This window comes from Dysosmobacter sp. Marseille-Q4140, from assembly GCA_018228705.1.
GTDB lineage: Bacteria > Bacillota > Clostridia > Oscillospirales > Oscillospiraceae > Oscillibacter.
The window spans coordinates 1,529,002-1,644,014 of record CP073694.1 but is presented as its reverse complement, the minus strand read 5'-3'; the positions used below and the strand labels follow the sequence as shown (position 1 = coordinate 1,644,014).

Sequence of the window (115,013 nt, the reverse complement as noted above, 5' to 3'; positions counted from 1 at the left end):
TGGGCGGCAGGACCTCGGACGGGAGGGTGTTGGCCAGCACGTGGGCCACCTGGGCCCGGGTAGCCGGGGCTGTAAGGCTGCCGTCCAGCTCCGTGCCCAGCACGCCCTCCGCCTGGAGGTAGCGCAGATACCGCGCCGCCGTGGCGGTGTCGCCGGGTTTGCTGTGGGCATTGGGACCGGCCTCGGCGTCGCCGGTGCGGTAGAGGCTGCGGATCCGCCCGGCAAAAATCACGATCTGGCCTACCGTCAGGGAGTCCTTGAGACCGAAGGTGCCGTCGCCCTTGCCAACGGAGAGGCCATATTCATACAGGGCGGTCACGTTGTCGTAAAAAACGGAGTCCTCCGTCAGGTCGGAAAACTGTCCGGTATAGGTTTTTTCGCGGACGAAGTTGCCGGTGCTGTTCTCCGCCGCCAGGGCGGGGACGCCCAGCAGCAGACTGGCCGCCAGGGCCAGAGACAGGATACGGGTTTTCATGGCGTGCCTCCTTTGGGGTGCGGACGGTTGACGGAGGGGAACCTCAGGCGGGGATGTTCAGATCCTCCGCCGTCCGGTCCTCCACATAGGGGTTCAGGTATTGGTTCACCAGTTCCAGGACGGCGTCCTGATCCAGATAGATATAGGGGGACTTCCACTCGCCGGGCAGGGTGGAGAAGGAGATGGCGCTGGAGCCCATGGAGATGGCCTCCTTGCCAAGCCAGGCGAGATTCCCCAGGGTCAGGTCCGTTTTGACATATTGGTTAAAGATGTTGGCGAATTCCGGGATCTTGTCCAAATTGGACAGCGTCAGCGTCTGCTGGGCCACGGCCTTGAGGAATTTCTGCTGGGTCTCCATCCGGCCGATGTCTTGGGAGGCATAGCCTTCCCGGAAGCGGACCACCTTCAGGGCCTCCTTGCCGGACAGATGCTGCATCCCGGCGGGGATGTGGATGTACAGGTCCTGATAGGGGTCCTCGTAGTCCATGTTCACCGGTACGTCGAAGTCCACGCCGCCGATGGCGTCTACCAGGGCCACGAAGCCCTTGAGGTCCACGGAGACGGTGAAGTCCACGGGGATGCCCAGCTGGTCGCCGATGACCTCCGCCAGCTTTTCGGTGCCGCCGGAGCCGAAGGCGGCGTTGATTTTGTGGCTTTTGCCGTTCCAGACGGCCTTGGTGTCCCGGGGGATGCTGACGCCGTGGATATAGCCGTTTTTGGCGTCCACCGCCAGGAGAATATTGGTGTCGCTGTTGCCGTTGCCGTCGTCACAGCCGGAGACCAGGATGGTGTAGAACTGATCCTTCCGCTCCGTATGGGCGGCCAGGGCCGCGGCAGCCGCCGCGGCGGCGTCCTGCTCCTCCTGGGTCAGGTCCTCCGTCTCCTCCGCAGGGTCCGGATCCTCCTGGGCCTTCACCTCGGGCTGGCGGATCAGAATGTGGGCTCCGGCATAGATCAAACCGGCGATCAGGACGATCAGCAGGAGAAACCGCTTCCGGCTGCGCCGGCGCTTCATGACTCGTTTTGCCATGGGTATATTACGCTCCTTGTGCGCGGCCGGGGGCCGCGGTGATGTCTTTTGGGTCGATTTACATAATATCGCCACTTATTATAGGACACCCCGCGGAAAAACACAAGAGGGAAAATGGCGTGCCGGCACCGGCACGCCATACTTCAGCTCTCCTGACTGTTCTCTCGTTCCGCCAGCTGCTGGAGGAGGGTTTTGATCTCTGAGAGCAGCTGGTTCTGATAGGAAAGTGCGCAGCGTATGTAGTGGAGCGTGGGCTCCGGCGGGAGAGGCGGGTCCTGGCAGCCCACCGGGTGGGGCCAGCGGCGGACCGGCGGCTCCTGGGCGGCGGAACTGCGCCTCGTTTGGACGGCCGGCGCGGACCGGACCGGGCGGCAGCGGCCCTGGGACGGATTTGCCATATACATTCCTCCGATACAAGCGTTTGTCACAGTCCAGCTTATGCGCGTCTCACTGGCCGCGGTACTTTTTTCGCGTGGCGATGCCGCCCCGGATGTGCCGCTGGGCCTTGTTGACATCCAGGACCTCCTTCACCTGAAGATAGAGGGCCCGGTTGAACTGGGGCAGCCGTTCGGAGATATCCTTGTGCACAGTGGACTTGCTGATGCCGAATTTCTGCGCGGCGGCCCGGACCGTGGTCCGGTTTTCTATAATGTACTGAGCCAGGCGCTCCGCCCGCTCCTCCATGTTACCCTTCAAAACTCGTTCACTCCCCGCCTCTTGTTGGTCCATCCTATGCGGGGAGAAATGGGGATATGCGCGGCCGGGCAGGGAAAACCGCCCGCCCCGGGGACCGGGACAGGCGGCGGCTGATCATTTCTTCAGCTTCTGAATCCGCTCCAGGCGGTTGAGGGCCTCGTTGAGGGTGTCGTCGTTCTTGGCGAAGTGGAGGCGGATCAGGTGGTTCACCGGCTCCCGGAAGAAGCTGGAGCCGGGCACGGCGCCCACGCCCACCTCCCGGGCCAGGTTCTTGCAGAACTGGAGGTCGCTGTCATAGCCGTACTCGCTGATGTCCAGCAGCACGTAGTAGGCGCCCTCCGGGTCGTTGTGGACGATGTGCAGGTCGTCCAGGCCCTTCAAGAACAGCTCCTTCTTGTGGGTGTACTTGGCCAGCAGCTCGTCGTAGTAGTCCTGGCCGAACTCCAGCCCCGGGATCACTGCCTCCTGCAGCGGCGCGGCGCAGCCCACGGTCAAAAAGTCGTGGACCTTCTTGGCCCGGTCGATGATCTCCTCCGGGGCGATGATGTAGCCCAGGCGCCAGCCGGTGATGGAGTAGGTCTTGGACAGGGAGGAGCAGGACAGGGTCCGGCTCCACATTCCCGGCAATGTGGCGAAGTAGGTGTGCTGATGGGGGGCGTAGACGATGTGCTCATACACCTCGTCGGTGATGACGTAGGTGTCGTACCGGGTGGCCATCTCGGCGATGGTCAGCAGCTCCTCCCGGGTGAACACCCGGCCGCAGGGGTTGGAGGGATTGCACAGCACCAGGGCCTTGGCCCCCTGGCGGAAGGCGGCCTCCAGCTCGTCCACGTCGAAGGTGAATGCCGGGGGATGGAGGGGCACGTAGATGGGCTCCGCCCCGGAGAGGATGGTGTCCGCCCCGTAGTTCTCATAGAAGGGGGAGAACACGATCACCTTGTCGCCGGGGTTGGTGACAGTCATCATGGCGCACATCATGGCCTCGGTGGACCCGCAGGTAGCCACGATCTCCTTGTCGGGGTCAATGGTGCGGCCCATGTAGTGGGTCTGCTTTTTTGCCAGGGCCTCCCGGAAGTTCTGAGCGCCCCAGGTGACGGAGTACTGGTGGGGCCCCTCGTGGGCCACCTGGGCCAGCCGGTCCAGGATCGCCTGGGGCGGATCAAAGTCCGGGAATCCCTGGGACAGGTTCACGGCGCCGTATTTCAGGGAGACCCGGGTCATGCGCCGGATCACGGAGTCGGTAAAATCAGCGGTGCGCTGGGACAGAGGCTGGGGCATGGATGGTTCCTCCTTTAACGGTTAACGGTCGATGGTCTGATTGTAGCGGAAACCGGCAGAAAAAGCCAGATGCAGAGAAAAAGAATTTTTCGCGGGCCCTTTGGAACCGCGGGAAAGTGTGGTATGATATCCCTGACAATATATAAAAGGAAAGGATGATCCCAGTGAACGAGACGCTGAAGGTATTGAAAGAGCGCAGAAGCATCCGCAAATACAAGAAGGAGCAGGTGGCGGCGGAGACCCTGGATGCCATTCTGGACGCCGGCACCTGGGCTGCCTCCGCCAAGGGCGGCCAGGCGGCGGTGATGGTGCTGGTCCAGGATCCGGAGACCATCTCCTATATGTCCGCCCTGAACGCCGAGATCCAGGGCAGGCCCGGCACGGATCCCTTCTACGGCGCTCCCACCGTGGTGGTGGTCCTGGCCGACGGGGAGACCCCCAACTGGCTCCAGGACGGCTCTCTGGTCATGGGCAACCTGATGACGGCGGCCTGGGCTCTGGGCGTGGGCTCCTGCTGGATCAACCGGGCCATGGAGCTGTTCGACCGGCCCGAGGGCAAGGAGCTGCTGAAGAAGTGGGGCCTGCCGGAGACGTACCGGGGCGTGGGCAACTGCATCCTGGGCTACATCGACGGCGACGTGCCCGCTCCCAAGCCCCGGAAGGAGCACTACATCTATCGCCCGTAAGCGCGGACAGCCAAGGCGGCGGCAGGGAAGTCCTGCCGCCGCTTCTTTTTCTTGCGCCCGGCGGCGGAATGGGGTAAGATGGAGCCATGATGAAAGGAGGCGGGCTGATGACCTTTGAAGCGGAGCGGGCGCTGATGTGCGCCGTGGGAAAGCTGCTGTACGACCGGGGCTACGCCGCCGCCAACGACGGCAATCTCTCCATGCTGGTGGAGCCGGGGCGGCTGCTGATGACGCCCTCCGGCGTCAGTAAGGGCCGGATGACGCCGGATATGCTGCTGGTGACGGACCTGGAGGGTCGGGTGCTGGAAGGCGACCGGCACCCCTCCTCGGAGATGAAGATGCACCTGGCGGTCTACCGGGGCCGGGCCGATGTCCGGGCCGTGGTCCACGCCCACCCGCCGGTGTCCACGGCCTTTGCCGTGTGCCGCCGGGGGCTGGAGACGCCGTATGTCGCGGAGCTGGCGGCGGGCCTGGGCACCGTACCCTGCACGCCGGAATTCGCCATGCTCTCCACCGAGGCGGTGCCCCGCAGCGTGGAGCCGTACCTGAAAGACCACAACGCTGTGCTGCTGGCAAACCACGGCGCCCTGACCTGGGGCGGCGACCTGTGGGAGGCCTTCGACCGGCTGGAGACCGTGGAGCACACGGCGAAGATCGTGCAAAACGCGCAGCTGCTGGGGGACCCGGTGGCCCTGACGGAGGCGGAGACCGCGCAGCTGCGGAGCCTGCGGGGGATGTACCAGGCCCTGCGGCAGAAGCGGGACCAGTGAATTCGCGGCCGGCCCGGCGCCGGCGGAAAGGATGAGCGATATGGCAGACCTGAAGGCCGTGGTGGCCGTGGAGAATATCCGGTACGACCGGAAGGCGGAGGCGTTGTACATCCTGGACCAGTCCCTGCTGCCGGGAGAGGAGAAGGAGATCCGCCTGCGGACGGTGGAGGAGATGGTGGAGGCCATCCGGGCCTTGCGGGTCCGGGGCGCCCCGGCCATCGGCATCTGCGCCGCCTACTGTATGTACGTGCTGGCCAAGTCCATCCGGACGGAGGACCGGCAGGTGTTTTTGCGGGAGCTGAGCCGCTACGGCCAGATCCTCTCCGACGCCCGGCCCACGGCGGTGAACCTCAGCTGGGCCATCCGGGAGATGATGCGCACCGCCCTGGAGCATCTGAACGACCCCCGGGGCCCCATGCTGGACGCCCTGTACGAGCGGGCGGTGGCTATCCACAAAGACGACATGGACAAGTGCGCCGCCATCTCGGAGTATGGGCTGTCCCTGGTGAAGGACGGAGACGGCATCCTCACCCACTGCAACGCCGGCCCCTTGGCTACCTCCCGGTACGGCACGGCCCTGGGCCCCATCCTGCTGGGCACGGAGCGGGGCATGACCTTCCACGTGTTCTCCGACGAGACCCGGCCCCTTCTCCAGGGCGCACGCCTGACCAGCTATGAGCTCCAGCGGGCGGGGGTGGATGTGACGCTGATCTGCGACAACATGGCCTCCATCGTGATGAAGAACGGATGGGTCCAGGCCTGCTTCGTGGGCTGCGACCGGGTGGCGGCCAACGGCGACACCGCCAACAAGATCGGCACCTCCGGCGTGGCCATTCTGGCAAAGCACTACGGCATCCCCTTCTACGTGCTGGGCCCCACCTCCACCATCGACATGGACTGCCCCGACGGGGCCCACATCCCCATCGAGGAGCGGGACCCGAATGAGATCAAGACCATGTGGTATGAAAAGCCCATGGCCCTGGCGGAGGTCAAGTGCTACAACCCGGCCTTCGACGTGACGGACCACGACCTCATCACCGCCATCATCACGGAAAGGGGCATCTGCCGCCCGCCCTACACCAAGAGCCTGAAAGCGCTGTTCCGGGACTGACCGCGGCGCGCCAAACAAGATACAAGGAGGAAACAACTATGGCAATCCAGGAATCCCCCTCCGCCTCCATCGCGGCGGAAGAAGGTCTCATCGCCAAGGCGGTGCTGATGCCCGGCGACCCACTGCGGGCCAAGTATGTGGCGGAGCACTATCTGGAAAACCCCGTGTGCTTCAACACCGTGCGCAACATGCTGGGCTACACCGGCACCTACAAGGGCAAGAAGATCTCCGTCATGGGCCACGGCATGGGCGTGCCCTCTGTGGGCATTTACAGCTATGAGCTCTACCAGTTTTTCGGCGTGGACACCATCATCCGCATCGGCTCCGCCGGCGGTATCGGGGACAACGTGAAGGTCCGGGACGTGGTGATTGCCCTGGGCGCGTCCACCAACTCCCACTTTGCCGACCAGTACCGCTTCCCCGGCCAGCTGTGCGCCACCGCGGACTACGGCCTGCTGAAGGACGCCGTGGCGGCGGCGGAGCGCCTGGGCGTCCGGGCGGATGTGGGCCAGGTATTCACTGCCGACCAGTTTTACAACGACAACCCCGAGGCCGGGGAGATGTACCGAAAGTTCGGCATCCTGGCCCTGGAGATGGAGGCGGCGGGACTGTACTGGACCGCCCAGCGGCTGGGCAAGCGGGCCCTGGCCATTCTCACCATTTCCGACCACATCTTCACCGGGGAGGCCCTGAACGCCCAGGAGCGGCAGGACTCCTTCCACGAGATGATGGAGATCGCCCTGGAGACCGCCTGGAAGTCTTTGGAGGATTAAGATGGCCCTGTTCGGAAAGCGGGAGAAGGCCTTTGAGGTCTGGGGCGACCAGAGACGGTGGAAGGCCGCCAGGGAGCGGCTGAAAGCCGCTGGCATCAAGGTCATGGAGGCCGGATATTACGAGACGGAGCCGCCGGTGTGCGGCTGCGGGGCCAAGCTGGACCACCGGGACTTCGGCCCCAACGGAAAGATCGACCGAAAGACCTACTATGTCTCCGTCCGGCCGGAGGATCTGGACCGGGCCAGGGCGGCACTGGAGGACATCTGAGCAAGCGAGAAGCCGGGGCGCGCAGCGCCCCGGCTTTTTCTGTGTTATTCAGCCTGTTTGGAATGGGTCTCGCGGTATTCCGAAAGGATGTGGACGAAGTCCTCCAGCCGCTCGCCGCGGCTGCGGGCATGGAGCTTGTCCAGCAGGGGGACCAGAACCGAAATTTCCTCCTCCGTCAGCTCCGCCGTCAGCCAGGAGAAATAAAAGACCTCCGCGTCGATCTTCTGGTTCCGCAGAGCCAGGCCCTTGTCCGTCACATACAGGTGCTTGCTGCGGCGGTCCTCGTCGCTGGGCAGGCGCTGGATGTAGCCCTCCTTCTCCAGCTTGGCGGCCCGGCGGGCCACGGTGCTCTTGTCCTGACTGTACCGCCGGCACAGCTCCCCCTGGGTGATGCCGGGCCGGTGGTGGACGGTCTGAACCATCTCATAGTCCGACAGGCTCAGGCTGGTGTTGTGGAGGGCGTGGGCCACGAAACGCTGCACGTCCCGGTCGATTTTGCGGATCCTCCGCTTGGTGGGGTCCATGACCACCGCCTCCCCTTCATCCGTTTGTATGTATCTTACATGGATTGGGGCGTTTCGTCAATTCAAGCGGGTACTTTTTGTCAGGATCCACAAAAGTTGCGGTTCGCAACTATTTTAGTTGACAAACGCAACGACTTCTTCTATACTGACCTTACTGAATCGTGACTTGACACACCACGATGACACCTTTTATATGAGAGAGCGGAGCTTGGGGAGGCTCCGCTCTCTCGTTTTTTGCGCTTTTTACGCCAGGGGGAACACCACACCGCCGACGCGGATGCTCGCAATCTCCTCCATGGGCAGGATCTCGCTGAAGAAATTGCTCTTGGAGCAGACGGTGGTGCCGTGGTCGGGGCTGATGCTGCCGCCGGCGCCGCTGAGATCCAGGATCGTGCCGTCGGTCTTGTTCAGCAGGATCTCCACGTTTTCAAAGTACCGCTGCATCTCCCGGCTGTCGGCCTCGCTCTGCTGACCGCTGCCGCTGTCGCTCCACCGGACCTCGCTGTCCACGGTGTAGTCCACCTTGAAGGCCACCGGGGAGACGGTGACGGCGTCGATAGTGAACGTCATGCCGTCTTGAGCGAAGGTCTCGCCGCCGCCCAGGGTGACGGAGGCGTCCTCGTAGCGCACGTCGAAGCGGAGCTTCCAGGTCCCCTCCGCGAAGGGAACAGATTCGCCGCTCTCCTCGTCCCAGAGCCAGAGGTCTTCAAACTTTGCCGTGGCGGTGCAGTCGTTGATGGGCACGTCAGAACTGACGGTCTGGATCAGCTGGACGGTGTCGTCGGTGGGGTCCTCGTCCACAAACCAGCTGCCGCCGTGGGTGCCGCCCAGGATGTCCAGATCCACACCGCCGCCCCGGACCAGCAGCATGGCGTCCTCCGCTCCGGCAGGCAGCAGGGCGGTGCCGTCGTCCCGGGTGATGGTAAAGACGATGGCGGCGTTGTACCGGTCGCCCAGGACCGCGTCGGCGGTGATGGTGATGCCATTGTCCGTGTCGCTGGCGCCCACGGGATAGCCGATCTTGTCGATGATCTCCGTCTGGGCGGCGCTGCCGCCGAAGATGGGGGCGAAGGCCTCCGCGGCGGATTTGAGCACGCCGGTGGCACCGGCGGTGACGGCCAGGGCCGCCGTCAGGCAGGCGGCGATCAGCGCCGTGCGCAGCAGGGGGCGGCGGGTGCGCCGCTCCGTCCGGCGGGCGGACTGGGCGGCCTGGGCCGCCTGCGCTGCCAGGAGGGATTTTTGCTCGTCGGTGTAGTGCAGGGCATTCATGGCGTCCTTATATTCAAACGGATTGCTCATATTCAGTTCCTCCCAGTAAAGTTTTCAGCTTGGCCCGGCCCCGGGCCAGGCGGGTGTGGACCGTGGCGGTGGGGACCCCCAGGATGGCGCCGATCTCTGCGGCCTGATATCCCTCGTAGTAAAAGAGGTAGATGACCGCCCGGTAGTGGGGCGGCAGGGTGTTGACCGCCGAGAGGACGGTGCCCTCCTCCGCCTCCGGCGCCGGGACCTCCAGCACCGCCTCCAGGCCGCAGGTGCGCCTGCGCCAGGGGCTTTTCAGAATATCCTTGCAGGCGTTGGCCGCCATCCGCAGGACGTAGGCCCGCTCGTGCTGGGGGCTCTCGAATTCCCGGGGCTCCGTCAGCAGCTTGACGAACACCGTTTGGCACACGTCCTGGGCATCGTGGGTGTTTTTCAGGTAGGCGTAGCTGAGGCGGAGGATGGGGTCCGCGTAGGTTTCCGCCAGGCGCTGGGCCTGTTGTTGGGTTTGGTTCATGGTTTCAACTCCTTTGGAGCGCTCTCACCTTGGATACGATCCGGCGGAGAGAAAACTTTCACTGGGAGGGGGGACTTTTTTCGGAGGAACAATTTGGACAGCAAAAAGGAGCGGCGCCGCCGCTCCTTTTTCATGGGCTCACTCCATGGCGATCAGGGCGATCAGCTCCACCGGCTCATCGGTCCGGTTCTCCAGCCCGTGGGATTCGCCGTAGCCGGTGGCGCAGATGTCGCCGGCGCGGACCACGGATTCCACGCCGTTGTCGCTGAACACCGCTTCGCCCTTAATGATATAGTAGAACTCCGTCTCGTGGTCATGGGGGTGATAGCCGATGGAGCAGCCCGGGTCCACGGTGACGTGGGCGAACAGGCGGCCGTGGCCGTACAGGCCCTCCTTGTCGGTCAGGTCCTTCATGTGGATCAGGCCCTTGCCCTTCTGGACGCAGGCGTCCCGGCGGGGACAGTTTTCGCTGCGGGTGATCATAGCGCTCTCTCCTTTTTTCACCGCCCCGCCGCCGGCCTTGCGCCGCCGGGGGCGGGGGTGGTAAACTGATGGTGTCATTGTATCAAAGGGGCGGGGGAATGTCCAGCCGGGAAAAATCCGCTTTTTTTCAGAAAAGGCTTGACTATCAAGCCACTTCACCCTTTACCATAGGCCCAAAGGAGATGACGGGATGACCAGTAAGGAAATCGAACTGCGCTCCGGTGTGCCCCGGGCCAACATCCGCTACTACGAGGCGGAGGGGCTGCTGAGTCCCCGGCGGGCGAAAAACGGCTACCGGGAATACAGCGAGAAAGACCTGGAGACGTTGGAGAAGATCAAGCTGCTGCGGCGGCTGGGGGTCAGCGTGGAGGAGCTGCGGAACCTGCGCCGGGGGACGGAGGCTCTCCCCGCCGTGCTGGACCGGCGTCTGGCGGAGCTGGGCGGCGAGCAGGCGTCGCTGGAGCGGGTGCGGCAGGTGTGCGGCGCGGTCCGCTCAGCGGGGGTCGGCTTCGACGCCCTGGACGCCGGGAAGTACCTCCGGGACCTGGACGCCCCGGCCCTGCCGGAGGAGAGCGGGGGGACCTGGTGGCGCCAGCCGGAGGCGCCGCCCCTGCCGGCGGCGGACACGCTGCCCACGGTGTGCAGCATCCCCCGGCGGCTGATTGCCCGGATGCTGGATCAGTTTTTCCTGGCCATGGTTCTGCTGACGGCGCTGTGTCTCCTGGGACAAAATCCGGCCCAGCTGAACGATCTGGCTGTGAACCTGGGGCTCGCGGTGCTGCTGGCGCTGGTGGAGCCGCTGCTGCTGCGCCTGTTTGGCACCACCCCGGGCAAGGCCCTCATGGGCCTGCATCTGGCCCGGAGCGACGGCGGGCGGCTGTCCTGGTCCGACGGCTTCACCCGCTACCTCATGATGCTCTGGTGCGGTCTGGGCTTCGGCCTCCCCATCTGGTCGCTGATCCAGATGTACCGGACGGTGCGGCGCTGCCTGGATGAGGAGCCCCAGCCCTGGGACGCGGACATCGCCTATACGGCCCGGCCCTTCCGGCTGCGGAACCTGGCGGCCACCGCCGCGGCGCTGGCCCTGGTCATTGGCGTGGGCGAGGCGGTCAACAGCGCCGCCCTGATGCCGCCCAACCGGGGGGACCTGACGGTGGCGGAATTTGCGGAGAACTTCAACCGCCAGGCGGCGTACCTGGGGATGGACTTCGGCGGGGAGCTGGACAGCCAGGGCGTCTTTCGGGAGCGGCCGGAGGAGCCCAATGTGATCCGCGTTTCCGTCAGTCAGGAGATCCCCGGCGCGGACCAGTTCCGCTACACCGTGGAGGACGGGCGGCTCACCGCCGTGACGCTGTCCGGTGAAGTGCGGAACAGCTTTGACTGGTACAGCCTGCCGGAGTACCGCATGGCGGCGGTCCTGGCCGCCTTTGCCTGGGCCCGGGAGGACGCGCCCTTCTGGACCTCTGGAAAGAAGCGGCAGCTGGCGGTGTTTGACGAGCTGGACTGGGACCGGGGCTTCACCCTGCGCCAGGGCGATGTGACCATGACGCTGGAGACGGAGATGGACGGTTTTTCCGCAACGACAATGGGGATCGCCTTCCCCGACACCAAGGGCGGGGAGAACCATTTCGCCTTCACCTTCACCATGGCATTGGAGGAATGACGGGATGACCAGCAAGGAGATGGAGGTGCGCTCCGGTGTGCCCCGGGCCAACATCCGCTACTACGAGGCGGAGGGGCTGCTGAGTCCCCGGCGGGCGAAAAACGGCTACCGGGAATACAGCGAGAAAGACCTGGAGACGTTGGAGAAGATCAAGCTGCTGCGGCGGCTGGGGGTCAGCGTGGAGGAGCTGCGGAACCTGCGCCGGGGGACGGAGGCTCTCCCCGCCGTGCTGGACCGGCGTCTGGCGGAGCTGGAGGGCGAGCAGGCGTCGCTGGAGCGGGTGCGGCAGGTGTGCGGCGCGGTCCGCTCAGCGGGGGTCGGCTTCGACGCCCTGGACGCCGGGCGGTACCTCCGGGACCTGGACGCCCCGGCCCTGCCGGAGAAGAGCGGGGGGACCTGGTGGCGCCAGCCGGAGGCGCCGCCCCTGCCGGCGGCGGACACGCTGCCCACGGTCGGCAATCCGGTCCGGCGGTTGGTGGCCCGGTCCATCGATGAGACGCTGTATCTGCTGGTGTTTCTGATCCCCCTGGCGCTGTCCTCCTACGGGCTGGACGCGGGCAGCGAATGGTTCGCGTTTTTGCTGTCCAAGCTGCTGGAACTGCTGGCGGAGCCGCTGCTGCTGCACCTGTTCGGCACCACCCCGGGCAAGGTCCTCATGGGCCTGCGGCTCAGCCGACCCGGCGGCGGGCGGCTGTCCGTGAAACAGGGGGCGGCCCGCCTGGCGGGGATCTATGGCTGTCAGATCCTGCTGGCCATTCCCGTGGTGGGCTGGTTCGTGCTGTACCGGTGCCTGAAGCGGTGCGTGGAGGACGAGCCTCAGCCCTGGGACCGGGAGACCGCCTACCGCAGCGTCAGCGAGGCATATCCCTGGTGGCTGGTGCTGCTGGGACTGGGCCTTGCGGGGCTCATCGCCTATATGGTGCGGTGGACCCAGGCGACTTTGCCGCCCAACCGGGGAGACCTGACGGTGGCGGAGTTCGCGGAGAACGTCAACCAGCAGAAGGCATATCTCGATGGCTATGTGGACGGCGCCATGGACACGGCGGGTCAGTGGGAGGGCTATCGGGACGCGCACCGCTTCTGGAAGCAGACGGAGTTTTCCTACCAGACGGAGGGAGACGTGGTGACGGCCGTGACGGTGCGGGCGGATGGGACGCTGGATATGAGCTATCCGCTGACGCTGCCCCAGTCCGCGCTGGCGTCGGCCATGGCCCTGGCCTGGGCGCAGGAGGGCGCGCCCTTCTGGAAATCCAGCCGGGACCGGCGGCTGGAGGAGCTGGAGCGCATGGGCGTGGGAGACTGGACGATCCAGTGGGAGGGCCTGGAGATCACCTGCGACGCGGATATGCGGTGGGTGACCGGGTCCACCACCGAGGCCCTGTGGGGGACGGTGACCCTCACCCTGGCGCTGGAAAAATAAAAAGCCTTCCCCTTTGGGGGAAGGCGGCGTTTGCGGAGCAAATGACGGATGAGGGCCCGCTGACCGGCGGATTTCCGGGATGCGGCCCCTCATCAGGCTCGCTGCGCTCGCCGGCTTCCCCCCCAGAGGGGGAAGCCTTGGGGCGGGCGGCTGCGGCAGAAAAACCGGGAGGCCTTCACGGCCTCCCGGTCAGTCGTCCTGGGCGAACAGGGCGTTGTAATCCACGTGCAGGACCTCCGCCAGCTTGTCGATCTCATAAACGGAGGTGGCCCGATAGCCGATCTCAATCTGCCCCACCATGCTTTCCGTCAAGTCGCAGCCGACGGTTTGCAGCCGGGCGGCCAGCTCCTTCTGGGTCAGCCCCCGCAGCTCCCGGTAGTATTTCACTTTTTTGCCGATATTGCGGCTGAGAGGCGTACTCCGTTTCAAAATAACACTCCATATACATAATGAGATATCTTGATTTTATGTGCGGAGCGTGTTAATTTTATTATGTATATCTAATGAAAAGAAAAATGGAGGCGACAACATGGATCTCGACAAAATTTACATTCGTCCCCAGCCGTACAGCAGGCCTCTGCGGGACATCGCCCGCATCCTGGAGGAGCGGACCAGCGACGCCGAGGCGCTGGAGCAGCTGCGGATCTTTTTGATCCGAAGCGGCATCCCGGTGAAGGAACCGCGCCGGTCGGACGGGGAATGATTGCAAAGAAACGATACAGGGTGTAAAATACACCCTGTATCGTTTTGTTTGCGCCTGGAAATTTGTGCAAATCGGAAAATTTCGTTTGCTACCGAATTACCGCTTTACTTTGCTAATAAAATAAAGTAAAATGGACCCCATGAAAAAACGGGGCCGCAGGCCCCTTTGGGAGGACGCATCCATGGAACTGGATCTCAACATTCTCAAGCCCCAGGAGCGGGTGTCTTTGCAATTGCGGCTGCTGTACGAGCGCGCGGGCTTTTCCAAGTACCACATGGGCCGCTTCGAGGAGTACGGGCTCTATCAGGAGAACCGGCGCTTCCTCTCCAGCGAGCAGGTCATCACCTTCACAGATCTGGACGGGCGGCTGCTGGCCCTCAAGCCGGACGTGACCCTCTCCATCGCCAAGAACGCCCAGGTGGAGAGCGGCGGCTGCGGACGCTACTATTATATGGAGAACGTCTACCGCCCCAGCCAGGAGAGCCACACCTTCCGTGAGATCAGCCAGATGGGCCTGGAGTGCATCGGCGCCGTGGACGACGATGCCACCGCCCAGGCCGTGTCCCTGGCCCTGCGGAGCCTGGCCCTGACGGAGCGGGACTTCCTGCTGGAGATCAGCCACATGGGCTTCGTGACGGGGCTCTTTGACGCCGTGGGCGCCGGGGAGGCGGCGCGGCCGAAGCTGCTGACCTGCATCCGGGACAAGAACCGCCACGAGCTCCAGAAGGCCGCCGCCGCGGCGGGCCTCTCCCGCCAGGGCACGGACGCCCTGTGCCGCCTGGGCGAGCTGGCGGGACCCTGGGAGCAGGTGCTTGCCGCCGCGGAGCCCCTGGCCCTCAACGCGGCCATGGGCGACGCCCTGACGGAGCTGCGGACGCTGTGTGAGGCCCTGGAGGGCACCGACGGCACCGCCAACGTGAAACTGGACCTGTCTCTCGTCAACGACATGGAGTACTACAACGGCCTGGTCCTCCAGGGGTATCTGGCGGGACTGCCCCGGGCGGTGCTGCGGGGCGGCCGGTACGACCCTTTGGCGGAGCAGTTCCGGCCCGGCGCCCGGGCCATTGGCTTTGCGCTGTACTTAGACGAGCTGGACCGGCTGGCCGACGCCCCGGCGGAGACGGACGGGAAGGTCATGCTGAACGTGGCCCTGCCCAAGGGCCGCCTGGGCGACAAGGTCTACGATCTGCTGGCAGGCGTGGGCTACGGCTGCCCGGAGAACTACAACGACACCCGCAAGCTGGTGGTGGAGAACCGGGAGGCCGGGATCCGCTACTTCCTGGTCAAGCCCAGCGACGTGGCCATCTATGTGGAGCACGGCGCCGCCGACATCGGCATCGTGGGCAAGGACATCCTGGCCGAGTCCGGGGCGGACGTGTACGAACTGCTGGACACGGGCCTTGGCAAGTGCCGCATGTGCGTGGCCGGGCCCAAGGACTTTGCCGAGGACCAGAGCCGGGCGCTGCGGGTGGCCACCAAGTTCGTGAACATCGCCAAGGCCTACTACGCCGCCCAGGGCCGGGACATCGACATCATCAAGCTCAACGGCTCCATCGAGCTGGCCCCCATCCTGGGCCTCAGCAACGTGATCGTGGACATCGTGGAGACGGGCACCACCCTGAAGGAGAACGATTTGAAGGTGCTGACGGAGTTCATGCCCATCTCCGCCCGGTTCATCGCCAACCGGGCCAGCTACCAGTTCAAGCACCGGGAGATCGGCACGCTTCTGAAAAAACTCACGGAGGTGACGGACCAGTGATCCGGATCTTAGATTGGGAGACGATCCGGCCGGAGGAGATCCTCAACCGGGACATCCGGGCGGAGGCGGACGTGGGCGCCGCCGTGGACGCGGTGATCGCCGACGTGCGGAAAAACGGCGACGCGGCGCTGCTGCGGTACACGGAGCGGTTCGACGGCGTGTCCTTGACGGCCCTGGAGGTGACGGCGGCGGAGATGGACGCGGCCTGGGCCGCCCTGGACGAGGACTTCAAGACCACTCTCCAGATGGCGGCGGACAACATCCGCCGTTTCCACGAACGGCAGGTGCACAATGACTTTGTTCTCACCGACCGGCCCGGCATCGTCATGGGCCAGCGGTACACCCCTATCCGGCGGGTGGGCGTGTGCGTGCCCCGGAGCCCGGAGGCCTTCCCCTCCACCATATTGATGAACGTGATCCCCGCCCGGATCGCGGGCGTGGAGGAGATCTTCGTGGTGACGCCGCCGGACCAAACCGGCGCCGTCAGCCCGGAGGCCCTGGCGGCGGCAAAGATCGCCGGTGCGGACCGGATCTTCAAGGTGGGCGGCGCCCAGGCGGTGGCGGCCCTGGCCTACGGCACCGAGACCATCCCGGCGGTGGACAAGGTGGTGGGCCCCGGCGGCATCTTCGTGGCCACCGCCAAGCGGAAGGTGTTCGGCCAGGTGGGCATCGACATGATCGCCGGGCCCAGCGAGATCCTGGTGCTCTCCGACGGGGACAGCGACCCCGCCTGGGTGGCGGCGGACCTGCTGAGCCAGGCGGAGCACGACGTGTGCGCCTCCGCCGTGCTGGTGACGGACAGCCGCCCCCTGGCCCAGGCGGTGCAGCGGGAGCTGGAAAAGCAGCTCGCGGCCCTGCCCCGGCAGGACATCGCTGCAAAAGCGCTCAACGACAACGGCAAGATCATCGTGACCGCGGACCTCTCCGCGGCGGTGGAGGCGGTGAACCGCATCGCCCCGGAGCACCTGGAGCTGTGCGTGGCGGACCCCTTCGCCCTGCTGCCTCAAATTCGCAATGCCGGCAGCGTGTTCCTGGGCCGCAGTGCCCCGGAGGCCCTGGGTGACTACTTCGCCGGGCCCAACCACACCCTGCCCACCTCCGGCACCGCCCGGTTCTCCAGCCCCCTGGGGGTGGACGACTTCCGCAAGCGGTCCAGCTTCCTCTACTACACCCGGGAGGCCCTGGCGGAGGCCGCCCCCCGGATCGCCGAGTTCGCCCGCCGGGAGGGCCTGGAGGCCCACGCCCGGTCGGTATTGAGCCGCCGCCAGACCAAGGAGAAGGGAGAAACCGATTGATGAGCCGCTTTTTGTCCGCCGAGGCGGAACGCCTCGCACCCTATACCCCCGGGGAACAGCCCCGGGACCAGAAGTACGTGAAGCTCAACACCAACGAGAGCCCCTTCCCGCCTGCCCCTGGCGTGCTGGAGGCCGTCTCCCGGGGCGAGGTGAAGCGGCTGAACCTCTACTCCGACCCCACCTGCCAGGCGCTGAACGACGCCATCGCCCAGCGGTACGACCTGCGCCGGGAGAATGTCCTCACCGGCAATGGCTCCGACGAGATCCTGGCCTTTGCCTTCCGGGCCTTCTGCGGGGCGGGAAAGCCCGTGGCCTACGCCGATATCACCTACGGCTTCTACAAGGCCCAGACGGCCCTGTTCGGCCTGGACAGCCGCATCGTCTCCCTGCGCCAGGATTTCTCCCTGGCGGTGGAGGACTACCTGGACTTCCCCGGCACCGTCGTCATCGCCAACCCCAACGCCCCCACCGGCATGGCCGTGGCGGTGTCCGACATTCGGAGATTGCTGGAGGCGGACAAAAACCGGGTGGTGATCGTAGACGAGGCCTATGTGGACTTCGGCGCCGAGAGCTGCGTGCCCCTGGTCCGTGAATACGACAACCTGCTGGTGACCCAGACCATGTCCAAGAGTCGGTCTCTCGCCGGCGGGCGGGTGGGCTTCGCCCTGGGCTGCGAGGCGCTGATCGCGGACCTGAACCGGGTGAAGTACAGCTTCAACCCCTATAACGTCAACCGCCTGTCCATCCTGGCCGGCACCGCCGCCATGGAGGACGGGGACTACTTCGCCCGCTGCTGCGCCGCCATTGAGGAGAACCGGGACTGGACGGTCCGGGCCCTGACCAAGCGGGGCTTCACCATCCTGCCCTCCCTGGCAAATTTCCTCTTCGCCAAAAGCGACCGTATCGGCGGCGAAGAGCTCTACCGGAGACTGAAGGCGGCGGGGGTCCTGGTGCGGTGGTTCGACAGCGACCGCATCCGGGACTATGTCCGCATCACCATCGGCTCCCGCCAGCAGATGGAGACGCTGGTAGAGCGGATCGACCGCCTGCTGGCGGAATAAAGGAAGGAGGACGCGCCATGCGCACTGCTGACATTCAGCGCAACACCCAGGAGACCCGCATCCGCCTGAGCCTGTGCCTGGACGGCACCGGAAAGAGCGACATCGCCACCGGCGTGGGGTTCCTGGACCACATGCTGACCCTCTTCGCCCGCCACGGGGACTTCGACCTGACGGTCCGCTGCGACGGGGACACGGAGGTGGACGGCCACCACAGCGTGGAGGATATCGGCATCTGCCTGGGCAAGGCCTTCTCCCAGGCCCTGGGGGACAAGCGGGGCATCTGCCGCTACGGCCAGTTCCTGCTGCCCATGGACGAGACGCTGGTGCTGTGCGCCTGCGACCTCTCCGGCCGGGACTATCTGGGCTGGGCCGTGGAATTGCCCGCCGCAAAGGTGGGGGACTTTGACACGGAGCTGGCCAAGGAGTTCTGGCTGGCCTTCGTCCGCAGCTGCCCCGGTTCCATCCATATCCGGCAGATGGCCGGGGAGAACACCCACCACATCCTGGAGGCGGTGTTCAAGGGCATGGGCCGGACGTTGAAGGCCGCCGTGGCCCTGGACGAAAAGCACCTGGGGGAGATCCCCAGCACCAAGGGCACGCTGTAAGGAGGGCTGACCATGATCGCCATTGTGGATTACGGCGTGGGCAACCTCTACTCCCTGGTCTCCAGCCTGCATCACCTGGGCCTGGCGGCGGAGGTCACCGGAAAGGCGGAGGACCTGTGCGCCGCGGACCGGATTGTCCTGCCCGGCGTGGGCGCCTTCGGCGACGCCCGGGCCAAGCTGGACGCCACGGGGCTGGTGCCGGTGCTGCTGGAGGAGGCAGAGAAGAAGCCGTTCCTGGGCATCTGCCTGGGGATGCAGCTGCTCTTTGACCGGAGCTTTGAGTACGGGGAGCACCCGGGCCTGGGGCTGGTGCCCGGCGAGGTGGCGGACCTGCGGGAGGACCTTTCCGACAAGACGCTCAAGGTCCCCCACATGGGCTGGAACAGCCTGGAATTTCAAAAGAAGGACGATCCCCTGCTGCGGGATGTCAGCGACGGGGAGTATGTCTACTATGTCCACAGCTTCTACGCCCGCCGCTGCGCGGAGAGCACCTCGGCGGTGTCCCGGTACGGCAACGTGGCCGTCACCGGCGTGGTCCGCCAGGGCAACGTCTGGGGCACCCAGTTCCACCCGGAGAAGTCCGGGGACACGGGGCTGCGGATCCTGAAGGCCTTCGGTGAGCTGTGAGGGAGGGACCTATGAGACCCATGAGACGCAAGGACCGGGCCGTCACGGACCCGGCAAAGATCCGCGCCGTGCTGGCGGAGTGCCAGGTGTGCCGCCTGGGCCTGCGGGACGGGGAGCGGGTGTATGTGGTGCCGCTGAACTTCGGCCTGGCGGAACGGGAGGGCAAGCAGTTCCTCTACTTCCACGGGGCGAAGGAGGGCCGCAAGGCGGACCTGATCCGGCAGGGCGGCTGTGCCTGCTTTGAGATGGACACTGGCTACCGCCTCCAGGGCGGGGAGCAGGCCTGCGACTACACCGCGGCCTTCCGCAGCATCATCGGGGAGGGGACCGTCGCCGAGGTGACGGACCCTGCCGAGAAGGAGACGGGGCTCAGCGCCGTCATGCGCCAGTGCACCGGGCAGGACCGGTGGACCTACGGCCCGGCCATGCTGGATGCCGTGGGGATCTTCCGGCTGGAGGTGGAGAGCCTCACCTGCAAGGAACACCTGTGACGCCATTTGAGATGGGAGAGAACGCCTATGGATATTTTTCCCGCCATTGACCTGCGGGGCGGACAGGTGGTCCGCCTCTACCAGGGGGATTACGACAAAGAGACCGTCTACGCCGCGGACCCCTGCGCCGTGGCCCGGGACTTCCTGGCCGCCGGGGCGAAATGCCTCCACGTGGTGGACCTGGACGGTGCCCGGGACGGCACCCTGGCCAATTTTGACTCCATCGCCGCCATCGCCCGCCAGGGCGGGCTGTACATCGAGGTGGGCGGCGGCATCCGGGATGAGGACCGCATCCGCCGCTACCTGGACCTGGGGGTGGGCCGCTGCATCCTGGGCACCATCGCCGTAAAGGACTTCGCCTTCACGGAGCGCATGGCCCGGAAGTACGGCGAGCGTATCGTTGTGGGTGTGGACGCCCGGGACGGCTACGTGGCCGTCAGCGGGTGGAAGGAGCTGTCCGCGGAAAAGGGCGTGGACTTCTGCCGCCGCCTCCGCTCCGCCGGGGTGAAGGCCGTCATCTACACCGACATCAGCCGGGACGGGGCCGAACAGGGGACGAACCTGGACCTCTACCGGGAACTTTCCAAAATCGACGGCCTGGCCGTCACCGCCTCCGGCGGTGTCAGCAGCATCGAGGAGCTGCGGCAGCTGAAGGCCATCGGCACCCAGGCCGCCATTCTGGGCAAGGCCCTGTACACCGGGCGGCTGGATTTGAAAACCGTCATGAAGGAGGTGGGCTGATGCTGGCCAAGCGGATCATCCCCTGCCTGGACGTGAAGGACGGACGGGTGGTGAAGGGCGTCAATTTTGAGGGCCTGCGGGACATGGCGGACCCGGTGGTCATGGCCCGGTTCTACAACGACTCCGGCGCCGACGAGCTGGTGTTCTACGACATCACCGCCTCCGCCGAGGGCCGCAAGCTCTTCACCGACATCCTCCGCCGGGTGGCGGCGGAGATCTTCATTCCGCTGACCGTGGGCGGCGGCATCCGCTCCGTGGAGGATTTCGACCGGGTGCTCAAGTGCGGCGCCGACAAGGTGTCCGTCAACTCCGGCGCCATCGCGGACCCCTCCATCATCGCCGCCGCCGCCAAGAAGTACGGCGACCAGTGCGTGGTCCTCAGCATGGACGTCAAGCGGGTGGACGGACAGTTCCGCCTCTTCGCCAAGGGCGGCCGGGAGGACACCGGCATCGACGCCCTGGACTGGGCGGTCCGGGGCGTGAACGACGGCGCCGGGGAGATCGTGCTGAACTCCATCGACACCGACGGCGTGAAGCAGGGCTTCGACCTGGAGATGCTGGACGCCCTGGCGGAGCGGGTGCACGTGCCCATCATCGCCAGCGGCGGCGCCGGGAACATGGAGCATTTTGCGGAGCTGTTCACCCACCCCGGCATCGATGCGGGTCTTGCGGCCTCCATTTTCCACACCGGAGAGGTGGACATCAAGGACCTCAAGCGCTACCTCCGCGCCCGGGGCGTGGAGATGCGGATCTGAGCCTGCCCTGCTGCCGGCGGGCCGGGCGGGAGCGCGGGCTTCCCGCGGGGGATCCGCCCCCATTTTCTTTTCGGCAAGACGAAAAGACTGCGCCTGCAGGCGCGTGCCGGAGGCCAACCGCCGTAGGCGGCTCTTAGGCCGGAGGCAAACGGCCGCGGCCGGTCAAAAGAAAAGATGCCGGGCGGCAAAGCGCCCCGTCCGGGGCTTATTTGCCGAAGCGCGAGGCCGTGCGAATCGGCTTGCGCTGAATCGACGGCCCCGTCGACCCTGCGCCTTGCCTCGGTGGTCGAAATACCTTGGAGCCGCATAGACTGTGCGGCGGAGGGACGGGGTGCTTTTCGGATCGGCCAGCGTCTCTTTCCGCTGCCGCTCACCTGGTGCTGGCGGAGCGCCCGGCGGCGGGCCGATATGGAATCAGCCCCTACGGCAGACCGGAAGCCCCGGCATCGCCGTACTCCCGTACCCGCCGGGGCAGCGCCTGGCGCAGCGGAAGGCGCGGAACGAGAAGCAGGGGATAAATGCGATTTTGCACCCCGTCTGCCCGCCGCAGTCGTTATGCGGGGCCGGGGCCCTTCGATCGCCGGAGAACGGCGCAGGGACGGCGGGACCATCGACGCCCGCCGCACCGCTTCGCACGACCCCCGTATTTGCCGGACCTTGCGCCGACGGCGCAAGGTTTGGCACTAAACGTTTTCTTTTCCACCGCTCCGGCGGCGACTTTTCTTTGACAAGACAAAGAAAAGTGGGGCCGGAATCCCCGGGAACCTCCCGGTATCCCCTCCCAGCGAGGAAACCTTTCAAAAAGGAGCGTATCCACCATGGAACTGAAATTTGACGAAAAGGGCCTGATCCCCGCCATCGTCCAGGACCACTACACCAAGGAGGTCCTGACCCTGGCCTACATGAACGCCGAGAGCCTGGCCATCACCATCGACGAGGGCCGCACCTGCTTCTGGAGCCGCAGCCGTCAGGAGCTCTGGCGCAAGGGCGAGACCAGCGGCAACGTGCAGCGGGTGGTGTCCATCACCGCCGACTGCGACGCCGACGCGTTGGTGGTGGAGGTGGTCAAGGCCGGTCCTGCCTGCCACACCGGCGCGGAGAGCTGCTTTTTCCAGCCGGTGTATCTGTCCGAGGAACTCAAGCAGTTCAGCTATGAGGGTCTCTACCACCTGATCGAGGGCCGCAAGACCGACCCCAAGGAGGGCAGCTACACCACCTACCTCTTCAACAAGGGCCTGGATAAGATCCTCAAGAAGGTGGGCGAGGAGTGCACCGAGGTCATCATCGGCGGCCGCAAGGAGGACAGGGAGGAGACCATCTACGAGATCGCGGACCTGACCTACCACGTCATGGTGCTGATGGTCCAAATGGGCATTTCCGTGGAGGACATCACCCGGGAGCTGGAAAAGCGCCATGTGGTGGACCACAAGGTCAAGCAGGAGCGGATGCAATGAGGATCTGCACCGTCCACACCCACTCCACCCTCTGCGACGGGAAGAACACCCTGGCGGAGATGGCCCGGGCGGCCTTTGAAGCCGGAGCGGTGACCTTCGGCGCCTCCGGCCACAGCCACACCGATATCCCCTGGGACCAGGGCAACGTGCTGCCGGAGGACCCGTCCGCCTACCGGGCGGAGGTGCTGCGGCTGCGAGAGGAATACCGGGGGCGGATGGAGGTACTGCCGGGCATCGAGCAGGACAGCCAGTCCTCCCAGCCGGTGCCGGACTGGGCGGCGTACTGGATCGGCTCCGTCCACAACCTGTACGATCCCCGGACCAGGCAGTACCACTGCGTGGACTGGGACGCGGACCATGTTGCGGCCTGCCTGCGGGAGATGTTCGGCGGGGACGCCCTGGCCATGGCGAGGGGGTATTTTGCCGACGTGGCCGCCATGGCGCGGCGCAGACCCACCATCCTGGGCCACATGGACCTGATCGTGAAGCTGAACCGGGACGGCCGCTTCTTCGACGAGGCGGACCCGGCCTACCGCGCCGCGGCGCTGGAGGCCCTCCACGCCGCGGACCCGGACGCCACGCTGCTGGAGATCAACACCGGCGCCATGGCCCGGGGCTACCGGGACACGCCCTATCCGGCGCTGTTCTTGCTGCGGGAGTGGCGGGCGATGGGCGGCCGGGTTATCCTCACCGCCGACGCCCACAGCGCCGCCGGGATCGTCCACGCCTACGATCAGGCGGCGGAGCTGGCCCGGGCCGCCGGGTTCCGGGAGCACACCCTTCTGACCAGCCGGGGCCCCATGCCCGATTTCCTGTGAGAATATCCCCTGCGAAATCCATAAAAAAGGCGCGGCATCCGCCGCGCCTTTCAGTTTGTCTGACACTTGTGAAGCGTCGGTAAAGTTGCTAAAATAGACGGGAATTTACGAAATGAGGTGCGCCTATGTACCAAACGGTGATTTTCGATCTGGATGGAACGCTGCTGGACACCCTGGAGGATCTGGCGGACGCCGGCAACTGGGTCTGCCGCCGCAACGGCTGGCCGGAGCACTCCCTGGAGGAGTTCCGGTCCATGGTGGGACACGGGATCCCCAATCTGGTGGAGCGGTTTTCCCCGGAGGGCTGCCGCAGCCCCCTGCTGATGGTGAACACCCTGGCGCAGTTTTCCCAGTACTACGGCGCCCATAATATGGACAAGACCCTGCCCTACGCGGGAATGGAGGAGTTGGCGGCGGAGCTGAAGAAACGCGGCGTGCAGATGGCGGTCTACTCCAACAAGGCCGACGACTTCAGCCGTCAGATCGTGGAGCACTTTTTCCCCGGCGTATTTTCCCTGGTGCGGGGAAAGGTCCGGGGCGTTCCGGTGAAGCCGGACCCCACCGGCGTGCGGCAGGTGCTGGCGGAGCTGAACGCTGACCCGGCCGCGACCCTTTTTGTGGGGGACAGCTCCGTGGACATGGAGACGGCCCACAACGCGGGCCTTCCCGCCTGCGGCGTCACCTGGGGCTTCCGATCCCGGGAGAGTCTGGAGGCCGCCGGCGCGGAGTTCCTGGCGGACACGCCGGAGCAGCTGGCCGCCGTGATCCTGGGCAAAGAGAAAACCTGAACAGCGGGATGCGGCCTGTACGCGCATCCGAAAAAACGGGAGCAACGGCTTATGCCGGGGCTCCCGTTTTGATGTAGACAGCAAAACCGGTCAGCTTACGCGACGGGAAGGAAGAGCGTTGCGAGAGGAACCCAGGAGGGTTCCTTTCGTTTTCAATCATGCGTTTTTAAAACCGCTTGTCCCAATTCGACTTTGTGTTCCCGGCCATAGGCCAATGAATATTACTTGAATACGACCTATAAATATGCAGAGACACTCAGAAATGAGTGTCTCTATCGTTCATAACTTGATGGTAGTCCTATTGCTATATACTGCAGTGATAACAATATGGTATTATTGGATAGAAAAAAGTTTGAAAAAATGTGTGAGATTTAAGTTCAAAAGTTGTGTATATAGGTGAAAAGGTAAATAAGGAAGCGAGGTGAAAACCGATGGATGATGCACAGATAGTCCAATTATACTGGGATAGAAACGAGCAGGCCATCCATGCCACATCTGACAAATACGGGAACTATTGTACCTCGATTGCTAAGAATATACTGGGCAATCAGGAAGATGCTGAAGAATGTGTCAACGATACCTACTTAAACGCATGGAACGCCATGCCGCCTCACAGGCCAAGCATTCTGTCCGCATTCCTTGGGAAAATCACAAGAAACCTGTCATTCAACAGGTATAAACACAATACCGCCGACAAACGGGGCGGCGGAGAAATCCCTGCGGTTCTGGAGGAACTTTCGGACTTAGTATCTGGCAAGGATGATGTTGAGCAGGCATTTGACCAAAAGGAACTCACGAAAGCCATTGATACATTTTTGGATCGTCTATCACCAAAGAAAAGAAGCATTTTTATCAGCCGATACTGGTACACAGATAGTATTTCAGAAATTGCTGTCCGACACAATATGAATGATGGAGCAGTATCAATGACCCTTAACCGCATCCGCCTAAAACTACACAACTACCTTTTAGAAAGGGGCTTTGAACTATGACGAATGAAAAACTGTATGAAGTCCTCGGTGACATCAATGAGAAGCATATCAACGAGGCAAGGGCATATCACAAAGCAAAGAAGCCCGGCTGGGTAAAGTGGGGAGCTATGGCGGCTTGTTTGTGCTTGATGGTACCATTAACCGCATTTGCTATTGATACAATTCAATATAATGCGGCAGTCGATTATCTGAATTCCCTCGGTATTCCTGTTGAAGATTTGGGCGACTACTCCCACAAAGAAATAAAAGAAGCAGTAAAAACCATCGATGCTGGAGAAAGTAGTCCATTAACCGAAGAAATCCTTAACCTATTGCCAGGTAACGAAGAGCAGATTGACGTGCCGACACAAGTAACATCTGAACAGATAAGAGAATTAGAGCCAGCTATGACAAGAGAAGAAGTCCTTTCCCTTTTGGGCAATACACAAGATATTGGTTCTGGCATCTATATTTATGTTTATGAAGTAGACGGAGAATATTTGTTGCACATTCCATTTGCAAGTGATGGTGCTCAATTAGGTGTTACAGGCGAAGATTTATTAAAGGCATTGACCCCTATTTCTGGGGATATAGGTTCTAATGGAACCATTGAATTTAATGGACAGTCATTCAGCAAATCTGACTTGACCGAAGAAACTCTTGAATGGCTTGAATGGTATAATTCCTTGTCGCCAGAAGAACAACTTGCTGTTAGTTCAATTCCTGCCGAACTATATACCGATGACGGTGCAGGAACACTTGATTCAAACGCAGAAGAATAACTTTGTTTCCCCACAAGGGCAGCCGAGAAAATCGACTGCCCTTTTTCCATGCCTACGGGCAGAAAGGAGCGACCAGCTATGACGAAACCAAGAGAGAAAACTCGCAAGGAATTGACTTTCAAGACTTGAGGTGGTGGGGGGGGGAATCATATGCCCCAGATGAATATTTCTGCATCGGCTTCTGGATTTTAGTCTACGGGAACACAGAAGGGAATTGGGAGAACCGCTTTGGGGTTTGAAAAATGTTTGCAGCCTGTTGAAAAAACTCTTTCGGCAGGCTGAACGGGGACCCCGGCTTATGCCGGAGTCCCCGTTTTTTCACGCCTCCAGGAACAGGCGCGGTTAAGTGGCGCCGGGTGTATGGGCGTTTTCGCCGTCCGTCAGGTCGCCGTCGGTGTCGTGGACGGAGCCGTTGCGCACCATCTGATCATAGCTGGCGCCGCTGTCCGTCAGATCGTCCACGCCTCGTTCCAGGTCATCTCCGAGGTCGTTCATGCCGTCCTCCAGATCACCCAGAACACCGTCATCGCCGGCATCCGTGGAATGGTCGTTCTCCATGCCGGTGCCGTCGTCCTGGTTGCGGTCAGAGCTGTCATCGCCCGTCAGAGCGCTGTCGTTCTGATCCGTCACCATGCCGTCGGTACCGTCTGTGGTCCCGGCGTCCTTGTCGTCTCCGCCGCAGCCGGCCAGGGTAACAGCCAGCAGACCGGAGACCAGCAAGAGCGCGAATTTTCTTTTCATTGTGCTCCTCCCTTGATGCGGGATGGTTGTGCGCGATACCCAGTGCCTATTGTCTCCGGCCGGCGTCGATTTATGGCTGGAAAGTTTCTCCGCAGCGGACAGAAAAATTATGGGTAATTTTTTTAAAAAATGCTTGCAATTTGAAGAGAAATGTGTTATATTAATAATAGCAATCATTACTGATTAAGAAAGGGGTGCCCATGGCAGAACGACGCTTCTCCCATCAGCGGGAGCAGATCTACCAGGCAGTGTACGGCCGAAAGGACCACCCCACGGCGGAGATGGTCTACCAGCAGCTCAAACCCGAGATGCCCCGGCTGAGTCTGGGGACGGTATACCGCAACCTCCACCAGATGGCCCAGGAGGGCCGCCTGCGGGAGCTTCCGGGACCGGTGGTTCGCTTTGACGGCGATACCACGCCGCACACCCATTTTCAGTGCGCCTGCTGCGGCCGGGTGACGGATATGGAGTCCGTCCCCTATGACAGCGCGCTGGATCAGGCCGCCGCTGAAAGCGGCTGGCAGGTAAATGGACATATTTTGGTATTCACCGGATGCTGCCCCGCCTGCGCGGCGCAGCGGGAACCGGCTTGAGTATACAAAGGAGATCAAGTATTCAACTTATTTTTTGAAAGGGGAAAGTTATTATGGAACTGAAAGGCAGCAAGACCGAGGCCAATCTGTGGATCGCATTCGCGGGGGAGTCCCAGGCCCGCAATAAGTATGATTATTTTGCCAGCCAGGCCAAGAAAGAGGGCTACGAGCAGATCGCGGCCATCTTCCAGGAGACCGCTCTGAACGAGAAAGAGCACGCCAAGCTCTGGTTCAAGGCCCTGAGCGGCATCGGCAGCACCGAGGCCAACCTGGCTGCCGCCGCTGCCGGCGAGAACGAGGAGTGGACCAAGATGTACGCCGAGATGGCCAAGACCGCCGAGGAGGAGGGGTTCCTGGCCCTGGCCGCTCAGTTTGAGGGCGTTGCCAAGATCGAAAAGACCCATGAGGAGCGCTATCTGAAGCTGCTGGACAACCTGAAGAAGGGCGAGGTCTTCAAGAAGGGCGAGAAGGTCATGTGGTTCTGCCGCAACTGCGGCCATGTGGAGATCGCCGAGAGCGCGCCTGCCGTGTGCCCGGTGTGCAAGCATCCCCAGGCCTACTTCCAGATCAAGGCCCAGAACTATTGATCCGTACGGCTGCCGTGCAGCAAGAGAGCGGGACATCCGAAGGATGTCCCGCTCATTTTCGTTTTGTCGGACACCGGATGGAAAAAGTGATAAAAACCGGGTATAAAATCGCCCTGGAATGGTGCAAACTACCAAAAGACTGGGTTTCCAACAGTTGGTTTTTTTCAAATGTTTGTGAAAAACGCCGTTGACGCAACTGGCAAAAGCGGTTATGATGATAACAGGAAAATGACCTGCTATGCAATCGCACGCGAAACGAATTGGTATAGAAAAGGAGAGCTGTATCATGTATACACAGGAGATCACTGTTAACAACGAGGTGGGACTGCACGCCAGACCCGCTACCTTCTTCATCCAGAAAGCCAATGAGTTCAAGAGCGGCATCTGGGTCGAGAAAGAGGACCGCCGTGTCAATGCCAAGAGCCTGCTGGGCGTTCTGTCCCTGGGCATCGTGAAGGGCACCACCATCACCCTCATCGCCGACGGCGCTGATGAGAAGGAAGCTGTCAGCGCCCTGGTGGATCTGGTCAACGACAACTTCGGCGAGTAATCCTGTCCCTTGCGGAGCGCCGGCTCTGCTGAAAACGGAAGGATCGGAATGCAGCGGCTTCGCCTTGCGCGGAGCCGCGCTTTTTGTTACACTGACAATGCCGGCGGCCGCCGGAGAGGCTCAGAGAGAGGAGGATGCCCCATGACACGGGAGGAGCTGCGGGAGAAGGCCAACGACCTGCCCCTGACGCCGGGAGTCTATCTGATGATGGACAAGACCGGCAAGGTCATCTACGTAGGCAAGGCCAAGAAACTGAAAAACCGGGTCAGTCAGTATTTCCAGGACAGCGCGGGCCACACCGCTAAGACCCGGCAGATGGTGGCCCAGGTGGACCACTTCGACACCATCTTCGTCTCCAGTGAGTTCGAGGCGCTGGTGCTGGAGAACTCTCTCATCAAGCGCCACAGTCCCAAGTACAACATCCTCCTGAAGGATGACAAGGGCTATCCCTTTGTGCGGCTGTCCAAGGGGGAGTATCCCCGCTTTTCCATGGTCAACAAGATGGCTCAGGACGGGGCCCGGTACTTCGGCCCCTTCGGCGGCCGGTACGAGACCCGCCAGGCCCTGGACGCGGTGCTCTCCGCCCTGCGCCTGCCCACCTGCTCCCGGGTGTTCCCCCGGGACATCGGGGCGGAGCGGCCCTGCCTGAACTTCCACATGGGCCGGTGCGACGGCTTCTGCCGCCGGGAGATGACGGCGGAGACCTACCGGGCCCGGATCGAGCAGGCGGTGCAGCTGCTGGAGGGCAAGTCCAAGCAGCTGCTGCGGGAGATGACCGCCCAGATGGAGGCGGAGGCGGAGGCACTGCGCTTCGAGCAGGCAGCGGCTCTGCGGGACCGGATCAACGCCATCGGCGCCCTGGCCAAAAAGCAGACGGTGATCGCTGGCCTCTGCGCCGACACGGACATCTGGGGCATCTTCCGAGGCTCCGGCAAGTGCTGCTATGCCGTGCTCCACATGGAGGAGGGGAACCTGGCCGGCCGGGAGACGGAGCTGTTCACCGCCCCCATTGACGAGGACGAGGGGGAGATGCTCTCCGCTATCACCGCCCAGTACTATCTGCCCAGATCCATCCTGCCCCACGAGATCCTGCTGCCCGCCGAGACGGAGGGCCATTGCGAGGATCTCAGCCAGGTCCTCACCCGCCGGGCGGGGCGGAAGGTGTGGGTCCACGTGCCCTACCGTGGGGAGAAGGCGGACCTTTTGGAGATGGCCCACGACAACGCCGCCCGGGAGGCGGAGCGGGCCACCACCGACGCCGAGCGGGTGGCCCACACCCTGGAGCTGCTGCAGCGGATGCTGGACCTGCCCGCCCCGCCGGGGCGGATGGAGTCCTTCGACATCTCCAACACTGGAAAAAGTGACATCGTGGCCTCCATGGTGGTGTACAGCGGCACCCGCCCCCTGAAATCCGCCTACCGGCGCTTCCGCATCCAGTCCCTGGAGGGCCATCCCGACGACTACGCCTCCATGCAGGAGGTGCTGACCCGGCGGCTCCAGCGGGCCGCTGACGGGGATGAGAAGTTCCTGCCCCTGCCGGACGTGTTTCTGATCGACGGCGGCCAGACCCATGCCGCCGCCGCCCGGGAGGTGGCGCAGCGGTTTGGGGTGGCCGTGCCCATCTTCGGCATGGTGAAGGACGACCGCCACCGGACCCGGGCCCTGGTGACCCCGGACGGCCGGGAGATCGGCATTGTGGCCAACCAGGCGGTGTTCTCCCTGATCGGCCAGATCCAGGAGGAGACCCACCGCTTTGCCATTACCTACCACCATGAGAGCCACAGCAAAAGCGCCACCCGCTCCGCGCTGGACGGCATCCCCGGCGTGGGGCCCAAGCGGCGGGAGGAGCTGCGCAGGCACTTCGGCACCATCCGGGCCATCCGGGAAGCGGACGTGGAGGCCCTGGCCGCTGTGGTGCCGCGGAGTGCCGCCGAGGCGGTATGGCAGCATTTTCACCAGAAAAATCCATGACAAAAGCAGGAAAAAACCGGCAAAGCCTTTGGGCTGAGCCGGTTTTTCTGTTGTGAGATTTGCCAAAAACAGTTGGTTACAAAAATTATATTATTTTCAAATTGAAAAATAATAAGAAACCTGATACAAGCGGTGGAAATTGTGCAAGAAACAGTGCCCCATATCTTGTGCCCGGTTGGTTTGTAAGCGATTTGTGTAAATCGTATAGTCAAAATTTGTTGAAATTATACATAAACACCAGTATAATAAGATACAATAGGTAACATAACAATATTATGGAGAAATATGTGACCGGTTGGGAGGACGATGCCATGGGTTGGCCGCTGAGCCTCTGTGGCTTCGCGCTGTTTTTTCTCAGCGATTATAACGACTGGCGGTGGGGATACCGGGCTCTGCGATTCTGCTTTCCCAGCGGAGGATTGCTGCTGACGGCCGGGACCCTTTTGGACCTGCGGTGGGAGCAGTCGCTGGCTCGGGGCTGGTTCCGGGCCGCGGTGCTGCTTCTGGGCGTAATGTTTCTGGCGCTCTTGGTCTATACGCTGTTTTTTGCCCTGCCTGCGGCGGCATCCTACGCCCGCCCCGGAGAAAAGCGGCGGGCCTGCACTACGGGAGTGTACGCCCTGTGCCGGCATCCCGGCGTGCTGTGGTTTGCCGGCGTGTACGGATGCCTGTGGCTTGCCGCCGGGCTGCCGCTATGGGAGGCGGCGCTGCTGTGCGGAGTGAATGTGGGGCTGGTGCTGTTTGAGGACCGGTGTGTGTTTCCGGCGCTGCTGGAGGGGTATGAGGCCTATCAGGCCGCCACGCCCTTTCTGCTGCCGGGCCGGCGGCGCGGGAGAAGCTGCCGGAAAAAGAGTTGAGGGGGATCGGGCCCGTGCGATTTGAGGACAAGCTGAAAAAGTGTAGCCATGAACAGCTGTGGCAGGAGTACTGCGGCTTCCTGGACATGAGCCTTGCCGACTATATGTATACCCAGCGCCGGCTGATGGAGGAGCAGATCGATCTCTGGAGCAAGAGCGGGCTGGGCCGCCAGATGCTGCGGGGCAAGACTCCCCGGACCATCGATGACCTGCGGGCCATGCTGCCCCTGACCACCTACGCCAACTACGCCGACGTGCTGCTGGCCCGGCGGACGGATATGCTCTGCGGCGAGCCCGCCGTTTGGATCCAGACCACCTGGGAGGGCGGCCTCCGGCCGGTGAAGCTGGCGCCCTATACCCGCAGCATGCTGGATACTTACCGTCACAATCTGCTGGCCACCATGATGATGGCCACTGCCCGGAAAAAGGGCGACTTTGATCTCAAGCGCGGCGACCGGATTTTGTACGGCGGCGCGCCGCTTCCCTATGCCACGGGACTGATGCCCTCCCTTTTCGACGAGGACATCCGCTTCACCTGGCTGCCGGACTCCAACACCAATTCCGACCTGAGCTTCAGCCAGCGGATCAAGAAGGGCTTCGCCATGGCCATGAGCGGCGGCGTGGACTTCTTCTTCGGCATCGGCTCCGTGGCCAATTACATCACGGAGAGCTTCGGCAAAAGCAGCGGCGGCCACAGCGGAAAGGTAAAGGCTTCCCCGGGCAACGCCCTGCGGTATCTGCGGGCCAAGTACATCAGCCGCCGGGACGGGCGGCCTATCGTCCCGGGCGACGTGTTCCGGCTGAAGGCCTTCTTCTTTGCCGGGACCGACGCCAAGTGCTACAAGGACCGGCTGACCAGGGCGTGGGGCATTGCGCCGGTGGAACTGGCCGCCGGGACGGAGTCCACCTGTATCGGCGCTGAGAACTGGGAGCACCGGGGCATGGTATTCTTCCCGGATGCCTGCTTCTACGAGTTCATCCCGGAGGCCGAGTGCCACCGGAACCTGACTGATCCGGACTACCAGCCCCGCACCTGCCTGATGGATGAGATCCAGGCGGGGGAGACCTATGAGCTGGTGATCTCCGTGCTCCACGGCGGCGCCTTCATGCGCTACCGCATCGGCGATATGTACCACTGCGTCAGCGCCGGCAGCGGCCAGCTGCCCCGGCTGACCTTCGTGGACCGGGTGCCGGATGTGATCGACATTGCCGGCTTCACCCGGATCACCCTCTCGTCCATGCAGGAGGTCATCCGCCTCAGCCGTCTGGACCTGGGGGACTGGGTGCTGAAAAAGGAGTTCAACGAAAACGACGACCCCTTCCTCCACATGTATCTGGAGATTCCGCCGGATACACAGTGCAGCGAGGTGACCGTCCGCACGGTGCTGGCGGAGCACCTGAGCTTGTACTTCAAGTATTTCGACAGCGATTACGGCGATCTGAAGAAGCTGCTGAACATGGAGCCTCTGGAGATCACCATTCTCAAATATGGTACCATCTCCGCCTATGAGGCCCATATCGGCCAGCGGATCCCGCGGATCAATCCCGGCATGCTGGACGTGATGGGGCTGCTGCGCCAGCAGGCCCAGCCGGAAGGGAGGCGGCTGCCGTGAGCAACATCCCCTTCCTGTATATCAACGTTTCGGTACTGTGCTGCTTCCTGCTGATGTTCGTCACCATCCTGGCGGTGAAGAAGACGCCGGAGATCTGGGCGTTTCTGGCGGTGCTGGTGGACGTGATCCTGTGGGCCGGCGGCTCCGTACTCATGCGGCTGCAGTTCTGGCCGGGGATGCGGTTTTGGTATGCGGTCTCCCTGGTGGCGCTGTTTATCATGGAGCTGCTGTTTTACATCTTCATCCATGTGTTCACCCGCCGCAAGGGCAAGCTCCTGCTGAGCGTGTTTGTCCTCTGGAATGCCGCGATCATCCCCGGCACCATCAGCGGCTTCTTCCTGGAAATGCCCAGACCCGTAAGCCTGGAAAACGGGGACACGGTGTTTCTGTACAGCCTGAACTGGCATATCATCATCCCCTGCATCATGTTCGTGTGCATCATCGCGGCCACGGTGGCGGCGCTGCTGCAGGCCATCCGGGAGCAGGGGGCCCATTCTCCCGGCATCCAGATGCTGGTGGCCAGCGGTCTGATAATGCTGGTGGGCAATCTGCTGCAGGTGAGTATTCCGGGGAATACGTTCCCCTTCGACATGCTCTCCGGCCTGGTGTTTGCCGCGCTGCTGATTTACACGCTGTACCGCCGCCGTCTGTTCCGAATGACCCTGGTGGTGTCGCGGAGCCTGCTGGCAGTGACCATGGCGGCGGTGTGCGTCACCTTTGCCGCCAACCTGATCGGTCCCATGTATGAATTCTCCCAGCAGCGGCTGGGACTGGATCAGGACTGGTCCATCACCACCGTGGCAGTCACCTTCGCCGGGGTGCTGGCCGTGGCCTATGTGCTGGTACGGCGGCTGCTGGACGCGGTGTTCATCCGGGAGGAGCAGCAGAACAAGCTGGTAAAAAAGTTCTCCGCCGAGGTCTCTCAGACTCTGAGTACGGCGGATATCATGGAAAAGCTGGGCGGCGTGATCGCCTGTGAGATCCCGGTGGAGCAGATCTACGTCTGCCTGCTGGAGGGGAACGCCTATCAGGCCCGGTATTGTTCCAGCCCCTTGGCGACGCTGTCCTTCTCCATCTCCAAGGACAGCCCCCAGATCGCCTATCTCCAGGAGGAGAGCTACCTGCTGCTCAATGAGTTTCGCAACACGCCCCGGTATCTGTCCGTATGGGAGACGGAGAAGGAGCTGTTCCGCCGTCTGAACATCGACTGCGTGGCCGCCATGCGCAGCGGCAGCGAGGTGGTGGGCCTGGTGATGCTCTCCGCCAAGACCCGGGACCACAGCTTCACGGCTGTGGAGGTGGGCTTTCTGGAGACGGTCAGCTCCATCGCCTCCATCGCGCTGAAAAACGCCTCCCTGTATGAGAAGATCTTCCGGGAGGCCCGCATCGATCCCCTGACCGGCATGTACAACTACCGCTACTTCGTGGAGCAGCTGGAGGAGCAGTTCCGCGCCTGCGGCAAGGAATGCCTGACGCTGATGTACATCGATGTGGACGACTTCAAGCTCTACAACCAGCTCTACGGCGTGGGCGAGGGCGACGCGGCCCTGTGCCGCATCAGCGAGGCCATCAGCCGCAGCGTGGGCGAGAGCGGCACCGTGTTCCGCACCAGCGGAAAGGTGTTTGCCGTGCTGCTGCAGCTGCAGGATACCCAGCGGGCCCGGAAGCTGGCCCGGGATATCCAGGAGCGGGTGGCGGACATCAACATGGTGCCGGAACGGCGCCGCTACAAGCCGCTGTCCGTCAGCGCGGGCATCTGCTCGGCGCCCTATGCCGCCTCCAGTGCCAAGGAGCTGATGGACAACGCCGACCTGGCGGTCTACAACGCCAAGCAGGGCGGCAAGGACCAGATCGTCATTTTCCGGGGCGCGTCGGACTTCGTGCCCCAGCAGCTGGCGGAGCGGACCGACGCCATCGTGGACCGCATCGAACAGGGCGAGGGCGAATACCGCACCGCCATGTCCATGATCTCGGCCCTGACCGCCGCCATCGACGCCAAGGACCACTATACTTACGCCCACAGCAAGAACGTGGCCCGGTACGCCGCTACGCTGGCGGTGGCCGCCGGCCTCAACGACGATCAGGTCCGCACCATCTACGCCGCGGGTCTCCTCCACGACATCGGCAAGATCTCCGTGCCGGAGACCATCCTCAACAAGACCGGCAAGCTGGAGGTGGAGGAGTACCGGCAGATGAAGGACCACGTCAACAACTCCATCGAGATGATCCGCCACCTGCCGGAGATGGACTACCTGATCCCGGCGGTGCTGGGCCATCACGAGCGATGGGACGGCAAGGGCTATCCCCGGGGCATCTCCGGGGAGGACATCCCGGTCTCCGCCCGGTGCCTGGCCCTGGCCGACGTGTTCGACGCCATGACCACGGACCGGCCCTACCGCAAGGGGCTGCCCCTGGATTACGCCCTCAGCGAATTGCAGCGGGGCGCCGGGACCCAGTTCGACCCGGCCCTGACAGAGGTGTTCGTGCAGCTGATCCGCAGCCGCAGCATTCCGCTGTCCAATCCCTCCGCCCGCCGCTGAGCGGAACGAACTCAACATAGGCAACCGCCCGGCGTGAAGCGCAGCTTCACGCCGGGCGGATCTCGTTTTGGGCGCCGGATGCGGCGCTTCAAGCGTCCGCTTCGGAGCGCGGCCTGGAAAAACGCCCGGAGCCGGGCGCTCCGGGCGTGTCACCTATGCGTATCTTTTGGGGAACATCCGCCCCAGAAAGGCGCCGATCAGGACGCCGACCAGCATCCCGCCGCAGCACAGCAGGGCAAACAGCAGGAAAAAGCCCGTGGACTCCATGTCATAGAAATCCGTCACGACCGCCACAAGGCGGGCGGCGGTGGAGAGGTCCGCCATCAAAAGGAGCACCAGTCCCAGGCAGGCCGCCAGGACCAGGATCCATGCCCGGGGCCGCCGTCCCCGCCGGACCCAGTGGAAAAAGGGACCGGACATCACCAGAGCCGGGATCCAGAAGAGGATCACGATGTACGAGATCGGGTGGAAGAGACGCAGGCTGCCCAGCAGCGGTGCGGCGGCGAAAAAGGCGGTGGCCGCTGCTGCTGCCGTCAGCACCGACAAAATCAGATCTCTCCAGGGCCAGGACCGCATTACCATTCCCGTCCTTTCTCCCAAGCGGGGCTTTTTTTCATGGTAGCATGGCCGTCCGCACCCTGTCAAGGCGGCAGAAAGCCCCCGGCGGACCCGTCCGCCGGGGGCTGCCGGTCATGGGATATCCTTGTAGCGCAGGTGATAGTAACTCCACTGGCGCCACTGCTGGATCAGCTCCCGAATCTCCGCACCCGTGGCGCCGCTCTCCGGCGCCCACTGGTCCAGATCCCGGTCCTTGATGTAGGTGCCGTCCGGGATCATATAGGTCTTTTTCTGCACCACAGGCACGACCCGCCGCAGCTGGTTGAGGAAGTCGAACCAGGGACTCTCGCCGGCCCGGCCCGTCAGCTCCAGCACCGCCGCGCCCAGGAAGCTGGCGGACAGCCTCCCGTTCTCCGGCAGGTCCAGGTCCGCCGCAGCCTGGTCCCAGTCCAGGGCCTCCGCCGCCGCGTCGTTGGCCCAGATCACATAGGGCGTCTCATAGGAGCACAGGGGGTCCGTCCGGTCGTCCTCCGGCAGGGCCACCTCCAATCCCAGCTCCGCGTAGGCCAGCTGGTTGTCCCCCAGATAGGGCAGGTGGTCCCCCCAGAACACCAGCACCACCGGCTCGCCGGAGGCGGAGAAATGGTCCACCAGGCGGCCCAGCATGGCGTCGGCGTCCCGGGCGCCCTCGATGTAGACCTTCAGCAGCGTCTCCACCTCCTCGGAGACGGAGACGGTCAGGGGCACGTCGGGGTAGACGTAGCCCTCGCCGTACTTGTCGGCGGTGTAGGACATGTGGTTCTGGATGGTGGTGGTGTAGTGGAACAGGGGCTCTCCGGCGTCCACGGCCTCCTGGAATTCCTCCTCGATCAGGCCCGCCATGTAGTCGTCGGTGACCCAGCGGCCCTTGTACTGAAGGTCCGTCATCTGGTCGGCAAACACCGTCTCCTCCGCGCCGAACCAGCGGTAGACGTTCTCCCGGTTGTAGAACCAGTCGTCGCCGGGGTGGAAGAAGGAGGTGGCGTAGCCGTCGTCGGCAAAGACCCGGAACAGACTGTCCAGGTTCCGGTTTACCACCCGGAAGGAGGAAGTGGTGGTGGCGGAGAGGGCGTTGGTCTGCATCCCCGTCAGCACGTCGAACTCCGTGTTGGCGGTGCCGCCGGCGAAGCCCGGCACCACCACGTGGCCGATCAGGGCGTGGGGGTCGCTTTGCAGGGCGTGGAGGTTGGGCAGGGGGTCGGTCTCCTCCGTATAGGCGAACACGTCAGCGTCGGTCAGGTCGGAGAAGGCCTCGTTCATCACCATGATGACATTCACGTCCTTCCCCAGGCCGGTCTCGCCGCCCTCGTCCCAGGCCTCCGCCTCCGCACGGCTGAAGCCCTCGGGCTTGTCCACGGCGTAGGTGGTGAACTGGTGGCAGAAGCAGTAGGGGAAGCCCAGCTCGTTGAATACCGAGGGGATGTAATAGGCGTTGGAGACCCGGAAGGAGTTGTACAGGCCGTCGGAGGCGTACACCGTCAAAATGAGGCCCGCCAGCACCGCGAAGCTGGCGGCGGCCCCCAGCGCCCGGCCCAGAGCGCCCCGGAGACGCCGCACCGGGAAGGGCTTGCCGCCCACTACCACGCCCAGGGCCGCCAGGGCCAGGGTGGTCAGGACCACCAGGGCGATGGCGCCCCAGGGGAAGCGGATCTCGTAGGTGCCCATGGCGCTGCCGACCTCTTTGAGCAGGGCGAAGTCCCGGGGGAACACCGGCTCGTCCCGGACCTCGATCTTGATGCGGTTGGCAATGGACAGCAGGCACACCACCAGGTTCACCAGGGCGGCGCCGAAAAAGACGTTGCGGAACAGGCAGGCGAACACCAGCACCAGCAGTCCGATGGGCATGGCGTTCAGCACGATCAGAAGGGGCTGGCCCCGGAATACCGCCAGCACGCTGCGCAGGGCGTTGGGCTGGCACCAGAGGGCCAGCAGGGTGATGCATCCGGACACCAGCACCGCCGCCAGCAGGGAACCCCACCAGGGCAGGCGGAATTTGGGGAAGTGATCTCGAATTTTCAAAGCCTTGGTCCTTTCCTGTTCAAATTGGTTCTGTTTGACGCAGTATTCCTCTATTATAAGGATTTGGCTGTGAAAAGCAAGCGGGAAGATGTGAACAAATATACGATCCGTATTTTTTGGGAGAAAAATACGGACCGTATCGAACGGAGGCGAAAAATGACGGCGGTCTACGCCCCGTAGGGTGCCCGGCAGGCGGGGGCTGTGGTACAATGTCCCGGAGAACACGGAAAAGGAGCACGCCATGGACGCGAAAAAAACTGGAGAACTGATCGCCGCCCGCCGCCGGGAGCTGGGCCTCAGCCAGGAGGAGCTGGCGGCGCGGCTGCACGTGACGGACAAGGCTGTCAGCAAGTGGGAGACAGGCCGGGGGATGCCGGGCATCGAGTCCCTGGAGCCTCTGGCAGAGGCCCTGGGCCTCTCGGTCAGCGAGATCCTGGGCGGCCGGCGGCTGACGGCGGAGGAACTGCCGAAAGCGGCGGGGGGCCAGATCGTGGAGACCATGCAGGAGCGGCTGCGGCTTTTGCGGGGCGTCCTGGCCGCGCTGATCGTCATTGCCGCCCTGGCAGGGATGTATTTCGGATATCACTACTTCGGCTCGGCTCCGGAGACGGACCTGGAGGCCCTGGCAAAGAAGGCGGAGGAATATCTGGGTGCCCGGGACTCCGGCGCCGCCGTGGGGATCGCGGAGACGGAGCGGCGGGGGGATTACCTGGCCGCCCTGTGCACCGACGATCAGGGGAATTGGTGCATGTGCGTCTATGACCGGGACAGCGTGTTCCCGGACCGCTGGCGGGCCGGGGGCGGAAAGCCCAGCCTGACCGCCGGGAAATTGGGCAGCTGGAACTTCGGCAATCCCCGGGAGGCGGTCATCATCCTCTGCGGCGGGGACCTGCCGGAGGAGGCGGCCTTCTATACCTTCCAGAACAGCGGCATCACCTACACCTGCCCCATTGAGAACCGGCAGGTGCTGGATGTGTTTTTGCTGCCGGACAACACGGACATCAGCTCCAACGGGATGGATCTGCTGGACGAAAACGGAGCACCTCTGGACTGGCCTCTGGAGGGAACCGCAGAGGCGGTCCCGTGACAGAGCTCCCTGAACGAACGACACCCCCTCCGCCCATGGCGGAGGGGGTGTCCCTTTACACCAGCTGGTAGAACAGGCCCCGGGTGGTAGAGTACCACACTAGTTTGCCGTGGGGTTTGCCCGGCAGCCGGGCGTGGATCTCCCACTCCGGGTACTGGCGCAGCACCAGCAGCTTCTCCCCGGTCACCAGGGTCAGGAAGGAGATGTAGTCGTCCTTCCGGGCGGGGTGGTCGCTCTCCACGTACCAGTCCCCGTCGCTGTCTGTGACCCGCAGGGCCTGCTCCGGCGCGGCCTTTTGGGGCTCCAGCGCCTCCAGAGGACGGCCGCAGCAGGACACGGAGGACGGCCCCGTGCAGAAGGAGAGACTGCCGCAGACCGGGCAGACAAAAAAGCGCGTTTTGTTCATGTTGCCTCCTGAGAGTTGATTTTCCGCCAGCTCCCCGGCCAGCAGGGCGGACACATCCACCTGCAGGCAGGCGGAGAGGGCCGGCAGCAGGCTCACGTCGGGGCAGCCCAGCGCCCGCTCCCACTTGCTGACGGTCTTGGCGCTCAGCCCCAGGGCCTCCGCCAGCTGTCCCTGGGTCAGGCCCCGCTCCCGCCGCAGACGGCGGATCAGGGCGCCGATCTTTGCATAGTCCATACGCTCACCTCTCCGTCAGGATAGCGGACGGCCCGCCGTCCGGCAACCGCCGCTCCGTAGACTTTTTGCAAAATTCCCCTCCGTTTGACAACGAAGGGGAATTTTTCGGCCGGATGTTACGATTTGTATTGCGGCTCGTCAGAAGGTGACGACCTCCTGGGCGGGCTTTTCCGCCGGGCCGATGGCCAGCACGTGCATGACGGGGCCCCGGCCCTTGTAGGCCGCGTGCTTCTCCACGGCCATGCGGGCGGTGACCTCGATCCAGTCCCGGTTGTTGTACTGGGCAAGGCCCACGCCCTTGGCAATGAGGCCCATGAACTGGATGTCGTTTTCGCAGCAGGTCATCACGAAGCGGCCGGGGCAGTGGATGCCCGGGTACTTCTTGGAGTGGCACATGATGAGCTTCATGTGGACGGTTTTGCCGGCGTACCGGTCCGGGTGGTCCATGACGTCCACGTACCAGACGCCGAAGTCGTCGTCGGGGATGTCGATGACCTCCTGATTGAGGTCGAAGGGGCACTCGTCGCCGGTGAGGTAGTCCTCGCTGGTGCCGTCCTCCATCTCCAGATAGATGTCCGCCCGGCGGTTCACCATGCGGAGGTTCCGCTTGCGCAGGGCGTCCCGCAGCTCCGGCGTGCAGCGGTTGAACACCAGCATGTCCGCGTTGGTGATCTTCTCCATCATCAGCTGGCCCATGTTCTTGGCGTACATCTCGAAGGTGGGGGCGTGGACGAAGGTCATGATCTGGTAGAGGACCCAGTTGGCCGGCAGGACCTCTCTGTAAAGACGTTCCATCTGCCACATGCCGTTGTACTCGATGAGCACCTGCTTGGGGTGGTACTGCTTCTCCAGCTCCTTGAGCCGGGAGCATTTCAGGTCCTCCTCGTCCTCAAAGGTGACGACCGTCACATTGTCCAGGGCGTTTTTCTCGTACTCCTCCTCGCCCTCCTCGCAGCAGAGCAGGAGCGTGGGCTCCTGGCGGGCGAAGCCGTCCTCCAGGATGCCGTTGATGAAATTGGTCTTGCCGGCGTCCAGGAAGCCGGCCACCAGATAAACAGGAATATCAGCCATGGTAAAGTGCGTTTCCTTTCCAAACTTACAAGCCGAAGAGCTGCGCCAGCTTGTCCTCTTTCAGTTCCGCGCCGATGACGCAGAGGCGCCCCGTGTAGTCGGGATGGCCGGGGCGGACCTGGTGCTCCTCGGGCACGAAGTCGAACTCGATCCACGCGCCGTTCTCGCCGGAGACGATGCCCTTGGCCCGGAGGATCCTGCCGTACTCGCCGGAGTCCAGGGCGGTCAGGATGCGCTCGATGTCGGTCTGGGCGAACACCTTGGGCGTCTCCTTGCCCCAGGAGGTGAACACCTCGTCGGCGTGATGGTGGTGGTGATGGTGGCAGGAGCAGCTGGGATCGTCGCACTCGTGGTCGTGATGGTGCTCGTGCTCGTCGTGGTCATGGTGGTGCTCGTGCTCATGGTCATGATGATGTTCATGCTCATGTTCATGCTCATGGTCGTGCTCGTGTTCATGCTCGTGGGCGTGCTCCGCCTCGTCGGCGGCGTGCTCGGCGCGCATCTTCTCCAGCAGCTCGTCGGCCAGGGACACCTTCTCCATGGCGGAGAGGATCACCTTGCCGTCCAGCTGGTCCCAGGGGGTGGTGAGGATGGCGGCGTCGGGGTTCTTCTCCCGCAGCATGGCCGCGGCGGCCTCCAGCTTCTCCTGGGTCAGCTTCTGGGTCCGGGAGAGGATGATGGCCCCGGCGGATTCGATCTGGTTGTTGTAGAACTCGCCGAAGTTCTTCATATAGACCTTCACCTTGGTGGCGTCGGCCACGGTGACGTAGCTGTCCAGCACCATGTCAGGGATCTCGGAAATGGTGTTCTGCACGGCCACCACCACGTCGCTGAGCTTGCCCACGCCGGAGGGCTCAATGAGGATGCGGTCCGGGTGGAACTGCTCCTGCACGTCCTTCAATGCCTTGCCGAAGTCGCCCACCAGGGAGCAGCAGATGCACCCGGAGGACATCTCGGAGATCTGGATGCCGGACTCTTTCAAAAAGCCGCCGTCAATGCTGATCTCGCCGAATTCGTTTTCGATCAGCACCAGCTGCTCACCCTGGAAGGCCTCGGAGAGGAGCTTCTTGATGAGGGTGGTCTTGCCGGCGCCCAGGAATCCGGAGATAATGTCGATTTTCGTCATGAAATCAAGTCCTTTGCCATAAAATTTTTGACCGACATTATCTTACCATTAAAAATAGAAAATGCAACTCCCCCGGGATAAAAAAGCCGGATTCACCCTATTTCCGTCCGCCCGCTTTCAGCCTGATTTGGAAATTCCGGGCCTCTTTCGCTGCGGTGCCGGAGAGGAGCAGGAGGCACAGAAGGTTCGGCAGAGCCATCAGGGCGTTGCAGATGTCCGCCAGGCGGAACACCGTCTCCAGCTGTACCACCGCGCCCCAGAAGGCCGTCAGGGCAAAGACGGTCCGGTACAGGGAGAGCCCGCGGCCGCCGGTGAGATATCCGAAGGCGGTCTCCCCCTGGTAGGCCCAGCCGATGATGGTGGAGAAGGCGAAGAGAGTCACGCAGACGCACACCAACACGGCGCCGGTCCGGCCCAGCACGGTGGAGAAGGCCAGGATGGTCAGCGCCGCGCCGTCGGTGCCCCGGGCCTCCGGTGTGCCCAGGACCCCGGAGGCGCAGATGGCAAGGCCCGTGACGGTGCAGAGGATCAGCGTGTCGAACACGATGCCGGTCATGCTGACGTAGCCCTGACGGGCGGGGCAGTCGGTCCGGGCAGCGGCAGCAGAGATGGCGGCGGAGCCAAGCCCCGCCTCGTTGGAAAACACGCCTCGGGCCACGCCCCAGCGCAGGGAGGTGAGGAGCGACCCGGCGGCCCCGCCCGCTGCGGCCCGGGGGGAGAGGGCACAGAGGAACAGATCTCCCACGGCCTGGGGCAGGTTCCGCCAGTTACCGAGGATGACCGCCAGGCCCGCCCCCAGGTACAGCACCGCCATGGCCGGCACCAGCACCGAGGACACCCGGGCGATGCCCCGGATGCCGCCCAGGATGATGACCAGAGCCAGGGCCGCCGTCACCGCCCCCACCGCCGCCGGTGGCAGGGAGAAGGCGGTGTCCAGGGCGGCGGAGATGGAATTGGCCTGCGTGAGGCTCCCGATGCCGAAGGAGGCCCCTACGGCAAAGAGCGCGAACACCGCGCCCAGTACGGCGCCGGGGCGGCCCAGAGTGTCTGCCATGACGTACATGGGACCGCCATAGGGCTGGCCCTGTCTGTCACGGCGGCGGTACTTCACCGCCAGGGTGCACTCGGTGAATTTGGTGGCCATGCCCAGCAGGGCGGAGACCTCCATCCACACCAGGGCCCCCGGCCCGCCGGCGGTCAGAGCCGTGGCCACGCCCACGATGTTGCCGGTGCCGATGGTGGCGGCCAGGGCGGTCATCAGGGCGGCGAAGGGGGACACGCCCCCCTCGCCGCCCCGGCGCGCCTCCCGGCTGAGGACGCTGCGCAGTGCCCAGCCCAGGTTCCGCCAGGGAAGAAAGCCCAGACGGACCGTCAGAAACGCCCCGGTCCCCAGCAGCAGCGCCAGGGTGCCGGGACCCCACAGGACCCGCTCTGCCGTCCGGAGCCACGTCTCCAAAGCCGCCATGGACCCGCCTCCTTTTTCCATATGTACCAGCATACGGCGGCCCGACGGGGGTTTATGCCTGAAAAAACGCGGCGGGCGCCCCGTTGGGGAAGCCCGCCGCGGTGAGAGGGGCCGCCGGAGGGTCAACCCTCCATATGGCGGCCCAGAAAAGCGGCGATGGTCTGTGCCAGCTTGTACTCCGTCTCGCCGGTGACGGCGCCGTCGGCCGAGATAAACAGCACCAGGCCCAGCAGGTCCCCCTCCGCCAGAATAGGCGCCGCCACGGCGACGGTGAGCTTGTCGCTGCCGTCGCACACCGGGATGGGCTGTCCCTCTCCGGCAAACTGATAGATCCTGCGGGTCTCCATGATCTGCTCCAGGTCCGCCGTGATCCGCTTGCCCATCAGCTCCCGCTTTCCGCCGCCGGCCACGGCGATCACCGTGTCCCGGTCTGTGACGGCGCAGACGGCGCCTGTGGAGCGGCTCATGGTCTCGCACAGCTCCCCGGCGAAGTCCTCGATGCCGCCCAGCAGGGAATACTTTTTGAAGATCACCTCGCCGTCCCGGCTGGTGTAGATCTCCAGAGGATCTCCCTCCCGAATGCGCATGGTGCGGCGGATCTCCTTGGGAATGACCACCCGTCCCAGGTCGTCGATCCGCCGCACGATTCCAGTTGCCTTCATATCGAAAACTCCTTTTGTCTGATTGATTTTGCTCTGCCTGCCCGCTGGCGGCAGCCCCTTGGCAAAAGCTAGTATCCGCAGGATTTGTTTGCCTATGCGGTCTCTTCCCTGGTTTCATTTGCCAGAGACGGTGCACCGCGCGATAGTAGAAAAGTGGAGGCGGACGGCTCTGCAATTTGTGAAAGCTGTGAAAAGAGATCGCAAAATTTTGACATCATCTTGAGGGAATTGACAAAAACGTCAAAATAATCCTGTTGAAATCCTGGAAAAATTAGGCGATTCAAACAACTCTTCCCCAGCTTTTTCGACAGGACCATCCTTGACGGTATTTTTTGCAGGAAGTATAATATATAAAGTAAAATCGGGTCCGAAACAAGTCATTTATCCCCTAAAAAATCAAGGAACCTGCCCGCCCCGCGGACGCGCAGGGAGAGGAGCTGCTGCCATGGCAAAGAGAGATCTAGTAGACCGTTTCCATAAGGGCGAACTGACCGACGGCTGGCGCTGGTTCGGCGCCCACCCGGAGGAAAAACGCGGAAAGGCCGGCTGGACCTTCCGGGTCTGGGCGCCTCACGCTCAGGCGGTCTCCGTGGTGGGAGACTTCAACGACTGGGACGTGTCCGCCTCTCCCCTCAAACAAAAAGGAGAGATCTGGGAGGGGTTTATCCCTGGGCTCAAGCCCTATACTGCCTACAAGTTTGCCGTCCGGGGCGCTGATGGCGCGGTCCACCAGAAGGCGGACCCCTATGGCTTCCATACAGAGACCCGCCCCGCCACCGCCAGCAAGCTGTATGACATCAGCGGCTTCAAGTGGACGGACGCGGCCTTCCGCAAGAAGAAGGCGGCCCGTCCGGTGTACCATGCGCCGCTGAACATCTACGAGGTGCATCTGGGCTCCTGGAAGAAGCGGGACAACGGGGACTTCGTGGATTACAAGGACCTTGCCAGAGAGCTGGCGGCCTATGTCAAGGACATGGGCTACAACGCCATCGAGCTGCTGCCGGTGACAGAGCACCCGCTGGACGACTCCTGGGGATACCAGTGCACCGGATACTTCGCCCCCACCTCCCGGTTCGGCACGCCCCACGACTTCATGTGGTTCGTCAACCATATGCACAAAAACGGCATCTCCGTGCTGCTGGACTGGGTGCCTGCCCATTTCTGCAAGGACGAGCAGGGCCTGTATCAGTTCGACGGTACCTGCTGCTACGAGTACAGCGACCCCAACAAGTGGGAGCACGCCAGCTGGGGCACCCGGGTGTTCGACTACGGCCGGCCGGAGGTCAAGAGCTTCCTGTTCTCCTCCGCCCGCTTCTGGCTGGAGGAGTACCACATCGACGGATTGCGGGTGGACGCCGTGGCCTCCATGCTGTATCTGGACTATGACCGCCAGGGCGGCCCCTGGACCCCCAACAAGTACGGCGGGCACGAGAACCTGGAGGCGATCGATTTCCTCCGGGAGCTCAACGCCATGGCCTTCTCCGTGGACCCGGATGTGCTGATGGTGGCGGAGGAGTCCACTGCCTGGCCCCTGGTGACCCGGCCTGCCGACGTGGGGGGCCTTGGGTTCAACCTCAAGTGGAACATGGGCTGGATGAATGACATGTGCCACTACCTCAAGCTGGATCCCTGGTTCCGCCAGGACCACCATAAGGACATCACCTTCTCCATGATGTACGCCTTCTCTGAGAACTTCGTGCTGCCCATCTCCCACGACGAGGTGGTCCACATGAAGGGCTCCGTGGTGGGGAAGATGCCCGGTGACTACGAAAATCAGCTGCGCTGCCTGAAGGGCTTCTACGCGTACCTCCTGGCCCACCCCGGCAAGAAGCTCCTCTTCATGGGCGCCGAGATCGGCCAGTGGCACGAGTGGGACTCCGACGGCCAGCTGGACTGGTATCTGCTGGACCAGCCCATCAACCAGAAGATCCACCGCTTCTTCCGGGAGGCCAACGCCTTCTACCAGAAGAACCCGGCCCTGTGGGAGATCGACTTTGGCTGGGAGGGCTTCGAGTGGCTGGTGCCGGACGATAACCACAACAACGTGGTGGTGTTCCTGCGCAAGGACAGCAAGGGCCGCGACCTCATGTGCGCAGTGAACTTCTCCCCCAATACATATGAGGGGTACCGCATGGGCGTTCCGGCCCACCGGCGGTATGTGCCCGTGTTCAATACGGACGACCCCATTTACGGCGGTGACGGCTTCGGCGACACCTCGCCGGTGCCGGTGGAGGCCATTCCCTCCCACGGACGGGAGCACTCCGCCGCCATCCGCATCCCCGCGTTTGGCGCGGTGTTCCTGCGGGGTGAGGGAACCTTCCCCAAGCCCAGGAAGAAACAACAGGCAAAGGAGATGGAGAAAACATGAAAAAAGAGTGTATCGCCATGTTGCTGGCGGGCGGCCAGGGAAGCCGCCTCTACGTTCTCACCGGCGATATGGCAAAGCCCGCCGTGCCCTTCGGCGGCAAGTACCGCATCATTGACTTTCCTCTTTCCAACTGCACCAACTCCGGCATCGACACCGTGGGCGTGCTGACCCAGTACCGTCCTCTGGAGCTCAACAGCTACATCGGCAGCGGCATTCCCTGGGACCTGGACGGTACCACCGGCGGTGTCCACATCCTGCCGCCTTATCAGGGCAGCAAGGGCGGCACCTGGTACAAGGGTACTGCCAACGCCATCTACCAGAACATCGGCTTCATCGACCTGTATGATCCGGACTACGTGGTGATTCTCTCCGGCGACCACATCTACAAGATGAACTACGCCAAGATGGTGGAGCGCCACAAGGCCGCCGGCGCCGCCTGTACCATCTCCGTTATGGAGGTGCCCTGGTCCGAGGCGCCCCGCTTCGGCATCATGAGCGTGGATGAGAACGACCTCATCACCGAGTTCGCGGAAAAACCCAAGGAGCCCAAGAGCAACCTGGCGTCCATGGGCATCTATGTGTTCTCCTGGAAGGCTCTGCGCAAGTACCTGACGGAGGACGAGGCCAACCCCAACTCTGAAAACGACTTCGGAAAGAACGTGATCCCCGCCATGCTGGGCAACGGCGAGGTCATGGCCGCCTACCGCTTTGCCGGCTACTGGAAGGACGTGGGTACCCTGGAGAGCCTCTGGGACGCCAACATGGATATGCTCTCCCCGGAGTCCGGCCTGGACCTGCTGGATGAGTCCTGGCCCATCTACGCCCGCTCCGTCAACGCGCCGCCGGCCTTTCTGGGCCGCGCCTCCCATGTCGCCCACAGCGCTTTCAACCGCGGCAGCGACATTGAGGGAACGGTAGAGAACTCCGTTCTCTCGCCCAACGTGGTCGTGGGCGAGGGCGCCAGGGTCAGCTATTCCGTGCTGCTGCCCGGCGTGGTGATAGAGCCCGGCGCCGTGGTGAAATACGCCATCCTGGGCGAGCGGTGCCATATTGGCGAGGGCTGCCAGGTGGGCGGCGCGCCGGAGGATGTCCTGCCCGACTCCTGGGGGCTGACGGTCCTGGCACCCGGCTGCCAGGTGGAGAACGGGCGGAAGGTCCGGCCCGGCATCATGCTGGACCGAAATGGTGAGGAGGTGTCCAAATGAACGGTATGCACGGCATCATCTTTTCCTACGAAAAGCGCAACGACCTGCGGGAGCTGGAGGAGATCCGCTCCGCGTCCTCCGTGCCCTTCGGCGGCCGCTACCGGGCGGTGGACTTCTCTTTGTCCAATCTGGTCAACGCCGGCGTCACCGATGTGGGCATCGTGCTCCATGGCCATTACCAGAGCCTGCTGGACCATCTGGGCACCGGCAAGGACTGGGACCTGAGCCGCAAGCGCGGCGGGTTGAAGCTGCTGCCGCCCTTCGCCTTCAAGGAGAAGTACGGCGAGGGGGTCTTCCGGGGCAAGATGGAGGCTCTGGCCGGAGTCCGCTCCTATTTGCAGGAGATCCGCCGGGACTATGTGGCGCTGATGGACGGTGACCTGGTGGTGAACCTGCCGCTGACGGAGATCTTTGAACAGCATCTCAAGAGCGGCGCCGATATCACCGTGGTCTGCGGCAACGACAGCTTCCAGACTGAGAACGGCACCTATTTCGAGCGGAACAAGGAGGGGCGGATCACCGACGTCCTCTACCACCTCCACACCCCCAGGGGCTACCGGGGCCTGGAGGTCTACATCCTCTCCACCAAGCTGCTGCTGGAGCTGGTGGACGAGTGCGCCAGCCACGACCAGTTCAGCTGGCGGCGGGATGTGCTGCAGGCCAGAAAGGATACCCTCTATCTCAACAGCTACGTCTGGGGCGGCTTTGCCGCGCAGATCCGCTCCGTGCAGGAGTACTATGACCGCAGCATGCAGCTGCTGGACCCCGCCATCCGGGCGGAGCTGTTCTGCCCCGAGCGGCCCATCCGGGCCAAGGGCACCGACAAGTGCTCGTCCTACATCGGGCCGGACGGCCGCTGCATCAACTCTCTGGTGGCCGACGGCTGCAGCATCGAGGGTGTGGTGGAGAACTCCATCCTCTTCCCCGGTGTGGTGGTGGAGGCCGGCGCCGTGGTGCGCAACTGCGTGCTGTTCAAGGAGACGGCGGTACGCCGCAATGCGGAGGTATCCTATCTGATTGCCGATAAGAACGTGGAGGTCCTGGCGGACCGGACGCTGATGGGCCACAGTTCGTATCCCATCGTGCTGGCCAAGGGCAGCGTCATCTGAGGCGGGGGAGAGCGCCCTGCCTCTGACGGTGCGGCCTGCGGGCCGGAAGTGAACCATTGTTAGGGACGAGGCGTTTTCGCCGCCGAAGGGCGGGATGCCCTGGCGGCGGCGAAAACGCCCGCATTTTTGTGTGTTTGTGTGGGAGGACCCGGCGGGACCGCAGCGGCCCCGGCCTGTTTTCCCGGCCCGTTTCCCACGGGCCGAAAGAAAGGAGTGGACCATGAAGATTTTATATGCGACCAGCGAGGCGGTGCCTTTTTGCAAAACCGGCGGTCTGGCGGATGTGGCGGGCTCTCTGCCTCCGGCTCTGGCTGCCAGCGGCGCTGAGGTGGCGGTGGTGCTGCCCCTGTACCAGAAGGTGCGGGAGCGCTACGGCCATGAGCTGAACTTCCTCTGCTACGACTATGTGGACCTGGCCTGGCGTCACAGCTACTGCGGATTGTTCTCCCTGGAGCGGGACGGCGTGACGTGGTACTTCCTGGACAACGAGCAGTATTTCAACCGGCCGGATCTGTACGGCTACATGGACGACGGCGAGCGCTTCGGCTTCTTTGCGCGGGCCGTGGTGCAGATGCTGGACCACATGAAGTTCTGGCCGGAGGTCATCCACTGCAACGACTGGCAGACCGCCCTGGTGCCCGTCTATCTGAAGGACGACGGTGTGCGGATGGACCGCTACCGCTCCATCCGGACGGTGCTGACCATCCATAACATCGAGTATCAGGGCCGCTACGGCAAGCAGACTCTGGGCGATCTGTTCGGCCTGGACCACGGCTGGGCTGATGACGGCACCATCCTCATGGACGGCGACGTGAACCTGCTCAAGGGCGCCATCCTCTGCGCCGACGCGGTCAACGCCGTGTCTCCCACCTATGCCAATGAGCTGAAGATGCCCTTCTTCGCCCACCGGCTGGACGGCATCATGCGCCAGTGCGGCTACAAGGTCTCCGGCGTGCTCAACGGCATCGACATGCAGCGCTACAACCCCGCTACCGATCCCCACATCGCCGCCAACTACTCCGTGAGCGAGATGAGCGGCAAGGAGCGGTGCAAGGCGGAGCTGCAGAAGATGATGGGCCTGCGGGAAGAGCCCTACACCCCCATCGTGGGCATGGTCAGCCGTCTGGTCAGCCACAAGGGCCTGGACCTGCTGTGCGAGGTGATCCACGACCTGATGGAGATGCCCATGCAGCTGGTGATCCTGGGCAAGGGCGACCGGAAGTACGAGGAGTTCTTCAACTGGGCTGCCCAGCAGTATCCTGGCCGCATGGCGGTGCGCCTGGACTACAACGAGGATCTGTCCATGGCCATCTACGCCGGCGCCGATCTGTTCCTGATGCCTTCCAAGAGCGAACCCTGCGGCCTGAGCCAGATGATCGCCATGCGCTACGGCACCGTGCCCATCGTCCGGGAGACCGGCGGCCTGAAGGATACCGTCCAGCCCTACGAGGCCTGGCGGGACGCCGGCAACGGATTTACCTTTGCAAATTACGCAAGTGGTGATATGCTGTATGTGGTCCGTGAGGCCGTGTATCTGTACAAGGACTATCCCGACGCCTTCGGCCGCCTGCGCCAGCGGGCTATGGAGTGCGACTTCAGCTGGGCACGGAGCGCCGGGGACTACCTGCGGATCTACGCCTCTGTCACGGGCCAGACCTGGCCGCCTCAGACCCCCGAAGCGCCCCCTTTTGAGTCTGCTCCGGCGGAGACGCCGGTGACGGAGGCTCCCGCCGAGGCCGCGCCTGTGGAGGAGCCTGCCGCCGAACCTGCTCCCGCGGAGGCACCTGCCGCCGAGGCCGCTCCCGCCGCGGAGAGCGTCCCCGCCGAAGCCGCGCCTGCGGAGGAACCGCCCGCCGAGGCCAAAAAGCCGGCCGCAAAGACTGCGGTCAGGAAGTCCGCAGCGAAGAAATCCGCCGCCAAAAAGGCGGAGGCCCCCAAGAAGCCCGCTGCCAGAAGGACTTCCAAAAAGACGGAGAATCCCAAGGAGGAAACCACTAAGGAGGAGGCGTCCGTCTCCGCAGAAGTTCCCAAAGAGGAGAGTGCTCCGGAGAAGGCGCTGGCTGTGAAGCCGGAGTCTGCCCTGGCCGTCAAGAAAGAGAGCTCCAAGGCCCTGACGGTGAAAGAGGAGGGGCCCAAGGCGCTGACCGTCCAGGAGGAAAAGGCAGCCCCTGAAGCGGAATCTGCTCCGAAGGAGACTCCTGCGGAGAAGCCCGCCAAGAAGGCTGCCGGGAAGAAACCCGCCGCAAAAAAGACCGCGGCCAAAAAAGAGACCAGCCAGAAGAAAGGACCCGCCGGCAAGTAAAAGGGCGGAGCGAGAGGATTCATGAAGAAATTTACCACCAAGTCACTGGAAGAAGAACTGTCCGCCAAGCTGATGCTGCACTTCGGCAAGACGGCGGAGGAGGCGCTCCCCGGCGAGATGATGCGGGCCTGTGCCCTGACGCTGCGGGATGTAATGGCACTGCGGGAGGTCGAGACCCGCAGAAAGACCCGCAAGGAACAGAAAAAGCAGGTCCACTACCTGTCTTTGGAATTCCTCATGGGCCGCAGCCTGATGAAGAACGCCTACAACCTGGGGATCCTGCCTCAGCTGCGGCAGGCGCTGGAGAACATGGGCTTTAAAGCGGCAGATATCTTTGAGATCGAGCCCGACGCGGCGCTGGGCAACGGCGGCTTGGGCCGTCTGGCCGCCTGCTACCTGGACTCCATGACCACCCTGGAGATCCCGGCTACCGGCTATTCCATCTGCTATGAGCTGGGCATCTTCAAGCAGAAGATCGTGGAGGGCCAGCAGGTGGAGCTGCCGGACAACTGGAAGGACCTGGGCGCCGCCTGGCTGCTGCCCAAGCCTGCTGAGGCCCAGGAGGTCCGCTTTGGCGGCAAGGTCCGGGAATTCTGGGACAACGGCCATCTGCACATTATCCATGAGGATGCCACCGTGGTCCAGGCGGTCCCCTGCGACATGGAGATCGCCGGCTACGGCACGGAGCACGTCAATGTCCTGCGGCTGTGGGACGCCCGGTCCACCAAGCCGGTGGATATGTCCCTGTTCTCCCGGGGCGAGTACCTCAAAGCCGCCGAAGAGGAGGCCATGGCGGAGACCATCGCCAAGGTCCTCTACCCGGAGGACAATCATCTGGAGGGCAAGTCCCTGCGGCTCAAGCAGCAGTACTTCTTCGTCTCCGCCACCATGCAGTCCATCGTGGCCAAGCACCTGGAGACCTGCGGCACCCTCCACAACTTCCATGAGAAGAATGTCATCCAGATCAACGACACCCACCCGGCCCTGGTGATCCCGGAGCTGATGCGGCTGTTCATCGACGACGCCGGCATGGACTGGGATGAGGCCTGGCGCATCACCACCCAGTCTGTGGCCTACACCAACCACACCGTTCTGGCGGAGGCCCTGGAGCGCTGGCCCCAGAACCTCTTCGAGCACTTCCTGCCCCGGATCTGGCAGATCACTCTGGAGATCTCCCGCCGCTGGCAGGAGAAGGTGGAGGACTTCTACCACGATCCCCGCAAGACGGAGAAAATGGCCATCGTCTGGGGCGGCGAGGTCCGCATGGCGAACCTGTGCATCGCCGGCGGAATGGCTGTCAACGGCGTCAGCGGCCTCCACTCCGAGATCCTGCGCAAGGATGTGTTCCGGGACGCCTGCGGTATGGAGCCCTGGAAGTTCCGCAACGTCACCAACGGCATCGACCACCGCCGCTGGCTCAGTGAGATCAATCCCCGGCTGGACAGCCTCATCAAGGAGCTGACCGGCGGAGACGAGTACCTTCTGCACCCCCAGGCGTTGAAGAAGCTGGACGCCTTTGCCGACGACCGGACCGTTCTGGATCGGCTGGCCGAGATCAAGCTGGCCAACAAACGGGATTTCGCCGCCCATGCCAAAAAGACCCGGGGCGTGATCCTGAATCCGGACGCCATCTTCGACGTGCAGGTCAAGCGCCTGCACGAATACAAGCGGCAGCTTTTGAATGTGCTGCACATCATCGCGCTGTATCAGCGGCTGCAGGATGATCCCAATGCCATCACCCAGCCTCACACCTTCCTCTTCGGGGCCAAGGCGGCCCCGGGCTACGCCGTGGCCAAGCGGATCATCCACCTCATCAACTCCCTGGCCGACCAGATCGACCACGATCCCATCTGCAAGGACAAATTGCAGGTGGTGTTCCTGGAGAACTACCGGGTCTCCCTGGCGGAACAGCTGATGCCCGCCAGCGAGGTCTCCCAGCAGATCTCCACCGCCGGCAAGGAGGCCAGCGGCACCGGCAACATGAAGTTCATGATGAACGGCGCCCTGACCATCGGCACCCTGGACGGCGCCAACGTGGAGATGCACCAGCTGCTGGGCGACGAGAACATGTTCCTCTTCGGCCTGCACTCCGACGAGGTGGAGCAGATGAAGCGGGAGGGCTATGTGCCCCAGCGGATCTACAACCGCTCCCCGGTGCTCAGCCGCTGCCTGGATGCCCTGCGCAACGGCTTCCGGGACGGCGTGCGCTACGACGATCTGTACCAGCGGCTGCTCTTCGGCGCCGGCGGCAGCCCTGCCGACGAGTATCTGCTTCTGGCGGATTTCGACAGCTACTACCAGGCCTCCGACCGGGTGGTCCGGACCTATGCCGACCCCGTTCAGTGGAACCGCATGAGCCTGCACAACATCGCCCGCAGCGGCGTCTTTGCCGCCGACCGGGCTGTGGCGGAGTATGCGGACAACATCTGGCGGGTGCCCCACAGAAAATAAGCCCGATGCGGCGGAGCCGGTTTTTCCGGCTCCGCCGAAAAAATATCCCCCGGCCCGGGATTTTTTCCGGCGCCGGGGGATATTCCTGATAGAAAGGCCTTTCCACTCTGGAGCAAACGAGGTGAGACAAGTTGACGGACGCGGAATTCCGCCTGGCGGTGGAACGATATGGGGATATGCTGTTTCGGCTGGCATACAGCTGCACCCGCAGCCGGGCGGATGCGGAGGACGTGATGCAGGAGACACTGCTGAAGCTCTACACAGCCCAAAAAGCATTTAAATCACCGGATCACGAGAAAAACTGGCTGGTCCGGGTGGCGGTGAACGAGTGCCGGCACCTGCTGCGGACACCCTGGCGGCGCCGGACCGGGCCTCTGGAGGAGGCGGCGGATACGCCGGTGTGGGACACACCGGCCCAAAGCGAGCTGTTTCGCCAGGTGATGGCCCTGCCGCCTAAGTACCGGGCGGCCATTTACCTCTATTACTATGAGGGCTACGCCGTCCGTGAGATCGCCGCCCTGCTGGGAGCGAAAATTTCCACCGTCCAGACCTGGCTCCTGCGGGCCAGAGGGCAGCTGAAACTGAGATTGAAGGAGGCTGAAAGCCAGTGATTGACGAAAAACTGTATCGCGAGACCTTTTCCAGGCTGCGGGCCTCTGAGAAGGCAAAAGAGGAGGTCTTTTACAAAATGAAAAACAAAACCCACGCCCGGCGCCTGCCGAAGCTGCTGCGGACGGCAGCCATCGCCGCCGTGATGGCGATGGCCCTGGCCGTCACTGCCGGAGCGGTGAACTATGCCACGGACGGAGCGCTGTTCCGCCAATTCCGGATCATTGCCTGGTCGGGAGAGGATACCCTGCTGGCCCAGGATGAGGAGGGGAATCAGGTCCATATTACTGTGGACAGCGCTGCGCAGGATCTGGTCACCCGGGAGAACGGGCGGCTGATCCTCCATGCGGACCAGGATATCGATATCACCGAGGCGCTGGAGGAGACCGGGGCATACCACTATACCTATGAGGTGCTGACCGTCTGGGAGGATGGCAGTCAGGAGACCCGGACCGTCACCATCGATGTCACCGGTGATCTGGATGACTGGACTGTCACCCGCGGCAGCAATGCCCCGGAAAGGGCGGCGTGAGTGCCGGGCTGAAAAAATAGAAAACGCGGACAGGAAGAGCGTTCCTGTCCGCGTTTTACCGTTCTTTTGACAGCCCCAACAGATAGTCTGTGCTGACCCCGTAGTATTTGCTCAGCGTGATCAAGTGGTGGATGGGCAGCTCATTTGCGCCGCGCTCATAGCGGGCGTACATGGTCTGCGACGTCCCCAGCACCTGGGCGATTTGTGTTTGCGTTTTGTCGGCATCCTCACGCAGATCCCGGAGGATCCGCACGTAGTCCATGTCGGTCATTGGTTGACCCTCCAATCCCATGGGATTTTGCGTTCGCTTACTAATGTAGCATAAAAACAGGGGATCCTTCCATCACAATACAAAATTTTACTACAAAAAATAGAAAAAACAGACAAAATAGAGGAAGATTTTGGCTATTATTACAAATAATGGACGAGAACTTTGCGTAAATGAAACGCCGTGAAGCGAGGAAAACGGGCGGCTCTGCCAGAGAATACTTTACAATCCTTATTTTTATGGATATAATATCATTCGTATGTACTTTTCTGCCGAAACGGCTGGATTTTCAAAGGAGGGACCCGCCCGAGCCATGAGCAAACAGAAAAAGAAAGCGGCCCTGAGCCGGGAAGACGAGATGACAGGGGCCAAGCTCTTCGGCAAGCATGCCTCAGTGGAAAAGCGGCGGGCGCTGCTGGCCGTGACACTGGCGGCCTGTGCGATGCCCATGCTGCTGGGGGGGCGCTTTTGGAGTGAGATTCCCAGAGTTGTGGAGACTGGGCTGATCGGTCCTGGGGGGCAGGACGACTCTCTGCCGCGGTGGATGGTGGCGTTTGGGATGCCGGCCTTTATGTGCCTGATGGACGCGATTACCCACATGCAGCTTCATCTGAACCAAAAGCGTATGACCATTCCGGCTGCGCCGGTGCGCCTGCTGGGGCGGTGGGGATTTCCCGTTTTGTCCGTCATTTTCTGCAGCTGGCTGATTTTCCATTCTGCCGGACAGAAAATGCTGCAGCTGTCTTTTGTCACTCCCTGCGCGCTGGGCCTGCTGTTGCTGCTGCTGGGATCCCATATGTTTGACTGTCCCCTGGACAGCCGCCTGGCGCTGCGGTTTTCCGGCCTGGAGGAAAACCCCCTCCAGTGGAAGGCGGTTCACCGCTTTGCCGGATGGATATGGATGCTGGCGGGTTTGGCGTTGATCGCCTGGACAATGGCCGTGGGAAGTCTCTCGCTGGTTATGCCGGCCGTGGTGCTGGCGGCCTTTGCGGCGCCCTGGATCTTTGCCCGCAGCCGCAGCGGAAAGATGGATTGAAGAGAAAATCGAGAAAATAAGGAAGTAACGACTATGGAATATACACAGGGCGTCCGGTTTGATACGCTTTCCCTGTCTCCGGAGATCATGCGGGCCATTGAAAAGCGGGGGATCGAGGTGTCCACGCCGGTCCAGGCGGGCTGCATCCCGCCCATGATGGACTGGCAGGATGTGATTGCCAAGGCGCCTACCGGCACCGGCAAGACCTTTGCCTACGGCATTCCCATCGTGGAGCACGTAGACCCGGAGGACGAGAGTGTCCAGGCGGTGATTTTGGCGCCCACCCGGGAGCTTGCCATCCAGATCACTGACGAACTGCGGGACCTGGCGGAGTTCAAGCCCGGCGTCCGTACCGTCTGCCTTTACGGCGGCCAGCCCATCGGCAGGCAGATCGACACGCTGAAAAAGCGCCCCCAGATCGTGGTGGCCACGCCGGGACGGCTCAGCGACCACATGAAGCGCCGCACCGTCCGGGTGGACACGGCAAAGACCGTGGTGCTGGACGAGGCGGACCGGATGCTGGACATGGGCTTCATCCACGACGTGACCCGCCTGCTGGACAAGATGAACAAGCGCAAAAACCTGGGCCTCTTCTCCGCCACCATCTCCCGGGAGGTCATGGACATCGCCTGGGTCTACCAGCGCGACGCGGCGGAGATCACCGTCCGGGAGGACGAGCAGAACAAGCCGGACATCAAGCAGTTCCGCATGGAGGTGCCCCAGAACGAGAAGGCCGACGCCATTGCCCGCATCCTGGAGGAGACCGGCTTCGACCGGTGCATGGCCTTCTGCAACACCAAGGGCTCCACGGAGCGGATCGCAAAGTTCCTGCAGATGCTGGGCGTGGACGCCGAGTGCATCCACGGCGATATCCCCCAGAAGCGCCGGGAGCAGGTCATGGACCAGTTCCGCCAGGGCAAGCTGCGGGTGTTCGTCTCCACCGACGTGGCGGCCCGGGGCATCGACGTGGACGACGTGGACATCGTGTTCAACTGCGACGTGCCCGACGAGAACCAAGACTACGTCCACCGGATCGGCCGCACCGGCCGGGCCAAGCGCCAGGGCGTGGCGGTGACCTTCATCTCCGACTACCCCGCCAAAATGCGCATCGACGACATCGCCCAAAAGACCCGGAACGAGATCGTCCCGGTGAAATTCGGCGAGGACGGCAAGCTGACCGTGGTAGAATAAAAGAGCGCCGGAAACCATGCGGTTTCCGGCGCTTTTTGCTGCGCGGGGCGGTCCGTCAGGACGCCAGCAGGGTCTCCAGCTGGCTCCAGAACTCCTCCGGAGTGAAGGTGAGGATGTCGTAGGTGTTCTTCTCCGTCAGCAGCCAGCCGTCGCTGGTGAGAGTAAACTGGTCCTCTCCGGCGGTAAAAACACAGCTGTCTTTCGACGGGGTGGTGTCAATGGTACCAGTGGCCCGCTTCACCTTGGCCTGGTCCAGCAGATCCAGCAGCGCCTCCCGCTGCTGGTCGGTCAGGACCTGGGGGGACGCTCCGTCCAGACAGGCCTCCACAGTCTCCGCCGTCCGCAGGGCGGAGGGCGTCACCGACGAGGCGCTAAGATCGGACAGGCGCAGCATCAGCAGCAGCGCCGCCACAAAAAAGATCACCACTGCCAGGCTCTTGGGCCGGTTATTCTTCAGAAACCGCCGGGAAAGGGCTTGGTTGACTGCCTGGACCTCCGGGTCCTCCATGGCGGCGCGCAGGTCCTCCGCGGTATCCGGCTTCTGGAAATTGTCCTTGTCTCCCATGGGGAATTCCTCCTTGCCGATCGGGTTTTCTTGAGTATACCACGGGGCGGCGAGTTTGTGAACAAACCTTAAAATTTGTAATTTTTTGTTACTTTTTCCGTGAAAGAACTTTACAAGGCTGCGAAAGTTCTTTATAATGTCTTTGCTTTGGAAGCTGTGAGGGTGCCGCGGAGCCGGCACCTCTTCTTTACTCCCAGGAAAGGAGCGATACGGATGAAGAAACAAACGCGATGGGCGTGTGTGCTGCTGGCGGCGGCGCTGTGCCTGAGCCTGCTGGCCGGATGCAGCGGCGGGGAGGAGGGCATGGATCTGTCCGTGTGTGTCGGTGCGGCGCCGGAGAGCCTGGACCCCATCTATGCAGTCAGCGCCGCGGACCAAACGATCCTGACCCACCTGTATGAGAACCTGATGCAGGCGTCCGTGGATGAAAACGGCGCCCTGACGGCGGTCAGCGGCATGGCGAAGAGCGCCGAGTCGGAGACTGACGTGGATGGCAACGTTACCTGGACCTTCCGCCTGCGCAGCGCAAAATGGTCTGACGGGAAGAAGGTCACGGCCGACGATTTCGTTTACGCCTGGCAGCGCCTGGCGGACCCGGAGCGGAATTCCCCCTATGCTTCGCTGCTGTCCATTGTGGCGGGCTATGAGGAAGCTCGGGCCAGCGGAGATATGAGCCTGCTGCGGGTGAGTGCTGAGAACGACTCCACTCTTGTGGTGGTACTGAACGGCAATTACGAGTGGTTCCTGACGCAGGTGTGCACGGCGACCGCTACCATGCCGCTGCGGCGGGATCTGATGGAGCGGTGGGAGCCGGAGAAGACCGGGGAGGATCAGGAGCAGTCTGCGGAAGAGACTGAGAGCACGGCGGAGACGGAAGAGGCGCTTTGGTGGAGTGACGTGTCCGCCCTGGTGACCAACGGCCCTTACCAAGTCAGCGGCTATACCCGGAACGAGAGCCTGACGGCCGCGGCCTATGAGGACTATTACGGCCGGCTCAAGGGCCCGGAGACGCTGACGTTCCGCTTTGCGGACACTGCGGAGGAGGCCTGGGCCCTGTATGAGGCGGGAACCGTGGACTTTGTGGGCGAACTGCCCCAGGAGCAGCTGGAGCTTCGGGCGGCGGACCAGACAAAGTCGCTGACAGCGGAGCTGAGCACCTATGCGGTGGTGCTCAACTGCGCCCGGGATCTCTTCGATGAGGCGGAGGTGCGCCGGGCGCTGACACTGGTCCTGGACCGGAATGCCCTGGCCCAGGCGGCGGGCACGGACGCCCGGGCGGCGGAGGGCCTGGTGCCTCCGGATGTGCCGGATAGTGACGGCACGGCCTTCCGGACGGACAGCGCTCTGCTGGACAACGACCCCAATCACTACGCCGACGCCTGCGCCCAGGCGGCGGAGCTGCTGTCCCAGGCCGGTTACGACGGCGGCCGGGGACTGGGGGATCTGGAATACCTGTATGTGGACGACGGTGCCGGCGCCGCGGCTGTGGCCCAGGCCCTGTGCCAGATGTGGAACCAGAAGCTGGACCTGCGGGTGACGGCCCGGGCCGTCACAGAGGAGGAGTTGTCCCAGGCTCTTGCGGAGGGCACGTTCACCCTGGCCGGAGTGGAACTGCGGGCGGTGGCCAACGATCCGGAATGCTTTTTGATGCCATGGGTCTCCAAAAGCGGGGAGAATATTGCAAATTATGCCAACAGCGCCTATGATACGCTGCTGTCCATCATCGCCAGCGCTCAGGACAGTACCGCCCGCAGCGGCTGCCTCCATGATGCGGAGGCCCTGCTGCTGGAGGAGGGCGTGGTGGCGCCTCTGTACACCACTGTTACCGGCTGGCAGCTGCGGGATACCCTGACAGGCCTGTGGCGGGACGGCCGCGGCTGGTTCCGCTTTGCCAGTGTCGTGGTCAGGAGCGTGTGAGGGTCTGTCGATCCATATAAAAAGCCGCGGCGCCTGTCAGGCGCCGCGGCTTTTTTCGTGCAGCAGTTGCCGGAAAGAGGGGAGATGTGTATAATGAGAGGACAAGACCCTTATAGAAAGGAGCATCCCATGCGATCTCAAACCCATTACCTGGAGACCGGCTCCCGGGATCCCGCCTACAACCTGGCTCTGGAGGAGACAGTGCTGCGCCGCCGTATTCAGGGCGACTATCTGCTGCTGTGGCAGAACGACAATACCATTGTTATCGGCCAGAATCAGAACGCTGAGGCGGAGATCAACCGGGCCTTTGTGGAGACTCACGGCATCCGCGTGGTACGGCGGACTACCGGCGGCGGTGCCGTGTATCACGACCTGGGAAATCTGAATTACTCCTTTATTACCGACGCCGGCGATGCCGAGCGGCTGACCATGGAGCGCTTTACCCGTCCGGTGGTGGAGGCGCTGCGGGGGCTGGGCCTCCAGGCGGAGGCCTCCGGCCGCAACGACATCCTCGTGGAGGGCCGCAAGGTCTCCGGTACGGCCCAGCGCCTGCTGGGAAAGCGCATCCTGCATCACGGTACGCTGCTCTTTGACGCAAACCCGGAAATGGTGGCCGGTGCGCTGAACGTGGATCCCACCAAGTTCCAGTCCAAGAGCTCCAAGTCCGTACGCAGCCGTATCGGCAACATCCGTACCTTTTTGAAAGAGGACATGGATCTGCCGGCCTTCTGGGCCTATCTGAAGGAGGCGCTGGCGGGCGACGGATTGACGCCGGACAGTCTCACGGCGGAAGAACTGGCTGAAGTGGAGGAGCTGCGCCGGGAGAAGTATGACACCTGGGAATGGACGTTCGGCCGGTCTCCGCGATACAGTATGACCAACTGCCGCCGCTGGGACGGCGGATCTCTGGAGCCCCATCTGGAAGTGGAGAAGGGGCTTATCAGCGGTATCGTGTTTTACGGAGATTTTTTGGCGCTGCGTTCTCTGGAGCCGGTGACGGGGGCGCTGCTGGGGTGTCCCTTCCGCCGGGAGGCGGTGACCGCGGTCCTGGATCGATTTCCGCTGTCCCAGTATTTCGGAGCCATTACCCGGGAGGAGATTCTGGATACGCTGTTCCACCCGGCTGGTGAGGACGAATGATCCATATTGGACCATACACTTTGAAGAATATTCAAACGGTGCCCTTTCCGCCTTGGAAAGGGCACCGTTTGTGTGTGATCATTTGGAGTTAAAGGCCCGGTAGAGGTCCAGCAGATCGTAGCAGCTGTTGACATGGGTCTGAATGGCGGAGGAGAGCAGCAGCTCGTCTCCGGTAGCCAGAGCGTCCACCATCTGCACGTGGTGCTGAAGCGTCATCTCCCGATGGCGGTCCGGCTGATTGGTACGGAAAAAGAAATAGAAGATGGCGGCCACAGACCAGTTGGCCTTGTACAGCTCCAGCAGCTGCTTGTTCCCTGCCAGTTCAATATACTTGGAGTGGAAACGAAACTCCACATTTTCCGCTTCGGCATCCCCCTTTTCGTAGGCGCCGTGAAATCCATCCAGCATCCTGCGCAGTTCCGCCAGGGCCTCCGGCTGGGCGGCCACTGTTCGCAGCGCACCGGATATGGCATAGAGCTCCATCATTTTGCGGACTTCCAACACATCCTGCACCTGCTCGGGAGACATTTTTGCCACCACCATGCCCCGGCGGGGAATGGCCTCTACCAGCCCAAGCGATACGAGGCGGTTAATGGCGGAGATCACTGGCGTGCGGCTGATGCCGAGAGAGTCTGAGATCTCCTGGGTGGTGAGCTTTGTGCCAGGGGGGTACTCCCCGCTCTGGATACGGGCGCGGATCTCATTGAGGGCATAATCCAGCATCGATCCGGTTGGCTTCACGGCAGGTACCTCCTTGTCAAAAATGGTGCGCGGTCCAAACGACGCGCACCCTCGTTACGTTTTTTCTATTATAGAGGAAAAACGCCAAAAAGTAAATGCAAATTTTGCCTCTTACAAGGTAAATCTCACAAAACCTTTATGGCGCTGACCTTTAGTCAAACGTTTCCTCCTGCAGGGGCTCCAGCAGCAGCCGCGCATCGGGAATGGTGATGAGCTTGCCCAGAGCCCGCCGGGCGGCCAGACGATAGCCCCAGCGGTCATCCTCCTGAAAGGGCAGATGCCAGATCAGCAGATGGCGGGGCCGGATGCTCTCGATAACAGCTCTGCCCCGGGGCAGGGTCAGCCAGGGAAAATTCAGGATTGCCAGATCGATGGGCTCGCCGCCTACGAATTTCACCAGTGCGGGGCTGGCTACGGCGCAGTCGCCCGCCAGCAGCACCCGGAAATCCCCACTCCGGAGAATACAGCCGTAGTTGGCGACATGGGCGTACTGGGCGCCCTCGTGGGGCAGGGGGGCGAAGCGCAGCTCCAGACCTGCAAGGCTCATGCGGCTTTCGCCCTCCAGCAGGATCTGATCGGGTAAATGGGGCTCGGGCAGTACCAGTTTCGCCCGGGGCCACAGCCGCTGGGCCTCCTTCAGCAAGGGGATGGAGCAGTGGTCGGGGTGGCAGTGGCTGCACAGGATCAGGTCCGGGTCATAGAAGGCCCGGGTCTGCTCAAGAGCCGCCATCAGAGCGGGAGAAATGGTGGAAAATCCGGGAACCTGCTGGCGGTGCATGGCGTCGTACCAGATGCGGGCGGGCCCCAGTGCCAGCGCGCCGCCGGCGTTGGCGCTGAGCGTGACGGTACAATGAGACATGGGAGAACTCCTCTTTTCTATTATCGGTAAAGATCCCTGCATTTTGAGTACAAAATGCAAAATTCAATTTTTATTTAAAATTTAATGCATATAGCACAAAGCAAGGTGAAATTTTCGGCTGTTATCACGAGTATACCACAAACCGGACAAAAAGGAAGTACTATTCCCTTGTTTTTTGATTTTTTTGCTGAAAAGATGAACTTTACGCAAAATTAGGCAACGGCTTGCCGAGAAAAAAGCTCAATACAAAATCTGCTTTTGTGATTGCCAATTTTCCGGGGCGGTGTTATAATTTTGAAAGTCGATGGAGAGGGATTCTCTCCATCCGCGTGCCCAAGTGAGTGCTGCGGGAGAAAGAGTTCTGGGTTCAGAAGAGACTTTTGAATGGATATGTGGTGAATAAATATTCAAAAGCTGCTTTCGCGGCACCGCGCTGGGAGGAAAATCGCATGAATGTGAGGAAGGGAATGATTTCATGAAAGCCTACAAAAAGATCATGGGAGGCATCGCCGAGCTCGAGAAGATCGTCACCAGTCTCGTTTTGACGTTTGTCACCCTGATCACCTTTGCGAACGTGGTCGTTCGGAAGCTGAGCGACAGCCAGTTCGCCTGGACGGAGGAATTGGTCATCAACCTGTTCGTCCTGCTGATCATGCTGGGCTGCGGCCTGTGCGCCCGGGAGGGCAGCCTCATCAGCCTCTCCTTGATCTTCGACCGTCTGAAGGTCGGCGGCAAGAAGGTCTTGGTGGTCATCGCGACCATTGTGAATACCGTGTTCTGGGTGCTGCTGCTGTGGACCGGTTGGGAGAAGGTCCTCTCTCAGATCGCCTCCGGCAAGCACACCAACTCTCTGGGCTGGCCCGAGTGGGTGTTCACCATTTTCCTGCCGATCGGCGCAATTTTCCTGATTTTGCATACCATTGAGTATCTTGTGGACGTCCTGCACGGGGACGCGGACTGTGTGAAGGAAGAGGGAGGAAACGACTGATGATTAACTTTATTCTGTTTGGCTCCTTCTTTGTGATGCTGTTTTTGAACATCCCCATCTGCGTCAGCCTGGGTATGTCCTCCATCTTCGCCATGTTCTGTTCCGGCGATATGCTCTCCATCGTCCCCACCAACGTCTACAACGGCATGGCCAAGTTCCTGCTGCTGGCCATTCCGTTCTTCGTCCTGTCCGGCAACATTATGGCCAAGGCCGGCATTTCCACCCGCTTGGTTCAGTTCATTGACGACTGCATTGGACATCGCCGCGGCGGCATCGCCATCGTGTGCGTGGTGGTGGCCTGCTTCTTCGGCGCCATTTCCGGTTCCGGTCCGGCCACCGTGGCGGCTCTGGGCATCATCCTGATTCCCGCCATGATCAACCGCGGCGGCTTCTCCGCTCCGTTCTCCTCCGCCATGATGGCCAGCGCATCCTCCATTGCCATCGTCATCCCGCCCTCCATCGCGTTCGTGGTGTACGCCTCCATCACCGGCGTCTCCGTGGGCGACATGTTCATGGGCGGTATCATCCCCGGCATCATGATGGGCATTGCCCTGGTGGTGGTCATCATGATCGAGGTCCGCAAGAAGGGCCTGACTGCTTCCCGCGAGAAGGCCTCCTGGGGCGCCCGCTGGAAGTCCTTCCGCACCGCGTTCTGGGGATTCCTGATGCCCGTTATCATTCTGGGCGGTATCTACGGCGGCATCTTCACTCCCACCGAGGCCGCTGCCGTGTCCGTGGTGTACGGCCTGCTGGTCGGTATGTTCATCTATCGCGAGGTCAAGCTTCGCGACCTGTATGATCTGCTGGTGGATTCCACCAAGACCACCGGCGGTATCATGCTCATCATCGGCGCTGCTACGCTGTTCTCCTATGTCTGCACTGTGCACGGCATCTCCGGCGCTGCGCAGAATCTGCTGCTGAGCATTTCTGCCAACAAGTACATCTTCCTGCTGATCGTCAACATCATCTTCCTGATTGCCGGCTGCTTTGTGGACGCCAACTCCGCCATGTACATCTTCATCCCCATCATGTACCCTGTCGCTACTCAGCTGGGGATTGATCCCATCCACTTCGGCGTTCTGTCCACCGTGAACCTGGCCATCGGTCAGGTGACCCCGCCCGTGGGCGTGAACCTGTTCGTGGCCATCGGCGTCAGCAGCAAGCTGCAGGACGTCCGGGACAAGACCAGAGTTACCATCGAGACCATCTCCAAGGCCGTGTGGCCCCAGATTGTGGCCTGCGTGGTGGCCCTGCTGCTGGTCACCTACATCGAGCCCCTGTCCACCATCCTGTTGTTCAAGGCCTAAGTCTCACCCCTGTTGGTCTGTGATCACGTAAGTGATATCAGATAAATCCCAAGCACAATGTTTAAGGAGGAAAACCCATGAAAAAGTTTCTTGCACTGATCCTGGCTCTGGTGATGTCCCTGAGCCTCGTCGCCTGCGGCGGCGGTGACACCGCCACTGAGGAGACTACCGATGATGCCGCCGGCACCGAGGAGGGCGGCACCACCTTCGAGAAGCAGACCTGGAAGTTCACCTGCTCTGCTACCGAGAACACCCCCTGGGCTGACATGGGCCGCGAGTTCGGCGAGCTGGTCAGCGAGGCTACCGGCGGCGCCGTGACCGTTCAGGTCTTTGCCGCCGACCAGCTGACTGCCGGCAACCAGACCGAGGGCATTCAGGGCGTTATGGACGGCACCATCGAGCTGTCCGCTCACTCCAACATCATCTACTCCAGCTTCGACCAGCGTCTGAACGTTGTGTCCCTGCCCTTCCTGTTCGACTCCTTCGACGATGTCGACGCCAAGCTGGACGGCGAGGCCGGCGCAGCTGTGGGCGAGGTCGTGGAGAGCATGGGCCTGCACCTGCTGGGCATTGCTGAGAACGGCTTCCGTCACGTTACCAACAGCGCCCGTCCCATCGAGTCTCTGGCCGATATGAAGGGCCTGAAGATCCGCGTGGCCGGTTCCGAGCTGCTGAACGAGGAGTACACCGCCTGGGGCGCCAACTGGACCAACGCCAACTGGTCCGAGGTTTACACCGGCCTGCAGACCGGCACCTATGACGGCCAGGAGAACCCCCTGCCCACCGCTGACGGCGCTTCCATCGCTGAGGTTCAGAAGTACGTCACCTACTGGACCGGCGTGTATGACTGCATCTTCTTCACCATGAACGGCGATCTGTACAACTCCCTGTCTCCCGAGCTGCAGGCCATCGTTGACGAGTGCGGCCAGAAGGCTGCTCAGAGCCAGCGTGAGAAGGAGCGTGCCATGGACCAGGAGATCCTGGACAAGTGGGTCGCCGCTGGTGTCACTGTCACCGAGCTGAGCGAGGAGGCCGCTGCTGAGTTCAAGGAGGCTGCTGCCTACATCTATGAGGATCAGAAGTTCGTGGACATGATGACTCCCGAGCTGATCGCTGCTTTCACCGCCGAATAAGCTTGCGCGACTTACGCAACCGCTCCGGCGTTTGCAGACTGCGCTGAATCGAAAAAACGTGGCTGCAGGCGACTGTCGCCACGTTTTTTCGAATCAAAATTCAAAAATAACCAGTATTTTCCACAAAAAGCAGGAAACATTCCGCAATACAAATTAAAAACACCGATCAAATCGGCAGAAGGGAGTTCTTTCCTATGGCAGCAACGAAAGCGAAGGCTGAAAAGTACACCAAGGAACAGGCGGCCAAGTTCTACGAGACTATGTGCACCATCCGCAAGTTCGAGGAGACCGTCAAGCACGATTTCCTGGCGGGTGAGATCCCGGGCTTTGTCCACCTGTACATCGGCGAGGAAGCCATTGCCACCGGCGTGTGCGCCGCCCTGCGGCAGGATGACATGATCGAGTCCACTCACCGCGGCCATGGTCACTGCGTGGCCAAGGGCGCCGATGTGAACCGCATGATGGCTGAGATCTACGGCAAGAAGACCGGCCTGTGCCAGGGCCGCGGCGGCTCCATGCACATTGCTGACTTCTCCGTGGGCATGCTGGGCGCCAACGGCGTCGTGGGCGGTGGCTACAACCTGGCCACCGGTGCCGCCCTGGCCAACAAGATGATCCTGAAGAACGACAAGGTCTCCGTGGTGTTCTTCGGCGACGGCGCCTCCAACCGCGGTACCTTCCACGAGGCCATGAACGTGGCTTCCGCCTGGAAGCTGCCCGTCATCTTCGTCAACGAGATGAACTGCTGGGCTTCCACCACTCCCTACCGCACCACCTGCAACGTGGAGAACATCTCCGACCGCGCTGCCGGCTACCATGTGCCCGGCGTCATCGTGGACGGCCAGGACGTGTTCGCCGTGTATGAGGCCGCCAAGGAGGCTGTTGCCCGCGCCCGCGCCGGCGAAGGCCCCACCTTCATCGAGGCCAAGACCTACCGCATCGAGGGTCACTTCGTGGGCGATCCCGAGCTGTATCGTGACCACGCCGAGACCCAGAAGATCTACCACGACACCGATCCTCTGAAGATGTTCCGCGCCAAGGCCGCCAAGCTGAAGCTGATGACCGCCGCCGAGTGCGACGAGCTGGATGCCAAGTGCGACGCGAAGATCAAGGCCGCCAAGGAGTTTGCCCTGAGCAGCGAGTATCCCGATGCGTCCGAGTACATGAAGTACGTCTATGTGGACTAAGGCGAAGGAGGAACGAAACGATGCGTAAGATCACATTTGCACAGGCCACCCTGGAAGCGATGGCCGAGACGATGGCAAAAGACGATAAGATTTTCGTTATGGGCGAGGACCTGGCCCGTCAGGGCGGTATCTTCGGCCAGTTCAAGGGCCTGCCCCAGCAGTTCCCCGGCCGCGTGCTGGATACCCCGATCTCCGAGACCTTCATCATCGGCGGCGGCGTGGGTGCTGCTCTGGCCGGTGCCCGCCCCGTGGTGGATATGCACTTCGCCGACTTCATCGGCGTGCCCATGGACGAGGTGTTCAACCAGATGGCCAAGGCCCGCTACATGTTCGGCGGTCAGGCCAAAGTGCCCCTGGTGCTGCGTGCTCCCGACGGCATGACCATCCAGGGCGCTGCCCAGCACTCCCAGTGCGTGGAGGCCTGGTTCACCCACATTCCCGGCGTTCAGGTCGTGGCTCCCTCCAATCCCTATGACGCCAAGATGGTGCTGAAGGCTGCCATCGAGAGCGACGATCCCGTCATCTACTTCGAGAACAAGATCCTCTACAAGGAAAAAGGCGAGGTTCCCGAGCTGGCCGACGAGGTGCCCTACACCATCGGCAAGGCCCGCGTGGAGCGCGAGGGCACTGACGTGACCATCGTGTCCTACTCCATCGGTATGAAGAACGCCCGCGGCGCCGCGGACCTGCTGGCCAAGGAGGGCATCAAGGCCGAGGTCATCGACCTGATCACCCTGTCTCCCTGGGACAAGGAGACCGTGCTCAACAGCGTGAAGAAGACCCACCGGCTGTGCATCGTCCACGAGGCGGTCAAGCAGGGCGGCTTCGGCGCTGAGATCGCCGCCACTGTGGCGGAGGAGGCCCTGGAGTATCTGGACGCCCCCATCCTGCGGTACGGCGCTCCCTTCTGCCCCATCCCCTTTGCTCCCACGCTGGAGAAGATGGTTCGTATCTTCCCGGAGGACCTGGTCAAGGGCATCAAGGGCATGTTTTAATGCCTGTTGAAAAGGAGATTTTCAAGTATGGCAACTGAAGTATTGATGCCCAAGCTCGGCCTGACCATGACCGAGGGCACCATTGAAGAATGGAAGTTCAAGGAAGGCGACACCGTGAAGGCCGGAGACGTGCTGTTCTCTGTGGCCACCGATAAGCTGACCAACGACGTGGAGTGCGACACCGACGGCACACTGCTGAAGATCCTGCTGCCCGAGGGCGAGACCGCCGAGTGCAAGAGCGTCATCGCTTGGATCGGCCAGCCCGGTGAGGCTGTCCCCGGCGCTGAGGCCGCGGCTCCTGCCGCTGCAGCCGCTCCCGCCGCCCCCGCCGCTGCGGCTCCTGCCGCGGCTCCCGCCGCCGCTGCCGCTCCGGCCAAGACCGCCGGCGGTTTCGTGCTGGCCTCTCCCTATGCCAGAAGGCTGGCCAAGGAGAAGGGCTATGACCTGGCGGCCATCCCCGCCTCCGGTCCCAACGGCACCGTCATCGCCCGGGACGTGGAGAACTACGTGGCCGGTCCCAAGACCAGCCCCATGGCCGCCAAGCTGGCCGCCGAGCTGGGCGTGGACGTCAGCAAGCTGGACGTCCAGGGCCGCGTGATGAAGGCCGATGTGCTGGCCGCCGCCGGCGCCGCTGCGCCTGCCGCTGCCGCCGTCAACGTCCCCGCCGCTGCCGCCGTGGAGAGCAACGACGAGGCTCCCGTGAAGGTCAATCCGCTGCGCCGCAGCATCGCCGCCAACATGAGCAACTCCTGGCACACCTCTCCGCGGGTCACCTATACCCGTCCCGTGGACGTGACCGCCATGAAGGACCTGCGCGCCAAGCTGAAGGACGGCTTGAAGGAGCAGGGGATCAAGCTGACCTACAACCACATCCTGATGAAGGTCGTGGCCAAGGCCCTGACCGAGTTCCCTGACATCAACGCCAGCTTCGCCGACAACATGCTGACCCGCCACAAGCACGTCAACATGGGCCTGGCGGTGGCCAAGGGCGACGGCCTGATCGTCCCCAACGTCAAGAGCTGCGACACCAAGTCCCTGGCGGAGATCGCCAAGGAGACGGAGGCCCTGATCGAGGCCACCCGTACCGGCAAGCTGGGCATGGAGGATATGACCGGCGGCACCTTCACCATCTCCTCCCTGGGGCCCTATGGCATCACCAGCTTCTCTCCCATCATCAACCAGCCTGAGCTGGCGATTCTGGGCGTGTGCGACATGGTGGACACCCCCGTGGTGCGGGACGGCCAGATCGTGATCCGGCCCATGATGAACCTGAGCTTGACCGCTGACCACCGCGTGGTGGACGGCGTCATGGCCTCCAAGTTCCTCAAGCGGATCGCGGAGCTGCTGGAAAACCCCTATATGCTGCTGGTCTGAGTTCAGACCGGATCAAACGGAACCCGGCGTCAGCCGGGTTCCGTTTCCCGAAAGTTTGTTCAAAATTTGACGATTCTGTTCATCCGGAGCCGGAAATCCCGGCGTGATTTGGATAACTTAACGGAAAGAAGGACAAAAAATCATGGCAACTGAAGTGCTGATGCCCAAGCTGGGTCTGACCATGACCGAGGGCACCATTGAAGAGTGGAAGATCAAGGAAGGCCAGCCGGTGAAGAAGGGCGACGTGCTGTTCTCCGTGGCCACCGACAAGCTGACCAACGATGTGGAGGCCGATGCCGACGGCATCCTGCTGAAGATCCTGCTGCCGGAGGGCGAGACCGCCGAGTGCAAGAGCGTCATCGCCTACATCGGCGCCGAGGGCGAGGCTGTGCCCGGCGCCGCTGCCCCTGCCGCGGCTCCTGCTGCCGCTGAGGCGCCCGCGGCCGCTCCCGCAGCGGCCGCCGCTGCGGCTCCTGCCGCCGCCGGCCCCAAGAGCGTTATCGTGGTGGGCGGCGGCCCCGGCGGCTATGTGGCCGCCATCCGCGCTGCCCAGCTGGGCGCCAAGGTCACCGTGGTGGAGAAAGAGCACCTGGGCGGCACCTGCCTGAACATCGGCTGCATCCCCACCAAGTGCCTGCTCCACAGCGCTGAGCTGATCGAGGACATCAAAAACCAGGGCGCCGACATCGGCGTGAAGGTCACCGGCGTGGAAGTGGACTTCCCCCAGGTCATTGCCCACAAGAACGCCATCTCCAAGAAGCTGACCAGCGGCATCGCCGGACTGTTCAAGCTGAACAAGGTCGCCAAGATCGACGGTGAGGCCACCTTCACCGCCCCCAAGACTCTGGAGGTCACCAAGGCCGACGGCAGCAAGGAGACCATGACCGCCGACGCCATCATCGTGGCTACCGGTTCCATCAACGCCGTGCCTCCCATCCCCGGCATCAAGGACAACCCCAACTGCATCGACTCCACCGGCGCTCTGAGCCTGGAGGCCCTGCCCAAGTCCATGGTGGTCATCGGCGGCGGCGTCATCGGTCTGGAGCTGGCCTGCGCCTACGCCGCCTTCGGCACCAAGATCACGGTGGTGGAGGCCATGGACCACATGCTGCCCATGCTGGACGGCGACCTGACCAAGATCGGCGTGGCCCACATGAAGAAGATGGGCATGGAGTTCAACCTGGAGTGCCCCGTGCAGGCGGTCGAGGAGTCCCCCGTGGGCGCCAAGGTGGTCTGCAAGAACAAGGCCGGCGAGACCGTCAGCTTTGAGGCGGAGAAGGTCCTGGTGGCCATCGGCCGCAAGGCCAACACCGCCAGCTTGAACCTGGAGGCCGGCGGGCTGAACAACGACCGGGGCCGCATCCTGGTCAACGACAGGATGGAGACCAACGTCCCCGGCGTGTACGCCATCGGCGACTGCGTGTTCGGCCGCGCCCAGCTGGCCCACACCGCCAGCGCCATGGGCGAAGTGGCCGCTGAGAACATTATGGGCATGGACGCCAAGTACGACGAGTCCACCAACCCCACCTGCGTGTACATCGAGCCGGAGGCCGCCTCCGTGGGCCTCACCGAAGAGCAGGCCAAGGCCAAGGGCATCGACTACAAGGTGGGCAAGTTCCCCATGAGCGCCAACGGCAAGGCCCTGATCCTCAACGGCGGCGAGGGCCTGGTGAAGATCATCGCCGACGCCAAGTACGGCGAGGTCCTGGGCATGCACATCATCGGGCCCCGGGCCACGGACCTCATTGCCGAGGGCGCCCTGGCCATCCGGCTGGAGGCTACCATCGACGAGCTGATCTCCACCATCCACTCTCACCCCACCGTCACCGAGACCATGCGGGAGGCTGCGCTGAACGTTGAGAAACGCGCCATCCACACCAAGAACTGAGTTTCGGGTTTCGGAGGGAAGGAAAGTGTGAAAGGAAACCGTCAGGGTTTCCTTTCACGTTCAATCATCCGCCGCAGCGACGGAGGCGAAGCCTCCGCAGGCGTGCGGAGCACGCAGCGCGCCATTCCCACCGAGAACGGAGTGTTTTCAACCGCATCCCTGGCCCGGACCGCTTCGGCGGCCCGGGCCTTTGTTACGCTGGAATGCGGAATATTTTCGGCCGGTTGCACGTTTCCGTGCAACAAAAGCCTGTATATTATAATAATGTATCCGGCCCTGTGCCCGGATATCCGGAAATCATACGGGGGTTTTGTTACGGCTCTGTTACAAATGGCCCGGTCCCCTTGCAATTGAAATTTGCCTCTGCTAAAATCCAACATGAACAAACGAACTGTCCTGTTCCGATCACCCGGCGCAGATACGGGTAAACGGCTAGCCACGGTATGTGTGCCGTGTAAAAGGAGGGGGACCGCTCGGGCGTTCACAACTCAAGCCGGAAGGGAAGCGGAAGCCTCCCAAAAAGGTGTTTCTCCAGGTGGTGTCTGGGGATGTATACGCCTCACTTGACTGGTTTTTGCAACTTTTCCGGCAAAATTCAAAAGGAGGAAATCCTACCATGAAGAAGTTCCTTTCTCTGGTTCTGGCTCTGGTGATGGCCATGTCTCTGGTCACCGTCAGCGCTGGTGCCAAGGACTTCACGGACAGCGATTCCATCAGCGGCGAAGACTACGCTGAGGCAATCGACGTGATGTCCGCCCTGGAGATCATCGATGGCTACGAAGGCGGCGCCTTCCAGCCCCAGGGCACCCTGACCCGCGGCGCTGCCGCCAAGATCATCGCCTGCATGATGCTGGGCAAGACCACCGCCGAGTCCCTGGGCTCTCAGGCCGCTCCCTTCAAGGACGTGCCCGCTGGCTCCACCTTCGCCGGTTACATTGCCTACTGCGTCGAGGCCGGCATCATCGACGGCTACGCTGACGGCACCTTCCGTCCCTCCAACAAGCTGACCGGTTTTGCTTTCCTGAAGATGCTGCTGACCGCTATGGGTTATGACAGCGCCGTGGAGCACTTCACCGGCACCAACTGGACCGTGAACGTGGCCCGCCGGGCTATCGAGAACGGCCTGACCGACGGCAACGACGACTTTGTCGGCACCGATCTGGCCACCCGCGAGGAGGCTTGCCTGTACGCTGTCAACACCATCAAGGCCACCCTGGTGGAGTATGAGAACAAGGGCAGCTCCATCGTGATCAATGGCGTTGAGATCAGCCAGGGCGCTTCCGCTCCCAAGGTTGTGACCTCCGTCAACAAGGAGCAGGCCAGCTCCATCAACGCCGAGAAGTACATCACCGGCGCCACCGGCCAGCAGGATACCTACACCGTCGAGTTCGGTGAGAAGTACATGCCCAAGCTGTCCCTGAAGGGCGATACCGATGCTTTCTATCGTCCCGTTCATGTTTGGGATTACAAGGGCGTGAAGATCGGCACCTACACCGATGATGCTGATCTGGAATACAACAAGAAGGTCGCTTCCGACACCATCTATGACGACTTGGGCCTGACCTCCGCTGTTGAGGCTACCGTGTACATGGATGGCGTTGTGGTCGATCACGATAGCATCGCCAATGGTGTTCAGGGCTTCCTGGTCCAGAACAACAACACCAAGAAGACCGGCGATACCGGTGTCCTGACCCAGGTTTGGAAGGGCGGCCGCTGGGATAACGGCAAGTGGATCACCACTGTCACCATCACCGAGATGCACTACTATGCTGGCGACGTTGTCTCCAAGACCGCTGCCACCAAGAACAAGGACGCCTATGTGACCGTGGTTGCCCGCGGCGAGAAGGGTTACCTGGGCGGCACCTTCACCACCGAGGACTTCGCTGTTGACGATGTGGTTTACTACAACTACAGCAAGAAGGCCGGCGATACCGGTGTGAAGTACCTGACCGTTGCTGAGACCGCTACCGGCACTCTGACCAGCTACACCACTGGCGACAGCGCTACCGTCGGCGGCACCAAGTACGATTACAGCTGCACCATCGCCAACGAGGCTGCCAACGCTGCCATCAACAAGGACGTGACCGTGGTTCTCGATCCCTTCGGCTATGCCCTCGACATCGACGGCGCCAACGCTGAGAGCTACGCTGTTGTCCTGGGCGTCAACGACCAGGGTGACCTGCGCACCGAGGCCAAGCTGATGTTCGCCGACGGCAAGGTCGAGATCGTCAACACCTCCAGCGATTACGCCGGTGTTGTCTCTCTGGGTGACATCGTTGCCTATGAGATCAAGTCCAACGACCGCTATGCCCTGAACAAGAAGGTTGACTCCTTCAACGCTACGGTCTCCATCACCAATGGCGGCTACACCTTCACTGCCAACGGCACCACCTACTTCGCCAACGGCGAGACCGTGTTCCTGGTCAAGACTGTGGACGCCAATGGCAACGCCATGTACAATGCCTATGAGGGCATCAAGAACGTTCCCACCATCACCCTGAAGAACGCCAACACCTTCGCTGTCTACTGCAAGAACAGCTACAACCAGCCCGCTACCGTTGTGTACGTGGACGCTTCCGGCGCCACCGTGCTGAATCCCTCCTCTGACGTGATCTTCGTCAAGGGCAACGACAAGAACGTCTCCTATACCACCGGCATCGGCTCCTACTACCTGTTCGACGCCGTTGTCAACGGTGAGGTCAAGGAGATCATGGCCGACTCCAAGTACGGCATGAACAAGGGCGTGTACGGCCTGTATGACGGCGTGTCCTACGACGCCAACAACGTCGCTACCCTGTACAAGAGCGACAACGTGATCGAGGGCACCGGCGCCTACAAGCAGAAGAACGACGTTCTGGGCACCATGCTCAGCAACGGCAGCTTCAAGTACTACGGTGTGACCTCCGACTGCTTCGTGGTCGTCGTGACCGAGGATGACGCTGAGTTCGTCACCGGCCTGACCGCCGCTTCCGTGGTCGAGGATACCAACGACAAGGTGTTCTTCAAGCTGAACAACTCCAACCAGATCACCTCTGCTTACGTTGTGAAGGTTCCCAGCGGCGAGATCGCCTCTTCCTTCAGCGTTGGCCCCGTGACCGGTCTGACCTTCAGCTACCTGGGCGGTGCTGATTACACTGCTCTGGGCAAGGTTCCCGCTGGCGTCACCGTGACCGTCAAGGCCTCTGCCAACGTGAACGTTACCTCCACCACTCTGACCCTGACTCCTGTTGAGGGCGGCTACACCTTCGTGATGCCCGCTCGTAACGTTGTCGCTTCTGACTTCGCTGTCAACGCCAAGCAGGGCGAGGTGACTTTCACTAACGCTGGCACTTTCAACATCACCATTCCCGGTTACACTGTTGAAGCCAACAAGGTGACTCTGCCCTACGGCACCTACACCGCCACCTTCGAGAAGAGCAATTACGCTCCCGCCACCGTGACCTTCACGGTTGACGAAGCTACCGAGACTGTTGCGGATCCCGAGTATGTCGAGCTGACGATCGCTGCTGATCAGGATTCCAGCGGTACCGGCGTGAACGGTGTCAAGATTATGGCTTTCAACGTCAACAACAAGATGGTCACCCATGTTGTTCCCGGCGAGAATGGCGTTGAGGTCGTTGTGACTCTGGATTGCAGCAATCTGAGCAAGAACGTTCAGCTGAAGGCTGGCAGCGAGGTTATCGCTGTGGTTGCCGCTGGCGCTGCTACTCAGAACTTCACTTGGACTGTGACTGCTGCTACCGAGTTCAGCCTGGTTACTGTTGCTTGATTTATCGGCACACAGATTCCTGCGTCTCTGACGCATGAATAAACCGAAAAGGTCCCCCGCTCCGAAAGGAGCGGGGGACTTTTTTTCAGCGCTTTACGCCATAGATCCGGATATAGCTGCCCCGGGGAATGCCGTTTTCCTCCGCAGCCCAGATGTTCAGCTCCTTGATCTCATTCAGGGGCTTCAAATGGATCGCGTGCAGCACGGTGAATTCCTCCTCGTTCATCCGGGCAGAGAGGAAGTGTGTCCGGTCCGAGCCGGGATAGGACCACATTTTCACCCGGATGCCGCCTGTACCGGAGGCGTCCGGGACGCCGTAGGCCACAGAGTCTGCAGTATATGGCGTACCGCCCAGCTGGCAGGCCTGAAAAGAATTGTAGCCGTCCGGCCGCATAAACATCTCCGAGCAGCCCGCTTTGGCGTCGACTACCACTTCCACCCACAGATAGGGGCTGAAGTCAAAACGCTGTACATCCATGTTCAGACCCTGAAAGTCCGCGCCCGCGGTAGATGCCAGAAGCGTTACCCGCAGGTTCTCCTGCTCCCGGGTCTGGGCCTCCGCGGCCAGGGCTTCCGTCTGAGCAAGGAGTGCGGCGTCAATCTTGCTGTTGTCGGCGTTGAAATCGGTGCGCCGAATGAAGTCCTCTGAATCCCACTGACATAATTGATAATTGGTCGTTTGTCGCAAAATGATATCCTCGCTTTCCATGTTTCCGCCGCGCCCGGGCGGGGGACCCGGAGCGGTGCAGGCGGCGCGCGGGGGGACGCGCCGGGCAGGGACGCCGGGACTTGTTTCTTCTCTCCCGCGCCGGCGGCCTGTGCCGCCGCTTTGCCCTACACTACCGTGTAGTGTAGGGCAAAAGTTGCACGAAAACGTGCAACTACCTGCAAAAATTTTTCACACCATCCCCGGATGACGCCAAAGGGGCGTACATTGTCACGGCCTTCCCCTCGGGGGAAGGTGGCGCCACGGAGCAGAAAACGGATAAGGGGCCACAAAGCCCGGCCCGGTGTTCCCCTTTCAGGTGCGCCGCGCGCACCTGATCCCCCCAGGGGGAAGCAAAAAAAGAGTACGGCCTCTTCAGGAGGAAGGTCTGGGCGTAATTTGTGGAACAAAAATTTTCTCGTTAGTTGCACGTTTCCGTGCAACTTTTCCCTACACTCCCGGAGGGAGTGTAGGGACTTCTCCGGGGCGGGCGTTTGGTCGTTTGCGTCCGCCCCGGCGGAGGCCCGGCGCCGGGCGGGGACCGGGGGGAAACGGCCCCGCCCCGGCGGGATCTTGAACAAACGGGGGGATTTTTTGAACCAAACCAACAACTATCAGCTCTGCCAGTGGGACGGCGAGGACCGCATCCTGCGCACCGACTTCAACGCCGACAACGCCAAGATCGACGCGGCAATCGCGGACAATGCCGCCGCCATCGCGGCAGAGACGGAGGCCCGGACAGCGGGCGATTTCCGGGTCAGACTGCTGGACATGACCACGACGGAGAGCCAGAGTGAGATCCGGGTCAATCTGACCGGGCTGGACCTGTCTCCGTACTGCTGGGTGGAGCTGCTGGCGGAGTGTCCGCCCAGCGTACAGAGCTTTGAATTGCGCTTTGACGGGGTCACCAGCTACACCGGCTGGCAGGCGGGCGACAGCTCCGCCCTGACGAACCTGACCTACGCCGGACAGGGCGTCCGGGACAACGACGGCGGCGGGATGCTGTGCTGCCGCCTGCGGTCCCGGCCCGGCGGCAGCTACACCCACTGTATGACGGAGGCCCTGGGCGCGTCCAATTACAGGCTGCTGCACACGTCGTACGGGAAGAACCTGAACAGCATCGGGTATTTCACGCTCTACGGCGGCAGCGATCCGCTTCCCGCAGGCAGCCGAATCCGGATGTACGGTGTGCTGCAATGACAGTATCGCAGCAGACGCCCGGACCGGAGGAGGACCTCCCGGAGATTTGTCATCGGAGGCTGCGCAGGCAGGAGAGTGAACACAAAAACCCCGCTCCTTTCGGAGCGGGGTTTTTGTTATCGCAAATACTCAGAAGTATTTTTGATGAAGATTAGTCGGCGTTCAGAGTAACCGTCAGAGCAATGTCACCAGTGATGGGATCAGCGCTCTTGTTGCTCAGAGTGGAGGTCAGGATGAAGGTCACACCATCAGTCTCGTCAACCACAACATCCCTGGCCAGCTCGGTAACAGCAGTAGCGGTGGCGTAATCGCCAACCACAGCCTTAACAGAGTTGGTAATCGCAGCGGTAACGGGGGTCACAATGGTGTAAGCATCGGTCTGGCCCTTCAGAGTAACCTGGATGTTCACAGTGGAACCGGACTTGATGTAAGCCTTGTTGCTGCTGTCGAAGACCAGATTCAGAATGGTAGCGGTGGGGCTGGCCACAAACTCAGCAGCGTTCGTACCAGTAACATTGGTGGTGACGGTCTTGCTAACAGCATAGTAGGTGTCGTAAGAAGCACCGTCGGTCACGGTAACAGCACTGGTGGCGGTGTAAGAGGTAACACCAGCAGAAACAGTGGCCACGTACATGTTGGCGGTGCTGGGAACAGCAGTAGCCAGCTTAGTGCTGGTGCCGTCAGCGGGAACCAGCATGGACACGCCGTCCACAGCGATCTTCAGGCAGCTGAAAGCGCCGGTATTCAGAGTGGTGTTCCAAGTGAAGCTGCGGGTAGCACCAGTGGTCGGATTGCTGGCCTTAATGGTCCAGGTGGGAGCAGCGTAGCTCTCCTCGAAGGTGGTGTAGCCCATGGTGCTCAGCTTAGCACGGATCTGGCCCAGGATGGTCTCCTCATCGTGAGCGGCAGAAGCGTAGTAGCTGACAGTCACAGTGGTGCCGGACACGTTCACCTGATAGTTGGCGGTATCAACAGTACCGGGAGTGGTGCCGTCATACTCGCCGCCAGCAACCTTCACGATGTAGGCAGAGGAGATCTCGCCGGAAGCGTTGCGCTTGAAGTAGATCAGGTCGTTGCTGTCCTTCACCACGGCGCCGATGGTCAGGCCGGTGGTGATGGTGCCATCCTCGTCAACCAGTACAACGAAGCAGTTGTCGGCAACGGGATAGTACGCATAGTTGTTGGGAGTGTAGTCCACGCTGTTGCCGACAGCGGTAACATCGGTGGTGCCCAGGACCTCGTTGGCCTCCTTGTAGACGCCCTTACCAGCGATGACGCTGTTGCTCTTGGACAGGGTGGCCACGCCGTTGGCATCATAGTACACGCCGTCGAACAGATCGTACTTGTCCTTGCCCACATAGTTGACGGCAGCGGTCATGTACTCGTCCTTCAGCTCGCCGTTCAGAACGGCAGTGTACTTGTGGAAGCTGCCGATACCGGTGGTGTAGGAGTGGTTGTCGTCGTTGCCCTCGATGAACACCACGTCAGAGGCGGGGTTCAGGACAGAGGCGCCGCGGGCATCCACATACACAACGGTAGCCAGGTTGCCGGTCTTGCAGTAGACAGACACGGGGAAACCAGTGGTGCTGGTCTTATTGATGGTGGGAACGTTCTTGATGCCCTCATAGGCAGCGTACATGGAGTTGCCGTTGGCGTCCATGGTACGGACCAGGAAGATGGTCTTGCCGTTGGCGGTATAGTTATTGGTGGTACCGTTGGTGGTGAAAGCGTAAGAACCGTTGGTGATGGAAGCAGTGATGTTCTGAGCACCAGCGCTAGCGTTGGCCTTGGTCAGAGCATACTGGTCATTGGACTTGATGGTGTAAGTGACGATATCGGCATCGCCAGTGTAGGCAGCAGCCAGAACAACGTCCTTCACGGTGCCGTCGGTGAACAGCAGGGTGGCCTCGGGACGCAGACCGGTGTTAACGGCCCTCAGGACCACGGCGTAAGAAGCCTCAGCGGCGTCCACGTCGATGGCATAGCCATAGGGATCCAGGACCACGGTGATGTCGGTGTTGACAGAGTTCACACCGGCCTCGCGGGCATACTTGGCAGCGTAGTCATACTTGGTGCCGCCCACAGTGGCGCTGTCGCCAGTGGTGAAGCTGGTCAGAGTGCCGGTAACGGTCTCAGCAACAGCCAGGTTCTTCACGCCGGCCTCGCCGGTCTTGTAGCTGTAGTTATAAACAACCACATCGTCCACAGAGAAGCTGTCGGTGGTGAAAGTGCCGCCGGGATAAGCCTTATCGCTGCGGGCAACCACAGTCACATAGGCATCCTTGACGGAGGTGGCAGCGGTCTTGGAGACAACGTCGCCCACATAGGTGTTGACCTTGGTGATGGTCACGTCGGTGACCCACTTACCGGCCTCCCAGTGGCCGCTCTTGAAGACCTGGGTCAGAACGCCCTTGCCGCCGATCTTGTTGTTGACATCATTGTTCTTGACGGTGAAGGTGCCGGGAGCCACGCCGTCCTCATAGGTAGCGGCGACAACGGTCTCGGTCAGGCCCAGATCGTCATAGATGTCGTTGGAGGTGACCTTCTTGGTGTACTCCAGGTCGGCCTCGTCGGTGTACTCACCAATCTCAACGCCCTTATAGTTCCAGATGTGAGAGGGGCGCATGAAGGAATCGGTGTCGCCCTTCAGGGACAGCTTGGGCATGTACTTCTCACCGAACTCGACGGTGTAAGTAGCCTGCTGGCCGGTGGCGCCGGTGACATACTGCTCACCGTTGATAGAGGTGGCCTGAGCAGCGTTGACAGAGGTCACGACCTTGGGAGAGGAAGCGCCCTGGCTGATCTCAACGCCGTTGATGGTCACGGAAGAGCCCTTGTACTCGTACTCCACCAGGGTGGCCTTGATGGTGTTGACAGCGTACAGGCAGGCCTCCTCGCGGGTGGCCAGATCGGTGCCGACGAACTCGTCGTTGCCGTCGGTCAGGCCGTTCTCGATGGCCCGGCGGGCCACGTTCACGGTCCAGTTGGTGCCGGTGAAGCCCTCGACAGCGCTGTCATAACCCATAGCGGTCAGCAGCATCTTCAGGAAGGCAAAGCCGGTCAGCTTGTTGGAGGGACGGAAGGTGCCGTCAGCGTAGCCGTCGATGATGCCGGCCTCGACGCAGTAGGCAATGTAACCGGCGAAGGTGGAGCCGGCGGGCACGTCCTTGAAGGGAGCGGCCTGAGAGCCCAGAGCCTCAGCGGTGGTCTTGCCCAGCATCATGCAGGCAATGATCTTGGCGGCAGCGCCGCGGGTCAGGGTGCCCTGGGGCTGGAAGGCGCCGCCGGCATAGCCGTCGATGATCTCCAGGGCGGACATCACGTCGATCGCCTCAGCGTACTCGTCGCCGCTGATGGAATCGCTGTCCGTGAAGTCCTTGGCACCAGCGCTGACGGTGACCAGAGACATGGCCATCACCAGAGCCAGAACCAGAGAAAGGAACTTCTTCATGGTAGGATTTCCTCCTTTTAAATTTTGCCGGAAAAGTTGCAAAAACCAGTCAAGTGAGGCGTATACATCCCCGGGCATATTGACGCTGCCGCCTGCGGCCCAGGGAAAAGAACGCCCGTTGGTAGCAATTTCTCGGGGAAAAAGTGCTACCAACAGAAATGCGCGAGAAAATGCCCTAGAGCCGCAAGGGTTTCCGGCGGTGGCTCTGGTAGCAGTTTTGGTAGCAGGGGCCTTTTGGCAGGGGTTGTCGGGAACAAAAAAGGAGGATATAATGGGAAAAATGCAAGAGGAGGTTCATCCATGACGTGCCTGGGAAGATTTGCGCCGTCACCCAGCGGGCGCATCCATTTGGGAAATATCCTGTGCTGCCTGTTGGCGTGGCTCAGCGCCCGGCAGAAGGGCGGACGGGTCCTGCTGCGGATCGAGGACCTGGACACCGCTCGCTGCCCACGGCGCTATGCCCGGCAGATGGAGGAGGACCTCCGCTGGCTGGGCCTGGATTGGGATGTGGGGCCCGGAGCGGAGGGGCCGGACGGGCCCTATTACCAGAGCGAGCGGACGGCGGTCTATGAGGCGGCCCTGGAAACGCTGGAGAAGCTGGGGCTGGTTTATCCCTGCTTCTGCACCCGGGCGGAGCTCCACGCCGCCAGCGCGCCCCACAGGAGCGACGGCCAGACGGTCTATCCCGGCACTTGCCGCGATCTCACGGCCGCCGAGGCCGCGGAGCGGGCCAAAAAACGGGCCCCGGCCCTGCGGCTGCGGGTGCCGGCGGAGGAGATCGCTTTCCGGGACGGACACATGGGCCCGCAGCGGCAGCGGCTGGATACGGAGTGCGGAGACTTCCTGCTGCGGCGGTCCGACGGGCTGTTTGCCTATCAGCTGGCGGTGGTGGTGGACGACGCCGCCATGGGCGTCACAGAGGTGGTCCGGGGAGCGGATCTGCTGGACTCCACGCCCCGGCAGCTGCTGCTGTACCGGCTGCTGGGACTGCGGGCGCCGGAGTTTTACCACTTCCCCCTGCTGCTGGCCCCGGACGGGCGGCGGCTGAGCAAGCGGGACGCAGACGCGGGGCTGGATGTGCTGCGGGAGCGGGCGGCGCCGGAGGAGATCCTGGGCAAGCTGGCGTATCTGGCCGGGTTCAATCCCTCCGCCGCGCCGAAGAGCACCTGGGCGCTGCTGGCGGATTTCGACTGGGACAAGGTGCCGAGGGAGGATGTCCGCATCCCGGAGGGACTGTTTTGAGTCAAAAAGCGGAGACGCGCCAAAAGGCGCGTCTCCGCTTTACAAAGTGCCTATTTGCCCGAAGCTGCGATCTCCGGGATGTCCACCTCCGGCATCAGTTCCCGACTGATGATGGTCAGCATCTCTTCCAGCTTGGCGCAGTCCGCCGGGGGAAAGCGGCGGGAGATGCGGTCCATGACCTCCAGCATGTAGGCGGTGCTGATGTCGTAATAGTCTACGTATTTTTGGGTGACCCGCAGGTGGTACTCCCGGCGGTCCTCCGGGGACTGGATCTTCTCAATGTAGCCCTTTTTCACCAGGCTGTTGACCTTGTAGGCCGCATTGGGCGGCGAGATCCGCATGAAGGTGGCGAACTCGTTGACCGTGGGGGTCCCGAGGGCCTGGATGCTCTCCATGCAGAAGGTCTCCACTGTTGTGAGGCTGGCCTCCCGGCTCTGGAAGCGCTGGAAGATCTCCTGATAAAAATGCAGTTTGAATTTGGTATACACATTAAAAAAGGCGTATTTCAGCATAACGCGCCCTCTCCCATGGCGTTTGATTGCGGGAGCCTTACTCCGCGCTGATGGCAAAGGTCAGCTCCGCCGTGCAGGCCACCTGACCGTTGACCACGGCCTTGCACTCGCCGATGCCCACAGGGCCCCGGCGCTTAGTCAGTACGCACTCCATCTCCAGCACGTCGCCGGGCACTACCTTGCGGCGGAAGCGGGCGTTTTTCACGCCGCCGAACAGGGCGATCTTGCCCTTGTTCTCCGGCAGAGACAGGATGGCTACGCCGCCCACCTGGGCCATGGCCTCCAGGATCAGCACGCCGGGCATGACGTGGAACTGGGGGAAATGGCCGCAGAAAAAGGGCTCGTTGACGGTGACGCACTTGATGCCCTTGGCCCACTGGCCGGGCTCGTAGTCGGTGATCTTGTCCACCAGGGCAAAGGGGTAGCGGTGGGGCAGGATCTCCGCGATCTGATTGGAATTGAGCTCCATGGTCACGCCTCCCACTTCTTCAGCAGAATGCTGCCGTTGTGGCCGCCGAAGCCCAGGGAGTTGGACAGGGCATAGCGGATGGCCTGCTCCCGGCCGGTGTTGGGCACCACGTCCAGGTCGCACTCGGGATCGGGCACGGCATAGTGGATGGTGGCGGGGATGAAGCCGTCGTGCAGGGCCATGGCGGAGATCACCGCCTCCACGGCGCCGGCGGCGCCCAGCATATGGCCGGTCATGGACTTGGTGGAGCTGATGGCAAGCTCGTGGGCGTGGGGACCGAACACGGCCTTGACGGCGGCGGTCTCACCGGCGTCGTTCAAGTGGGTGGAGGTGCCGTGGGCGTTGATGTAGTCCACGTCCTGCGGCTGAACACCGGCGTCGGCAATGGCGATGGCCATGGCCTTGGCGCCGCCGGAGCCGTCGGCTCTGGGGGCAGTCATGTGATAGGCGTCGCAGGTGGCGCCGTAGCCCACGAACTCCGCGTAGATCTTGGCGCCCCGCTTTTTGGCGTGCTCCAGCTCCTCCAGCAGGAGGATGGCCGCGCCCTCGCCCAGGACGAAGCCGCTGCGCTCGGCGTCAAAGGGAATGGAGGCCCGGTTGGGATCCGTGGCCTGGCTCAGGGCCTTCATGGAGGTGAAGCCGCCGATGGCCAGAGGGGTCACGGTGGCCTCGGTGCCGCCGCAGAGCATCACGTCGGCGTAGCCGTCCCGGATGTAGTGGAAGGCGTCGCCCACGGCGTTGGTGCCGCCGGTGCAGGCGGTCACCGGGCAGGAGCACATGCCCCGGAAGCCGGTGTGAATGGCGATCTGGCCGGCGGCCATGTTGCAGATGGCGGTGGGGATGTAGAAGGGAGAGACCCGGTCCCAGCCCTTCTCCGCGCCCTTGTCATGCTCGGCCTCGGTGATGCTGAGGCCGCCGATGCCGCTGGAGACGATGACGCCGCAGCGGTCCTCCTCGCCCTCGGCCAGGGTGAAGGCGGCGTCGGCCATGGCCTCCTTGGCGGCCACTACGGCGAACTGGGTGAAGCGGCCCATGCGCTTAGCCTCGGGCTTGGGCAGATAGTTTTCCGGCACGAAGTCCTTGACCTCGGCGGCCAGCTTGACCTTCATGCCCGTGGTGTCGAACTGGGTGATGGGCCCGATGCCGCACTGACCCGCCCGCACGGCCTGCCAAGTGTCAGCCACGGTGAGGCCCAGGGGCGTGACGGCGCCCATACCGGTAATGACGACTCTGCGTCGTTCCATAGTGTACCTCCGAAATAGAATTGAAGTGACAGGTAACTGCCCCGCGTTCCTCTAAAAGGGAAAGGGGGCTGGGGGAAAACCGTAGGTTTTCCCAGTTGACTTGCCTCCGGCAAATCAAGGATTTTTAATGATTTTCGCCGCGACCGGTCATTCCGCGGGAATTCACTTCCCGCGGAATTCCTCTGCCCGCCGCAGCGACACGCCCGCCGTGCGGGCGTGAGGGGGTTCAGCGGAGCCGGACTTTGTCCGGCGGAGCGTCTAAGGGGGACGCAGTCCCCCTTGGACAGGTTACATCGCCATGCCCCCGTCCACCGCGATCACCTGACCGGTGATGTAGGCGGCGCCGTCGCTGGCCAGGAAGGCCACGGCCTTGGCGATGTCCTCGGGCGCGCCCAGGCGCTGCATGGGGATGGAGGCCAGGGTGGCGGTCTTGGCGGCCTCGGGCATGGCGGCGGTCATGTCGGTGTCGATGAAGCCGGGGGCCACGGCGTTGACGGTGACGCCCCGGGAGGCCAGCTCCTTGGCCAGGGACTTGGTCATGCCGATGACGCCGGCCTTGCTGGCGGCGTAGTTGACCTGACCGGCGTTGCCCCGGAGGCCCACCACGCTGCTGAGGTTCACGATGCGGCCGTAACGCTGCTTCATCATGGTCCGGGCCACGGCCTTCATGCACAGGAAGGTGCCCCGGAGGTTGGCGCTGATGACGGCGTCAAAGTCCGCCTCCTTCATCATCATGAGGAGGCCGTCCCGGGTGATGCCGGCGTTGTTGACCAGGATGTCGATGCGGCCGAAGGCCTTCACGGCCTCGTCCATCAGGGCCTTGACCTGCTCGCCGTCGGCTACGTCGCACTTGACGGCCAGGGCCTTGGCACCCAGGGCCTCGCAGGCGGAGACGGTCTCAGCGGCGGCGGCTTCATTGCCGGCGTAGCACAGCACCACGTTGGCGCCGCCCTTGGCCAGCTCCAGGCACACAGCCCGGCCGATGCCGCGGCTGCCGCCGGTGACCACCGCGGTCTTACCGGTAAAATCCATTTATGCGTCCTCCTTTTTCATCAGGCCCTCCAGGGTCTGGGGCAGGGCCTCCACGTCGGCGGCCGTCTCCACGGCCACCACCGGCACCTCCGGTGCGGTCTTTTTCACAAAGCCGCTGAGGGCCTTGCCGGGGCCGATCTCCACGATGGCGTCCACGCCCATGGCGGCCATGGAGCGGATGGAGTCCTCCATATAGACGCTGCTCTGGACCTGCCGGACCAGCAGCTCGGGGATGGTGACGGTGTCGTCCTTTACGGTGCCCAGGCAGTTGAAGATCACGGGGATGTGGGGCTGGGCGAAGGAGACGGTTTCAAAATACGCCTTCAGGGCGTCCCCGGCGGGAGCCATGAGGGGGGTGTGGAAGGGACCGCTGACCTTCAGGGGCAGGCACCTGCGGGCGCCCTTCTCCTTGGCGAGGGCGGCGGCCTTCTCCACGGCGGCCTTCTCGCCGCCGATGACCAGCTGGCCGGGGCAGTTGTAGTTGCAGATCACCACGCAGCCAAGGTCCGAGGCGGCGTCGCAGGCTTCCTGCAGCGGCGCCCGGTCCAGGTTCAGCACGGCCATCATGGCGCTCTCCCGCCCGGCGGCGGCCTCCTCCATGGCCTTGCCACGGAAGGCCACCAGCTTCACAGCGGTGGCAGCGTCAAAGACGCCGGCGGCGTGGAGGGCGGAGTACTCGCCAAGGGACAAGCCCGCCGCCACAGACGGCACGATGCCCTTCTCCCGCAGTACGGCGGTGAGACCGGCGGCGAAGGCCACCATGCAGGGCTGGGTGTAGCGGGTCTGGTTGATGAGGCCCTGGCTGTCTGTAAAGGAGACCTCCTTGAGGTCGAAATCCACCTCGGCGCTGTCGTAGACGGCGCGGAAGGCGGGGTACTGCTCATAGAGGTCCGCGCCCATGCCGGCGTGCTGGCTGCCCTGACCGGCGAACAAAAAGCCCAGTTTCATCACTCTGCGCTCCATTCCGCCGCGGTGGCCTTCAGCACCGCCTGGCCTCCCTCATACAGTTCACGGAAGATCTGGGCCACGGGCTTGATCTCGTGGAGCATGCCGGCCACCTGGCCGCTCATGACGCTGCCCATCTCCACGTCGCCCTCCAGCACGGCGCGCCGGAGTCCGCCCAGGGTCACCTTCTCCAGCTCCTCCAGGGAGGCGCCCTTCTTCTCCAGAGCCAGGTACTCCCGGGCCATCTTGTTCTTCAGGATCCGCACGGGACCGCCGATGGAACGGCCGGTGACCACGGTGTCGGAGTCCTTGGCCTTCAAAATGGCCTGCTTGTAGTTTTCGTGGATGGGGCACTCCTCGCTTGCCAGCAGGCAGGTGCCCACCTGGATGCCGCAGGCGCCCAGGGCGAAAGCCGCGGCGGCCTGACGGCCGTCGGCGATGCCGCCGGCAGCCACCACGGGCACGCTGACGGCGTCGATCACCTGGGGGACCAGGGCCATGGTGGTCATCTCGCCCACATGGCCGCCGGACTCGGTGCCCTCGGCGATGATGGCGTCCACGCCGTAGCGCTCCAGCCGCTTGGCCAGCACCGCGGCGGCCACCACGGGCATGACCTTGATCCCGGCCTCTTTCCAGGCGGGGATGTACTTGCCGGGGTTGCCGGCGCCGGTGGTGACCACCTTGACGCCCTCCTCCAGAATGATACGGGCGATGTCGTCGGCATAGGGGCTCATCAGCATCAGGTTCACGCCGAAGGGCTTGTCCGTCAGCTCCTTGGCCCGGCGGATCTCCTTGCGGAGGCGGTCGCCGTCCCAGCCGCCGGTGGCGATCATGCCCAGGGCGCCGGCGTTGGAGCAGGCGGCGGCGAACTCGCCGGTGGCGATGTTGGCCATGCCGCCCTGGATGAAGGGGAGCTCGGTCCCCAGGATCTCATTGAGCTTTTTCATATTGACACTTCCTTACGCAAACTCGATCAGGGCGCCGCCCCAGGTCAGGCCGCCGCCGAAGCCCACCACCAGGACCCGGGAGCCGGGACCGACCTTGCCCTGCTCGTGGAGTTCGCTGATGACCAGGGGGATGCTGGCGGCGGAGGTGTTGCCGTATTCGTTGATGTTCTTATAGTACTTCTCCTGGGGGATGCGGTATTTCCGCACCGCCAGGTCGATGATTCGGGCGTTGGCCTGGTGGAACACGAAGAAGTCCACGTCGTCCACGGTCTTGCCGGTGCGGGCAAGGACCTGGTCGATGCAGTAGGGCACCGCCTCCACGGCGAACTTAAAGACCTTGGTGCCCTCCATGTAGACCAGGCTGGGCACGCCCTTCTCCACGCCGGGGACCCGCAGCATCTCGTCGGTGCCGTGGCAGCCCAGGAAGGCGTGGATGGATTCGTAGGCGGGACTGCACTCCACCACCACCGCGCCGGCGCCGTCGCCGAAGAGGATACAGGTGCCGCGGTCGGCCCAGTTGGTGATGCGGCTGAGGTTCTCAGCGCCGATCACCAGGCCGAACTTGCGCTCGGAGGCGCCTAGCAGGCACTCCATGGTGTGCAGGGCGTAGAGGAAGCCGGTGCAGGCGGCGTTGAGGTCGAAGCAGACCGTGTCGTGGGGCAGGCCCAGCTCCCGCTGTACCCGGCAGGCGGCGGAGGGCACCTGGGTGTCCGCCGTCAGGGTAGCCACCACGCAGGCGCCGATCTGGTCGGCGGTGACGCCGGCGTTTTCCAGAGCCCGGCGGGCGGCCAGGACCGTCATGTCGGTGATGGTCTCCCCCTCCGCCAGGTGGTGGCGGTGGCTGATGCCGGTGCGGGTGGTGATCCACTCGTCGCTGGTCTCCACGATCTTGGCCATGTCGGCGTTGGTGACCACCTTGCTGGGGACGCCGCGGCCGGTGCCCCTGATCTTGATTCCGTTCATACGTCCTCCTTGGGAGCCGCCGCTCCCATCTTTCTGAATTTCTGGTACCGCTGGGCGGCTAAGGCAGCCCCGCTCTCCCGGGACAGCTCTATCAGGCTCCGCATCAGGAAGCGGTCCACCTGGCGGAAGGTGATGGCCGGGGACAGATGGGCGCCGCCCTCCGGCTCCGGGATGATATCATCGATGACGCCCAGGGCCTTGAGGTCCGTGGCCGTCAGCTTCATCAGGTCGCAGGCCTCGGCGTGCCGGGCCGCGTCCTTCCAGAGAATGGAGGCGAAGCCCTCGGGGGAGAGGATGGCATAGACGGCGTTTTCCAGCATCAGCACCCGGTTTCCGACGCCCAGCGCCAGTGCGCCGCCGCTGTTGCCCTCGCCGGTGATGACGGACACCACCGGAACGGTCAGGCGGCTCATCTCCATGAGGTTCCGGGCGATGGCCTCACCCTGGCCCCGGGCCTCGGCCTCCAGGCCGGGATAGGCGCCGGAGGTGTCGATGAAGGTGATGATGGGGCGGCGGAACTTCTCCGCCTGGCGCATCAGCCGCAGCGCCTTGCGGTAGCCCTCGGGGTTGGGCATGCCGAAGTTGCACCGGAGGTTTTCCTCCAGGGTTTTGCCCTTGCGGGTGCCGATGACGGTGACCGGGCGGCCGTGGAACAGCGCCACGCCGCCCAGAATGGCGGCGTCCTCACCGCACAGGCGGTCGCCCCTGCACTCGAAGAAATCGGTGAAGAGGGCGCCGATATAGTCGCTGATATTGGGCCGCTGAGGGTGACGGGCAATGGCCACCCGCTCGGCGGCGGTCAGGTTGGTGTTCATGCCCGGCCCCCCTTTCCGTGCAGGCGCAGCAGCCGGATCAGGGTCTCGCGCATCTGGTCCCGGGGGACCACGGCGTCCACGAAGCCGTGCTCCATCTGGAATTCCGCGCGCTGAAAGCCCTCCGGCAGCGTCTGGCCGATGGTCTGCTGAATGACCCGGGGGCCGGCAAAGCCGATCAGGGCCCCGGGCTCCGCCAGAATGATGTCGCCCAGGGAGGCGAAGCTGGCGGTGACCCCGCCGGTGGTGGGGTCGGTCAGAACGGAGATATAGAGCAGGCCCTTCTCGGAGAACCGGGCCAGGGCCGCGCTGGTCTTGGCCATCTGCATCAGGGAGAGGATGCCCTCCTGCATCCGGGCACCGCCGCTGGCGGCGAACAGGATCAGTGGCAGACGGTTCCGGGCGGCGTATTCGATGGCCAGGGTGATCTTCTCACCTACGGCGGCGCTCATGGAGCCCATGAAAAAGCGGCTGTCCAGCACGCCCACCACGCACCTGCTGCCGCCGATGGTGCCGGCGGCGGTGACCACGGCCTCGTTCAGGCCGGTCTTGTGCTGGGCGGCGGAGAGCTTGGCCCGGTAGCCGGGGAAGGACAGGGGATCCCCCGCAGGATACCGGGGGAAGAGCTCCTTGAAGGAGCCGGGGTCCAGGATGGTGCTGAGACGGTAGTAGGCGCCGATGGGGAAGTGATAGCCGCACTTGGGGCACACCGACAGGTTCCCGGCCACGGTCTTGCGGTCGCTGTCCTGCCCGCACTTGGGGCAGGTGACCGCCTTTTCGCCGGGAATATGGTTGTCCCGGATGGCCTTCATGGCCAGAAGGCGCGCCCGGCGCTTGGCAAAAACGCTGTTCATGCCTTACCCTCGCTTTCGTCCAGCTTGCGGTTGAAGTCCAGCAGCGACCGCAGGTTTTCATCCAGGAAGGCCGTGGTGCAGGCACCCAGGATGAATTCCGGATGGTATAGGATCTGATAGCTCAGCTCCGCGTTGGTGGGGAAGCCCTCCAGGGTGAACTCTTCCAGACAGCGGCGCATCCGGCGGATGGCGCCCATCCGGGTGTCCCCCTGGGCAAGGATCTTGGCGGCCATGGAGTCGTAGTAGGGGGAGAGCTCGCAGCCGCTGTACAGGCAGGAGTCCACCCGGACGCCGGGGCCGCCGGGGAAGTGGAGGAAGTCCACCTTGCCCGGACAGGGGCGGAAGTTCTGGGAGGGATCCTCGGCGTTGATGCGGCACTCGATGGCGTGGCCGGTCAGGTGCACGTCCTCCTGCCGCAGCCGCAGGGGCAGCCCCGCGGCGATCCGCAGCTGCTGGCGCACCAGGTCCACGCCGGTCACCAGCTCGGTGACGCCGTGCTCCACCTGGATGCGGGTGTTCATCTCCATGAAGTAGAAGTGCTCCATGTCCGGGTCCAGCAGGAATTCCACCGTGCCGGCGTTCTCATAGCCCACGGCCTTCGCCGCCTTCACGGCGGCCTCGCCCATCTTCTCCCGCAGCGCGGGCGTCAGGCACCAGGCCGGCGCCTCCTCGATGAGCTTCTGGTTCCGGCGCTGGACGGAGCAGTCCCGGTCGCCCAGGTGGATCACATGGCCGAACTTGTCGGCCAGCACCTGAAACTCGATGTGCCGGGGCCGCAGCACCAGCTTCTCCAGATACATCTCGTCGTTGCCGAAGCAGGCCTGAGCCTCGGCCTTGGCCTCTGCGTAGGCGGCGGCAAGGTCCTCGGGCCGGTCGCAGCGGCGGATGCCCCGCCCGCCGCCGCCGGCGCTGGCCTTCAGCAGCACCGGATAGCCCACGGTCTCGGCGGCGGCCAGCGCGTCCTCCACAGAGGTCACAGGTCCGTCGGAGCCAGGGGTCACCGGCACGCCGGCAGCGCGCATCAGATCCCGGGCGGCGGATTTGGAGCCGGCCTTGCGGATGGCGTCCCCCGAGGGGCCGATGAAGATCAGTCCCTCTGCGGCGCAGCGTTCAGCAAAGTCGGCGTTCTCAGACAAAAAGCCATAGCCGGGGTGGACGGCGTCGCAGCCGGTGGCCTTGGCCACGGTCAGCAGAGCCGTCTGGTTGAGGTAGCTGTCGGCGGCCTTGGCCGGGCCGATGCATACGGCCTGGCCTGCCAGCTGGACGTGGAGCGCCTCCGCGTCCGCCTGGGAGTACACGGCCACCGTCTCGATGCCCAGCTCCCGGCAGGCCCGCAGCACCCGCAGGGCGATCTCGCCCCGGTTGGCGATCAATACCCGCTTCAGCATGGCTTGTAACGGATCAGAGGCTCCCCGAAGGACACCAGCGCACCGCTGTCCTTGAGGATCTCCTCGATGACGCAGTCACAGGGGGCGGGGACCTCGCTCATCATCTTCATGGCCTCGATGAGGCAGACGGTCTGGCCCTTCTTCACCCGGTCGCCCACCGCCACGAAGGGCGCCTGATCCGGCGCCGGAGCGGCGTAGAAGGTGCCCACCAGGGGAGCGGTGACGGCGCTCATCTCCTCCTGCGCGGGAGCGGCGGGAGCCGCCGGAGCGGGGGCCGCGGGCGCGGCATAAACAGGCGCCGCAGGAGCGGCGAAAACGGGAGCCGCCGGAGCGGGGGCCGCCCGGCACAGCTCTATGGAAAAGCCCTCTCGGGACAGCTTCAGACTCTGGAGCGCGCTGCGCTCGAAGCGGTCCATCAGGTCATAGATCTCTTCGTTGGTCATGATGATTCCTTTCTTCACGGAAAGCAGCCCGCCGGAGGGATCCCCCGGCGGGCGAAGAATTACTCCTTATGGCTGCTCAGATAGGTGAGAATGTCGTTCACAGTCTTGAGGTTGGCGACGTCGGCGTCGTCAATGTGGATGCCGGTGGCCTCCTCCAGAGCCATCACCAGCTCCACGGAAGCCAGGGAATCAGCGCCCAGATCGTCGGCCAGAGAGGCCTCCGGGGTCACCTGCTCAGCGTCGCAGCCCAGGGTTTCAACAATAATATCGCGTACTTTCTCGAATTCCATGATTGTGGTTCTCCTTATGTCGACAAAATATGAAAATTATTTTAATTAAAATTCTTTAACTAAAATAACAGGGTTATTGTATGTGAAGGCGGGCCGTTTGTCAAGCAAAATTTGGAACAACCCGAAAAAAAGGCGGGAGCTCTGTTGGCGGCGGCAGCAGGGCGTTATTATTTCGACAAGTATCGAAAAAACTATTTCTTTTTCCAGGAAGTTTCGCTATAATGCATCGTAAGCCCATTGTGGGCCTCCGCCGCAGCAAAACTGCTGCGGCTGGAAGTGTGATCGATAGAGGATGGGGACAAAGACATGAAAATCGTCATCGTGGGCATCGGGAAGGTTGGCCTGGCGCTGACCAAGCAGCTGTCGGTGGACAACAAGGTCACCGTGGTGGACGAAGATGACCAGCTGGTGGAGAATATTATTAATGTATACGACGTCATGGGGGTATGCGGCAACGGCGCCAGCTACCAGGTGCAGCAGGAGGCGGACGTGGCTCATGCCAATCTGCTGATTGCCACCACCTCCAGCGACGAGATCAACATTCTGGCCTGCCTTGTGGCCAAGAAGCTGGGCGTGCACCACACCATTGCCCGCATCCGCAATCCGGAGTATGAAAAGCAGCTGCGCTTCATGCGCACGGAGCTGGGCCTCTCCATGGCCATCAACCCGGAGAAGGCCACTGCCCGTGAGATCGCCCGTGTGCTCCGCTTCCCAGCCGCCATGAAGCTGGAGTCCTTTTCCAAGGGCCGGCTGGAGCTGGTGGAGTACCGCCTGACGGAGCACAGCAAGCTGGACGGAGTGCGTCTTTCGGACCTGTACCGCAGCCTCAAGGTCCGGGTTCTGATCTGCGCCGTGGCCCGAAAGGAGGAGACCATCATCCCCTCCGGCGACTTCCAGCTGCGCACCGGCGACAAGATCTACCTCACCTCTTCTCCCAGCGAGCTGGAGCAGTTTTTCCGGCACCTGGGGGTGTTCCGGGCCAGGGCCAATTCTGTCATCGTCGTGGGCGCCAGCAAGATCTGCTATTATCTGGCTTCCGAACTGATCGAGATGGGAATGGATGTGAAGATCATCGACCGGGACGAGCAGCGCTGTATCCGTATGGGGGAGCTGCTGCCAAAGGCTCTGGTGATCGTGGGCGACGGCGCCGACAGTGAGCTGCTTCACGAGGAGGGGATCGAGCAGGCCGATGCCTTTGTGGCCATCACCGGCATCGACGAGGCCAACATCCTTATGGCCATGAGTGCCGCCAAGCAGACCAGCGGCTGCAAGGTGGTGGCCAAGATCAACCGCAAGTCCCTGGTGGACCTGGTGTCCGCCGAGAGTATGATCGACAGTGTGGTCTCCGCCGGCTCCGTCACCACGGAGCTGATCCTCCAGTATGTCAAGGCCATGGAAAACGCCTCCGGCACCCAGCTCAAAACCCTGCACCGGATCGTGGAGGGCAAGGTGGAGGCCATGGAATTCAGCGTCACGGCGGAAGTCCCCTTTGTCAACATTCCGCTGAAGGATCTGAAGCTCAAGAGCGGATTGCTGCTGGCGGGCATCGTGCGGCAAAACGGCAAAATCGTCATTCCCTCCGGCGACGATGCGCTGCACCTGCACGACGATGTGATTGTCGTCACCACGGACACCCGGCTCCAGGATATCCGGGACATCCTGCAATAAGGCGGGAAAGGCGGGCATATCTTGAACTATCGAATGATTTGTTTCGTCATCAGCCGGATCTTGCTGATGGAGGCGGCGCTGCTGGCGCTGCCCATGGCGGTGGCCTTTTGGTACGGGGAGTCCGGGATCCCATACCTGATCCCCATGGCGCTGCTGATTTTGTGTGGGCTTCCTCTGGGACGCCGGCGGCCGGAGCGGGCCTCTCTGTACGCCCGGGACGGCCTGGCTGTGGTGGCGCTGGCCTGGATCGCGGTGTCTTTGTTCGGCGCAATGCCCTTTTATATCTCCGGGTCTATGGAGAGCTTTGTGGACTGCATCTTTGAGACGGTCTCCGGCTTCACCACCACCGGCGCCAGCATTCTGCGGGAGGTGGAGAGCCTGAACCGGGGCATCCTCTTCTGGCGCAGCTTCACCCACTGGGTGGGCGGCATGGGTGTGCTGGTGTTCGTCATGGCCATCGCGCCCATGAGCGGGGACGGCCACGGCATGCACCTGCTGCGGGCGGAGGTGCCGGGCCCCTCCGTGGGCAAGCTGGTCAGCCGCATGAGCGACAGCGCCAAGATCCTGTATGGGATCTATTTTGTCATCACCGTGGTGGAGATCCTGCTGCTGCTGGCCGGAGGAATGCCCCTCTTCGATGCCTGCATCCACTCCTTCGGCTCTGCGGGCACCGGCGGCTTCAGCAGCCGCAACCTCAGCGTAGGTGCCTACGACAATGCCTATTTCGACGTGGTCATCGGCATCTTCATGCTGCTCTTCGGCATCAATTTCAACTTGTACTACTTCCTGATTACCCGCAAGTTCCGGGAGGTCTTTCAGTCGGAGGAACTGCGGACGTACCTGATCATTGTGGGCGTATCGGTGACGGCCATCACCATCAACATCATGCATCTGTATGAGTCGGTGGGGACCAGCCTGCGCCACGCCTTCTTCCAGGTCTCCTCCATCATCACCACCACCGGTTACGCCACGACGGACTTCAACACCTGGCCGACCTTTTCCAAGGCGATTTTGGTGACACTGATGTTTATTGGCGCCTGTGCCGGCTCTACCGGCGGCGGCATCAAGGTTGCCAGGCTGGTGATCCTGGTGCGCAGCTCCCTGGGGGAGATGCGGCGGATGCTGCACCCCAATGCAGTCACTACCACCCGCTTTGAGGGCAAGGTCCTGCCGGAGCGGAATACCCGGGGCGTGCATATGTTCCTGACCATGTACCTGCTGGTATTTACTGTGTCCTGCCTGCTGCTGTCGCTGGAGCATTTCGATCTCATCACCACATTCACCGCTGTGGCCTCCTGCCTCAACAACATCGGCCCCGGCCTGGAGCTGGTGGGCCCCATGGGCAACTTCGCGGATTTCTCGCCGCTGTCCAAGCTGCTGCTGTCCTTTGACATGCTGGCGGGCCGGCTGGAGATCTTCCCCATGCTGCTGCTGTGCGCCCCCTCTATCTGGCGGCGGAAGCTGCCTGCCCGCCGTCAGAACTCTCAGGGGCTGTGACGGGGGAAGCACTCTCCGGTAACCAACAAACAGCATAAGAAGAGGCCGCCCAAAAGGGCGGTCTCTTCTTATGCTGAATTTATTTTCTGAAAGGGGTCCCTGCGTGGTTCGGCAAGCCGCAGGTGAGCGGATTAACCGGCGGAGCCGGAGCGGATGGTGTTGGTGATACGGCCGATGCCGTCAATTTCGCAGGTGATCACATCGCCCTCTTTTAAAAAACAGGGAGGCTCCATGCCCATCCCGACGCCCGCAGGCGTGCCGGTAATAATGATTGTGCCGGCAGGCAAGGTCATGCAGCGGGAGAGTTCGCTGACAATATGGCGGATATCGAAAAACACCTGATCGGTAATGCTGCTTTGGCGCAGTTCCCCGTTGACATAGCAGCGGATCGGCAGCGCAGGCGGGCAGGGGAACTGGTCGGCAGTGACGATAACCGGTCCCATGGCAAAGAAGGAGTCCAGGCTTTTCCCCAGAAAATTCTGCTTATGGCGATACTGTACATCCCGGGCGCTGACATCGTTGGCAACGCTGTATCCAAATAGGTACTCGTGGACATCTTCCGGAGAGACGTGAAGAGCATCCTTGCCTAAAATTACGGCTAATTCGCACTCGTAGTCCAGTTTGGTGACAAAATCCAGATGGCCGTCAATGGGTTCTCCGTCTCCCACGGCCCGGAGGACCTTCTTGTCAAAGTAGACTGCATAGGGCTGTTCGCCGTGGTAATCCACCTTCTGAAAGCGATAGGATTCCTCGGCGTGGCGCATGTAGTTTTCTCCCAGGCAGATCACGTTTCCAACCGGGTGCGGAATGGGCGCACAGGGCTGCGTATCCGACAGAGGGACTCCGCACGGGTGGCCCTGACGGGCGGTTTCCTCCAGGACCTTGCGCTTTTCCGGAGTAAAGCTCCGGATCAGATCATTCATGGAGGCGTCGGAAAACCCCAGCTTCTGAACGGGATATACCGTGCGCTCATCAGAGGAAAGCACGCAGACCTGCTCTGCTCCTTGTATGTTACAGGTGAGAAGTTTCATGTTCTTCAGCTCCTTTTACCAGAGGCGCTGCACTGTGTCAGCGGTATTTGGCTACCAACTGGTCAAAGTCCGCCTCGTCCAGCAGACCGTGCTTTTCATAGCCGCCGGCCTGCAGGACAGAGGGGCAGACCGTATTGATCACAACGCCCAGCAAAAGGGGGATCACCATCATGCCGCCGGGAACTTTTTGCACAGTTCTCAAAATTTTCATTGCAGTATCCTCCTAAAATTCAAACAACTGTATGGAAGCAGGACATATGCAGGGATCGGCAGAGCCAGATATCGGACGGCTTGTCCGTGAGTGGCTGCATAAGTGAATTGATTTGAAACACATGTGCTTCGCAATCCGGATAGCACTAGTGTAATTTGCCTAAAAACAAGAAGCAATATCAAAAACGAATTTGATTGTTTCAAAATAAAACTAATTTTCTTAACAAGATATATACGCAAAGAGTTTGCACAAAACATGCACCAATACGAAACAAACTTGAGCGAAGAGATGCAGAAAAGAGCAGCGGTTTTTAAAAGGCAGACAGAGAAGAACCAATAAAGATTTGAAATGAGACATATAAAACGCGCTTTGAAGGGGGCAAACAAAAAATATTTGAGAACACCACTTGCGAAATGTGATTCGTTTTGATACACTAAAAAAGAGGTGAGCGTGTGGACAAGATCAAGATACTGACCATTGCGCCGTATCAGGAATTGGAGTATCTGGTGCGGGATATCGCAAAGGATTTTGATAACATTGAGATGTATACGTTTACAGGCTATTACAAGAATGCGATCCAATTTGCCAAGGCGTTTCCGGACAAGGAATTTGACGTGATCATCTCCCGGGGCGGTACGGCGACTTTGGTGCGGTCCTTGAATGATACGCCGGTAGTGGAGGTGGAGGTTTCCACGCTGGATCTGCTGCGGGTAATCAAGCAGGCGGTCCAATGTTCTCCCAAGGCTGCCGTGGTCAGCTATCCCGATGTGACGGCTCGTGTGGAGATGCTGGCGCAGTTTTTGCGGCTGGATATCAAAACGTTTTCCTTTGAACTGCCCGAACAGATTGAGGAGACCGTCCGGCGCTGTGTGCGGGCGGGATATCAGCTGATCGTGGGTGGTGCAGCCACCCGGGAGTATACGGTGGCGGAAGGCGCACAGTTTATGCTGATTGCATCCAGCCGGGAGAGCGTGGAGGCCAGCATCCGGCGTGCAATTGAGCAATATCACCTTATGAACAGCGTCCAGGACAGAAACCGTCTTTATCAGAGCATCGTGGATAAGAGCGACGCCGCGCTGTTCCTTTTTTCGGGAGAGAAAAACGTGCAGTACATGAATGTGGCTGCCCGGCGGATGCTGAACAGCGTAGACCGGCTTGAACAGTTCCTTGCGCGGAATATTGATGTTCTGGAGAAGAATCAGCGGCTGCATTTGCTGAAAAAAATGAATAACGACGTCTATGAAGTCAACGGCAATGCCATCATGATCCGCCAGCAGCCCCATTATCTTTTCGAGCTGCATTTTCGGTCTGCGGGGTGCCGGGTAGCCTCTGTGGCCCAGATCGAAAACCCGGAGGAAATCCGACGCAGCCAACAGCTTTTGGGCTCCAGTGAGCTATACCTGCGCCCTCTGGCAAAGGCCATTCAAACGGCCGGTGAATCCATGCTGCCGGTACTGATCCAGGGGGAGGTGGGGACCTGCAAAGGCCTGGTGGCCCGGAAGATCCACGGACAGCAAGTCGGGGAGATCACCAGCCTGATTTGCCTGCGCTGCGGCGACCTGACGGAGAAAAACTGGAATCTCCTGCTGAACAACGCCGACTCGCCCATTCATGCCATGCATTATACGGTGTATCTCGACCACGTGGACGCCCTGACGCCGGAGCTTCAGCGGCAGGTGTCCGCCTATATCGAGGACAGCAAAATGACACGCCGGCACCGTCTGATCAGTTCTAGCTGCTGCGACCTGTCCGCCGAGGTGGCCAGGGGGCGATTTTCGAGCCGGCTCTATATGCAGCTGAGCGGCTTTACCATCAATGTGCCGTCCCTGGCCCAGCGCCGGGAGGATATTCCTGCATTTGTTAACCGGATGCTTCCCCAGCTCAACACCCTTTTGTCCAAGTCCGTGGTGGGAATGGAGCCGGATGCAATGGAGCTGATGACGCGCTTCGATTGGCCGCTGAATCTGGTTCAGCTGGAGAAAGTCCTGCGGCAGATCATGGCGGCGCCTGTCTCCTTTTATATTTCTGCTGAGGAGGTGCAGGCTGTTTTGAGCAACGAGGAGCGAAAAACGGCGGCGGCTTCCTTTGACTTGTCAGGCACGCTGGAGGACATTGAACGGCGCGTTATACAACAGGTCCTCAAAGAGGAGAATATGAATCAATCTGCCGCCGCAAAACGGCTGGGGATCGGACGCAGTACACTGTGGAGGAAGATCTCTGCCGGAGAAGGGCAGCGTTCAAATTAAGAGCGATGACAAGTAAAAGAGCCACCGGAGAGGGGATCCCTCTCCGGTGGCTTTTTGCGGTTGACCGCCGGAGCGACGAGGCCGGCGGTGTTGTGTGTGGAGCATTTTACCCAGAGCGGCGGTATGCCGGGGACTTTGCTGGCGGTATGCGGGCAAGCGGCAGCCAAAAGTGAATGAACGGGAAACCGGCGTCGCAGAAAGTGTCTTAAAACAGCTCCCGTGTGAAAGAGATTTCCTGCGGGGGCGACGGTCTGCTGCCGGGCGTCAGGGCAGCTCCAGCTGGTCCAGCTGGGAGAGGATCTCCCGCTGGCGCTCGTAGAACAGCAGCTCCTTGTTGTGGGCGAAGTAGGCCTCGCAGCCGTAGCGGCTGATGAACCGGGCGGCGCTGGGGTCCATGGTCAGCTCCGTCACCAGGATCAGCATCTCCTGGCCGTCTCCAAAGACCGCCTCGCAGAAGCCGAACAGGTGGGTCAGCTGGGCTCCGGCTGCCTCCGCCCGGCGCTTCATGTCCGCCACGGCGCCGTCGAAGTCCGCCTTGACGGCGGCAAAGGGATCGTCCGGGGCCTTGGCGGCCAGCTGTTTGTGCCTGCGCAGAGCCGCCATGGTCCGCTCCCGGGCCCGCTCCTGCTCCTGGGACAGGCTGCCGGCCCGGCGGGCGCTGTCCAGAAGGGACTGCTGGGCCGAGAGCTGGGCGTCCAGCAGGGCCTGGATGTCGGCGTCCGGCGACGCCATCCCAGCCTTCACGGCCCGCAGGGCCTCCAGCAGCAGACGGAGGGCGTCCTCCGTCTCCGCCACGGCGCGCAGGGGGCGGACGGCCGCGTCCAGCAGCAGCCCCAGCAGGGACAGCCGCTCGTCGAACTTGGCGGCCTTGGCCCGCTTCTTCACGGCGGCGGGGGCCTTGCCGGCGAGGATCTTGTCCACCTGATAGTCACTGCGGTATTTGTTGAACAGGTCGTAATAGATGGCGAACTCCTTGGCGATGCGGGGGTTTTGCAGATACTGGCCCACCAGCTTCTCATCTACGGGCAGGCCGTTCTTCTCATACAGGTGCAGCATCTGGCTCAGATCGTCCCAGCCCCGGGCGGTGACGAACTGCTTGCCGCTGACGGTGGACTCCACCTTGTAGAAATCCCCCTTGCGGATCTCCAGGTAAGTCAGCACCGCCGGGTGGACGCCCTTTTGCAGGGCGAAGGACTTCCAGGCGTCGAAGTCCGGCTCCACGTCGATGCGCTTGAGCCGGTCCCAGGTGACGATGTCGAACTCCCGAACGGACTTGTTGTACTCCGGCGGATTGCCGGCGGTGACCACGATCCAGCCGTCGGGTACCCGGTGGCGGCCGAAGATCTTGTACTGCAGAAATTGCAGCATGGAGGGGGCCAGGGTCTCGGATACGCAGTTGATCTCGTCCAGGAACAAAATGCCCTCCCGCTTGCCGCTCTCCTCCATGGTCTCGTAGATGGCGGCGATGATCTCGCTCATGGTGTACTCGGAGACCTGGTACTCCTTGCCGTCAAAGACCTTCTTCTCGATGAAGGGCAGGCCCAGGGCACTCTGGCGGGTGTGGTGGGTCATGGAGTAGGACACCAGGGCCACGTCCAGCTCCTGGGCGATCTGCTCCATGACGGCGGTCTTGCCGATGCCCGGCGGGCCCATCAGAAATACAGGGCGCTGCTTCTCCGGACGGACGGCATAGCGGCCGAACTCGTCCTTGGTGAAGTAGGCGGTCATGGCGTTTTTGATCTGTTCCTTGGCTTCTTGGATGTTCATATCCTGCATCCCGGCTTTCTGTGTAAGATGTTGGTTGATTTCAAAGGGAGAACTCCGCCTCCGGGTCGGCTGCGGCGCCCAGCTGCCGCCCCCGGTCCAGCAGGAGGGCGGCGGCCTCCGTCAGGCGGCGGGAGAGCAGCAGCTCCACCGCCTCCGGGCATCCGGCGCGGTCCAGCACCCCCAGCTCCAGCAGGCGCTCTAGGCGGGCGTGGAGCTGGGGACTGTCCGTCAGGGGCAGCTTTTGGCGCAAAAAGGCGGCGTACCGGTCCATGCTGCGGAGGTGGCCGTAGGCGTGGTCACCCTGAAGGGCGTAGAAGTCCCGGTAGGAGAGGCCTTCCAGAACGGAGAGCCCGTAGAGCAGCCGCTCCAGGCCGGAGAAGCGGCGGTCGGGGGAGTAGAGGGCGGCGATATCCGCCTCGTAGTCCGCCGCTGCCGCGGTATAGCCCAGGCACAGGGCGTATTCCAGCTGCTTGAGCCGCCCGCCGCACAGGGCGCAGAGGCACACGTCCTGGCGGCCGTAGCCGGCGCTGCGCTCGATCACGTCCTCCATCAGCTCCAGCAGCCGCCCGTAGTCGTCCAGGGCAAAAAAGGGAACCATCCGGGGAGCGGAGAATACCATCAGCTCCGGTGGCAGCGGCGCGCCGGAGCGGAGGTCCATGGCGATCCGGGTGAGGAAGCGGGTGTCGTCCCCGGCACCGCCCGCCAGCCACGCCAGCAGCTCCCCCAGACCCAGCAGGTCCGCCCGGCCCTCGTAGCGCAGGGACCGCAGTCGGGGCAGGGCCCCCAGGCCGTAGAGGGCGGTCACATGGGCGGGGACGGTCAGCTCCTCCACGGCCTCCCAGGCGGGGGCCGGGACAAGGCGCACCACCGCCTCCGGGGCGGTCACCTCCGCCCGGATGCCGTGGACCGCAAGAGGCGGGGAGATGGGACGCATGGCGGGACCTCCTTGCTCACAGTGAGAATTCTGACTCCGGATCTGCTGCCGGGGCGCCGCCCAGGGCCAGCAGGCAGGCGGTGGCGTCGGTCAGACGGGCCCGGGCCAGCAGCTCCGCCGCCTCGGACCGGACGGCGGGCCCCAGCAGCCCCGCCGCCTCCAGGGAGACCAGCAGCGACCGCAGCTCCTCCGTATCCTCCAGGTGCAGCTGGCCGGAGAGAAAGTCCAGGTAGGCCGTCCAGCTGCGCATATGGTGGTAGCCGTGGGGACCGTCGGCGGTGTAGAAGGTCTCGTAGGAGTTCCCCAGGCCCAGGGCCAGGGCGTAGAGCAGCTGCTGCCGGGGGGTGGGGCGGGCTGCTCCGTAACAGGACGCCGTCTGGGCGGAGTAGGGCGGATCCGCGGCGGAGCAGCCCATGGAAAAGGCGTACTCCAGGTGCTTAAGGGCCGCGTAGCTGCGGCAGAGGATCACGTTCATCCGGGCGGAGTCCTGGCGGCCGTTGCTGCACGCCGCCAGATCGTCGATGGCCGCCAGCAGCCGCCCGTAGGCGGGCAGGGCCTGGGGCGGCCGCAGCCGGGGGGCGAAGATAGCCGTGAGGGTGCCGCTCATGGGCGGCGCCGCCAGCAGGTTGGTGGCCAGGCGGTGGAGGAGCACCTCGTCGTCCTCCGTGTCCCCGGCCAGCCAGGCGATGCCCTCCTCCAGGCCCAGCACGTCGCCGCCGCCCAGGCACTCCACCGTTCGCAGGCCGCTCAGCCGCTCCAGGCCGGAGAAGCTGCGGATCCTCTCCGGGATCACCAGCGTCTCCACGCCGCCCAGGCCCGCGGCGTCCTCGGCCCGCAGACACACCACGGGGCCCGGGGCGGCCACCGCAGCCCTGGTCCCCTCGATCCGGAGGGGGCCCTGTTCCCTTGTCTCCATGGTCAGATCTCCTCGCTTTGCAGCACCAGCTTGATGGCCCACACCGGTACGTCGGGGTCCAGGCCCTCGTCGCCCACAAAGACGAAGGCGGCGTCGTAGTCTGGCTTGCGCTCCGGGAAAATGCCCGCTCCGTCGGTGAAGTAGATCATCCCCCGCAGGTTGGTGAAGGCCCCGTCGCGGATCAGCTGGTCCACGTACTGGAACACCGGCCGGAAGTCCGTGCCGCCGAAGCCGTGGAGCTCCATATGGGCCAGGTAGTCCTCAAAGTCCCTCTGGCAGGTGATGTGGGCGTCCTCCTGGATCTGGGCGTCGCACTGGATGATGTGGAGGTTGATCTTGGTGAAGAAGTTCTCCTGCTGGCGCAGGATGTTGTAGGTCTTGGTGACGAACCGCTGGACCAGGTCCCCGCTGACGGAGCCGGAGGTGTCGATGGCCACCACGAACTCCCGGATGCGGCGGACCTCCTTGTACTCCAGGGGCTCCACCAGGGGCATGTTGCCGTAGAGGGAGAGACCGTAGGTGTAGAAGATGTAGTCGAACTCGTCGTTGTTGACCTGCACCACCTCGCCCAGGGACATATAGCGGCGCAGGAAGTCAGCGTAGTCGTAGTGCTCCCGGGTCACGGGCCGCAGGCTCTGGACCAGGGACCCGGCGTCCAGGCCGTGGCGGCGGGAGGCGGTCTCCAGATCCACCTGGATCCGGCGGCTGATCTCCTTCCAGGCCTTTTCCAGCTCCTTCCGCTCCTCGGTCCCGGAGGGGGGATCCTGCTTGCGGCGGGCGCTGGACCCGCCCCGGCCCTGCTTGTCCCGGGCGGGGATGCCGCCCTCCGGCGGGGGTTCCTGTCCCTCGCCTCCGGCGCTGGACCCGCCCTTGACGGGCAGATACCAGGCCCGGTGGTCGTCCGCCAGGAAGGGCTGGCGCAGCTGGGCGGTCTGGTCCGGGCGCAGGTTCTGGTCCAGGAAGTGGCGGTAGAGCTTTTCTGCCGTCAGGGGGTGGACCTGCTCCGCCAGGGCCGCCAGGGTCTCCTCCTGGGCCCTGTCCCGCCGGCAGGCGGCGCAGGGCAGGTCCAGGTCCCGGATGGCGGCCTCCACAGCGATGTCGCAGGCCAGATCCCAGCACCGGCGGTCGATGCCGGGGCCGGTGAAGAGGTGGTGGAACACGCAGTGGAGCACCATGTGCAGATAGTCCCGCACCGGGCGATTCTGCTCCTGGCGGTAGGCGTTGAGCAGGTAGTAGACATCGTAAAAGAGCTTCTGGCCGTCGGTGGCCAGGGTGCCGGGATAGGAGACGGGGGTGAACCGGCTCAGGGCCAGGTCCAGAAACCGCAGGTGCACCAGAAGGGTGCTCCGAGCCAGATCCAGCACCTCCCGGGCCAGGCCGTCCGCCCGGCGGAAGGCCGCCACATGATCCTCCATGTCCCCTCACCGTCCTTTCCGCCGCCGGAGCGGGTCCGGCGGACACAGGTCTATGGTAGCACGCCCTCCGCTCCATTGCAAGGGCGGGCGTCTTGCGCCGCCGGGCGGGACATGATATGATACCAAAAAACCATTGTTGGAGTGAGACCATGAAGAAACTGGTCATCGGCATCCTGGCCCACGTGGACGCGGGCAAGACCACCTTGTCCGAGGCACTGCTCTATGAGAGCGGCGCCATCCGCCGCCTGGGCCGGGTGGACCACAAGGACGCCTTTCTGGACACCGACGCCATGGAGCGGGAGCGGGGCATCACCATCTTCTCCAAGCAGGCGGTGCTGCCCCTGGAGGACACGGAGGTGACGCTGCTGGATACGCCGGGCCACGTGGACTTCTCCGCCGAGACGGAGCGGACGCTGCGGGTGCTGGACTGCGCCGTGCTGGTCGTCAGCGGCACCGACGGTGTCCAGGCCCACACCCGGACGCTGTGGCGGCTGCTGGAGCGGTACGGCGTGCCGGTATTGCTGTTTGTCAACAAGATGGACCTGGCCGGGGCGGATCGCACGGCGGTGCTGGAGGAGCTGCGCCGGCGGCTTTCCTCCGGGTGCGTGGACTTCGGTGCCGCCCCGGAGCAGGTGGCCGAGGAGGCCGCCGTGTGCGGCGAGGCGGCCCTGGAGCAGTTCCTGGATACCGGCGCCGTGACGGACGGGACGCTGCGGCAGCTGGTGGGGGAGCGGGCGCTGTTCCCTTGCTTCTTCGGCTCGGCGCTGAAGCTGGAGGGCGTGAAAGATCTCCTGGAGGGGCTGGAGCGGTACGCCCCAGCCCCGGCCTATCCGGCGGAGTTCGGCGCCCGGGTGTACAAGATCTCCCGGGACGGCCAGGGCGCCCGGCTGACCCATCTGAAAGTCACCGGCGGCACGCTGCGTGTGAAGGATCTGCTCCGGGGCCCCGGCGGCGCCTGGGAGGAGAAAGCGGACCAGCTGCGCATCTACTCCGGCGCCAAATTCAAGACCGTGGAGGAGGCCCCCGCCGGGACGGTGGTGGCTGTCACGGGCCTGAGCCGCTCCCTGCCTGGGGAGGGCCTTGGGTTCGAGGGCCAGTGGACCGGGCCGGTGCTGTCCCCGGTGCTGACCTATCAGGTGCAGCTGGCGGAGGGCACGGACCCCCACACCGCCCTTATGAAGCTGCGGCAGCTGGAAGAGGAGGACCCCCAGCTCCACGTCTCCTGGAGCGAGGCGGCGAAGGAACTGCGGGTGCAGCTGATGGGCGAGGTGCAGCTGGAGATTTTGGGCCGGCTGCTGCGGGACCGGTTCGGCATGGAGGTGACCTTCGGCACCGGCGCCATCTTGTACCGGGAGACCATCGCCGCCCCGGCCGTCGGCATCGGCCACTTCGAGCCTCTGCGCCACTACGCGGAGGTCCATCTGCTGCTGGAGCCCCTGCCCCGGGGCAGCGGACTGGTGTTCGCCTCCCGCTGCCCGGAGGACCAGCTGGACCGGAACTGGCAGCGGCTGATTTTGACCCATCTGGCGGAGAAGGAGCACCTGGGCGTGCTGACCGGCTCCCCCATCACGGATCTGAAGATCACCCTCCTGGCGGGCCGGGCCCACGACAAGCACACCGAGGGCGGCGACTTCCGCCAGGCCACCTACCGGGCGGTGCGCCAGGGGCTCATGTCGGCTCAGAGCGTACTGCTGGAGCCCTGGTACACCTTCCGGCTGGAGCTGCCCGCCGCCCAGGTGGGCCGGGCCATCAGCGACCTCCAGCGGATGAACGGCGAGACGGACCCGCCGGAGACCTTCGGCGAGGAGACGGTCCTCACCGGCGCGGCGCCGGTGGCGGCATTGCGGGATTACGCCCGGGAGGTCACGGCCTACACCCGTGGCCAGGGGCGGCTCTTCTGCCAGAACGGGGGCTACCGCCCCTGCGCCGACCAGGAGGCCGTGGTGGAGGCCCTGTGCTACGACCCGGACCGGGACGTGGAGAACACCGCCGACTCGGTGTTCTGCGCCCACGGCGCGGGGTACAACGTCAGGTGGGATCAGGTGCCCGCTATGGCCCACGTGTCCAGCGGCGTGTCCCTGGAGGAGGAAGAGGTGCCGGAGGACACGGCGCCCCGGCCCCGGCGGGCCATGGACTACGCCGGGACCCTGGCCCAGGACAAGGAATTGCAGTCCATCTTCGAGCGGACCTACGGCCCGGTGAAGCAGCGCTCCTTCCAGCCGCCGCCCAAGCCCCGGCGGCCAGTATCTGGGGAGACGGACGAAAAGCGGTCGATCCCGCCCCGGCCCACGGGGCCGGAGTATCTGCTGGTGGACGGGTACAACATCATCTTCGCCTGGGACGAGCTGAAGGCCATCGCCCGGGAGAACCTGGACGCTGCCCGGAAGGCCCTGTGCGACATCCTCTGCAACTACCAGGGCTACCGCAAGTGCCGGGTGATCCTGGTGTTCGACGCCTACAAGGTCAAGGGCGGCCAGGGCAGTGTGGAGAAGTACCACAACATCCGCCTGGTCTACACCAAGGAGGCCGAGACGGCGGACGCCTATATCGAGCGGGCCACCTATGAGATCGGAAAGCACCACCGGGTGCGTGTGGCCACCTCCGACGGGCCGGAGCAGCTCATCATCCTGGGCCACGGGGCATTGCGGCTGTCGGCCTCCGCCTTCCGGGCGGAGGTGGAGGAGGTCCAGGGCCGGATCGCCGACGTGCTGGAGCAGAACAACCGCGCCGCCGGGGCGAGACCGGTCCGGGCGGCTCTGGAAAAGGCCCAACAGGAAAAGGAGGATGCCACATGATCACCCTGTTGACCGCAGCCCTGACCCTCACCGCCTGTACGCTGGCGCGGTGGTATCTGGAGCGGCCGGGGCGCCGGGAGCGCAGCGCCCTGGGCGGGCGGATCAAGCTGACGGCCCTTTGGAACAGGGGCGCCGCCTTCGGCCTGCCCCTGGGCCGGGAGGCGCTGATGGTCCTCTCCGCCCTGGTGCTGGGCGTGACGGTGCTCTTTCGCCGCCGGAGCCCCTTCGGCGCCGGGCTGGTGCTGGGCGGCGGGCTCAGCAACCTCTGGGAGCGGCTGCGGTACGGGAAGGTGCTGGACTACCTGCGCTTCCCCGCCGCGCCGGGAAAGCTGAAGAAGTACGTCTACAACCTGGCGGACCTGGCCCTGTTCCTGGGCGCCCTTTGGCTGGCCCTGTTTCCCCGGGAGAAATAAGTAAATGGAAACGCCTCCGCGGACAACAGTCCGCGGAGGCGCTTTTTTGTCTTGGCTCAGGTCAGCAGCTCCCAGCCCATCTTCAAAAACAGCAGTCCCAGCACCACGAAGATCATCCGCCGGACCTTGGTGCTGCCGCCCCGGATGGCGTACCGGGCGCCGCACCAGTTGCCCGCCACGCAGCACACCACCGCCGGCACTGCCAGCTGCCAGTAGACCTTCCCGCCGGCGATCCACACCACGGCGGAGGCCACATTGGAGGCCAGGTTGGCGGCCTTGGCGCAGCCGGAGGCCGTCAGCAGGTCCATGCCCAGCACCAGGGTGAAGGCCAGGATCATGAACGTGCCGGTGCCGGGGCCGATGAGCCCGTCATAGGCGCCCATGCAAAGGCCGATGAGTGCGCTCAGCGCCGCGTGCTGCCGGGGCGTCCAGCGGTCGCTCCGGGTCTGGCCCAGGTCCCGCTTCCACACCATCACCGCCGCCGCCACGGGCAGGGCCGCCAGCACGCAGGCCTGGAGCACCTGCTCGGAGCACCACAGGGCCAGCCGGGCCCCCAGAGCGCCGCCGGTCAGAGCGCCCGCCGCCGCCAGCACGGCGGTCCGCAGCTCCACCTTGCCGCTGCGCAGGTACCGCCAGGCGGCGGTTCCGGTGCCGATGGCGTTGACCACTTTGTTGGTGCCGGCAGCCAGGTGGACCGGCACCCCCACAAAGAGGTAAGCCGGCAGAGAGATCAGCCCGCCGCCCCCCGCCACGGAGTCCACGAATCCCGCCAGGAACAGCATGGGGCACACCAGCAGGCACATATGAAAAAAGGAATCCACAGTCCTCACATTCCCTCCCAAAAAACTCACGGCGCCTATTGTAGCATATTTTTTCCACCGTGACAATCGGTTTGGCTTGACAAGGAGCGGAGTGGTCCTGTATACTAACTGTACTAATACGGATAGTACAATTTTGCCCATTTTCTTTATATTTTATTAACACCACTTGACAACGGGTAAAATTGTGTTATTGTATTAAGCAACTAAGACAATAACACAGAAAGACGGACGACCCACTGCCAATGGAAAAGTGCCTGGGATTTTACAGAGAATTGACCGGGGCGCCCCACGGATTTGATGGCCGTGGTGTACCATAGGGACGGGATCTTCCGAGAGATGAAGAAATTTGCCCATGCGGATCGTAATAGAGACAAAGAGAGCGAAGGAGGCACAGCCATGAAAATCCTCATTACCACAGATTGGTACGCGCCGGCGGTGAACGGCGTGGTGACCTCCGTGAAGAATCTGCGCCGGGAGCTGGAGGCCCTGGGCCACGAGGTCCGGATCCTGACGCTGTCGCCGGACCTGCGGTCGGAGGCGGCGGCGGGGATTACCCGCATCGGCTCCATCGGCGCCGGGCGTGTCTATCCCGGGGCCCGGCTGCGGACCGCGCTGGCGGGCCGGTGGGTGCGGCAGCTGGTGGAATGGGGACCCGACGTGGTTCACTCCCAGTGCGAGTTCTCCACCTTCTTCCTGGCCCGGCGCATTGCCGAGGAGCTGAACGTGCCCCTGATCCATACCTACCATACGGTGTATGAGGACTACACCCACTATTTCTCCCCCAGCGTCCGCTGGGGCCGCCGGGCGGCGGCGGTGTTCAGCCGCTGGATCACCGGCCAGACCGACTGCATCATTGCCCCCACCGGCAAGGTGCGCCAGCTGCTGCTGGGCTACGGAGTGACCCGGCCGGTGGTGGTGATCCCCAGCGGCATTGACCTGCGGCGGTTCCGCCGCCCCCGGGACCCTATGGCGGAGACGGTGCTCCGGGCCAGCCTGGACATTCCGGCGGACCGGACAGTGCTGCTGTTCGTGGGACGGCTGGCGGCGGAGAAGAATGTGGAGGAGCTGCTCGCCGCCCGCAAGGCCCTGGGAGACAAGCCTGTGACGCTGCTGCTGGTGGGAGACGGTCCCCACCGCCCGGCCCTGGAGGCCCGGGCGGCGGAGCTGGGCCTGGACGCCCCGGACGTGATCTTTGCCGGGCAGGTGCCGCCGGACCAGGTGGCCGACTGGTACCGCCTGGGCACGGTGTTCGTCAGCGCCTCCACCAGTGAGACCCAGGGCCTGACCTATGCGGAGGCCCTGGCCGCCGGGCTGCCGGTTCTGTGCCGGGCGGACCCCTGCCTGGACGGGGTCATCCGCCAGGGGGAGAACGGCTGGCAGTACCGCACGGAGGAGGAGTTCCTCCGCCGTGTGGAGGAGATCCTGGACGATCCCGCCCGGGCGGCGGAGCTGCGGCCCACCGCCGCAGCATCGGCGGAGCCCTTCTCGGCGGAGCGCTTCGCCCGCCGGGTGGAGCGGGTCTATCTGGATCAGATCAGCCGCCGGAGCGCGGCGGAAAGAGAGGTGTCCGCATGACCAAGAGCGTGGAGAGGACCGCCCTGCGGGCGGCGTCCTTGTGTGGGCTTGTGATCTGCGTGGTGACGGCGGTGTGGGCCTGGCGGATGGGCTTTTTGACCTCCCAGGAGAGGCTGCAGGCCCTGGTGGCCGGCTGCGGCGCCGCCGGGGCGCTGGTATTCGTGGCGTTCCAGGCGGTGCAGGTGGTGGTACCCATCCTGCCCGGCGGCCTGGGGTGCCTGGCGGGGGTACTGCTGTTCGGCGCCGTCAACGGCTTTTTTTATAATTACATCGGCATCTGCGTGGGGTCCCTGCTGGCCTTCGCCATTGCCCGCAACTGCGGCAAGCCCCTGCTGAGCCTGCTGTTTTCCGAAAAGACCATTCAAAAATACAGCGCCTGGACCGAGGACCGGGGCCGCTTTTCCAAGATGTTCGCCTGGGCCATCTTCCTGCCGGTGGCGCCGGACGATTTCCTTTGCTACCTGGCGGGCACCACGGAGATGAGCTGGCGGCGCTTCACCGCCATCATCCTGCTGGGCAAGCCCTTTGCCATCGCCCTGTACAGCCTGGGGCTGACGGTGGCATGGCAGCATGTGACGGCCATGTTGGCCTGAGAGAACGAAACGGATAAAAGGAGGCACGATATGCGGATCTGCATATACAGCGGCGGTGAGCGCCTGGTGGCCAAAAGCGGCGTGGGCCAGGCCATCCGCCATCAGCGGGAGGTGCTGCGCCGGGCGGGCGTGGAGACTACGGACCGCTGGAGCAGCGATACCTGGGCCGTCCATATCAACACGGTGCTGCCGGACATCCTGCCGGCGGTGCTCTGGGCTCGGCTGACGGGGCGGAAGGTGGTCTGCTACGGCCACTCCACCATGGAGGATTTCCGCCGCTCCTTCCGGGGCTCTGACGCCCTGGCCCCTCTGTTCCGGCGGTGGATCACCTTCTGCTACGGGCTGGGGGACGTGGTGCTGACCCCCACGGAGTACTCCCGCTCCCTGCTGGAGAGCTATGGGCTGAGGCGCCCGGTCTACGCCATCTCCAACGGCGTGGACACGGACTTCTTTGCACCAGACCCGGGCCTGCGGGAGGCGTTCCGGCGCCGCCGCGGTCTGCGGGACGGTGAGAAGGCCGTGGTCTCCGTGGGCCATCTCATCGCCCGCAAGGGCCTGCCGGAGTTTGCGGATCTGGCCCGGCGGATGCCGGACGTCCGCTTTATCTGGTACGGCTGGACGGACCCCCGCCTGGTGCCCGCCGAGATCCGGCAGGTGCTGGACACGGCGCCGGAGAATCTGGAGTTCCCCGGCTACGTGGGCCGGGAGGAGCTGCGGGAGGCCTACTGCGGCGCCGATGCCTTTGCCTTCCTCAGCCACGAGGAGACGGAGGGCATCGTGGTGCTGGAGGCCCTGGCCTGCGGGATCCCGACGGTGCTGCGGGATATCCCGGTGTACAACGGCTGGCTGGAGGACAGGAAAAACGTCTACAAGTCCGCCGATCAGGAGGGGTTCCGGCGGACGCTGGAGGGCATCCTCTCCGGCTCTCTGCCGGACCTGACGGCGGCGGGACGGGCCGTGGCCGAGGAGCGGAGTCTGGAAGCCGTGGGGCGGCAGCTGCGGGAGATCTACCGCAGGGAGAACATCCTGCCTCTGCCGGCGCCGGCCCACGCCCAGGCATGAGGCGGATACAGGAGCAAAGGACAAGCGCGCGGCGAAAGCCGCGCGCTTTTTTGCTCATACCAGCCGCACCTGATAGGTCCGTAGCCAGTGGTCCAGCTGGAGAAAGTAGGCGATGGTCTGGGGGGTGGTCATCAGCTGGCCGTACCAGGGCTGGGCGTCCCGGCGGACCAGCAGGGCTTCCAGAGCCTCCCGCCGCACCAGGTCCAGCAGGGGAGAGGTATTGTCCGCCAGCACCTTCCGCAGCTGCCCGGATACCAGCTCCAGATACAGGGGGTGGACAGTCTTGGGATAGGGGCTCTTCTTCCGCTCCAGCACCTCCCGGGGCAGCCACGGCGCCGCCGCGGCGCGCAACAGCCCCTTTTCCTGGCCGCCCAGGTCCCGCAGCTCCGGCGGGACGTTGTAAAGGTACTGGGCGATCCGCCAGTCGCAGAAGGGGACCCGGACCTCCAGGGCGCTCCACATGCTCATCCGGTCCTTCCGGTCCAGCAGGGTCTGCATGAACCAGTTCATGTTTAGATGCATCAGCTGCCGGGCCCGGCGCCGGGCTGGACCGTCCTCTGGCAGGCAGTCCGCCTGGGCCAGGGGGGACCGGCAGCGGGCGCGGACGAATTCCTCCGCATCCAGCCCCTCCGCCCACTCCGGCGAGAGGAAGGAGGTCCGCCAGGCGGTGGACCGGGCCCAGGGGAACTCCCCGGCGGCCGGAGGATCCCGGAACCAGGGGTAGCCGCCGAAGATCTCGTCGGCGCACTCGCCGGACAGGGCCACCGTCACATCCCGGCGGACCCTGCGGCAGAACAGCAGCAGCGAGGCGTCGATATCCGCCATGCCCGGCAGGTCCCGGGCCTGGGCGGCCTCATCCAGGGCGCCGGCCACCTGGGCCGGGTCCAGCACCGCGGCGGTGTGACGGCAGCCCAGGAAATCCACCATGGTCTGGATGTAGGGTCCGTCCTGAGAGGGCTGGAAGTGCCCGGCGGTGAAATAGCGGCCGTTGTCCCGGTAGTCCACGGAGAAGGTCCGCAGTTCCTCGCCCCGCTCGCCCAGGGCCCTGGAGGCCACGGCGCTGATGATGCTGGAGTCCAGCCCGCCGGAGAGGAAGGTGCCCACCGGCACGTCGGACACCAGCTGGCGGCGGATGGCGTCCTCCACCAGAAAGCGCACGTGGGCCACGGTTTGGGCCTCATCCTCCGTATGGGGCTCCGCCCGGAGGGACCAGTACCGCCGCAGATGCAGCCCCCGGCGGGAGAAGGTGCCGCACTGGCCCGGCAGCAGCTCCCGGACATTGCGGAACACGCCGCAGCCCGGTGTCCGGCCGGGGCCCAGGAGAAGAAGCTCCGCCGCTCCCTCCCGGCCCAGCTCCGGCGGCACCGCCGGATGGCGTACCAGGGCCTTCAGCTCCGAGGCGAACACCAGTCCTCCGTCGGGGAGCAGGGAGAAGAACAGGGGCTTCACCCCCATCCGGTCCCGGGCCAGGAACAGCGTCTCCCCGTCCTCCTCCCACACGGCGAAGGCGAAAATGCCGTTGAACCGCTCAGGGCAGGCCTCGCCCCACTCCAGATAGGATTTGAGCACCACCTCCGTGTCGGAGCGGCCCTGAAAGGTCCAGCCCCGGTCCGTCAGCTCCCGGCGCAGATCTTCCGTGTTATACAGCTCTCCGTTGTAGACCAGCCGGCAGGGCCCTGCCGGCCCCTCTCCGCCCATGGGCTGGCGGCCGCCCTCCCGGTCCACTACGCACAGCCGGGTGTGGGCCAGCAGGGCGTGGGGGGAGCGGTACAGCCCCTCCTGGTCCGGGCCCCGCCGCCGCAGCGCCGCCTGCATGGCCTCGATGACCTCCGCCTGCGTCCGCAGGTCCCGCGTGTAGTCGATTTCTCCCGCAATCCCGCACATGGGAAACACCTCCTGAAAAAATAGCAGGGGAGCCCCGGAAAACGGAGCTCCCCTGCTCGTTTCAGAATATGCGGCAGAGGGAAAAGGGTGACGGCGGGCTCACTGGGGCAGGGTCTGGACCACGCCCCGGGCGCAGTCCACAGAGACCATGATGCCGTCCTGGAGCCGCTGGGTGGCGCCGGTGGCGCCCACAATCACCGGCTTATCCAGGGTCAATCCCACGGTGGCGGCGTGGCTGTTGACGCCGGACTCCTCGCTGATCACCGCCGCCGCCTGCCGCAGCCAGGGCAGCAGGTCGTTGGTGGTGTAAGGCACTGCCAGCACGTCGCCGGGGTGGAACTTGGCGGCCACGTCCTCCTGGGACCGGCACACGCACAGAGGGCCGGAGGCGTTCTTGGTGCCGATGCCCACACCGTTGAGCAGGAAGCCGCCCACCAGATGGACCCGGATCATGTTGGTGGTGCCGGCCACGCCCACCGGCACGCCGGCGGTGACCACCACCAGATCGCCCTGGTGGACCAGATCCGCCTTCTCGGCGGCGCGGACGGCGAATTCCACCAGCTCGTCGGTGTTGCTGGCGTAGGGCATCATCAGCGGCACCACGCCGAAGTACAGAGACATCTGGCGGCGGACCTGCTCATCCAGCAGGCAGGCCACCACAGTGGTGGCGGGGCGGAAGCGGCTGACCATCTGGGCGGTGGTGCCCCGCTGGCTGACGGTGATGACCGCGTCGGCGCCGATGTCGGCGGCGGTGGTGCAGGCGGCGTGGGCCGTGGCCGCGGCAATGGACAGGCGGCTGGAGCCGCCCTGGCGCTTCATCCGCTTGGTGTAGTCGATCTGAGCCTCCGTCCGCAGGGCGATGGCGTCCATGGTGCGCACGGCCTCCACCGGGTACTTGCCCGCGGCGGTCTCGCCGGAGAGCATGATGGCGGAGGTGTTGTCGTAGATGGCGTTGGCCACGTCGGTGATCTCCGCCCGGGTGGGCCGGGGATGCTCCATCATGGAGTCCAGCATCTGAGTGGCGGTGATGGCGGGCTTGCCGCAGGCCACGCACTGGGCGATCATCTGCTTTTGCAGAATGGGGATCTCGGTGAAGTCGATCTCCACGCCCATGTCGCCCCGGGCCACCATGATGCCGTCGGCCACGGAGAGGATCTCGGAGAGATTGTTGACGCCGTCCTGATTCTCTATTTTGGCGATGATGCGGATTTTGGAGTCCACACTGTCCAGCAGACTGCGGATCTCCCGCACATCGGCAGCGGTGCGGACGAAGCTGGCGGCAATGAAGTCGAAGCCCTGCTCCGCGCCGAAGAGGATGTCCTCCCGGTCCCGCTGGCTCATGTAGGGCAGGGACAGGTGGACGCCGGGGATGTTGACGCCCTTGCGGTTTTTCATGATGCCGTCGTTTTCCACCTGGCAGCGGATGGTGCTGGAAGTGGTGGCCAGTACGGTCAGGCGGACCAGACCGTCGTCCAGCAAAATGGTATCCCCGGTTTTCACATCCTGGGGCAGCTCGGCGTAGGTGATGGCGCAGCGTGTCTCATCGCCCACGATATCCTCGGTGGTCAGGGTGAACTCCTGGCCGGCGTGCAGCATGACGGAGCCCTCGGCAAAGGTCTTGAGCCGGACCTCGGGGCCCTTGGTGTCCAGCATGGCGGCCACCGGCAGGTTCAGCTCCTCCCGCAGCTGCTTCAGCGCGTCCAGCCGGGCCTTGTGCTCCTCGTGGGACCCGTGGGAGAAGTTGAAGCGGGCCACGTTCATGCCGGAGAGCAGCATCTCCCGCAGAACGCCCTCCCGGTCCGTGGAGGGACCCAGAGTACACACAATCTTGGTTTTTCTCATATGGCGACCACCTTTCGAAAAGTCATGGTTATTTATTTAGCAATCGATTTTATTATAGCACAAGATCAAAAAAAGTACAGTCGCCTCGATGTAAAAAAGCAAAAAAATCCCTGGGTATTTTCACAAAGACACTGCCGCCTCCCGCGGCGGCGCGGGAGGCGGTCACCGCCTCAGTGCGTCCAGCCTGGACAGGAACGCGTTTCGGCGGAACACGATGAACTTGTATGCGCGCCCGCCCTCCATGGTGAGCGTGACGGTGGGGAAGCACAGCGCCCGTCCGGTTCCGACCGTCTGGATGCGGTCGTAGGGCAGTTCCAGACGGCGATAAAATGCGTCCGCCTGGAGCTTGTTCGTCCGGTACAGTACCCGGTCGCTTTGCAGCCAGATCGCGCCGCCCAGAACGCCCTCGTGGAAGAGACTTGCCAGGAAAACATCCTTCATACCGACCCTCCGCTTCTCTGTGGACCGCTTGACAGCGCCCTATAAAAAGCCGGGGAGGGACGTCCCTCCCCGGTATGGGCGCAGGCGTTACATGCCCAGCTTTTCCCGCAGGGCCGCGATCATCTCCTGATACTCCCCGTCGCTCAGCAGCACCGGCTCCGGGTTGGTGATGGCAAAGGCGCCGCCGAACTCAAAGCCGCCCTCGTACTTGGGGACGATGTGGAAGTGGAGATGGGGATTGGTGTCGCCGAAGGACCCCAGGTTGATCTTGGTGCAGCCCCACAGCTCCTTGACGGCGCCGGAGGCCCGGGCCAGATCCTGGGCAAAGTCCGCCAGCTCCTGGGGATCGCACTCGCACAGCTCCTTCTTGTGGTCCTTCAGGGCCAGGGCGCAGCGGCCCTTGTGGGCCTGGTCCTTGAAAAGGTACAGCACGCCGGCCTTCATCTCTCCGACCTTGAACATGATGGCCTCCCGGCCCTCGTGATGCTCGTCGCAGTAAAAGCAGCCCATGGGTATCAGCCTCCTGTCAGAATTTTGGGAAATCTTCCCC

General features: G+C 63.1%; 105 protein-coding genes (1 of these 105 running past the window's edge). 58 read left to right on the top strand and 47 right to left on the bottom strand.

Annotated elements, in window-relative coordinates:
* From KFE19_08315 to KFE19_08295, 5 genes are all read right to left on the bottom strand, one after another.
* Nucleotides 1–475, bottom strand: the 5' end (the start) of a protein-coding gene (locus KFE19_08315) for an S-layer homology domain-containing protein (GenBank protein ID QUO39466.1). Its footprint begins 962 nt before the window's first position; 475 of the gene's 1,437 nt are visible here — the first part of the coding sequence; the start codon lies at nt 473–475; its stop codon lies beyond the left edge, outside the window.
* Between the two features lie 43 nt (nt 476–518).
* On the bottom strand, nt 519–1,505 hold the full coding sequence (locus KFE19_08310) for an LCP family protein (protein QUO39465.1): 987 nt from the start codon (nt 1,503–1,505) through the stop codon (nt 519–521).
* Between the two features lie 143 nt (nt 1,506–1,648).
* The gene (locus tag KFE19_08305) at nt 1,649–1,903 is read right to left on the bottom strand and encodes a hypothetical protein (protein ID QUO39464.1); all 255 of its coding nucleotides are present in this window, start codon (nt 1,901–1,903) and stop codon (nt 1,649–1,651) included.
* Nucleotides 1,904–1,952: 49 nt separating this feature from the next.
* The gene (gene spoIIID / locus KFE19_08300) at nt 1,953–2,201 is read right to left on the bottom strand and encodes a sporulation transcriptional regulator SpoIIID (protein ID QUO39463.1); all 249 of its coding nucleotides are present in this window, start codon (nt 2,199–2,201) and stop codon (nt 1,953–1,955) included.
* Between the two features lie 114 nt (nt 2,202–2,315).
* On the bottom strand, nt 2,316–3,479 hold the full coding sequence (locus KFE19_08295) for an aminotransferase class I/II-fold pyridoxal phosphate-dependent enzyme (GenBank protein QUO39462.1): 1,164 nt from the start codon (nt 3,477–3,479) through the stop codon (nt 2,316–2,318).
* A 164-nt stretch (nt 3,480–3,643) separates the two neighbouring features.
* Here KFE19_08295 and KFE19_08290 point away from each other — a divergent pair, with 164 nt between their 5' ends.
* From KFE19_08290 to KFE19_08270, 5 genes are all read left to right on the top strand, one after another.
* The gene (locus KFE19_08290) at nt 3,644–4,165 is read left to right on the top strand and encodes a nitroreductase (GenBank protein QUO39461.1); all 522 of its coding nucleotides are present in this window, start codon (nt 3,644–3,646) and stop codon (nt 4,163–4,165) included.
* A gap of 107 nt (nt 4,166–4,272) precedes the next feature.
* The gene (locus KFE19_08285; protein ID QUO39460.1) at nt 4,273–4,935 is read left to right on the top strand and encodes a class II aldolase/adducin family protein; all 663 of its coding nucleotides are present in this window, start codon (nt 4,273–4,275) and stop codon (nt 4,933–4,935) included.
* 40 nt (nt 4,936–4,975) lie between these two features.
* The gene (mtnA, locus tag KFE19_08280) at nt 4,976–6,046 is read left to right on the top strand and encodes an S-methyl-5-thioribose-1-phosphate isomerase (GenBank protein ID QUO39459.1); all 1,071 of its coding nucleotides are present in this window, start codon (nt 4,976–4,978) and stop codon (nt 6,044–6,046) included.
* 38 nt (nt 6,047–6,084) lie between these two features.
* Nucleotides 6,085–6,819 (top strand): purine-nucleoside phosphorylase, encoded by a 735-nt coding sequence (gene deoD, locus KFE19_08275; GenBank protein QUO39458.1) that lies wholly within the window; start codon nt 6,085–6,087, stop codon nt 6,817–6,819.
* 1 nt (nt 6,820) lies between these two features.
* The gene (locus KFE19_08270) at nt 6,821–7,087 is read left to right on the top strand and encodes a hypothetical protein (GenBank protein ID QUO39457.1); all 267 of its coding nucleotides are present in this window, start codon (nt 6,821–6,823) and stop codon (nt 7,085–7,087) included.
* 44 nt (nt 7,088–7,131) lie between these two features.
* On the opposite strand, the gene KFE19_08265 is transcribed toward KFE19_08270, so the two are convergent.
* The 4 genes from KFE19_08265 to KFE19_08250 all read right to left on the bottom strand — a co-directional run bounded on the left by KFE19_08265 (nt 7,132) and on the right by KFE19_08250 (nt 9,868).
* Nucleotides 7,132–7,611 carry a MarR family transcriptional regulator gene (locus KFE19_08265; GenBank protein ID QUO39456.1) on the bottom strand — a complete coding sequence of 160 codons (480 nt, stop codon included), beginning with the start codon at nt 7,609–7,611 and terminating at the stop codon, nt 7,132–7,134.
* A gap of 243 nt (nt 7,612–7,854) precedes the next feature.
* A complete protein-coding gene (locus KFE19_08260; protein QUO39455.1) occupies nt 7,855–8,910 on the bottom strand; it encodes a DUF4179 domain-containing protein in 1,056 nt (351 codons plus the stop codon).
* On the bottom strand, nt 8,894–9,385 hold the full coding sequence (locus KFE19_08255) for a sigma-70 family RNA polymerase sigma factor (protein QUO39454.1): 492 nt from the start codon (nt 9,383–9,385) through the stop codon (nt 8,894–8,896). The genes KFE19_08260 and KFE19_08255 overlap by 17 nt, the downstream gene beginning before the upstream one ends.
* A 138-nt stretch (nt 9,386–9,523) precedes the next feature.
* Nucleotides 9,524–9,868: a cupin domain-containing protein gene (locus KFE19_08250; GenBank protein ID QUO39570.1), complete on the bottom strand. Its 345-nt coding sequence runs from the start codon at nt 9,866–9,868 to the stop codon at nt 9,524–9,526.
* Between the two features lie 190 nt (nt 9,869–10,058).
* Here KFE19_08250 and KFE19_08245 point away from each other — a divergent pair, with 190 nt between their 5' ends.
* Together KFE19_08245 and KFE19_08240 are read left to right on the top strand one after the other, a co-directional pair.
* Nucleotides 10,059–11,531: a MerR family transcriptional regulator gene (locus KFE19_08245; protein QUO39453.1), complete on the top strand. Its 1,473-nt coding sequence runs from the start codon at nt 10,059–10,061 to the stop codon at nt 11,529–11,531.
* Between the two features lie 4 nt (nt 11,532–11,535).
* Nucleotides 11,536–12,951, top strand: coding sequence for a MerR family transcriptional regulator (locus tag KFE19_08240; protein QUO39452.1), 1,416 nt, complete (start codon nt 11,536–11,538; stop codon nt 12,949–12,951).
* A 189-nt stretch (nt 12,952–13,140) separates the two neighbouring features.
* Here the strand turns inward: KFE19_08240 and KFE19_08235 are convergent, their stop codons facing one another.
* The gene (locus KFE19_08235) at nt 13,141–13,380 is read right to left on the bottom strand and encodes a helix-turn-helix transcriptional regulator (GenBank protein ID QUO39451.1); all 240 of its coding nucleotides are present in this window, start codon (nt 13,378–13,380) and stop codon (nt 13,141–13,143) included.
* 100 nt (nt 13,381–13,480) lie between these two features.
* On the opposite strand from KFE19_08235, the gene KFE19_08230 reads away from it, so the two are divergent.
* The 14 genes from KFE19_08230 (at nt 13,481) to KFE19_08165 (ending at nt 25,801) form a co-directional block, all read left to right on the top strand.
* A complete protein-coding gene (locus KFE19_08230) occupies nt 13,481–13,654 on the top strand; it encodes a hypothetical protein (GenBank protein ID QUO39450.1) in 174 nt (57 codons plus the stop codon).
* 181 nt (nt 13,655–13,835) lie between these two features.
* Nucleotides 13,836–15,413 (top strand): ATP phosphoribosyltransferase, encoded by a 1,578-nt coding sequence (locus KFE19_08225; GenBank protein ID QUO39449.1) that lies wholly within the window; start codon nt 13,836–13,838, stop codon nt 15,411–15,413.
* A complete protein-coding gene (hisD, locus tag KFE19_08220) occupies nt 15,410–16,708 on the top strand; it encodes a histidinol dehydrogenase (GenBank protein ID QUO39448.1) in 1,299 nt (432 codons plus the stop codon). Before KFE19_08225 ends, hisD begins: the two co-directional genes overlap by 4 nt.
* Complete coding sequence (locus KFE19_08215; GenBank protein ID QUO39447.1) at nt 16,708–17,769, top strand: histidinol-phosphate transaminase; 1,062 nt, start codon at nt 16,708–16,710, stop codon at nt 17,767–17,769. The genes hisD and KFE19_08215 overlap by 1 nt, the downstream gene beginning before the upstream one ends.
* Before the next feature lie 17 nt (nt 17,770–17,786).
* Entirely contained in the window at nt 17,787–18,374 is a 588-nt protein-coding gene (hisB, locus tag KFE19_08210) for an imidazoleglycerol-phosphate dehydratase HisB (GenBank protein ID QUO39446.1), read from the top strand.
* A 12-nt stretch (nt 18,375–18,386) separates the two neighbouring features.
* The gene (gene hisH / locus KFE19_08205) at nt 18,387–19,001 is read left to right on the top strand and encodes an imidazole glycerol phosphate synthase subunit HisH (GenBank protein QUO39445.1); all 615 of its coding nucleotides are present in this window, start codon (nt 18,387–18,389) and stop codon (nt 18,999–19,001) included.
* A gap of 20 nt (nt 19,002–19,021) precedes the next feature.
* On the top strand, nt 19,022–19,492 hold the full coding sequence (locus KFE19_08200) for a pyridoxamine 5'-phosphate oxidase family protein (protein ID QUO39569.1): 471 nt from the start codon (nt 19,022–19,024) through the stop codon (nt 19,490–19,492).
* A 27-nt stretch (nt 19,493–19,519) separates the two neighbouring features.
* Nucleotides 19,520–20,233, top strand: coding sequence for a 1-(5-phosphoribosyl)-5-[(5-phosphoribosylamino)methylideneamino]imidazole-4-carboxamide isomerase (gene hisA / locus KFE19_08195; protein ID QUO39444.1), 714 nt, complete (start codon nt 19,520–19,522; stop codon nt 20,231–20,233).
* Nucleotides 20,233–20,988 (top strand): imidazole glycerol phosphate synthase subunit HisF, encoded by a 756-nt coding sequence (hisF, locus tag KFE19_08190; protein QUO39443.1) that lies wholly within the window; start codon nt 20,233–20,235, stop codon nt 20,986–20,988. Before hisA ends, hisF begins: the two co-directional genes overlap by 1 nt.
* An 818-nt stretch (nt 20,989–21,806) precedes the next feature.
* The gene (locus KFE19_08185; GenBank protein QUO39442.1) at nt 21,807–22,442 is read left to right on the top strand and encodes a bifunctional phosphoribosyl-AMP cyclohydrolase/phosphoribosyl-ATP diphosphatase HisIE; all 636 of its coding nucleotides are present in this window, start codon (nt 21,807–21,809) and stop codon (nt 22,440–22,442) included.
* Complete coding sequence (locus tag KFE19_08180; GenBank protein ID QUO39441.1) at nt 22,439–23,260, top strand: histidinol phosphate phosphatase; 822 nt, start codon at nt 22,439–22,441, stop codon at nt 23,258–23,260. Before KFE19_08185 ends, KFE19_08180 begins: the two co-directional genes overlap by 4 nt.
* Before the next feature lie 125 nt (nt 23,261–23,385).
* Nucleotides 23,386–24,048, top strand: a complete 663-nt coding sequence (locus KFE19_08175) for an HAD family hydrolase (protein QUO39440.1) — start codon at nt 23,386–23,388, stop codon at nt 24,046–24,048.
* Between the two features lie 431 nt (nt 24,049–24,479).
* On the top strand, nt 24,480–25,040 hold the full coding sequence (locus tag KFE19_08170) for a sigma-70 family RNA polymerase sigma factor (GenBank protein QUO39439.1): 561 nt from the start codon (nt 24,480–24,482) through the stop codon (nt 25,038–25,040).
* Nucleotides 25,037–25,801 (top strand): hypothetical protein, encoded by a 765-nt coding sequence (locus KFE19_08165; GenBank protein QUO39438.1) that lies wholly within the window; start codon nt 25,037–25,039, stop codon nt 25,799–25,801. The genes KFE19_08170 and KFE19_08165 overlap by 4 nt, the downstream gene beginning before the upstream one ends.
* Nucleotides 25,802–26,143: 342 nt before the next feature.
* On the opposite strand, the gene KFE19_08160 is transcribed toward KFE19_08165, so the two are convergent.
* Nucleotides 26,144–26,542: a hypothetical protein gene (locus KFE19_08160; GenBank protein QUO39437.1), complete on the bottom strand. Its 399-nt coding sequence runs from the start codon at nt 26,540–26,542 to the stop codon at nt 26,144–26,146.
* A gap of 200 nt (nt 26,543–26,742) precedes the next feature.
* On the opposite strand from KFE19_08160, the gene KFE19_08155 reads away from it, so the two are divergent.
* The 7 genes from KFE19_08155 (at nt 26,743) to KFE19_08125 (ending at nt 35,253) form a co-directional block, all read left to right on the top strand.
* Nucleotides 26,743–27,135 (top strand): transcriptional repressor, encoded by a 393-nt coding sequence (locus tag KFE19_08155; protein ID QUO39436.1) that lies wholly within the window; start codon nt 26,743–26,745, stop codon nt 27,133–27,135.
* A 50-nt stretch (nt 27,136–27,185) separates the two neighbouring features.
* Nucleotides 27,186–27,722 carry a rubrerythrin family protein gene (locus KFE19_08150; protein ID QUO39568.1) on the top strand — a complete coding sequence of 179 codons (537 nt, stop codon included), beginning with the start codon at nt 27,186–27,188 and terminating at the stop codon, nt 27,720–27,722.
* 286 nt (nt 27,723–28,008) lie between these two features.
* Nucleotides 28,009–28,272 carry an HPr family phosphocarrier protein gene (locus KFE19_08145; GenBank protein QUO39435.1) on the top strand — a complete coding sequence of 88 codons (264 nt, stop codon included), beginning with the start codon at nt 28,009–28,011 and terminating at the stop codon, nt 28,270–28,272.
* A gap of 141 nt (nt 28,273–28,413) precedes the next feature.
* On the top strand, nt 28,414–30,243 hold the full coding sequence (uvrC, locus tag KFE19_08140; GenBank protein ID QUO39434.1) for an excinuclease ABC subunit UvrC: 1,830 nt from the start codon (nt 28,414–28,416) through the stop codon (nt 30,241–30,243).
* A gap of 275 nt (nt 30,244–30,518) precedes the next feature.
* Nucleotides 30,519–31,100: a hypothetical protein gene (locus KFE19_08135; protein QUO39433.1), complete on the top strand. Its 582-nt coding sequence runs from the start codon at nt 30,519–30,521 to the stop codon at nt 31,098–31,100.
* A 14-nt stretch (nt 31,101–31,114) separates the two neighbouring features.
* Nucleotides 31,115–32,713, top strand: coding sequence for a GH3 auxin-responsive promoter family protein (locus KFE19_08130; GenBank protein QUO39432.1), 1,599 nt, complete (start codon nt 31,115–31,117; stop codon nt 32,711–32,713).
* Nucleotides 32,710–35,253: a diguanylate cyclase gene (locus KFE19_08125; protein QUO39431.1), complete on the top strand. Its 2,544-nt coding sequence runs from the start codon at nt 32,710–32,712 to the stop codon at nt 35,251–35,253. The genes KFE19_08130 and KFE19_08125 overlap by 4 nt, the downstream gene beginning before the upstream one ends.
* Nucleotides 35,254–35,406: 153 nt before the next feature.
* Here the strand turns inward: KFE19_08125 and KFE19_08120 are convergent, their stop codons facing one another.
* Entirely contained in the window at nt 35,407–35,835 is a 429-nt protein-coding gene (locus KFE19_08120; GenBank protein QUO39430.1) for a hypothetical protein, read from the bottom strand.
* Between the two features lie 108 nt (nt 35,836–35,943).
* On the bottom strand, nt 35,944–38,112 hold the full coding sequence (locus KFE19_08115) for an LTA synthase family protein (GenBank protein ID QUO39429.1): 2,169 nt from the start codon (nt 38,110–38,112) through the stop codon (nt 35,944–35,946).
* Between KFE19_08115 and KFE19_08110 the strand changes: the two genes are divergently transcribed.
* On the top strand, nt 38,111–38,956 hold the full coding sequence (locus tag KFE19_08110; GenBank protein QUO39428.1) for a helix-turn-helix transcriptional regulator: 846 nt from the start codon (nt 38,111–38,113) through the stop codon (nt 38,954–38,956). The genes KFE19_08115 and KFE19_08110 overlap by 2 nt on opposite strands.
* Nucleotides 38,957–39,011: 55 nt before the next feature.
* Here the strand turns inward: KFE19_08110 and KFE19_08105 are convergent, their stop codons facing one another.
* The 5 genes from KFE19_08105 to KFE19_08085 all read right to left on the bottom strand — a co-directional run bounded on the left by KFE19_08105 (nt 39,012) and on the right by KFE19_08085 (nt 43,920).
* Complete coding sequence (locus KFE19_08105; GenBank protein QUO39427.1) at nt 39,012–39,596, bottom strand: helix-turn-helix transcriptional regulator; 585 nt, start codon at nt 39,594–39,596, stop codon at nt 39,012–39,014.
* Nucleotides 39,597–39,734: 138 nt separating this feature from the next.
* Nucleotides 39,735–40,667 (bottom strand): hypothetical protein, encoded by a 933-nt coding sequence (locus KFE19_08100; GenBank protein QUO39426.1) that lies wholly within the window; start codon nt 40,665–40,667, stop codon nt 39,735–39,737.
* A 25-nt stretch (nt 40,668–40,692) separates the two neighbouring features.
* Nucleotides 40,693–41,793, bottom strand: coding sequence for a GTP-binding protein (locus tag KFE19_08095; GenBank protein ID QUO39425.1), 1,101 nt, complete (start codon nt 41,791–41,793; stop codon nt 40,693–40,695).
* A 97-nt stretch (nt 41,794–41,890) separates the two neighbouring features.
* Entirely contained in the window at nt 41,891–43,258 is a 1,368-nt protein-coding gene (locus tag KFE19_08090) for a sodium:alanine symporter family protein (protein ID QUO39424.1), read from the bottom strand.
* A 122-nt stretch (nt 43,259–43,380) separates the two neighbouring features.
* Nucleotides 43,381–43,920, bottom strand: a complete 540-nt coding sequence (locus KFE19_08085; GenBank protein QUO39423.1) for an AbrB/MazE/SpoVT family DNA-binding domain-containing protein — start codon at nt 43,918–43,920, stop codon at nt 43,381–43,383.
* A 445-nt stretch (nt 43,921–44,365) separates the two neighbouring features.
* Between KFE19_08085 and glgB the strand changes: the two genes are divergently transcribed.
* The 7 genes from glgB (at nt 44,366) to KFE19_08050 (ending at nt 54,496) form a co-directional block, all read left to right on the top strand.
* On the top strand, nt 44,366–46,288 hold the full coding sequence (glgB, locus tag KFE19_08080; GenBank protein ID QUO39422.1) for a 1,4-alpha-glucan branching protein GlgB: 1,923 nt from the start codon (nt 44,366–44,368) through the stop codon (nt 46,286–46,288).
* Nucleotides 46,285–47,493, top strand: coding sequence for a glucose-1-phosphate adenylyltransferase (locus KFE19_08075; GenBank protein ID QUO39421.1), 1,209 nt, complete (start codon nt 46,285–46,287; stop codon nt 47,491–47,493). The genes glgB and KFE19_08075 overlap by 4 nt, the downstream gene beginning before the upstream one ends.
* Complete coding sequence (gene glgD / locus KFE19_08070; GenBank protein QUO39420.1) at nt 47,490–48,602, top strand: glucose-1-phosphate adenylyltransferase subunit GlgD; 1,113 nt, start codon at nt 47,490–47,492, stop codon at nt 48,600–48,602. The genes KFE19_08075 and glgD overlap by 4 nt, the downstream gene beginning before the upstream one ends.
* Nucleotides 48,603–48,822: 220 nt before the next feature.
* A complete protein-coding gene (gene glgA, locus KFE19_08065) occupies nt 48,823–50,904 on the top strand; it encodes a glycogen synthase GlgA (protein QUO39419.1) in 2,082 nt (693 codons plus the stop codon).
* Between the two features lie 21 nt (nt 50,905–50,925).
* Complete coding sequence (locus KFE19_08060; GenBank protein ID QUO39418.1) at nt 50,926–53,355, top strand: glycogen/starch/alpha-glucan phosphorylase; 2,430 nt, start codon at nt 50,926–50,928, stop codon at nt 53,353–53,355.
* Between the two features lie 131 nt (nt 53,356–53,486).
* On the top strand, nt 53,487–53,966 hold the full coding sequence (locus tag KFE19_08055; GenBank protein ID QUO39417.1) for a sigma-70 family RNA polymerase sigma factor: 480 nt from the start codon (nt 53,487–53,489) through the stop codon (nt 53,964–53,966).
* Nucleotides 53,963–54,496: a hypothetical protein gene (locus KFE19_08050; GenBank protein ID QUO39416.1), complete on the top strand. Its 534-nt coding sequence runs from the start codon at nt 53,963–53,965 to the stop codon at nt 54,494–54,496. Before KFE19_08055 ends, KFE19_08050 begins: the two co-directional genes overlap by 4 nt.
* A gap of 55 nt (nt 54,497–54,551) precedes the next feature.
* Here KFE19_08050 and KFE19_08045 read toward each other — a convergent pair whose 3' ends face one another.
* Nucleotides 54,552–54,758: a helix-turn-helix transcriptional regulator gene (locus tag KFE19_08045; protein ID QUO39567.1), complete on the bottom strand. Its 207-nt coding sequence runs from the start codon at nt 54,756–54,758 to the stop codon at nt 54,552–54,554.
* Between the two features lie 319 nt (nt 54,759–55,077).
* On the opposite strand from KFE19_08045, the gene KFE19_08040 reads away from it, so the two are divergent.
* Nucleotides 55,078–55,800, top strand: coding sequence for an SdpI family protein (locus tag KFE19_08040; protein QUO39415.1), 723 nt, complete (start codon nt 55,078–55,080; stop codon nt 55,798–55,800).
* Nucleotides 55,801–55,833: 33 nt separating this feature from the next.
* Nucleotides 55,834–56,991, top strand: coding sequence for a DEAD/DEAH box helicase (locus KFE19_08035; protein ID QUO39414.1), 1,158 nt, complete (start codon nt 55,834–55,836; stop codon nt 56,989–56,991).
* 55 nt (nt 56,992–57,046) lie between these two features.
* Here KFE19_08035 and KFE19_08030 read toward each other — a convergent pair whose 3' ends face one another.
* Nucleotides 57,047–57,556, bottom strand: a complete 510-nt coding sequence (locus tag KFE19_08030; GenBank protein QUO39413.1) for a hypothetical protein — start codon at nt 57,554–57,556, stop codon at nt 57,047–57,049.
* A 213-nt stretch (nt 57,557–57,769) separates the two neighbouring features.
* Here KFE19_08030 and KFE19_08025 point away from each other — a divergent pair, with 213 nt between their 5' ends.
* Nucleotides 57,770–59,473 (top strand): peptide ABC transporter substrate-binding protein, encoded by a 1,704-nt coding sequence (locus KFE19_08025; GenBank protein QUO39412.1) that lies wholly within the window; start codon nt 57,770–57,772, stop codon nt 59,471–59,473.
* Nucleotides 59,474–59,602: 129 nt separating this feature from the next.
* On the top strand, nt 59,603–60,613 hold the full coding sequence (locus KFE19_08020; protein QUO39411.1) for a lipoate--protein ligase: 1,011 nt from the start codon (nt 59,603–59,605) through the stop codon (nt 60,611–60,613).
* Nucleotides 60,614–60,691: 78 nt separating this feature from the next.
* Here the strand turns inward: KFE19_08020 and KFE19_08015 are convergent, their stop codons facing one another.
* The gene (locus tag KFE19_08015) at nt 60,692–61,354 is read right to left on the bottom strand and encodes a GntR family transcriptional regulator (protein QUO39410.1); all 663 of its coding nucleotides are present in this window, start codon (nt 61,352–61,354) and stop codon (nt 60,692–60,694) included.
* Between the two features lie 151 nt (nt 61,355–61,505).
* On the bottom strand, nt 61,506–62,213 hold the full coding sequence (locus tag KFE19_08010) for an MBL fold metallo-hydrolase (protein ID QUO39409.1): 708 nt from the start codon (nt 62,211–62,213) through the stop codon (nt 61,506–61,508).
* A gap of 475 nt (nt 62,214–62,688) precedes the next feature.
* On the opposite strand from KFE19_08010, the gene KFE19_08005 reads away from it, so the two are divergent.
* The 8 genes from KFE19_08005 (at nt 62,689) to KFE19_07970 (ending at nt 74,854) form a co-directional block, all read left to right on the top strand.
* Complete coding sequence (locus KFE19_08005) at nt 62,689–63,201, top strand: TRAP transporter small permease (GenBank protein QUO39408.1); 513 nt, start codon at nt 62,689–62,691, stop codon at nt 63,199–63,201.
* Nucleotides 63,201–64,508, top strand: a complete 1,308-nt coding sequence (locus KFE19_08000) for a TRAP transporter large permease (protein QUO39407.1) — start codon at nt 63,201–63,203, stop codon at nt 64,506–64,508. Before KFE19_08005 ends, KFE19_08000 begins: the two co-directional genes overlap by 1 nt.
* A gap of 77 nt (nt 64,509–64,585) precedes the next feature.
* Nucleotides 64,586–65,641 (top strand): TRAP transporter substrate-binding protein DctP, encoded by a 1,056-nt coding sequence (gene dctP / locus KFE19_07995; protein QUO39406.1) that lies wholly within the window; start codon nt 64,586–64,588, stop codon nt 65,639–65,641.
* A gap of 194 nt (nt 65,642–65,835) precedes the next feature.
* On the top strand, nt 65,836–66,828 hold the full coding sequence (locus KFE19_07990; GenBank protein ID QUO39405.1) for a thiamine pyrophosphate-dependent dehydrogenase E1 component subunit alpha: 993 nt from the start codon (nt 65,836–65,838) through the stop codon (nt 66,826–66,828).
* 20 nt (nt 66,829–66,848) lie between these two features.
* Nucleotides 66,849–67,823: an alpha-ketoacid dehydrogenase subunit beta gene (locus KFE19_07985; GenBank protein QUO39404.1), complete on the top strand. Its 975-nt coding sequence runs from the start codon at nt 66,849–66,851 to the stop codon at nt 67,821–67,823.
* A 27-nt stretch (nt 67,824–67,850) separates the two neighbouring features.
* On the top strand, nt 67,851–69,197 hold the full coding sequence (locus KFE19_07980; GenBank protein ID QUO39403.1) for a 2-oxo acid dehydrogenase subunit E2: 1,347 nt from the start codon (nt 67,851–67,853) through the stop codon (nt 69,195–69,197).
* A 142-nt stretch (nt 69,198–69,339) separates the two neighbouring features.
* Nucleotides 69,340–71,085: a dihydrolipoyl dehydrogenase gene (gene lpdA, locus KFE19_07975; GenBank protein QUO39402.1), complete on the top strand. Its 1,746-nt coding sequence runs from the start codon at nt 69,340–69,342 to the stop codon at nt 71,083–71,085.
* 616 nt (nt 71,086–71,701) lie between these two features.
* Nucleotides 71,702–74,854, top strand: coding sequence for an S-layer homology domain-containing protein (locus KFE19_07970; GenBank protein QUO39401.1), 3,153 nt, complete (start codon nt 71,702–71,704; stop codon nt 74,852–74,854).
* An 85-nt stretch (nt 74,855–74,939) separates the two neighbouring features.
* Here the strand turns inward: KFE19_07970 and KFE19_07965 are convergent, their stop codons facing one another.
* A complete protein-coding gene (locus KFE19_07965; GenBank protein QUO39400.1) occupies nt 74,940–75,542 on the bottom strand; it encodes a hypothetical protein in 603 nt (200 codons plus the stop codon).
* A gap of 612 nt (nt 75,543–76,154) precedes the next feature.
* Here KFE19_07965 and KFE19_07960 point away from each other — a divergent pair.
* Entirely contained in the window at nt 76,155–76,760 is a 606-nt protein-coding gene (locus tag KFE19_07960) for a hypothetical protein (GenBank protein ID QUO39399.1), read from the top strand.
* Nucleotides 76,761–76,911: 151 nt separating this feature from the next.
* Here KFE19_07960 and KFE19_07955 read toward each other — a convergent pair whose 3' ends face one another.
* Nucleotides 76,912–80,211, bottom strand: a complete 3,300-nt coding sequence (locus tag KFE19_07955) for an S-layer homology domain-containing protein (protein QUO39398.1) — start codon at nt 80,209–80,211, stop codon at nt 76,912–76,914.
* A 300-nt stretch (nt 80,212–80,511) separates the two neighbouring features.
* On the opposite strand from KFE19_07955, the gene gluQ reads away from it, so the two are divergent.
* Nucleotides 80,512–81,453 (top strand): tRNA glutamyl-Q(34) synthetase GluQRS, encoded by a 942-nt coding sequence (gluQ, locus tag KFE19_07950; protein QUO39397.1) that lies wholly within the window; start codon nt 80,512–80,514, stop codon nt 81,451–81,453.
* A 50-nt stretch (nt 81,454–81,503) separates the two neighbouring features.
* Here the strand turns inward: gluQ and KFE19_07945 are convergent, their stop codons facing one another.
* The 12 genes from KFE19_07945 to acpP form a co-directional block, all read right to left on the bottom strand.
* A complete protein-coding gene (locus tag KFE19_07945; protein QUO39396.1) occupies nt 81,504–81,965 on the bottom strand; it encodes a MarR family transcriptional regulator in 462 nt (153 codons plus the stop codon).
* Nucleotides 81,966–82,002: 37 nt separating this feature from the next.
* Nucleotides 82,003–82,434, bottom strand: coding sequence for a 3-hydroxyacyl-ACP dehydratase FabZ (gene fabZ, locus KFE19_07940; GenBank protein ID QUO39395.1), 432 nt, complete (start codon nt 82,432–82,434; stop codon nt 82,003–82,005).
* A gap of 2 nt (nt 82,435–82,436) precedes the next feature.
* On the bottom strand, nt 82,437–83,678 hold the full coding sequence (gene fabF / locus KFE19_07935) for a beta-ketoacyl-ACP synthase II (GenBank protein ID QUO39394.1): 1,242 nt from the start codon (nt 83,676–83,678) through the stop codon (nt 82,437–82,439).
* A gap of 288 nt (nt 83,679–83,966) precedes the next feature.
* Nucleotides 83,967–84,710 carry a 3-oxoacyl-[acyl-carrier-protein] reductase gene (gene fabG / locus KFE19_07930; protein ID QUO39393.1) on the bottom strand — a complete coding sequence of 248 codons (744 nt, stop codon included), beginning with the start codon at nt 84,708–84,710 and terminating at the stop codon, nt 83,967–83,969.
* Complete coding sequence (gene fabD, locus KFE19_07925) at nt 84,711–85,658, bottom strand: ACP S-malonyltransferase (GenBank protein ID QUO39392.1); 948 nt, start codon at nt 85,656–85,658, stop codon at nt 84,711–84,713.
* Nucleotides 85,658–86,602, bottom strand: a complete 945-nt coding sequence (locus tag KFE19_07920) for a DUF561 domain-containing protein (GenBank protein QUO39391.1) — start codon at nt 86,600–86,602, stop codon at nt 85,658–85,660. Before KFE19_07920 ends, fabD begins: the two co-directional genes overlap by 1 nt.
* Before the next feature lie 12 nt (nt 86,603–86,614).
* Complete coding sequence (locus KFE19_07915; GenBank protein QUO39390.1) at nt 86,615–87,565, bottom strand: ketoacyl-ACP synthase III; 951 nt, start codon at nt 87,563–87,565, stop codon at nt 86,615–86,617.
* A complete protein-coding gene (locus tag KFE19_07910) occupies nt 87,562–88,380 on the bottom strand; it encodes an acetyl-CoA carboxylase carboxyltransferase subunit alpha (protein QUO39389.1) in 819 nt (272 codons plus the stop codon). Before KFE19_07910 ends, KFE19_07915 begins: the two co-directional genes overlap by 4 nt.
* On the bottom strand, nt 88,377–89,231 hold the full coding sequence (locus KFE19_07905) for an acetyl-CoA carboxylase carboxyltransferase subunit beta (protein QUO39388.1): 855 nt from the start codon (nt 89,229–89,231) through the stop codon (nt 88,377–88,379). The genes KFE19_07910 and KFE19_07905 overlap by 4 nt, the downstream gene beginning before the upstream one ends.
* Nucleotides 89,228–90,619, bottom strand: a complete 1,392-nt coding sequence (accC, locus tag KFE19_07900; protein ID QUO39387.1) for an acetyl-CoA carboxylase biotin carboxylase subunit — start codon at nt 90,617–90,619, stop codon at nt 89,228–89,230. The genes KFE19_07905 and accC overlap by 4 nt, the downstream gene beginning before the upstream one ends.
* Nucleotides 90,613–91,062 carry an acetyl-CoA carboxylase biotin carboxyl carrier protein gene (gene accB, locus KFE19_07895; GenBank protein ID QUO39386.1) on the bottom strand — a complete coding sequence of 150 codons (450 nt, stop codon included), beginning with the start codon at nt 91,060–91,062 and terminating at the stop codon, nt 90,613–90,615. The genes accC and accB overlap by 7 nt, the downstream gene beginning before the upstream one ends.
* A gap of 59 nt (nt 91,063–91,121) precedes the next feature.
* Nucleotides 91,122–91,352: an acyl carrier protein gene (gene acpP / locus KFE19_07890; protein ID QUO39385.1), complete on the bottom strand. Its 231-nt coding sequence runs from the start codon at nt 91,350–91,352 to the stop codon at nt 91,122–91,124.
* Nucleotides 91,353–91,658: 306 nt separating this feature from the next.
* Between acpP and trkA the strand changes: the two genes are divergently transcribed.
* Nucleotides 91,659–93,020 carry a Trk system potassium transporter TrkA gene (gene trkA / locus KFE19_07885; GenBank protein QUO39384.1) on the top strand — a complete coding sequence of 454 codons (1,362 nt, stop codon included), beginning with the start codon at nt 91,659–91,661 and terminating at the stop codon, nt 93,018–93,020.
* A 21-nt stretch (nt 93,021–93,041) separates the two neighbouring features.
* Nucleotides 93,042–94,517 carry a TrkH family potassium uptake protein gene (locus KFE19_07880; GenBank protein ID QUO39383.1) on the top strand — a complete coding sequence of 492 codons (1,476 nt, stop codon included), beginning with the start codon at nt 93,042–93,044 and terminating at the stop codon, nt 94,515–94,517.
* 131 nt (nt 94,518–94,648) lie between these two features.
* On the opposite strand, the gene KFE19_07875 is transcribed toward KFE19_07880, so the two are convergent.
* Both KFE19_07875 and KFE19_07870 read right to left on the bottom strand, forming a co-directional pair.
* Nucleotides 94,649–95,548, bottom strand: a complete 900-nt coding sequence (locus KFE19_07875) for a fumarylacetoacetate hydrolase family protein (protein ID QUO39382.1) — start codon at nt 95,546–95,548, stop codon at nt 94,649–94,651.
* A 37-nt stretch (nt 95,549–95,585) separates the two neighbouring features.
* Nucleotides 95,586–95,759, bottom strand: coding sequence for a 2-keto-3-deoxygluconate permease (locus KFE19_07870; protein ID QUO39381.1), 174 nt, complete (start codon nt 95,757–95,759; stop codon nt 95,586–95,588).
* A gap of 452 nt (nt 95,760–96,211) precedes the next feature.
* Between KFE19_07870 and KFE19_07865 the strand changes: the two genes are divergently transcribed.
* Nucleotides 96,212–98,005, top strand: coding sequence for a sigma-54-dependent Fis family transcriptional regulator (locus KFE19_07865; protein QUO39380.1), 1,794 nt, complete (start codon nt 96,212–96,214; stop codon nt 98,003–98,005).
* Nucleotides 98,006–98,269: 264 nt separating this feature from the next.
* Here the strand turns inward: KFE19_07865 and KFE19_07860 are convergent, their stop codons facing one another.
* The 4 genes from KFE19_07860 to KFE19_07845 are packed head-to-tail and all read right to left on the bottom strand — an operon-like array spanning nt 98,270 to nt 103,037.
* The gene (locus KFE19_07860; GenBank protein ID QUO39379.1) at nt 98,270–99,772 is read right to left on the bottom strand and encodes an AAA family ATPase; all 1,503 of its coding nucleotides are present in this window, start codon (nt 99,770–99,772) and stop codon (nt 98,270–98,272) included.
* 40 nt (nt 99,773–99,812) lie between these two features.
* Nucleotides 99,813–100,706, bottom strand: coding sequence for a hypothetical protein (locus KFE19_07855; protein QUO39378.1), 894 nt, complete (start codon nt 100,704–100,706; stop codon nt 99,813–99,815).
* A 16-nt stretch (nt 100,707–100,722) separates the two neighbouring features.
* On the bottom strand, nt 100,723–101,622 hold the full coding sequence (locus KFE19_07850; protein ID QUO39377.1) for a hypothetical protein: 900 nt from the start codon (nt 101,620–101,622) through the stop codon (nt 100,723–100,725).
* Nucleotides 101,623–101,624: 2 nt separating this feature from the next.
* A complete protein-coding gene (locus KFE19_07845) occupies nt 101,625–103,037 on the bottom strand; it encodes a metallopeptidase (GenBank protein ID QUO39376.1) in 1,413 nt (470 codons plus the stop codon).
* Nucleotides 103,038–103,186: 149 nt separating this feature from the next.
* On the opposite strand from KFE19_07845, the gene KFE19_07840 reads away from it, so the two are divergent.
* Nucleotides 103,187–105,832 (top strand): TetM/TetW/TetO/TetS family tetracycline resistance ribosomal protection protein, encoded by a 2,646-nt coding sequence (locus tag KFE19_07840; GenBank protein ID QUO39375.1) that lies wholly within the window; start codon nt 103,187–103,189, stop codon nt 105,830–105,832.
* Nucleotides 105,829–106,245 carry a signal peptidase II gene (locus KFE19_07835; GenBank protein QUO39374.1) on the top strand — a complete coding sequence of 139 codons (417 nt, stop codon included), beginning with the start codon at nt 105,829–105,831 and terminating at the stop codon, nt 106,243–106,245. Before KFE19_07840 ends, KFE19_07835 begins: the two co-directional genes overlap by 4 nt.
* A 56-nt stretch (nt 106,246–106,301) precedes the next feature.
* Here KFE19_07835 and KFE19_07830 read toward each other — a convergent pair whose 3' ends face one another.
* Nucleotides 106,302–107,048, bottom strand: a complete 747-nt coding sequence (locus KFE19_07830) for a sulfite exporter TauE/SafE family protein (protein ID QUO39566.1) — start codon at nt 107,046–107,048, stop codon at nt 106,302–106,304.
* 414 nt (nt 107,049–107,462) lie between these two features.
* Between KFE19_07830 and KFE19_07825 the strand changes: the two genes are divergently transcribed.
* From KFE19_07825 to KFE19_07815, 3 genes are read left to right on the top strand one after another with little or no spacing between them, the layout of a single operon-like run.
* Entirely contained in the window at nt 107,463–108,641 is a 1,179-nt protein-coding gene (locus KFE19_07825) for a glycosyltransferase family 4 protein (GenBank protein ID QUO39373.1), read from the top strand.
* Nucleotides 108,638–109,234 carry a TVP38/TMEM64 family protein gene (locus KFE19_07820; GenBank protein ID QUO39372.1) on the top strand — a complete coding sequence of 199 codons (597 nt, stop codon included), beginning with the start codon at nt 108,638–108,640 and terminating at the stop codon, nt 109,232–109,234. The genes KFE19_07825 and KFE19_07820 overlap by 4 nt, the downstream gene beginning before the upstream one ends.
* Before the next feature lie 30 nt (nt 109,235–109,264).
* On the top strand, nt 109,265–110,296 hold the full coding sequence (locus KFE19_07815) for a glycosyltransferase (GenBank protein QUO39371.1): 1,032 nt from the start codon (nt 109,265–109,267) through the stop codon (nt 110,294–110,296).
* Nucleotides 110,297–110,350: 54 nt separating this feature from the next.
* Here KFE19_07815 and asnB read toward each other — a convergent pair whose 3' ends face one another.
* From asnB to KFE19_07795, 4 genes are all read right to left on the bottom strand, one after another.
* On the bottom strand, nt 110,351–112,180 hold the full coding sequence (gene asnB / locus KFE19_07810) for an asparagine synthase (glutamine-hydrolyzing) (protein QUO39370.1): 1,830 nt from the start codon (nt 112,178–112,180) through the stop codon (nt 110,351–110,353).
* Nucleotides 112,181–112,279: 99 nt separating this feature from the next.
* Nucleotides 112,280–114,022, bottom strand: coding sequence for a pyruvate kinase (gene pyk, locus KFE19_07805; protein QUO39369.1), 1,743 nt, complete (start codon nt 114,020–114,022; stop codon nt 112,280–112,282).
* 162 nt (nt 114,023–114,184) lie between these two features.
* Complete coding sequence (locus KFE19_07800) at nt 114,185–114,463, bottom strand: hypothetical protein (GenBank protein ID QUO39368.1); 279 nt, start codon at nt 114,461–114,463, stop codon at nt 114,185–114,187.
* A gap of 87 nt (nt 114,464–114,550) precedes the next feature.
* On the bottom strand, nt 114,551–114,979 hold the full coding sequence (locus KFE19_07795; protein ID QUO39565.1) for an HIT family protein: 429 nt from the start codon (nt 114,977–114,979) through the stop codon (nt 114,551–114,553).
* Nucleotides 114,980–115,013 lie beyond the last annotated feature (34 nt).

Bases quoted from the DNA above. Each gene is read 5' to 3' on its own strand.
- accB (QUO39386.1), bottom strand. From the start codon at position 91,062: ATGACCAACGAAGAGATCTATGACCTGATGGACCGCTTCGAGCGCAGC.
- fabG (QUO39393.1), bottom strand. From the start codon at position 84,710: ATGGATTTTACCGGTAAGACCGCGGTGGTCACCGGCGGCAGCCGCGGC.
- KFE19_08295 (QUO39462.1), bottom strand. From the start codon at position 3,479: ATGCCCCAGCCTCTGTCCCAGCGCACCGCTGATTTTACCGACTCCGTG.
- KFE19_08170 (QUO39439.1), top strand. From the start codon at position 24,480: ATGGATGATGCACAGATAGTCCAATTATACTGGGATAGAAACGAGCAG.
- gluQ (QUO39397.1), top strand. From the start codon at position 80,512: ATGACGTGCCTGGGAAGATTTGCGCCGTCACCCAGCGGGCGCATCCAT.
- dctP (QUO39406.1), top strand. From the start codon at position 64,586: ATGAAAAAGTTTCTTGCACTGATCCTGGCTCTGGTGATGTCCCTGAGC.
- KFE19_08000 (QUO39407.1), top strand. From the start codon at position 63,201: ATGATTAACTTTATTCTGTTTGGCTCCTTCTTTGTGATGCTGTTTTTG.
- pyk (QUO39369.1), bottom strand. From the start codon at position 114,022: ATGAGAAAAACCAAGATTGTGTGTACTCTGGGTCCCTCCACGGACCGG.
- acpP (QUO39385.1), bottom strand. From the start codon at position 91,352: ATGGAATTCGAGAAAGTACGCGATATTATTGTTGAAACCCTGGGCTGC.
- KFE19_08260 (QUO39455.1), bottom strand. From the start codon at position 8,910: ATGAGCAATCCGTTTGAATATAAGGACGCCATGAATGCCCTGCACTAC.
- KFE19_08030 (QUO39413.1), bottom strand. From the start codon at position 57,556: ATGGGAGACAAGGACAATTTCCAGAAGCCGGATACCGCGGAGGACCTG.
- KFE19_08135 (QUO39433.1), top strand. From the start codon at position 30,519: ATGGAGAAATATGTGACCGGTTGGGAGGACGATGCCATGGGTTGGCCG.
- KFE19_08250 (QUO39570.1), bottom strand. From the start codon at position 9,868: ATGATCACCCGCAGCGAAAACTGTCCCCGCCGGGACGCCTGCGTCCAG.
- KFE19_08160 (QUO39437.1), bottom strand. From the start codon at position 26,542: ATGAAAAGAAAATTCGCGCTCTTGCTGGTCTCCGGTCTGCTGGCTGTT.
- glgB (QUO39422.1), top strand. From the start codon at position 44,366: ATGGCAAAGAGAGATCTAGTAGACCGTTTCCATAAGGGCGAACTGACC.
- hisA (QUO39444.1), top strand. From the start codon at position 19,520: ATGGATATTTTTCCCGCCATTGACCTGCGGGGCGGACAGGTGGTCCGC.
- mtnA (QUO39459.1), top strand. From the start codon at position 4,976: ATGGCAGACCTGAAGGCCGTGGTGGCCGTGGAGAATATCCGGTACGAC.
- KFE19_07840 (QUO39375.1), top strand. From the start codon at position 103,187: ATGAAGAAACTGGTCATCGGCATCCTGGCCCACGTGGACGCGGGCAAG.
- KFE19_07985 (QUO39404.1), top strand. From the start codon at position 66,849: ATGCGTAAGATCACATTTGCACAGGCCACCCTGGAAGCGATGGCCGAG.
- asnB (QUO39370.1), bottom strand. From the start codon at position 112,180: ATGTGCGGGATTGCGGGAGAAATCGACTACACGCGGGACCTGCGGACG.
- KFE19_08265 (QUO39456.1), bottom strand. From the start codon at position 7,611: ATGGACCCCACCAAGCGGAGGATCCGCAAAATCGACCGGGACGTGCAG.
- KFE19_08120 (QUO39430.1), bottom strand. From the start codon at position 35,835: ATGGTAATGCGGTCCTGGCCCTGGAGAGATCTGATTTTGTCGGTGCTG.
- KFE19_08045 (QUO39567.1), bottom strand. From the start codon at position 54,758: ATGGACTACGTGCGGATCCTCCGGGATCTGCGTGAGGATGCCGACAAA.
- KFE19_07835 (QUO39374.1), top strand. From the start codon at position 105,829: ATGATCACCCTGTTGACCGCAGCCCTGACCCTCACCGCCTGTACGCTG.
- KFE19_07870 (QUO39381.1), bottom strand. From the start codon at position 95,759: ATGAAAATTTTGAGAACTGTGCAAAAAGTTCCCGGCGGCATGATGGTG.
- KFE19_07955 (QUO39398.1), bottom strand. From the start codon at position 80,211: ATGAAGAAGTTCCTTTCTCTGGTTCTGGCTCTGGTGATGGCCATGTCT.
- KFE19_08020 (QUO39411.1), top strand. From the start codon at position 59,603: ATGCGATCTCAAACCCATTACCTGGAGACCGGCTCCCGGGATCCCGCC.
- KFE19_07875 (QUO39382.1), bottom strand. From the start codon at position 95,548: ATGAAACTTCTCACCTGTAACATACAAGGAGCAGAGCAGGTCTGCGTG.
- KFE19_08155 (QUO39436.1), top strand. From the start codon at position 26,743: ATGGCAGAACGACGCTTCTCCCATCAGCGGGAGCAGATCTACCAGGCA.
- KFE19_07920 (QUO39391.1), bottom strand. From the start codon at position 86,602: ATGAAAAAGCTCAATGAGATCCTGGGGACCGAGCTCCCCTTCATCCAG.
- trkA (QUO39384.1), top strand. From the start codon at position 91,659: ATGAAAATCGTCATCGTGGGCATCGGGAAGGTTGGCCTGGCGCTGACC.
- KFE19_07825 (QUO39373.1), top strand. From the start codon at position 107,463: ATGAAAATCCTCATTACCACAGATTGGTACGCGCCGGCGGTGAACGGC.
- fabF (QUO39394.1), bottom strand. From the start codon at position 83,678: ATGGAACGACGCAGAGTCGTCATTACCGGTATGGGCGCCGTCACGCCC.
- KFE19_07980 (QUO39403.1), top strand. From the start codon at position 67,851: ATGGCAACTGAAGTATTGATGCCCAAGCTCGGCCTGACCATGACCGAG.
- hisB (QUO39446.1), top strand. From the start codon at position 17,787: ATGCGCACTGCTGACATTCAGCGCAACACCCAGGAGACCCGCATCCGC.
- KFE19_07845 (QUO39376.1), bottom strand. From the start codon at position 103,037: ATGGAGGATCATGTGGCGGCCTTCCGCCGGGCGGACGGCCTGGCCCGG.
- KFE19_08105 (QUO39427.1), bottom strand. From the start codon at position 39,596: ATGGACTATGCAAAGATCGGCGCCCTGATCCGCCGTCTGCGGCGGGAG.
- fabZ (QUO39395.1), bottom strand. From the start codon at position 82,434: ATGGAGCTCAATTCCAATCAGATCGCGGAGATCCTGCCCCACCGCTAC.
- KFE19_08305 (QUO39464.1), bottom strand. From the start codon at position 1,903: ATGGCAAATCCGTCCCAGGGCCGCTGCCGCCCGGTCCGGTCCGCGCCG.
- KFE19_07905 (QUO39388.1), bottom strand. From the start codon at position 89,231: ATGAACAGCGTTTTTGCCAAGCGCCGGGCGCGCCTTCTGGCCATGAAG.
- KFE19_08010 (QUO39409.1), bottom strand. From the start codon at position 62,213: ATGTCTCATTGTACCGTCACGCTCAGCGCCAACGCCGGCGGCGCGCTG.
- accC (QUO39387.1), bottom strand. From the start codon at position 90,619: ATGCTGAAGCGGGTATTGATCGCCAACCGGGGCGAGATCGCCCTGCGG.
- KFE19_08255 (QUO39454.1), bottom strand. From the start codon at position 9,385: ATGAACCAAACCCAACAACAGGCCCAGCGCCTGGCGGAAACCTACGCG.
- KFE19_07815 (QUO39371.1), top strand. From the start codon at position 109,265: ATGCGGATCTGCATATACAGCGGCGGTGAGCGCCTGGTGGCCAAAAGC.
- KFE19_08185 (QUO39442.1), top strand. From the start codon at position 21,807: ATGGAACTGAAATTTGACGAAAAGGGCCTGATCCCCGCCATCGTCCAG.
- glgA (QUO39419.1), top strand. From the start codon at position 48,823: ATGAAGATTTTATATGCGACCAGCGAGGCGGTGCCTTTTTGCAAAACC.
- KFE19_08110 (QUO39428.1), top strand. From the start codon at position 38,111: ATGGACGCGAAAAAAACTGGAGAACTGATCGCCGCCCGCCGCCGGGAG.
- KFE19_07855 (QUO39378.1), bottom strand. From the start codon at position 100,706: ATGCGTCCCATCTCCCCGCCTCTTGCGGTCCACGGCATCCGGGCGGAG.
- KFE19_07910 (QUO39389.1), bottom strand. From the start codon at position 88,380: ATGAACACCAACCTGACCGCCGCCGAGCGGGTGGCCATTGCCCGTCAC.
- KFE19_08310 (QUO39465.1), bottom strand. From the start codon at position 1,505: ATGGCAAAACGAGTCATGAAGCGCCGGCGCAGCCGGAAGCGGTTTCTC.
- KFE19_07820 (QUO39372.1), top strand. From the start codon at position 108,638: ATGACCAAGAGCGTGGAGAGGACCGCCCTGCGGGCGGCGTCCTTGTGT.
- KFE19_08075 (QUO39421.1), top strand. From the start codon at position 46,285: ATGAAAAAAGAGTGTATCGCCATGTTGCTGGCGGGCGGCCAGGGAAGC.
- KFE19_08145 (QUO39435.1), top strand. From the start codon at position 28,009: ATGTATACACAGGAGATCACTGTTAACAACGAGGTGGGACTGCACGCC.
- KFE19_08085 (QUO39423.1), bottom strand. From the start codon at position 43,920: ATGAAGGCAACTGGAATCGTGCGGCGGATCGACGACCTGGGACGGGTG.
- KFE19_07860 (QUO39379.1), bottom strand. From the start codon at position 99,772: ATGAACATCCAAGAAGCCAAGGAACAGATCAAAAACGCCATGACCGCC.
- KFE19_08035 (QUO39414.1), top strand. From the start codon at position 55,834: ATGGAATATACACAGGGCGTCCGGTTTGATACGCTTTCCCTGTCTCCG.
- KFE19_08245 (QUO39453.1), top strand. From the start codon at position 10,059: ATGACCAGTAAGGAAATCGAACTGCGCTCCGGTGTGCCCCGGGCCAAC.
- KFE19_08005 (QUO39408.1), top strand. From the start codon at position 62,689: ATGAAAGCCTACAAAAAGATCATGGGAGGCATCGCCGAGCTCGAGAAG.
- KFE19_08040 (QUO39415.1), top strand. From the start codon at position 55,078: ATGAGCAAACAGAAAAAGAAAGCGGCCCTGAGCCGGGAAGACGAGATG.
- hisH (QUO39445.1), top strand. From the start codon at position 18,387: ATGATCGCCATTGTGGATTACGGCGTGGGCAACCTCTACTCCCTGGTC.
- KFE19_07850 (QUO39377.1), bottom strand. From the start codon at position 101,622: ATGGAGACAAGGGAACAGGGCCCCCTCCGGATCGAGGGGACCAGGGCT.
- glgD (QUO39420.1), top strand. From the start codon at position 47,490: ATGAACGGTATGCACGGCATCATCTTTTCCTACGAAAAGCGCAACGAC.
- KFE19_08115 (QUO39429.1), bottom strand. From the start codon at position 38,112: ATGGCGTGCTCCTTTTCCGTGTTCTCCGGGACATTGTACCACAGCCCC.
- KFE19_08200 (QUO39569.1), top strand. From the start codon at position 19,022: ATGAGACGCAAGGACCGGGCCGTCACGGACCCGGCAAAGATCCGCGCC.
- KFE19_08090 (QUO39424.1), bottom strand. From the start codon at position 43,258: ATGGCGGCTTTGGAGACGTGGCTCCGGACGGCAGAGCGGGTCCTGTGG.
- KFE19_08270 (QUO39457.1), top strand. From the start codon at position 6,821: ATGGCCCTGTTCGGAAAGCGGGAGAAGGCCTTTGAGGTCTGGGGCGAC.
- fabD (QUO39392.1), bottom strand. From the start codon at position 85,658: ATGAAACTGGGCTTTTTGTTCGCCGGTCAGGGCAGCCAGCACGCCGGC.
- KFE19_07970 (QUO39401.1), top strand. From the start codon at position 71,702: ATGAAGAAGTTCCTTTCTCTGGTTCTGGCTCTGGTGATGGCCATGTCT.
- KFE19_08060 (QUO39418.1), top strand. From the start codon at position 50,926: ATGAAGAAATTTACCACCAAGTCACTGGAAGAAGAACTGTCCGCCAAG.
- KFE19_07990 (QUO39405.1), top strand. From the start codon at position 65,836: ATGGCAGCAACGAAAGCGAAGGCTGAAAAGTACACCAAGGAACAGGCG.
- deoD (QUO39458.1), top strand. From the start codon at position 6,085: ATGGCAATCCAGGAATCCCCCTCCGCCTCCATCGCGGCGGAAGAAGGT.
- KFE19_08165 (QUO39438.1), top strand. From the start codon at position 25,037: ATGACGAATGAAAAACTGTATGAAGTCCTCGGTGACATCAATGAGAAG.
- KFE19_07915 (QUO39390.1), bottom strand. From the start codon at position 87,565: ATGAACGGAATCAAGATCAGGGGCACCGGCCGCGGCGTCCCCAGCAAG.
- KFE19_08285 (QUO39460.1), top strand. From the start codon at position 4,273: ATGACCTTTGAAGCGGAGCGGGCGCTGATGTGCGCCGTGGGAAAGCTG.
- KFE19_08100 (QUO39426.1), bottom strand. From the start codon at position 40,667: ATGGCTGATATTCCTGTTTATCTGGTGGCCGGCTTCCTGGACGCCGGC.
- KFE19_08240 (QUO39452.1), top strand. From the start codon at position 11,536: ATGACCAGCAAGGAGATGGAGGTGCGCTCCGGTGTGCCCCGGGCCAAC.
- KFE19_08025 (QUO39412.1), top strand. From the start codon at position 57,770: ATGAAGAAACAAACGCGATGGGCGTGTGTGCTGCTGGCGGCGGCGCTG.
- KFE19_07945 (QUO39396.1), bottom strand. From the start codon at position 81,965: ATGCTGAAATACGCCTTTTTTAATGTGTATACCAAATTCAAACTGCAT.
- uvrC (QUO39434.1), top strand. From the start codon at position 28,414: ATGACACGGGAGGAGCTGCGGGAGAAGGCCAACGACCTGCCCCTGACG.
- KFE19_07830 (QUO39566.1), bottom strand. From the start codon at position 107,048: ATGTGCCTGCTGGTGTGCCCCATGCTGTTCCTGGCGGGATTCGTGGAC.
- KFE19_08175 (QUO39440.1), top strand. From the start codon at position 23,386: ATGTACCAAACGGTGATTTTCGATCTGGATGGAACGCTGCTGGACACC.
- KFE19_08225 (QUO39449.1), top strand. From the start codon at position 13,836: ATGGAACTGGATCTCAACATTCTCAAGCCCCAGGAGCGGGTGTCTTTG.
- hisF (QUO39443.1), top strand. From the start codon at position 20,233: ATGCTGGCCAAGCGGATCATCCCCTGCCTGGACGTGAAGGACGGACGG.
- KFE19_08230 (QUO39450.1), top strand. From the start codon at position 13,481: ATGGATCTCGACAAAATTTACATTCGTCCCCAGCCGTACAGCAGGCCT.
- KFE19_08215 (QUO39447.1), top strand. From the start codon at position 16,708: ATGAGCCGCTTTTTGTCCGCCGAGGCGGAACGCCTCGCACCCTATACC.
- lpdA (QUO39402.1), top strand. From the start codon at position 69,340: ATGGCAACTGAAGTGCTGATGCCCAAGCTGGGTCTGACCATGACCGAG.
- KFE19_07800 (QUO39368.1), bottom strand. From the start codon at position 114,463: ATGAAGGATGTTTTCCTGGCAAGTCTCTTCCACGAGGGCGTTCTGGGC.
- KFE19_08180 (QUO39441.1), top strand. From the start codon at position 22,439: ATGAGGATCTGCACCGTCCACACCCACTCCACCCTCTGCGACGGGAAG.
- KFE19_08095 (QUO39425.1), bottom strand. From the start codon at position 41,793: ATGACGAAAATCGACATTATCTCCGGATTCCTGGGCGCCGGCAAGACC.